This window comes from Klebsiella sp. A-Nf5 (assembly GCF_002810545.1).
GTDB lineage: Bacteria > Pseudomonadota > Gammaproteobacteria > Enterobacterales > Enterobacteriaceae > Klebsiella > Klebsiella variicola.
Window position 1 is genome coordinate 56,080 of the sequence record NZ_PIOG01000268.1, and the last position, 113,724, is coordinate 169,803.

A 113,724-nucleotide genomic window follows, 5' to 3' on the forward strand; every position below is an offset into this window, starting at 1 on the left:
TAGCTCATGTTAGTCTCCCGGTTAATCAAATCTCGGTGGTGGCGCTCAGCGAGCCGAACCCGGCGATCCACTCGGGGATCGGCCGATAATAGCGGCCTTCACTGCGCCAGCGGCCAAAAGCGGATAGCGCGGCAAAGGCGGCCACCCAGGTCTTAATTTCGTGCGTCGATTTGCCGGCCATCGCCGACAGCTCGTCGTTGCCGATCGCATCCAGTTCTGCCAGCCGCCCCTGCTCCAGCAGGCTCATAAAGCGGTTGTCCCAGACCGGGTTGAGGGGATGGAGCGAGTGCGGATCTTCAGTAAACCGCCTGGCGGCGTTGATCACCCGCTGCTGGCGCAGTTCGCGTTCGTCCGGCGGCAGCTGTTTGCCGCCGCCGAGCAGGCGATCGCGGAGATGGGCGTCGGCCTTCGCCAGCTCCGGCACCGGCGGCTGGTGCGAGAGTCCGCCAGAGCCGAGGATCAGCACCCGTTTATTGAGGGTGTTGAGGAAGCGGCCCATCGCCTCGCCCAGCAGCCGGGTACGTTGAAAACCCGGCAGCGGCGCGGCGACGCCGTTAATAAACACCGGCAGCACCGGCAGGCGATCCAGGCCACCCAGCAGAAACTCCAGCGGCTGAGCGAAGCCATGGTCCACCTGCATGTTGTACGACACCGCCAGATCGATACCGCTGTTGATCACGGCGTGGGCGCAGGCTTCGGCCAGCTCGGTCGGTACCGGCAGGTCGCCGGCGGCGCTGGCGAAGTCGCCGATGGCGGTGGCGCCGACGCCGAGGCAGAACGGCGGCATCACGTCATAGAAAAAACCGTTGTAGTGATCGGGGGCGAAGAGCACCACCAGCTCGGGATCGAAGGCGGCGATCCGCCGCCGGGCGTCAGCAATCACCCCGTTCACTTCATCAAGGACCGCCTGCTCCGGGTCGACGAATCCCACCAGCGGAGTGTGGGAGAGACAGTGCAAATAGGCATGCATATCAGGCCACCTTCTCTTCAGCGTGGGCGGTATCTCCGACCGCGAGAGTCATTTTTTCCGCCAGCGCGGTCAGCTGCGCGCCGAGGGTCTGCGGGATGGCGAGAGCGGCGACAAAGCGGTCCGGTCTGACCACGGCAATGGCGGTGTTATGCTGAGCAAACCAGCTCTTCAGGCGGTTTTGCGTATCGCCCACCCGCAACGTGCCGGGGGCGTTATCCTGCTCGCGATGGATCTGCACCGCCGGCACCACCTGGATAAAGCGCACCCCGGCCGCGCGCCAGCGGGCGATCTGCCCGGCGTCGAGCCCCCACTGCGGGTTGCAGCCCCAGCCGATAATGGCGAAATTCGCGCCGATGACGTCGTCGAGTAGCACGCTCTCGCCGCTCTCCAGCGTCACCTGCGGTTGAATAAACATTTTGCCCACCGGCGAGGTTTTGCTGGCGCCGTCGGTCAGCAGCGCCCCCTCGCGGTACTGCGGCATCGGCTTAAAGCGCATTTCGAGGAAGTAGCGCTTCACCGGCGGCAGGTAGTTCAGCAGCCAGGAGAGACCGTCGCGCACGGCCCCCTGCCAGCGCTTCGGCGGCGCCAGCACGTGGCCGGCGGTGACCGACAGATCAATCATCGCTTTCGCGTGGTCGCGGCGCTCCTGCTGGTAGCTGTCGAGCAGCGCCTCTCCCGCTTTACCGTTGACCACCAGCGCCAGCTTCCACGCCAGGTTGAAGGCGTCGCGCATGCCGCTGTTGTACCCCTGGCCCTGCCAGACCGGCATGATGTGCGCCGCATCGCCGGCCAACAGCACGCGGTCGATGCGAAAGCGTTCGGCAAGGCGGGCGTTATGGGTATACACCCGCTGGCGGATCAGCTCGACGCGATCCGGGTCCGGCAGCACTTTGCTCAGCAGACGACGCATATTGTGCGGCTCGCTGAGCTGGGCTTCGGTTTCTCCGGGCATCACCATGAATTCAAAGCGGCGCACGCCATGGGGCAGCGCGGCGGAAACGTAGGGTCGCACCGGGTCGCAGCACAGGTATACGTGCGGGGTGGCCAGCGGGTCGTTGGCGATATCGATGACGATCCACTGATTCGGCGCGGTCTTGCCTTCGAAGGGGACGTTCAGCGTACGACGAATAAAGCTGGCGCCGCCGTCGCAGGCCACCAGCCAGTCAGCGCGCACCGTCTCCCGCTCGCCGTCCGGTCCTTTAAGATTTAACGTGACACCGTCACCGTTCTGGCTAAAGGCTTCTACTTCGCGGGAGAAGAGGCAGCGGACCTGCGGGAAACGCTGCAGACCGTGATACATCACCGCATCGACCTGGGGCTGAATGAAGGCGTTGCGCCGCGACCAGCCAAACTCATCGGTCATCGGCTGGATATCGGCAAAGCAGCGCCCCTTCGGGGTCAGAAAGCGCATGGCGTGCCACGGCGTGGTGTGCGGCAGCACGTCATTCACCAGTCCCACCGCCTGCATCGCCCGCAGGGATTCATCGTCAATGCCGATGGCCCGCGGGTAATCGATCAGTGTGTCGAGCTTTTCCACCAGCAGCACGCTGATGCCCATCTGGCCAAGGTAGTTGGCCATCATCAGGCCAACCGGACCGGCGCCGGCGATGGCGACCTGAGCGGTATGCTGCACGGCGGGTTGAATATCGGGTGTAGATGTTGTCATTCTCAGCGACCTCACGACTCGGAAACTGCCCGACTGACAGGCAATTTGTTAATCATGTGTAAACGTATTTTTATAATGGGCTGAGTATAGGGCGGGGGTTTTCGGCTACAATCAAAACATCACCGAATGTGCACCAGGTGCACAGCGCTGTTTATAAAGCATTTTAAGGAAGGATTTATGCATGACGATGGGTCCACAGCGTACAAAACGGTGCGCGGGTTAAGCCGGGGTTTGTTGTTATTAAAATTGTTAAATAAATTTGACGGCGGCGCGACGCCGGGCCTGCTGGCGGAGTTTAGCGGCCTGCATCGCACCACCGTGCGCCGGCTGCTGGAGACGCTGCAGGAGGAGGGTTTTGTCCGCCGCAGCCGCTCCGATGACAGCTTCCGTTTGACCATTAACGTCCGCCAGCTGAGCGATGGATTTCGTGACGAACATTGGATTTCTGCCCTTGCCACGCCGCTGCTCGGTGAGCTGCTACGCGAGGTGCAATGGCCGACAGACATCACCACCCTCGACGTCGACGCCATGGTGGTGCGCGAGACCACCCACCGCTTCAGCCGGTTGTCGTTTCACCGCGCGATGGTCGGACGGCGGCTGCCGCTGCTGCTCACCGCCTCCGGGCTGACGTGGCTGGCCTTTGCCCCCGACGCGGAACGCGACGCCATCGTCAGCATGCTGGCCGCCCGTCCGGAGGCTGAGTATCAGCTGGCCCGCGAACCGGAACGGCTGGCGGCGATCCTCGCCCGCACCCGGCAGAACGGCTACGGTGAAAACTTCCGCGGCTGGCAGCAGGAGGAGAAAATCGCCTCCATCGCCGTGCCGGTCTGCAGCCAGCAGCGGGTTATCGGCTGCCTGAACCTGGTCTATATCGCCAGCGCGATGACCATTGAGCAGGCGGCGCAGAAGCATCTTTCCGCCCTGCAGAGGGTGGCGAGCCAGATAGAAGCCCGCATGGAAGAGGAAGAAGTGTGGTACGAAATGCCTTGATCGTGATGAGGGTAAACGCGATCAACCATTGCGCCCGGCGACGTTATATAATTTAATACATAGCGAATTTTTCACGCCATTCGGGCCACACCATGTCAAAACACCCCTTACTGCTGGGCCTGACGCTGCTCAGCGCCAGCCTGTTCACCGGCCAGGCCTTTGCCGACCGCACCGTCACCGACCAGCTGGGTCGCCAGGTCACCCTCCCCGACCACGTCACCCGCGTCGTGGTTCTGCAGCATCAGACGCTCAACCTGCTGGTGCAACTGCATGCCGCCGAGGATATCGTCGGCGTCTTAAGCAGCTGGCAGAAACAGCTCGGGCCGCAGTTCGCCCGCTTTATGCCCGAGATCGGGCAACTGGCGACGCCGGGCGATCTCACCCAGGTCAATATTGAAAGCCTGCTGGCGCTGCGTCCGCAGGTGGTTTTTGTCGCCAACTATGCGCCGCCGGCGATGATCGCGCAGATCCAACAGGCCGGGATCCCGGTGGTGGCCATCTCGCTGCGCCAGGACGCCGCGGGTGAAAAAAATAAAATGAACCCCGCCATGGCAGACGAAGAGCAGGCCTATAACGCCGGGCTGGTGGAGGGGATCCGCCTTATCGGCGAGGTCGTCGAACGCCAGCCCGAGGCCGAGGCGCTGATTCACTACACCTTCGAGGCGCGTAAACAAGCCAATGCGCCGGTGGTCGATATTCCACCGAACCAGCGGGTGCGGGTGTATATGGCCAACCCCGATCTGAATACCTACGGCGCCGGTAAATACACCGGGCTGATGATGGCGCACGCCGGGGCGCTGAACGTGGCGGCCGCCAGCGTAAAAGGCGCCCGTCAGGTGTCGCTTGAGCAGGTGCTGGAGTGGAACCCGCAGGTGATCTTCGTCCAGGACCGTTATCCGCAGGTGGTCAAACAGATAGAGAACGATCCGCAGTGGCAGGCGATCGATGCGGTGAAACACCACCGCGTGTGGCTGATGCCGGAGTACGCCAAAGCCTGGGGTTACCCGATGCCGGAGGCCCTGGCGCTGGGCGAGCTGTGGATGGCGAAAAAACTCTATCCTTCGCGCTATCAGAACATCGATGTGGACAGTAAAGCCCGGGATTACTATCAGCGTTTTTACCGCGTGGCGTGGACGCCAGATGCGCGCTAACCGCCATCCCTGGCGGTTGCAGGGTAGCCTGGCGCTGGCGACGCTGGCGATCGCGGTCGCCTCTCTTTGTTTCGGCCAGTACCCGTTAAGCCTGCGCGCCGTTGGGCACACCCTGGTCCATCTGCCGCCAGGTGAAGGGGTGATCGGGCAGATCGTCTGGTCGGTTCGCCTGCCGCGCGTGGTCATGGCCCTGCTGGCCGGGGGCGCGCTGGGGCTGTGCGGCGCCACCTTGCAGGGCGTGTTCCAGAACCCGCTGGTGGACCCGCACATCATCGGGGTGACCGCCGGCTCCGCCTTCGGCGGTACGCTGGCGATCCTGTTGGGCGTCGGCAGTCTGCTGATGATGGCCTCGACCTTTTTCTTCGGCCTCGTCGCGCTGGGGCTGATTTACGCCCTCGCCGCCCTGCAGGGGCGGGACAGCACGCTGGGGCTGATTCTGTCCGGGATCATTCTCAGCGGCTTCTTCGCCGCGCTGGTCAGCCTGATGCAGTACCTCGCCGATAGCGAAGAGACGTTACCGAACATTGTTTTCTGGCTGCTCGGCAGCTTCGCGACCGCCAGCTGGCATAAGGTACTGCTTATGTTCCTGCCCATGGCGGTGGCCGCCGGAGTGCTGTGGAAGCTGCGCTGGCGAATCAACCTGCTGGCCCTGGAGGAACGCGATGCCCGCAGTCTTGGCGTACCGGTGGCCGCGCTGCGTCGCGGCGTGCTGGTGTGCTGTGCGGTGCTGGTGGCAGCCCAGGTGGCGGTCAGCGGCAGCATCGCCTGGATGGGTCTGGTGGTCCCGCACCTCGCCCGCCTGCTGGTGGGCGCTGACCATCGTCGCCTGCTGCCTACCGCCTTCTGGCTTGGCGCCGCCCTGATGCTGGTGGTGGACGATCTGGCGCGCACGCTGACCCAGGCGGAAATCCCGATCGGGATCATCACTGCCCTGCTCGGCGCGCCGCTGTTTACCTTTTTACTGGTGCAATCCCGGCGCCGGAGTACCGCCCGATGAACAGCTCATTATCGCTGGAAGCACTACGCTACGGCCACCGTCAGCCGCTCTTCGCCCCGCTCACGCTGGCCTGCCGGCCCGGTGAGATCTGGGCGGTGCTGGGCGCCAATGGCCGGGGAAAAAGTACCCTGCTGGATACCCTGACCGGCGTGTTGCCGCCGCTGGGCGGCCAGGTGCAGTGTGAGGGCGGCGTCGCCCTGGTCCCGCAGTCGTTTCGTCCCGCTTTTCGCTGGCGCGTGAGCGATGTCGTGCTGATGGGCCGCGCCCGTCATGTGGATCTCTTTGCCCAGCCGGGCGAGGAGGATGCCCGGCGGGTTGAGAACGCGCTGGCGCAACTGGGGATTGCCGCCCTGGCCGGAGATGACTTCGGCGCCCTCTCCGGCGGCCAGCAGCAGCTGGTGCTGATTGCCCGCGCGCTGGTCAGCGCCAGCCAGAATATCCTGCTGGATGAGCCCTGCTCGGCGCTGGACCTTGGTAACCAGCAGGTGGTACTGCAGCTGATCGGCGACCTCGCCCACCGCCAGGCGCGCACCGTCCTGTTCACCACCCATGATCCAAACCATGCGCTGCAGGTGGCCAGCCATACGCTGCTTCTTCTGCCGGAGGGCCAGTGGCTGGCAGGCGAGACCGCTGACGTGCTGAGCGAAACGCACCTCCGGCAAGCGTACGGCCTGCCGGTACGTCTGATCCACCATGCCGCCTCCGCGTCCCCTCTGCTGGCGCCGGGTTTTACTCTGCGTCGCTGAACGGCATAAAACCCGCCTGCCGGAGATACTTCTGGCCAACGTCGCCGAGGATAAAGCGATACAGGGCCAGCGCGGCGGGATCCGCCCTGAGGCGCGCCAGCTGGTAATCGCAGCGAATATTCCACGGCGCCGGAATAGTCAGGGTACGCAGATCGTCGCAGGCGGCCAGCGCGGGGCCATAGTGCGCGTAGCCGATAAACAGATCCGCCAGGTTCTGGCGAATAAGCCACGCGCCAGCTATCTCGCCCGGCGGCACGCTCAGTGAGTCTCTGCCGCCGACCCGCGGCTGCGCTCGCCCGGCTATCGCATTGCCCAACCCAGGATAATGCGCCTCAATTCGGGCAAACAGTTGCCAGGTATAATCTCCCGACGGATCGCATCCCGGCGTGGAGGTCGCCAGCCGCAGGTGGGGCGTGCTGAGCAGCGCCAGCCAGTCCAGGCCATCGTTTTCCGGCGACCGCCGGGCGGTCAGCATCAGCTGGTTGCCGGCAAATCCCTGGCATTCCTGCGCCAGACCGGCCTGCAGCAGCGCCTGCGGGTGCGCCGCGTTGGCGGACGCAAAAACCGCGCACGGCGCCCCGGCCTCGATCCGCTCGCGCAGCAGGCCGGCAGGGCCAAACTGCGCATCGACCGCCAGGCCAGTGTGCTGCTGAAAGTGCGCCACCAGCGGCAGGAAAGCGCTTCTCAGGCTTCCCGCCGCCAGCAGCGTGAGAGGAGTGGACATCATAGATAGTCGCTATAAACCGGATAATATAACGCTATATTACCCGGTTTGCCGTCGCGTCAGTAGCGAATTTCCGCCAGCGCGCGCAGCTGCTCGGGGGTGGCTACCGGCAGGTCGAAAAAGCGCAGATAGGCGGGGATCATTTCAAACAACATGTCGGTCCCGCGCTGGATATGGCACTGTCGCGCCTGAGCGGCCCTCAGCAGCGGGGTGTACTCCTGGGTCATGACGACCTCCCCCACCCAGGTGCCTGGCGCCAGACGGTCAACGTTCAGCGGCAGCGGATCGCTGGCCTTCATCCCCAGCGGGGTGGCATTGACCACCAGCTCGTGTCCGACAGGATCGTGCTGCATCAGGGTGATATCGAGCTGCGGATAGTGCTGATGCAGCCGTCCGGCGAGGGCGTGCGCCACCTCGGGCCGGGTATCGTACAGGGTCAGGGCGCTGACTCCCGCCGCCGCGAGAGAGGCGGCGATAGCCGATCCCACCCCGCCGCTGCCGACCACCAGCGCGCGCGTCCCCTGCGGATTAAACCCTTTACGACGCAGGCCCAGCACAAAGCCGTCGCCATCGAACATATCCCCGCTCAGGCTGCCGTCGGCCTCGCGACGGATGGCGTTGCAGGCGCCGGCGATAGCCGCCGTCGGGCTCAGGCGCTGCACCAGATCGCAGGTGGCGATTTTATGCGGCATCGTCACCAGCGCGCCGATGATGTTGGTCATCGTAAACAGCGGCGGAATAAACGCGGCATAGTCCTCCGGCCTGACCCCCATCGGCACCACCTTTACGTCCACCTGCTGGTCGACGAACCACGGGTTATAGATCATCGGCGCCTTAAAACTGGCGGTCGGATAGCCAAGGTGCGCTATCAGCCGCGTATTCCCACTAATCACCATGCCTTGCTCCTTTGCTTACTGCGATAACTCGATACGTTTGACGTCGCCGAGGATAAACAGATAGGCCACCACGCCCAGCAGCGCGGCGCCGCCGATGTAGATCAACGCGTAGAAGAAATTGCCGAACCCGGCAACGATAAAACCGATCACCAGCGGGGTGAGGATCCCCGCGAGGTTGGCGCAGAAGTTAAACAGGCCGCCGGTCAGGCCGCCCAGCCCCTTCGGGGCAATATCGGAGATCAGCGTCCAGCCAAGCCCCACCATCCCCTGACCAAAAAAGGCAAACGACATCACCAGGATCACCGCCAGGTCGCTCTGCAGCCAGTTGGCGGTGATAATGCAGCTGGCCATCAGCAGACCGGCGACGATCGGCAGCTTACGACCAAGGTTGGCCGATCCGGTGGCCTTGAGCAGTTTGTCGGAGATCCAGCCGCCAAACATCACCCCGCCGGCGGCGGCGACAAACGGCAGGATGGAGAAGAAGCCCACCTTCAGCCAGGGCATATGCCGCTCGGTGGCCAGCCAGGTCGGGAACCAGGTGAGAAAGAATACCAGCACGGTATTGCCGGCAAACTGGCCGATACTGGCGCCGATGATCTGCCGTTTGCTCAGCAGCTGGCGGACCAGCGGCCAGCTGAACGCCACCTGCTGGTCCGTCGGGGCGCTCAGGCCGCCGCCGTTTTCGATATGCTCGCGCTCCTGCTGGCTGAGGCGCGGATCTTCATGCGGTTCGCGGTAGCAGCGCCACCACACCAGGGCAAACAGAATGCCGACCGCGCCGACGCTGACGAACAGCACCCGCCAGCCAAAGCCGTCCATGATCCAGAACAGCAGCGGCGCAAAGCAGGCCAGCCCGAGGTATTCCCCTACGGTGTATACCGCTGTGGCTTTCGCTCGCTCATGCTGCGGGAACCAGGCGCTGACCACCCGGCTGTTGACCGGAAAGCACGGCGCTTCGCTAATGCCGAGCCCGAAGCGGCACAGCAACAGTGTTTTCAGCCCCACCGCCATGCCGTGGAACAGGGTAAACAGCGACCACAGGGTCAGCGACAGAAAATAGGTCACTTTGTTGCCAAAGCGGTCAAGAAACAGCCCGCCGGGGATCTGCGCCAGGGCATAGGTCCAGGCGAAGGCGGAAAAAAGGATACCCATGATCGCCGGGTCAATCCCCAGCTCACCGGTGAGCTTTGGGGCGGCGATCCCCAGCACGGTGCGATCGAGGTAGTTGATCATGGTACCAACGGCCAACAGCGCAAGGATGCCGATGCGCCGCCGGGAGCGGCGCACGGTGACGGCAGGCTGGGCGGCAGCCGTCGGGTTAGGGCTATATGAGCTCATAGTCAGTTCCTGTCTCGGGTACAGAGGATGTTGTTATTGTGTTTAAGGCATAATGAACCATTTGATTCGGGCTAACAATACTGCATCGCCGCCAGACGGACGGCGGCATTCGCCGCGCCATAGAGCGCGTAGCCGACCCGTCGTTCGGTTAACTCAAAGAAAAAGCGCCCGGCGGTAAAGGGGCGGGTATAAAGATGCAGGAAGGCCCCGCCCTGCGGATCGCGGTCGTAGAGGAGCTGCCGCCGCTGCAGTTGCCCAACGTCCAGCTCGCCGCCGAAGCGCGCCAGCAGATCGTCATAATAGTTGGCCGGGATCGGCAGCGCATGGCGGGCAACCTCGGCAAGCTGGTCGCAGGTGGCCGGCAGATCGCGGCAGGCAAAGGCCGCATGCTGCAGCCCCGCCCCCTGGTAGCAGGCGACCGAACGGGCGATCTGCGTCGCCCGGCTCTGCGAAATATTCAGCGCCAGACGAATATCGCCCTGCGGGCTGCGCACCGCCAGACTGCGCACCAGTCCATACGGGTCCGGCAGCGTCTGCTCATGCTCAAGAGTAAAACCAAACACCGTGCGGAAGAACATCACCCAGTTGTCGCGGCTGTCGGCCTCCATCCCCAGCGCCAGATGGTCGATACCGAGATAATCCTCGCGCACCGTCAGCCCGTCGCGCAGATGAAAATCGCGCTCATAGATCGCCTCCCCGGCGTCGATGAGATAGATAAGGCTACCGTCCGGGGCGCAGATCGCCGGGATCGGCGTTTCGTTCGGCCCGGCATCGCCCTGCCAGGTGGCATACCCCAGCGCGCGGGCGCGGGCAACAATCGGCGCACTGCGATCGACCCGCAGCGCCATGGCGCAGAGCGAAACGCCGTGGCGTTGATAGAAATGATCGGCCCAGCTGTGGGGCTGATGGTTGATGACGATCCGCGCCCCGCCGTTGCGCCACAGCGTCACCTGTTTGGAGCGGTGGCTTCCCTCGTGCTGAAAACCCAGCGCCTGCAGATGCTGCCCCAGACGCTGCGCCTCGGCGGCGCTGGCGGCAAACTCGATAAACTCCAGCCCGTGATAGACCGGCAACGGCGGCGGTGAAAACAGATCGGCATCGCACGTCGGGAGCCGACGGCGGGTTTGTTCCTCCAGCCACAGCAGCGAACGGTAACCATCTTTGGCCGTCGCGCCGTTCGGCGAGGCGCGAAAACCGTCATTGAAGATCTCCAGCGACCAGGGGCCGCGATAGCCGCAGCGGGTGATCTGCTCGGCAAACGCCTCCAGCGGCAGCTCGCCCTGCCCGGGGAAGCAGCGGAAGTGGCGACTCCACTCCAGGAGATCCATTTTCATGTACGGCGCATCGGCGAGCTGAACAAAGGTGATTTTCTCCACCGGCACTGACGGCAGCGCATCCAGGGTGTCGCCGCGGGCCAGAATATGGAAGCTGTCGAGCACCAGGCCCAGCGCCGGGCTGTTCACCTGCCGCACCCGCTCCCAGGCCTGCTGCCAGCGGTTCACATGGGTTCCCCAGGCCAGGGCCTCATAGCCGATGGTGATTCCCTCTTCTTCTGCCAGCGTGGCCAGCGCCCGCAGGTCCGCGACCTGCAATTCGCTATCCGCCGAGCAGTCCGGCTGCACATTGCTGCACAGCAGCAGCGTGTCGCAGCCCAGCTCGTGCATCAGGGCAAACTTGCGCCGAGCGCGGGCCATATTCGCCGCAAACTGCGCCCGGCTGGCGCCTTCAAAATCGCGAAAGGGTTGAAAAAGCGTGATTTTCAACCCTAAATCGGCGGCAAGCTGGCGGATTTCCGCCGGCGTCCCCGTATAATAGAGCAGATCGTTCTCGAAAATTTCCACACCCTGATAGCCCGCCGCCGCAATAGCGTGCAGCTTCTCAGGCAGGGTGCCGGAAATCGAAACGGTGGCGATAGAGCGCAGCATAAGGTCCTCGGGTCAACAACTGACGTGAGCCTTGAATATGTATCATTTGGTTCATTTGCGCCATACTAGGTTGCTAAATTGTGATCATTATGTGTATTTTTTGTCACCCAAGAAAAAGGAGTTGCCATGACCGTCGTTGCTCATGATGAAGCACAATCCCTGAAGGCGCGGATTTTCAGCGCCGCTATCGCTGTCTTTGCTGAACACGGGCTGTCAGGCGCCCGCATGGAGCAGATCGCCACCGAGGCGCAGACCACCAAGCGCATGGTGGTTTACTACTTCAAAAGCAAAGAGCAGCTCTATCAGGAGGTGCTGCAGTATGTGTATGCGCGGATCCGCGAAACCGAGCAGCAGCTGGGGCTGGAGAATGTGCCGCCAGTGGAGGCGCTGGTGCGGCTGGTGCGCTGGAGCGTGCGTTATCACGCCACCCACGCGGACTATATGCGGGTGATTTGCATGGAGAATATGCAGCGCGGCAAGTGGTTACAAACCTCGGGTGAACTGAAACCGCTGAATCGTACCGCCCTGTCGATTCTGGAAGACATTTTACAGCGCGGCCAGCAGCAAGGCGTCTTTCAGGCGGGGCTCGAAGCACGCGATGTGCACCGGTTAATCAGCAGCTTCAGCTTTTATCAGGTGTCGAACTTCTACACCTTCAGCAGCCTGTACCTGGACGACCCGCTGCCCGCCATCGACGACGAAGCGATGGTGGCCCACCACTGTGACATTGCCGTCCGGGCGGTGATCCGCTTCGTGATTTCCTGACCCGCCGGCGAAAGACGTTAATGCCCGGAAAGGGCGTGAATGACTTTCGTCATGGCCTCTTCGGTGAGCGCCGAACGCTGAATTTTGGCGTTCGCCAGCGAGGTGCGCAGTACGCCAGCAATGACAATGTGTTTCGGCTCCTGGCCCAGGTCTCGCATTTCCAGCACCACTTTACCCACCACGCGGCACATTTCCTGGTACAGCTCGTCGTCTTTGGCTTTATTTCCCATATGGTTTTGCTCGCACTTTATTATTATCAATCAATTCATTATTGATAGATTTTTTCCGCAACGCAAATTATCCCCGGCGGAATGGGCCAATGGCGCGTTTTACTGGTTCATAATGCGAGAAAAAGCGCGTTCTGCTGCCCCTTTGCCTGCCTGGTGATGAAAAAATGTGTTGCGTACTTTTATGCATAACGTGCCGGTTTTGTTACGCGTTTTGTCCATAATTTGAAACGAGGTTTTTATTTTCCTTTTTGATTTCGGCAGCGTATAATGCGCTTCGATTCTTTCTTGAATGGTTTCAGCGCATTGGACTGCATGATAAAACGCATAACACCTTGCCACATTTCATGGGCTGAACCGCCAGCACACATTCTTCTGCACGCTCCGGGGTTGTCACCTATCCTTAGGGCGTGGCTTAGCAACTTTCGTAATACAGGTTTGGCTCCCCGGCAGTGCGCCCGCGGAGCGAGAATTCCATATCCTTCACAACTTAAAGACTAAAACTGTCATGAAAAAGACCAAAATTGTTTGCACCATCGGTCCGAAAACCGAATCTGAAGAGATGCTGACCAAAATGCTGGAAGCCGGCATGAACGTGATGCGTCTGAACTTCTCCCACGGTGACTATGCGGAACACGGTCAGCGCATCCAGAACCTGCGCAATGTGATGAGCAAAACCGGTAAGAAAGCCGCTATTCTGCTGGACACCAAAGGCCCGGAAATTCGTACCATCAAGCTGGAAGGCGGCAACGACGTCTCACTGAAAGCAGGCCAGACCTTCACCTTCACCACCGATAAATCCGTCGTCGGCAACAACGAAATCGTTGCAGTGACCTACGAAGGCTTCACGTCTGACCTCACCGTCGGCAACACCGTTCTGGTGGACGATGGCCTGATCGGCATGGAAGTAACGGCTATCGAAGGCAACAAAGTTATCTGTAAAGTGCTGAACAACGGCGACCTTGGCGAGAACAAAGGCGTAAACCTGCCGGGCGTCTCCATCGCCCTGCCGGCGCTGGCTGAGAAAGACAAACAGGACCTGATCTTCGGTTGCGAACAGGGCGTGGACTTTGTCGCGGCCTCCTTCATCCGTAAACGTTCCGACGTCGTCGAGATCCGTGAGCACCTGAAAGCCCACGGCGGCGAAAACATCCAGATCATCTCCAAAATCGAAAACCAGGAAGGCCTGAACAACTTCGACGAAATCCTCGAAGCCTCTGACGGCATCATGGTTGCTCGTGGCGACATGGGCGTTGAGATCCCGGTTGAAGAAGTTATCTTCGCCCAGAAAATGATCATCGAAAAATGTATCCGCGCGCGCAAAGTGGTTATCACCGCGACTCAGATGCTGGACTCCATGATCAAGAACCCGCGTCCGACCCGCGCTGAAGCCGGCGACGTGGCCAACGCCATCCTCGACGGTACCGATGCAGTGATGCTGTCCGGCGAATCCGCGAAAGGTAAATACCCGCTGGAAGCCGTCACCATCATGGCAACCATCTGCGAACGTACTGACCGCGTAATGACCAGCCGTCTGGACTTCAACAACGACAACCGTAAACTGCGCATCACCGAAGCGGTGTGCCGCGGCGCGGTAGAAACCGCTGAGAAACTGGAAGCGCCGCTGATCGTTGTCGCCACCCAGGGCGGTAAATCCGCGCGCGCTGTACGCAAATACTTCCCGGACGCCACCATCCTGGCCCTGACCACCAACGAAACCACCGCTCGCCAGCTGGTGCTGAGCAAAGGCGTTGTGCCGCAGCTGGTGGAAGAGATTGCCTCTACCGATGACTTCTATCATCTGGGCAAAGATCTGGCGCTGAAAAGCGGCCTCGCGCGCAAAGGCGACGTGGTGGTGATGGTTTCCGGCGCATTAGTGCCGAGTGGTACCACTAATACGGCTTCCGTACACGTGCTGTAATAATTTACAGGTTAATTGGTTTTTTTTAATAAAGCGCCTCTCGGGGCGCTTTTTTTTATTCATTGATTAGCTCTTCCTATTAAAAATGCAAATCGGAATTTACTATTTAATAAGAGATTATCTAAGATGAATCCGATGGAAGCGCGCTGTTTTCACTCGCCTTTTTCAGCGATTTTGTCCAATTCGATGCTTCTTTGAGCGAACGATCAAAAATAAGTGCGTTCAGGTAAAAAAAATATTCTCATCCCAAAAAACTTTGTGTAATACTTGTAACGCTACATGGAGATTAACTCAATCTAGAGGGTATTAATAATGAATCGTACTAAACTGGTACTGGGCGCGGTAATCCTGGGTTCTACTCTGCTGGCTGGTTGCTCCAGCAATGCTAAAATCGATCAGCTGTCTTCTGACGTTCAGACTCTGAACGCTAAAGTTGACCAGCTGAGCAACGACGTGAACGCAATGCGTTCCGACGTTCAGGCTGCTAAAGACGACGCAGCTCGCGCTAACCAGCGTCTGGACAACCAGGCTCACTCTTACCGTAAGTAAGAGTTCTGGTAATAAAAATGGCGCACTCTGTGCGCCATTTTTTTTGCCCTCAGCATGAGGGCTACTGGGTAAGCAGGCTGTTGTCAGACGGCGTGTTCTGCGCCGACAGCGTAGCTGGCGCACTCTCCGTCCCCGTGGACACCACCACCGGATATCCCGCCCTTCTCGACATCGCTTTTTTCAGCTGTACATCATCGACCGCCTTATCCTCTGCGAAGGCGTGAAACGCTGCAGGCAGCGTGTAGGCGATGGTCCGGGTGTTTTCCTCTTCCGTCTGCGAAAGCGGCCTGTGGACCTCGACATAGCGTTTACCATCCGGTTCGACGGCAAACTTCACCGGCTGATTGATAATCCGTACCGGCGTCCCGGTTTTCACCTGGTTGAACAGCGCTTTGATGTCATCAGCGTTCATTCGCATACAGCCTGAGCTGACGCGCAAACCGACGCTGTCCGGCGCGTTGGTGCCATGAATCAGATACTCGCCGTTACCGTAGGCCAGGCGCAGCGCATAGCGCCCCAGCGGATTGTAAGGCCCGGCCGGGACCACCGCCGGTAACGTCACCCCTTTCTCCAGCGAACGCGCCCGAATGCCCGCGGTGGGCGTCCAGGTCGGGTTGGGGATCTTCTGCCCGACGCGGGTGGTCATCTCAGGCGTTTCCAGCCCTAACTGGCCGATACCCAGCGGATAGACCTGCACCTGATTCTCTCCCGGTGGGAAGTAATACAGCCGCAGTTCTGCAAGGTTGACGACGATGCCCTCTCGCGGCACGTCGGGGAGCAGCATCTGGGAGGGGATCAGGACCTGAGTACCGGGCTTCGGCTGCACCGGCGCAATGGTATCGTTGGCTTCGAGGATCAGCATCGCCGCGGTATCAAAATGGCGGGCGATCGCCTGCAGGTTGCGGTCTCCCTCCTGTACGGTCCAGTACTGGTTCTGGCCAATCAGTCGGCTGTCGGCGGGAGGAAGCGGGTAGTCGACGGCCCAGGCGGCCGAGGAGGCGCCAAGCGCGCTGAGAAGGGCTAAAGTGATCATCGTTTTGCGTTTCATACTGAGATTCCTTCTTTCGCTGATAAAACGCCAGGAGACTGAACGGCGGCAGGAGCAGAACCCCTACCGGACGTAACAGAATGAAATCTACCTGTTTATTCTAGCTAATATTTGCGGCTTTCGCGCGGATCGCACGGATCATGGCTTCAAGCCCTTGCGAGCGGGAGGGAGTCAGGTGTTGGGTGAGCGCCATTTTTTCAAACCACGGGCGCACGTCGAACTCGATGATATCCTGGGCGGTCATCCGGTCATAAAGGATAAACACCACCGCAATCAGCCCCTTGACGATCGCCGCATCGCTGTCACCGCGCAGGGTGATAACGCCGGAGGGGTCCTGCGCCATCACGATCCACACCTGGCTTTGACAGCCCTGAATAATGTTCTGCACGCTGTGTTCTTCCGGGCTTAGCGGCGCCAGCCGCTGGCCCAGCTCAATGATATAGAGATACTTCTCTTCCCAGTTGGCGCAACGGCTAAAATTGCGCAACAGTTTGTCTTTGTCCGGTAGTGCCGCCATCGTCACGTCCTTTACCCTAATAATTTGTGGATCCGCTGCAGGCCAGCCACCAGGCGGTCCACCTCTTCCGTGGTATTGTACATCGCCAGCGACGCCCGACACATGGCCGGTACCTGGTAGTAAGCCATCAACGGCATCGCGCAGTGGTGCCCGGTCCGCACGGCGATACCGTAGTTGTCGAGGAAGCTGCCAACGTCATAGGCGTGATGCTGGCCGAGGTTAAAGGCGATCACCCCTTTGCGCTGCGCCGGCCCGTAGAGGATCAGATCCGGCACGGCGCGCAGGGCCTCCAGCGCATAGCGCATCAGGGTCTGCTCGTACTCGGCGATCTGCGTCAGCCCCAGCTGGCTGACGTAGGTCAGCGCCGCGCCGAGGCCAATGATCCCCCCGGTATTCGGCGTACCGGCCTCAAAGCGCCACGGCGCCCGGTTCCAGGTGGTGCCTTCCGTCAGGCTGACGGTGGCGATCATCGACCCGCCGCCTTCCCACGGCGCCATCGCCTGCAGCAGCTCGGACCGACCATAGAGCACGCCGATCCCGGTCGGGCCATACAGCTTGTGTCCGGAGAAGACGTAGAAATCGCAGCCCAACGCCTGCACATCTACCGGGTGGTGCATCACCGCCTGGGCGCCATCCACCAGCACTTTCGCGCCATGCTGATGCGCAAGGGCAATCAGCGCCGCCAGCGGGTTTTCCGTCCCCAGCACGTTGGAGACCTCGGTAATCGCCAGCAGGCGGGTGCGCGGGTCAAACAGTCGCGGAATAACGTCCAGTTGCAGGGTGCCGTCCGGGTTCAGGGGGATCACCCGCAGCTCAGCCCCGACGCGGGCGCAGAGCATCTGCCACGGCACAATGTTGGCGTGGTGCTCCATCTCGCTGATGATGATGTTATCCCCGGCGCCGACGTTGGCGTTTCCCCAGCTGTTGGCCACCAGGTTGATGCCCTCGGTGGTGCCGCGGACGAACACCACTTCCTCCGCCGACCCGGCGTTAAGGAAGGTCGCCGCCTGCTGGCGCACCGCTTCCATCCGCGCGGTAGCTTCCGCGCTGAGGGTGTGGATCCCGCGATGCACCGCCGCGTAGCCATAGCGATAGAATTCCGCTTCGGCGCCGATCACTGCCTCCGGTTTCTGAGCACTGGCGGCGCTGTCAAGATAGGCCAGCGGCTGACCGTTGACCTCCCGGTTTAGTACCGGAAAATCGGCGCGAACGCGTTCAACTGAAAATGTCATACTGTGCCTCCCGGCAAACGCTGTCCAATCCGCGCCAGCACCTGCTCTCTGAGCGCGTCGCTGCGGATAGCCTCGGTGAGCTCGGCGGCGAAGGCGTAGAGGATCATCTGCTGCGCCGCCTGCTGTTCGATACCGCGCGAGCGCAGATAGAACAGCTGTTCTTCATCAATGCGCCCGACGGTCGCCCCGTGGCTGCATTTCACGTCATCGGCGTAAATCTCCAGCTGTGGTTTGGTGTCGACCTCCGCCAGCCGCCCAAGCAGCAGATTGTTGTTGGTCATCTGGCCGTCGGTTTTCAGCGCGTGCGGCGCGACGTTGATCAGCCCGTTAAATACCGCCCGGCCCTTATCGCTGACGATGGTTTTGTGCAACTGGCGGCTGTTGCAGTAGCCGACCTGATGGTCGAGCCAGGTGCGGCTGTCGCAGACCTCATTTTTCACCGGCATCGCCAGCGAATTGAGGCGCAGGTTGCTGTTTTCACCGCCCAGGCGCGTGCTGGTGTGATGACGCAGCACCTGGCCGCCGAGCAGGAAACTGCTGCTGAAGGCCGAGGCGTCGCGGCCCAGCAGCAGATCGTTATGGGCGAAGTGGTAGCTGAGCGCGTTCTCAAACGCCAGCTTGATATGCTGGAGGTGCGCGTTATCGGCCACCGTCATGGTCAGTCGCCCGCCGGTGAAGTGCGGCTGCTCATTAAAGCTGAGGTAATGCTCGACCAGGGTCGCCTCCGCCCCGCTTTCCAGCGCCAGGTGATGGCGATAGTGGGCGGTATTCAGCGCATCGCCGGCCAGGCCGCGGGTGATATGCATCAGCAGCAGCGGCTTATCCAGGCGGCGGTTGCGCGGTACGCGAATGCGGGTCACCGTCTGCGCCAGGCTTTCGGTCAGATGGAGAAATACCTCCGGCTGCAAAGCATCCGGCAGATGCTGGCGTTGGTTATCGACGCTGACCTCCACGCCGCTGGCGGCGAGATCGTCGCTCAGCTCAGGATGATAGCGTCCATCGATAAACACCAGCCGCCAGGCGTCCAGCGGTAGCGCCAGCGCATCACGCTGTTCAGCACTAAGAGATGCCCCCTCATCGGCGACAAAGTGGCCGTTCAGTAGCGCGTCCAGCGGGGTGTATTTCCAGTCCTCCTGCTTGCGCGTCGGCAGCCCCAGGCGCAGCAGCTGCTGCAGATGCTGGCTGGCCTCCGCCGTACGCTGGCCGCCCTGCGCTTCAAACAGGTGGTGCCATTGCTGCAGCGCGTTACTGCTGTTCGGTAAGCCAGCCATAGCCCTGCTCCTCCAGCTGTTTGACGAGGGTGAAATCCCCCGACTTCACAATCCGCCCCTGATACAACACATGGACGTAATCCGGCTTGATATAGTCAAGAATGCGCTGGTAGTGGGTGACAATGATGAAAGCGCGTTTACCGTCGCGCAGAGCATTTACCCCCTGGGAGACGATTTTTAGGGCATCGATATCCAGCCCCGAATCCGATTCATCAAGAATGCACAGCTCAGGCTCCAGCACCGCCATCTGCAGAATATCGTTACGCTTTTTCTCACCGCCGGAGAAGCCGACATTCACCGAGCGGGTCAGCAGATCTTCCGGCATCTGCAGCAGCCTGATTTTCTCTTCCATCAAATCCTGGAAGTCGAAGCGATCCAGCGGCTCCTGGCCGCGATAGTTGCGCACGGCATTCAGCGCGGTCTGGAGGAAGAACTGGTTGCTGACGCCGGGAATTTCCACCGGATACTGGAAGGCCATAAAGATGCCTTCCCCGGCGCGATCTTCCGGAGCGAGTTCCAGCAGGTCTTTACCCTTAAATTCGACGCGGCCGCCGGTCACCTCGTAATCCTCACGCCCGGCCAGGGTGGCCGAAAGCGTACTTTTCCCCGAGCCGTTTGGCCCCATAATGGCGTGGACCTCGCCCGGGCGCACCTCAAGGTTCAGCCCGCGCAGGATCGCTTTATCTTCGACGGCGACATGTAAATCTTGAATACTTAACATCTTTTTTCCTTAATTATCAGCCGACGCTATGTTCAAGGCTAATGGCCAGCAATTTTTGCGCTTCGACGGCGAACTCCAGCGGCAGTTCGGAGAAGACGTCTTTACAGAAGCCGTTGACGATCATCGAGATGGCATCGTCTTCACTGATCCCGCGCTGCAGGCAGTAGAACAGCTGATCTTCGCCAATCCGCGAAGTGGTCGCTTCGTGCTCCAGCTGGGCGCTGTTGTTGCGGCATTCCACATACGGGAAGGTATGCGCCCCGCAGTCCGGGCCGATCAGCATCGAATCGCACTGGGTGAAGTTCCGGGCGTTAGTGGCGGTCGGCATGATTTTGACCAGCCCGCGATAGCTGTTCTGGCTGTGTCCAGCGGAGATCCCTTTCGAGATGATGGTCGAGCGGGTATTTTTGCCGATATGGATCATTTTGGTCCCGGTGTCCGCCTGCTGGTGACCGCTGGTCAGCGCTACCGAGAAGAATTCGCCGATCGAGTTATCGCCGCGCAGAATGCAGCTGGGGTATTTCCAGGTGATGGCCGAGCCGGTTTCCGACTGGGTCCATGACATCTTGCTGTTCTCTCCTTCGCACAGCGCACGCTTGGTGACGAAGTTGAGAATGCCGCCGGTGTTGTTATCGCCGGGGAACCAGTTCTGCACTGTGGAGTATTTCACTTCCGCATCTTTATGGATGATGACTTCAACGACCGCCGCATGCAGCTGATAGCTGTCGCGCACGGGCGCCGAGCAGCCCTCAATATAGCTGACGTAGCTGCCTTCATCGGCCACCAGGATAGTGCGTTCAAACTGCCCGGTCTTTTCGGCGTTGATGCGGAAATAGGTCGACAGCTCCATCGGGCAGCGGACGCCCTTCGGCACATAGATAAAGGTGCCATCCGAAGCCACTGCGGCGTTCAGCGCGGCGAAGAAGTTGTCATTGCCTGGCACCACGGTACCCAGATACTTTTTCACCAGTTCCGGGTGGTCGTGGATCGCCTCGCCGAAAGAACAGAAGATGATCCCCTGCTCCGCCAGCTTTTCGCGGTAGGTGGTCGCCACCGACACCGAGTCGAATATGGCGTCCACCGCCACCTCGCGCCCTTCACGTACCGGCACGCCCAGCTGGTTAAAGGCTTCTTCCACCTCGCTGGTCAGGAAGGTGTTGGCCCCGGTCTGCTGCACCGCGCCCGGCTCTGAAGCGCAGGTCTCATCGCAGTTGCCACAGGAGGGGGCGGAATAGTAGCTGTAGTCCTGATAATTCAGCTTATCGTAATGCGCTTTCAGCCAGTGCGGCTCTTCCATCTCCAGCCATGCCCGGAAGGCATTGAGCCGAAACTCCAGCATCCACCGCGGCTCATTGCGACGGGCGGAAATGGCCCGGACCACCTCTTCATTAATCCCTTTGGCCAGCTCATCGGTCTGCAGCCGGGTGAAAAAGCCCTCTTTATAGTTGAGCGGGCCGCCGGTCCAGGTTTTGACATCGTCAGTTGCTTCAGTATTACGCGACATAGTTACTCCGCCTGCACCCCAAAACTTTCGCCACAGCCGCACTCGTGCTGCGCTTTCGGGTTATGAAATTTAAAGATTTCATTTAAACCTTCACGGACGTAATCGAGCTCCGTGCCGTCAATGAACGGCATCGCCTGCAGCGGCGCCCACAGTTTCGCCCCGTCATGTTCAAAGAGCAGATCGTCGGCGGCCGGCTCGGCAATCATTTCGAGCACATAGCCAAAACCGGCGCAGCCGCTGGTTTTGATCCCCAGCCGCAGCCCTTTTGTATCCGGCTGCTTACGCATCAGATCGCGAATATGCGCGGCAGCGGCCGGCGTCATGGTCAGTCCCTGCCAGCTAAAATCGGCGGGATTAAAGGTTCCTGCTTGTACTTCCATCGATAGACCTCCAGGTTGGCGCCATCAAGGCATACCGCCATGTTAGTGATAATGATTATCACTTCAACCCATCTGCAGCAGGGGTATTGCCCCATTTAGCGCTTTTTATAAGCATAGACCCTCGCCCGGGGAATATCAGGGTGCACAAGGTGAAGTTAATCTTTTGATTTATAATATGTTATTCTGAAATCGTTCTATATTCGCACGCAATGGTAAAGATGTATCGAAAATACCGATTTATGCAATAGCAGATGACCCGGTTCCTGTTTATCGCGTGAGCCGGGAGGAATAAGTGACATCGTCACTCATCTGGACAGCAAGGCCGGAGAAGGCGCAGGTCCGGTGGTTCAGGATGAGAAAGCGCCAGCCCGTGACGCTTTCGGAAAGGGACAATCGCCGCTCGCCAGGCCCCGATCATGGGAATGAAAACTGTGATGAAGCGGGTAAAGGGATTGCCAGGCAGGGTAGCAGCTGGCTAGGTGCCTTTTCTGACCAGGCGGGCGGCCTGAACAAATACCTCATCTTCCACCCCGTCCCCCTTCTGTCTGCCCAGCCTCACCAGTTCATCCACGATACTCCCCTGATTAATCTGCTTCTGTGTAGCCACTAAGCTAATGACCGCCGCGCCGATGGCCATGCCAATCAATGCCGTTTGTTCATCTTTATCTTTCATGCTATCGCTCCGTCTGTCCTCCAGAGAAAGGCTAGCAAAAAATACCACCAGCTCAATTTCAAATTCACCTTCTTTACGCCTCCCGGAAAACGCAGGCGCCGCACTGACCTCTCCTTCCCCCTGGTGGCGCGCCCCATAGGGGCTTTATTTCGCCAACTTCACGTTGCGCGGAAATAAATAAAAATAACGCGAGCGCCGAAGAGTAAAAAAAGGAAATAACAACCTCAGCGATAAATCCAGATTATTCCATCAGGGAATAGCTGGGATGCTAATATTTCATTTCCCCGCCCGTTTTTAGAAGCCTATAGTTTTTTTGCCTGCAGAACATTCACTTAGGTTAAAGACATAAGGACATAATAATGATTGTTTCAGCCCCCAGCGATTATCGCGAAGCCGCTCGTCGCCGTCTGCCCCGCTTCCTTTTCGATTATATTGACGGTGGCGCGGTGGCGGAAAATACCATGAACGCCAACGCCTGCGAGCTTGCCTCGGTAGCCCTTCGCCAGCGCGTGCTGTGCGGGGCGGGCGAACCGACGCTGGCCACGACGATCCTTGATGCCTCATGGGCGATGCCCGTGGCGCTGGGGCCCGTCGGCGCCACCGGGATGTACGCCCGCCGCGGCGAAGTTCAGGCGGCCCGCGCCGCCTCCCACGCTGGGATCCCGTACACCCTGTCCACAGTGTCGGTCTGCTCGATTGAAGAGGTGGCGAGCCAGGCCAGCGGCGCGCTCTGGTCCCAGCTGTACGTGCTGAAAGATCGCGGCTACATGCGCAACGCGCTGGAGCGCGCGTGGGCCGCCGGCATGAAAACGCTGGTATTCACCGTCGATATGCCGATCCCCGGCTCGCGGTATCGGGATAATCGCTCAGGCATGTCCGGGCCGCACGCCACCCTGCGACAGTATCTCCAGGCCTGTACTCATCCACGTTGGGCAATGAACGTCGGGCTGGCGGGCAGGCCCCTGTCGTTCGGTAATATCGAAGCCTACACCGGACACAAAATGACCATGGACGACTATATGGGGTTCATCAGCAACAATTTCGACCCGTCCATCGCCTGGCACGATCTGGAGTGGATCCGCGACAGCTGGCAAGGGAAATTAATCATCAAAGGGATCCTCGATGCCGACGATGCGCGCAATGCCGTGCGCCTCGGCGCCGATGGCATTGTGGTGTCGAATCATGGCGGCAGACAGCTCGATGGCGCCATCCCCACTGCCCTGGCGCTACCAAGGGTGGTGGATGCGGTTGGCGACGATCTGACGGTGCTTGCTGATTCCGGGGTGCGCTCCGGCGTGGACGTCATTCGCCTGCTAGCCCTCGGCGCGAAGGGCGTACTGCTCGGACGGGCCTATATTTATGCCCTGGCCGCGGCGGGCGAAGCGGGCGTGGCGCATCTGCTGCGCTTATTTGCCGAGGATATGAAGGTCACCATGACCCTCACCGGCGCGACCTCGCCATCGGCCATCAGCCTCGATTGCCTTGACCGCCTCGAACAGGATCAACATCGCACCCATGCGGTGCCGGTATCCTTACCCGCCTGACGCTGCCCGAGGCCGGGCCTGACCGCATTTATCGGCCAGGTCCGGCAAGGGGGAATTACCCCTGCGGGTGCAGCGCCGGCTGTTGCACTGCGTCAGCCGGGTGCTGAGGTCGGATGCGGAACCAGATCGCGTACATGGCCGGCAGGAAGATAAGGGTCATGATGGTTCCCCCCAGCGTCCCGCCAATCAGCGTATAGGCAAGCGTTCCCCAGAAGACCGAATGGGTGAGCGGAATAAACGCCAGGATCGCCGCCAGCGCCGTCAGCAGAACCGGGCGGGCTCGCTGCACCGTCGCCTCCACCACCGCATGGAACGGATCGAGCCCTGCCTGCTCGTTATGATGAATTTGACCAATCAGGATCAGCGTATTCCGCATCAGGATCCCCGACAGGGCGATCAGGCCCACAAGGGCATTGATGCCAAACGGCTGATTGAACAGCAGCAGCGTCGGCACCACGCCAATCAACCCCAGCGGCGCGGTCAGGAAAACCATGACCATTGCCGACAACGAACGCACCTGCAGGATAATGATCAGCAGCGTGAGGGCGATCATGATCGGAAATAACGGCATCATCGCCCGGGTGGCTTTGCCTGACTCCTCGATCGACCCCGCCGTCTCGATGCGATACCCCGGCGGCAGCGAGTCGATAATGGGTTGCAGCGGTTTCATCAGCGCGCTGGAGACATCCGGCGGCTGCAGGTTATCCGCGACATCTCCGCGAACGGTGATGGTCGGCGTGCGATCGCGACGGCGAAGCAGCGGGTCCTCCATTCTGATCGACACGTCGCCAATCTGTGATAAGGGAACCCGCTGCCCGCCGCTGCCCACCAGGGTGAAGTCGGCGATTTTCGCCGGATCCAGACGGATATCGCCCGCCGCGCGGCCGATGACCTGCACGGCGCGGATATCTTCCCGAACGGTGGTGATGGGGATCCCTGACAGCAGAAACTGCAGCTGCTGGGCGACGGACTGGGAGCTGAGTCCGCTCGCCTGCAGCCGGTCCTGATTGAGGCTGAAATGCATCACCGGCACCCGCGAACCCCAGTCGGTATTGACGGTGCGCATCAGCGGACTGGCCTGCAGCACCGATTTAACCCGTTCGGCGATGTCGAGCAAGGTGTACGGATCGGGCCCCATCACCCGCCAGGCAACCGGATAGGGCGAATAAGGGCCAAAGACCAGCTGAGTGACGCGCACCCGCGCTTCCGGCGCCAGGCCATTGGCCACCGCCTCCCGCAGCCGCAGCTTGAGCGCCTCGCGGGCGTCCTGACCGTCGGTCAATACCACCAGCTTGGCAAAGGAGGGGTCGGGCAACTCCGGGGCCATCGCCAGGTAAAAGCGCGGCGCGCCCTGGCCGATATAGCTGGTGACCATCTTCGCCTCCGGCTGCTGCTGCAGCCAGTGCTCAATTTTCGCCGTCGCGGCGCTGGTCTGGATAATCGACGACCCGTAAGGCATCTGCACTTCAACCAGCACTTCCGGGCGATCGGAGGTGGGGAAAAACTGCTTTTTCACCGCGCTCATTCCCAGTATCGCCACGATAAACAGCACCACCACGCTGGCGGCCACGCGCCATTTGCGGGCGATAACCCGGGTCAGCAGCCGACGGAAGCGCTGATAGCGCGGGGTGTCATACAGCGCGGCGTGGCCGGCCGCCGCGGGCTTTCTGTCCGGCAACAGGTGCACCCCCAGCCAGGGGGTAAAAATCACCGCCACAATCCAGGAGGCAATCAGCGCGATACCGACGATCCAGAACACGTTGCTGGCGTACTCCCCGGCGGTGGACTGCGCAAATCCATTGGGCATAAAGCCCACAGCCGTCACCAGGGTACCGGCCAGCATGGGCGCCGCGGTATGGCTCCAGGCATAGGCGGAGGCTTTGAGGCGGTCGTACCCCTCCTCCATTTTGACCACCATCATTTCGATGGCAATGATGGCATCATCCACCAGCAGACCCAGGGCGAGGATCAGCGAACCGAGAGTGATGCGGTCGAAGTTTTTGCCGGTCGCCTCCATCACCACAAACACCACGGCCAGGGTTAAAGGCACCGCTGCCGCGACCACCACGCCCACGCGCCACCCCATGCTGACAAAGCACACCGCCATCACCACCAGCAGGGCGACAAAGAATTTGATCATGAACTCATCGACCGCGGCGCTGATATTCACCGACTGATCGGTCACTTTGGTCAACGACATGCCGAGCGGCAGGCTCTGATTGATTCTGGCCGTTTCGGTGTCCAGCGCTTTCCCCAGCGCCAGACCATTCCAGCCCTCGCGCATCACCACCCCCAACAGCAGCGACGGTTCGCCCTGATTGCGGATCAGGAAGGTCGCGGGATCTTCATATCCCCGCTCAACCGTGGCGACATCGGCCAGTTTCAGCGTTTTGCCCCCGGCAATAATCGGCGTGTCGCGGATCTGCTGCAGGCGGTCGAACGCCCCGTCGAGGCGGATAAAGATCTGCCCGCCCCGGGTCTCGATAGCCCCGGCGGCGGTCAACACATTCTGGCTGTTCAGCGCGGCAAAAATCGCCTCTGGCGAAAGGCCCAGGGTGGCGAGACGATCATGAGAAAACGAGAGATAAATGCGCTCCGCCTGTTCGCCGAGGATATTCACTTTTTTCACCCCGGGAACATGCAGCAGCTGCTGGCGCAGGGCTTCGGCGTCACGCACCAGCTGCCGCGGCGGCTCTCCCCGCGCTTTCAGAGCAAAGAGGGCAAAGGTGACATCGGCGAATTCGTCATTCATCATCGGGCCGGAGACGCCGGCAGGCAGGTTTTTCGCCTCATCCCCGAGCTTTTTGCGCGCCTGATAAAACTGCTCCGGCACCTCGGACGGCGGGGTCTGATCCTGCAGCGATAACGTGATCAACGCCATGCCAGGGCGGGTATAGGTCTCAGTGCGATCGTACCACTTCAGCTCCTGGAGCCGTTTTTCCAGCGGCTCGGCGATCTGATCCTGCATCTCCTGCGCGGTGGCGCCGGGCCAGACGGTAATGACCGTCATTTGCTTGACCGTGAAGGGCGGATCTTCCGCCCGCCCGAGTCCGAAGAACGCCACCAGCCCGGCGACGGAGATAAGGATAATTAAAAACAGGGTCACCGACCGCTCGCGGACGGCCAGCGCGGAGAGATTAAAACGCCCGGCGCTCATGGCTGGCTCCCGGCGGCATTATGCTCGCGTCGTTCCGCCAAACGTACCGCCTCGCCCTGGCGCAGGAGATGGGCGCCCAGGGCGACGATGGGCTCGCCGGGCTTCAGCGGGCCGGTCACCCGCGCCGTTTCATCATTCAGGCCAAGCACGGTCACCGGTTGCCACGAGACGGTGGCCGGACGGGAGGCAATGCGCCAGACGCCAGGGCCGTTGCCCGGATCGTAGAGCGACGCCAGGGGCACCTCCAGCACCTGGCCTGGCGCCTGGTCGCTACCGATACGCAGGGTCACGGTAGACCCCAGCGGGGCGTTCGCCAGCGCGCCGTTCAGCACATAGCGCGCTTCAAAGGTGCGGGTGGTGGCGTCAGCCGCGTCCGAAAGCAGTCGCAGGGTCGCCGTGACCGGCTGAGATTCGCTGCCATAGCGTGTCGCCAGCGCCTCGCTGCCGACCGCCGGGCGCAGCGTCTCCGGAAGCTGCACCAGCGCTTCGCGCTGCCCCGCCCGCGCCAGGCGGATCACTACCTGCCCGGCGCTGACCACCTGCCCCGGTTCGGCAAGCGTTTCCACCACCACGCCGTCAGCGTCCGCCAATAGCCCGGCATAGCCGGTGGCGTTTTGCGCCACATTGGCCTGCGCCTGGGCCGCGCTGAGGTCGGCTCTCGCCGCCTCTGCCGCTGCGTTAACCTGGTCGAATTCCGCGGCCGAGACGGCGCCGCTCGCCACCAGGCCGCGATAGCGGGCCAGATCGTTGGTCGCCTTTTTGGCTCGCGCCCGCGCGGCATCCACAGCCCGCTGTTGAGACTGCGCCTGCAAGATTAAATCAGCCGGATCCAGGCGCAGCAGCAGTTGACCGCGCTTGACGCTCTGCCCGGTCTCCACCAGCCGGGCAAGGATTTTTCCTGACACCCTGAAGCCGAGATCGCTTTGGGTACGAGCGACCACCACGCCGGTAAAGGCCCGCGAGCTGGCCTCCGCGCGCTCGACGGTCGCCACCCTGACCATCGGCGGCCGGGTGCGGGGATCGTCATGATCGGCAGGTTCGCCGCAGCCCGCGAGGGCCAGCGGCAGGAGGCAAACGGCAAAATGGACGGCGTTGAGCCTGAGCATGGGTAACCTTAATGAAAAGACCGGACAGTGACCGCATTCTCAGACGAGTGACCAATAAAGTCAATAGTCACCAATCAGGGGGAGAGGCTTCTCAGGATCAGGGAGGCAAGCAGCACCGCCGCGGTGGGCGCAGTGTCGAGATTGTATTGCAGTTGCACCGGGTTGATGAAAGGACACATCACCATATAGACCGCCAGGGTCGCCTCATCCAGCGGGGTTTTGCGCTCGAACTCACCCGCCTGGCGGCCTTCGACAAGGATTTGACCAATCAGTTGCTGCAGATGACCGGCATACTGTTCCGTTGAAGGCCATTTATCGCGCGCCGCGACGGCGGCGATGTCGTACAGTTTGCGATCCTCGAAAAACAGTTCACTGCCGGCCTCGGTCAGTGCCCGGAACAGGCGGCGCAGTTTCTCGCTGGCGGACGGCGCATCGGCGATAGCCGCGCTGACGGCTACCATGATCTTCTCCAGCCGGCTGGCGCAAATCGCCTCGCCAATCGCCTGCTTGGAGTCGAAAAACTTGTAAATATAGGCTTTAGAAAAGCCTATCGCTTTGGCGAGATCGGTGACCGTCGTTTTCTCATAGCCATAGCGACTAAAGTGCGCCATGGCCGCGTCAAGAATCTGGTCCCGAACGCTGTGGTCATGGGGACCACGGCTTGCAGGGGTGGGGGTATTTTTCGTCATCCGTTTAGCTTAATGCGATCGTTCTCGTTTGACAACGAGTGACGTTATTATGATTTGGTCACAATAACGCCCGTTCTGTGATCCTCTCGCCGCGTCACGCCTCGCGCATCTTGGTGTTTATCGCGCTGCTGGGCAGACAACCCAGGCCTTGCAGCGTCTGAAGCACCGCGCTGTCAAGTGGGGTATGCGGCTCCGCGCCTAAAAAATCAACCAGTTTATCGTTGCGCAGGCGTACCGGCAGACGCCAGAGATAGTGCATCTCGACCATTTCCCGCAGGGTGGCGTTGAAGGGCGCCGCCAGCTTCACCAGCCACCAGGGAAAAGACTTCACTGCCGCTCGGCCGCCATAGCGGGCGACCACCCGCTGGATCGCCTGACTCATTTCGCTGCCGTCCGGGTCCCAGTGGCCCTGCATATGAAAGCGAGCAAACGGCTCAAGCTCATGCCTGCGGGCCAGCAGCGCGGCGATGGTGTCGGCGACGTCGGGCAGATAAGCCCACTGATGCCCCACGCCGATTGCCCCCGGGCGGCTAATGACGCGGGGAAGCTGACCAGGCTTGACCAGCCCCTGAGAAAACCAGTTATTTCCAGCGCGCGGACCAAAAAAATCGCCCGCCCGAACAATCAACACCCGGCCACCACGCTGAACGTAATCCTCCAGCGCCTGCTCCATCTCCACCCGAATAGCGCCTTTACGGGTCACCGGTTGCTGAGGGGCCGCTTCATCAATCAGCGGAAACGCATCCGGTCCATAGTTGTAGACCGTGCCGGGCAGAACAACTAACGCTTGCTGCTGTTCGGCAGCCTGCAGGGTGTTGTGCAGCATGGGCAGTACCTGTTGCCGCCAGTGCCGGTAGCCCGGAGGATTGACCGCATGGACGATAACGTCGCAACCGACAGCTGCCGCCGCGACCTGTCCGGCATCCAGCGCGTCGCCGGCTATCCACTGCATGCCATCTGCGGGACCGCGAATCTGAGCGCCGCGCTTCAGCGCCCGAACCTGCCAGTTGTCCGCCACCAGCCGGCGCGCCACTTCCCCGCCAATGCCCCCGCTTGCTCCCAGAATAAGTATTTTGCCGCTGCTGTTCATTGTCTTTCCCCGTTCGCTAATGGATGCTTGACAGCCTACCTGCCGCTCATATCAAATGAAATTGCATACCATCATCGAGCAGCTATACATTTTTGTATGAATACATCTATTCCCTGGGAGTGGTACCGAACCTTTCTCGCCGTGCTGAAGGAAGGCTCCTTATCGGGCGCATCGCGCAGCCTGAACATCACCCAGCCGACGGCGGGGCGCCATATTGCCGGGCTGGAGGCCGCGCTCGGCCAGGCCTTATTTACCCGCTCGCAGAACGGTCTGCTGGCGACCGACGCGGCGCTGGCGCTGCGGGTGCACGCCGAGGCAATGGACAATACCGCCCGGGCGCTGGAACGCACGGCGGCCAACTTCAGTCGCGACAAAACCGATCTGCGTGGCGTGGTGCGGGTGGCCGCCAGCGAGGTGGTCGGCGCCGAGGTGCTGCCGCCGCTGGTTGCCCGGCTCAGACAAGCGTGCCCGAATATCGTCATCGAACTGATGCTCTCCAATCGGTTTCAGGATCTGCTTCACCGGGAGGCGGATATCGCGGTGCGGATGGTCGCCCCGCAGCAGGAGCAGCTAATCGCCCGCCGTCTCGGCAGGATCGAGCTTGGGTTACATGCCACCGCCGCCTACCTGACACGCCAGGGGCTGCCCGCTACCCTCGACGATCTGGCCGGCCACGCGCTGATTGGTTTCGATAGCGCCACCCCACTCGTTCGCCGGGCCCTGCAGGCTTACCCCCGATTTCAGCGCGAAGCGTTCGCGATGCGGACCGATAGCGACCTCGCCCAGTTGAGCCTGATCCGCGCCGGAGCGGGGATCGGCATCTGCCAGGTGCCTCTTGCTGATGGCATCATTCCCCTGCAGCGAGTACTGGCGGCCGATTTTTCCCTGAATCTCGATACCTGGCTGGTGATGCATGAGGACCTGCGCCACAGTCCCGCCTGTAAGCGGGTATTTGATTTTCTCGCCCAGGGGTTGCAGGCATACATTCGCGGCCCACTGGCGAGCTAATCCATCGCGCCGTTTATTCCACGCGCTGCACGCCTGGATAGCGTGCGGTCGCCGCCTCATGAAAAAGATCGTCCAGCCAGCCCGGGATCGCCTCCTCGGGCATTTCATCAGGGATGATGATGTCATACAGCCGGGAAAATTTGCGCTCCGTCAGATCGACACGGAATACCAGCCAGCGCGCCCCCTCACGCTTCACCCCGAGATATCGGCCAAACACGTTATAGATAAGCATCGGCACCTCCCCGACAGGATCCCGCGGTCCGCACAGGCAATGTTCTGGTTTCATTCCGTGCCGAAATAGTCCCACATTGACACTGAATATATTGCATTGTATAAAACCCCGCCCCAATAATGAGTTTCATTTGCATTACTCCCATTTGCTGGTCATCCACTCGCCTGTTTACAAGGATAGCGTTTAATGAAGAAGGTCCTCTGCGCGTTAGGCTTGATGTTCACCGCCGTCAGTTCCGCGCTGGCAACAACCTACCCCCTGACGATTGAAAACTGCGGCTATCAGGAGACCTTCACCCAGCCGCCGGAGCGCGTGGTCGCGCTGGGGCAAAATACGGTCGAAATTCTGCTGCTGCTCGGGCTGCAAAAGCAGGTGGTCGCCAGCGCCTTCTGGCCGACCAGCGTTTTACCGCAGCTGGCTGAGCAAAACGCGAAGATAAAAACCCTGACGGTGGAAATTCCGAGCCTGGAATCCGTGCTGGCGCAAAATCCCGATTTCGTTCCCGCCCAGTTGCCGCTGCTGCTGGGGCCGGAAAGCAAAGTCGCTAAGCGTGAAGATCTCGCTACCGTCGGCGTAAACAGCTACGTCTCACCGGGGATGTGCGCCACCAAAAAGGCCACCGGCGATATGTACGGCAGCCGGCAAAAGCTGTGGGATATGACCTGGCTGTATCAGGAAATTAGCGATTTTGCTCGCATTTTCAACGTCGAAGATCGTGGTCAGGCACTGATTGCCGATTTCAAAAAACGTGAAGCCGACCTGCGCCAGGAGTTTGGTAAAAGCAAAAAGGATCTCTCCTTCGTCTTCTGGTTCTCCAGCGCCTCACCTTCGGCCGATGCCTATGTTGGCGGAAAAAACAGCGCCTCCGGATTTATCGCCAGCGTGCTGGGCGGACATAATGCGATTACCTCCGAAACCGAGTGGCCCACGGTGAGCTGGGAGAGCATTATTGCCGCCAACCCGGATGTGATCGTGGTCTCCAGCCTGGATCGTAACCGCTGGGCGCTGGATAAGGCCGAGGAGAAGATCAAATTCCTCAAAAGCGATCCCGCCGTCAGTCAGCTGGAGGCAGTGAAAAAAGGCCATATCGTGGTCATGGACGGTCAGGCGATGAACCCGACCATTCGCACACTTTATGGCGCGGAACAGGTGGGCGAACAGCTGAGAAAAATGGGGCTGAATTGATGAGCGTCGCCGTGCTTCAGACGCGCCGCAGCATGCTGCTCACCGGCTGGTGTTTACTGGCCGTGATCGTGCTGGCGCTGGTGATAGCGGTGGGCGTCAGCGTCGGCGAGCTGGCTATCCCGCTGCAGAATGTCTTTTACGCTATCAGCAACAGAACCGGCTTAACCGCTGAGCCTCTCAACCGTATCTATGAGAGCGTGATCTGGGATTTCCGCCTCAGCCGCGCGCTGGTCGCCGCCTGCTGCGGCGCAGGCCTCGCTATCTGCGGCGTCGTGCTGCAAAGCCTGCTGAAAAATGCCCTCGCGGAACCCTACGTCCTCGGCGTCTCCGCCGGGGCCTCCACCGGCGCGGTGTCGATCGTGGTGCTGGGCCTTGGCGCTGGCGCGATTTCCCTCTCGGCAGGCGCCTTTGCCGGGGCCTTCGCCGCCTTCGCCTTTGTCGCCTTACTGACTAACGGCGCGCGCGGCGGCAATGAGCGTACGATTCTGGCGGGCGTTGCCGCGTCGCAGTTATTTAACGCCATCACGGCTTACACCATCAGCACCTCCGCCAGCGCACAGCAGGCGCGCGATGTGATGTTCTGGCTGCTGGGCAGCTTCAGCGGCGTCCGCTGGCCCGAATTCCAGCTGGTCATCGTGGTGGTGCTCGCGGGCCTTGCGGTCTGCCTGTGGTATGCCCGGGCGCTGGATGCGTTCACCTTCGGCGATGATGCCGCCGCCTCGCTGGGGATTGCCGTGCCAAAGGTACGCCTGATCCTCTTCACCACCGCGGCGCTGATCACCGCCACCATCGTCAGTATGGCCGGCTCGATCGGCTTTGTCGGCCTGGTGGTGCCGCACGTGATGCGCTTCTTCTTTGGCCCGCTACACCGGACGTTGCTGATTGCCAGCGCGCTGGCAGGGGCGATCCTGATGGTGCTGGCGGACATTGCGTCGCGCCTGCTGATTGCCCCGCAGAGTCTGCCCGTTGGGGTGGTAACCGCCCTGGTTGGGGTGCCTTTCTTTGCCGTGATTATCTACCGCTCAAGGAATAAGTGATGAGTATTTGCGCTGAAAATATCACCTGGAAGGCAGGCAAAAAGGTCATCGTCAATAATGTCTCGCTGCGGGTGTCCCGCGGCGAAACGGTCGGACTGCTGGGGCCCAACGGCTGCGGCAAATCCTCGCTGCTGCGCGTTCTGGCGGGCCTGCGCCGCCCGGATGCGGGTCGCGTCACCCTCGACGGCCAGGACATCACCCGGATGGCGAAAAAGCAGCTCGCCCGCCGCGTGGCTTTCGTCGAGCAACACGGCATGACCGAGGCCAATATGCGGGTGCGCGACGTCGTACGCCTGGGGCGCATTCCCCACCACTCTCCGTTCTCAAACTGGAGCGCTCAGGATGACGAGGCGATCACCGCCGCGCTGCAGCGGGTGGCGATGCTGGAGAAAAGCGAACAGGGATGGTTAAGCCTCTCCGGCGGCGAGCGGCAGCGGGTGCATATCGCCCGCGCGCTGGCGCAGAGCCCGAGCGAAATTCTGCTGGATGAGCCCACCAACCATCTGGATATACACCATCAGATGCAGTTAATGCAGCTGATCAGCGAGCTGCCGGTGACCAGCATTGTCGCCATTCACGATCTTAACCATGCCGCGATGTTCTGCGATTCTCTGATCGTGATGCAGGAGGGGCAGATCCTCGCCAGCGGGACGCCGGAGGAGATTTTGTCCGAAGCGCTGCTGTGGGACGTTTTCCGGGTGAAAACCAAAATCGAGATCTCCCCTTACCACGGTAAAAAACATATTCATTTCATCGTTTAGGTTGGGCGGATATGCCTCTCTTCTCCCTGCGCCCTGCGGCAACCCTCTGGCCTCCCGTGTTACTGGGAAGCCAGTTCGTTTTTAATATTGGCTTTTACGCGGTCGTTCCTTTCCTCGCCCTCTTCCTGCGCGACGACATGCTGCTCTCTGGGGGACTTATCGGCCTGATCCTCGGGCTGCGCACCTTCTCTCAGCAGGGCATGTTTATCATCGGCGGGACGCTGGCCGACCGCTATGGCGCCAAGGCCATCATCCTCGCCGGCTGCGTCGTTCGCGTCGCCGGTTATCTGCTGCTGGCGTGCGCTACGTCGCTGTGGCCCATTATCCTCGGTGCCTGCCTGACCGGCGTCGGCGGCGCTCTGTTTTCCCCGTCGATCGAGGCCCTGCTGGCGCGGACCGGTACCCACAGCCAGGCCAACGGGAAACGCAGCCGCGCCGAGTGGTTTGCGCTGTTTGCGGTGTGCGGTGAGCTGGGGGCGGTGATCGGACCCGTAGCGGGTGGGCTGATGAGCGGGATCGGTTTTCGGCATATCGCCCTCGCCGGCGCGGGAATATTTCTCCTGGCGCTGCTGGTGCTCTTTTTCTGTCTGCCCGCCGACGGGCACACGACAACAACGCGCAGACGAATCCCATGGTGGACGCCTTTGCGCCAGCCGCGCTTTGTCGCGTTTATTCTCGCCTACAGCTCATGGCTGTTGAGCTACAACCAGCTGTACCTCGCCCTGCCGGTGGAGATCCAACGTTCCGGCGGTCGTGAGCAGGATCTGGCGCCGCTCTTTATGCTGGCCTCGCTGTTGATTATCACCCTGCAGCTCCCTCTCGCCCGCTTCGCCCGACGAATTGGCGCCGTGCGCATCCTGCCGGTGGGCTTTCTGCTGCTGTCGGCATCTTTTGCCAGCGTGGCGTTATTCGCCGCCACACCGCCCGCCGAAGGCTGGCTGCGATTATTGCCGTCGGCCTGCTTTGTCACGCTGCTCACCCTCGGCCAGATGCTGTTGGTGCCCTCAGCCAAGGATCTCATCCCGCTGTTCGCCGAGGAGTCGACGCTGGGCGCCCACTACGGGGCGCTCGCCACCGCGGGGGGTTGCGCGGTGTTAGCCGGGAATTTGCTGCTCGGTCATTTGCTTGACCAGGCGCTCACCCCCTCGTCGCAGGCGGTTTATCCCTGGCTCTTGCTGGCGCTGTTTCCACTGTGCAGTGCCGTCGCCCTGCGGGCGATCTGCCGCCCGCTGGCGGCAACATGACGCTGAGCGGACAACAGCCCGCTCAGGAGGTGAACCGGCGATGAAGGACACCGCCAGGGGAAGATAACGGGAGTGCGCCCCGCCTTACTTTGCCGCCAGCTCGCGGCGAACGATCTCAGCGCCGGCGCTCAGGGCATGCAGTTTGCCGGTCGCAACATGGCGCGGCAGCGGCGCCATACCGCAGTTGGTGGACGGGTAGAGTTTGTCGGCATCGACGAACGCCAGCGCCTTGCGCAGGGTTCCAGCCACCTCTTCTGGCGTTTCGATAGCATGACTGGCGACATCGATCGCCCCGACCATCACCTTTTTACCGCGGATCAGTTCCAGCAGATCCATCGGCACCCGCGAGTTGTGGCACTCGAGAGAGATAATATCGAGGGATGATTTTTGCAGCTGCGGGAAGGCCTCTTCATACTGGCGCCACTCGGAGCCCAGCGTTTTTTTCCAGTCGGTATTGGCCTTGATGCCATAGCCGTAGCAGATATGGACCGCCGTTTCACACTTCAGCCCTTCGGTCGCTCGTTCTAAGGCGGCGATCCCCCAGTCGTTGACTTCATCAAAGAAGACGTTGAAGGCCGGCTCATCGAACTGAATAATATCGACCCCGGCGGCCTCTAACTCTCTCGCTTCCTGATTGAGGATTTTGGCAAACTCCCAGGCCAGCTTTTCCCGGCTTTTATAGTGGTTGTCATACAGCGTGTCGATCATCGTCATTGGGCCCGGCAGCGCCCATTTGATCGGCTGACTGGTGAGCTGACGCAGATAGCGCGCGTCCTCCACGAAGACCGGTTTCTGGCGCTCCACGGCGCCCACCACGGTTGGAACACTGGCCTCATAGCGGTTACGAATTTTCACGATCTCACGTTTGGCAAAATCAACGCCGCTGAGGTGCTCAATAAAGGTGGTGACAAAGTGCTGCCGCGTTTGCTCGCCGTCGCTGACAATATCGATCCCGGCACGCAGCTGGTCGTCGAGGGATAAACGCAGCGCGTCGCGCTTGCCGGCCAGTAATTCTTCGCTGGACAGTTTCCAGGGCGACCACAGGGTCTCTGGCTGCGCCAGCCAGGACGGTTTCGGTAAACTGCCGGCGGTCGATGTCGGAAGCCATGTTTTCATAATAAGTAGCCTTTTATTTTGGTTTAGCAAAGCGCGAAGTTAGCAGACCATTGCTCAAGCAACGTCTTGTGCGGGTTGATAAAATGTTGTTGTGTAAATTTACCCTGCTCTATCGCCAACAGGCTGCGCTCTTCCCGGTCATAAACAATTTTTGTTAATGAATGATCCAGGTGACTGAGATTGGGCTGATAGTATTGCCCCGCCGCGGAATTGGCATTGTAGATCTCCGGGCGGTATATTTTCTGAAACGTCTCCATCGTGCTGATGGTCGCGATCAGCTCCAGGCTGGTGTAATCGCTGAGCAGATCGCCGGTAAAATAAAAGGCTAACGGCGCGACACTGTGCTTCGGCATAAAATAGCGCACCTGCAGGCCCATTTTGCTGAAATAGCGCTCCGTCAGCGACACGCCATCCTGAGCATATTCAATGCCGAGGACCGGATGTTCATTACCGGTACGCCGGTAAACATCTTTGCTTGAGACGCTCAGGCAAATCACCGGCGCCTTGCTGAAGCTGGCCTTATAGGCGCTGGATTGCACGAAATCCTTAAAGATATTGCCATGCAGCTCGCCAAAGTTATCGGGCACGCTAAAGCTACCCCGGTTTTTATTATGTTCCAGCAGCAGCACGCTAAAATCATAATCCCGCACATAGGAGGAGAAGTTATTACCGGCGATACCGGCATGGCGCTCTCCGCTCTTTTTATCGACAATATGCGTTTGCAGGATCTCTATCACCGGGAAGCTGGCGTCATCCTGAGCAATATTCATCTCGACAGAAATAATATCCAGTTCCACCGCATAGCGATCGTTGTGGGGATTATCCCAGTGCGCCAGGGTATTAAACCGGTTATTCATCATGATTAACGTATTACGCAGATTTTCCTGACGGTTCTCCCCTCTGGCTAAATTGGCAAAGTTGGTGGTAATACGCGTATTTTCCGCGGGGTTATAGTTCTCATCAAAACGACTGCGCTTAATCGTATAGGTAAATTCGTTAGTCATGGCGATTGTCCATTCTGGTGTTGGGTATGAAGCTGAATGAGCAAATTGCCATTCCACAAGCAACGCGGGGTCAGGCCTGGCGCGCTTCAACCGGTAAATGTTGTTGATTCGTTAATGAGTCTATTTTTGCCAGAGTCGGCGCTGGAGGGAAAGCGACTTAAATTCATTGCAACATGAGCCATCCTCATGTTGCTCCGCTGAGCGCTGGTTGCAAGGTGTGGAACCAGTCGTGGTCATGGCACTATGGTCAGGCGCGGGCAACTCAGGCAACGTCTGGCGAATAATCATTTGTCCAGTGAATGTATGCCAGGGTACAATCTTTAACCACTATAATACGTGCTTTGACGTCGCCGCCGTGCCGTACCCGTTTGCTGGAGCTTTTGTCGTAAAGAATGATTGTTGATATCAGTATTATGTCGATGTGCATGGCTGTGCTGCTGATTATGAGCGTACTGCTGAACTAAAATGCTTCCCCAATGACACAAGCTCTCATCTGACCTTCACATTCGCGAAGAAAAAAGGAGATTCAGAGGATTCGCGTCGCACGGGATTGTCCCGCCTGCCGCCGCCCTCTACTCTTTTGGTACTTGCTAATCGAGGAATACCAGATGAAAAAAGCTTTGACTGCCCTGTTCGCTATCGCCGCGGTTGCCGCCGCCAGCGCCTTTGCGGCCGATAAAACCGACGGCCCGGCGCCCGCCGTTGATAACGGAGCCCGCCCCCCGCTGGAGATGGGCCGTGGCCCCCTTCCGCCGTTCCCGCCGCAGCTTCCGCCGCACAGACCGGTGCTCTTTTCGGCCGCGGTAGCGACCGATACGCCGGCAGAAACCATTAACAAACTGACCGCGCTGATCCCGGCCAGCCCGGCGAAGCACTACGAAGTTCATGTTGAGGTGGTGCCCGTTACCGGGGATGCCGACGGGCAATAGCCCTTGCGCGGGTCGCCCGACCTGGGGCTGCAATAAAAAAAGCTGCCGCTTATCGCGGCAGCTTTGTTAACTTGAATGAAACAGAATGGCAGAGAATTAGCTACGCACTTTCCGGTAGATAAACAGCACGACCAGCGCACCGATAACCGCGACCACGAAGCTGCCGAAATTAAACCCATCGACTTTGCCAAAACCAAAGAGGGTACTGATCCAGCCGCCGACCACGGCGCCGATGATCCCCAGAATAACGGTGACAATAAACCCGCCGCCGTCTTTCCCCGGCATAATCCACTTGGCTAAAATACCGGCAATAAGTCCAAAAATGATCCAGGAAAGAATACCCATGGTTAACCGTCCTCTTGTTACCTTTAAGCATTTAGTATTGAAAAGAGTAGCATATATAACGAGAGTGGATCGGCAATAATATATTTATTAGATAATTCCTTGCCGCTGCAGGGTGGTCCTTGTGACAAAATCTCTGGTCCTGACAAACCCGTTTCCGCTTATTACCCTGAAAAAAGGGAGGCTATTCGCCTCCCGGTCACGGCTTATATTACTGCGGTGGTTAGCCGCGATGAACAGCACAATCGCGACTGTTCGTCGAAGATTTCGATTTGCCAGACCTGATGGCGAGTACCGACGTGCAGCGCTTTACAGACACCCCGCACCCGGCCCCCGCGCGCCGAACGAATGTGGTTGGCGTTAACCTCCAGCCCCACCACCTTCTGTTCGCCTTCGCTGCACAGATAACCCGCTACCGACCCCAGGGTCTCCGCCAGCACCACCGACGCCCCACCGTGCAGCAGGCCAAACGGCTGCTGCGTACGGCCATCCACCGGCATCGTGGCCTCCAGCGTATCGTCGGTAAAGGTCTCAAAGCGAATATCGAGCAGCCCCACCATATTTCCCTCACCGAGCCGGTTGAGCTGCTCCAGCGTGGCCTGACGTTTCCAAATCATCCTATTATCTCCAGTAACGCCTGCAGCGGATGGCGAACGCCGCTGCCTTCAATGCGCTTCACCTGACTGCGGCAGGAGTAGCCCGTCACCAGACAGCGGTTACGCGGCAGCCGCTGCATCGCCTGCTGCCAGGAGAGCGCGTAAATGGCCAGTGAGTTGGCATGGTTTTTCACTTCATGACCATAGGTCCCTGCCATCCCGCAACACCCGACGCTGACGTTTTCCAGCTTCGCGCCAAAGTGGGCAAAAATATCTGCCCATTGCTTTGTCGCCGCCGGCAGCGCGGTCACTTCCGTACAGTGGCCGAACAGGTACCAGGGCTCGCCTCCCTGATCGGGACGGGCGGCGGTCGTCAGCGCCTTCGGCAACCACTCATGCACTAACAGCACCTGGAAATCGCCGCGCTTATCGCCGAGTGTTTGCTTATATTCATCGCGGTAGCAGAGCACCAGCGCCGGATCGACGCCGACCAGCGGCATGCCAAGCTGCGCCACGCGATTGAGGAAGTCCGCCGTCTTCTGCGCGGTGCGCGCGAAGCGGGTGAGGAATCCTTTAATATGCTGCGCCTTGCCGTTTGGAGAGAACGGCAGCAGCACCGGCTGATAGCCTAACGCTTCGACGAGGCGAATAAAGTCGGCCACCACCTGGGCGTCGTAGTAGCTGGTGAAGGGATCCTGTACCACCAGCACCATCTTCGCTTTCTGCTCGTCGCTCAGCGTTTCGAGCTGCTCAAGCGTCATGTTGGCGGAGCGGTGGCCGGCCATCTGCTGCTTCAGCGACGGCGCCGAGAGCAGCGGCAGATCGACCATCCCAATGTGCTTCTCCGAGAGCTTTTTCAGCCACGGCTGGTTAATAAAAAAGTTAAAGGTCTTCGGCGCCTGCGCCATCAGCGGCGCATAGGATTCGACCGACGCCACCAGATGATCGCGTACCGGGCGCAGATAGCGGCTGTGGTACAGCTGCAGGAAGCGCGAACGGAACTCGGGCACATCGATTTTGATCGGGCACTGGGTCGAACAGGCTTTACAGGCCAGACAGCCGGACATCGCCTCTTTGACCTCGTGCGAGAAGTCATATTCCCCTTTACGCGCATGCCAGCTGTTCCGCGTGCGCGCCACCAGCGAACGCAGGCTGACGCCCTGCTCCGGCAGCGCCTTCTCCAGCTGGTTGGGATCGACGCCGCGGTCGGCCAGCAGGCGCAGCCATTCACGCACCAGCGTCGCGCGCCCTTTCGGCGAGTGGATGCGCTGGTTGCTGACTTTCATCGACGGACACATCGGGCTCTTGACGTCAAAGTTGAAGCACAACCCGTTGCCATTACACTCCATCGCCCCGCGCCAGCTGCTGCGCACCGCGATGGGGATCTGCCGATCCCAGGTGCCGCGCTTCACCGCATCGACTTTCATCATCGGCGCGTCGACCCCTTCCGGAGGACAGATTTTCCCTGGGTTCAGGCGGTTATCGGGATCGAAGACTGCTTTGATCTTCCGCAGCTCGGCATACAGCGTCTCGCCAAAGAAGGCCGGACTGTACTCCGCGCGGAAGCCTTTGCCATGTTCGCCCCACAGCAGGCCGCCATACTTCGCCGTCAGCGCCACCACGTCGTCAGAGATCTGCTTCATCAGCACCTCCTGCTGCGGATCGCACATGTCCAGCGCCGGACGCACGTGCAGCACCCCGGCATCAACGTGGCCAAACATGCCGTAGCTCAGGCCGTGGCTGTCGAGCAGCGCGCGGAACTCGACGATGTAATCCGCCAGATGCTCAGGCGGTACGCAGGTGTCCTCGGCGAAAGGAATAGGCTTGGCGGCGCCTTTGGCATTGCCCAACAGACCCACGGCCTTCTTGCGCATGGCGTAGATCCGCTCTACGCCATCGAGATCGTGACAGACCTGCCAGCCGATGACGCCCGCCTCACTGCCGGCCATCAGCTCATCCAGCCGCTGGCACAGGGCGGTGACCTGCTGGTCAATCAGCGTAGCGTCATCCCCGGCAAACTCGACGATATTGAGCCCGAGCATCTCTTTATCTGGCACGTCGGTGATCAGTTCGCTTACCGAGTGCCAGACGATATCCTCGCGCGCCAGATTCAGTACCTTGGAGTCGACAGTCTCCACCGACAGCGCTTTCGCCTGCACCATAAAGGGCGCGTTACGCAGCGCAGAGTCAAAGGAGTCATATTTGACGTTGACCAGGCGGCGCACCTTTGGCAGGCGGGTGATATCCAGCCGCGCTTCGGTAATAAACGCCAGCGTGCCTTCCGAACCGGTTAAAATACGGGTCAGATCGAACTCGCTCATCTCATCGTTAAAGACATGACGCAGATCGTACCCGGTGAGGAAGCGGTTAAGTTTAGGAAACTTATCAATGATCAGTTCACGCTGCGTCTTACAGCGCTGGTAGACCGTGTTATAGATCCGGCCAATCGTCGATGGGGTGTTGCCCAGCGTCTCCGCCAGCGCCACCGGCACCGCCTGGGTATCGAGGATATCGCCGCCCATCAGCACCGCTCGCAGACCGAGCACGTGATCCGACGTTTTACCGTACACCAGCGATCCCTGTCCGGACGCGTCGGTGTTTATCATCCCGCCCAGCGTGGCGCGGTTGCTGGTGGAAAGCTCAGGTGCAAAGAAGTAACCATAGGGTTTAAGAAACTGGTTCAGTTGATCTTTGATGACCCCGGCTTCAACGCGCACCCAGCCCTCTTCGGGGTTAATCTCAATGATGCGATTCATATAGCGGGACATATCGACAATAATCCCGCCGTTCAGCGCCTGACCGTTGGTGCCAGTGCCGCCGCCGCGCGGCGTGAAGACCAGCGATGTAAAGCGCGGTTCGGCGGCGACGCGCGCCAGCAAGGCCACGTCCGCCGTAGAACGCGGAAAAAGCACCGCATCCGGCAGCAGCTGATAGACGCTGTTGTCGGTGGCCATCGTCAGCCTGTCGGCATAGCTGGTGGCGGTATCGCCGGTAAAACCCTGTTGCTCCAGTACCTGCAAAAAATTCAGCACCAGCTGAACTACCCCTGGTGCCTGAGAAATTTGTGGGATCATCACACTTGACCCTGCCTGACTATGTTGTGTTTGAAAATATTGTGTTGGTGCTAACTAAACGTTTGCGTAGCGCATTCAACTTTTTATCACATTTTTTTCATATGCGCCCACGTGTTTTCTGTGCAAAATCAGCCCGGCAATATTATTGATATTATTATCAGTACATGGATTTACGCGGCGCCAGCTTTTTGGCGCGACTGGAAAGGTAAAATTTCTCTATGATAAACCCCCATCAGCCTCGGGACATTCCGCAAATACTGCTGTCGGTGCTGTTCCTGGCCCTGATTATCATATCCTGCCTGTGGGTTGTGCAGCCGTTTATTCTGTCCTTCGCCTGGGCCGGTACGGTGGTGATCGCCACCTGGCCGGTGCTGCTGCGTCTGCAGCGCGTGCTGTTTGGCAAACGGATGCTGGCGGTGCTGGCGATGACCCTGCTGCTGTTTTTGTTATTCGTTATTCCTATCGCTCTGCTGGTCAACAGCCTGGTGGATAACAGCGTCCCGCTGATCAAACTTATCAGCAGTGGAAATGTGACGCTGCCGGATTTCGCCTGGCTGAACAGCGTGCCGCTGGTCGGCGATAAGCTGTACTCCGCCTGGCACGGCCTGCTGGATATGGGCGGCTCAGCGATTATGGCCAAGGTTCGCCCGTATATTGGCACCACCACCAGCTGGTTCGTCGGTCAGGCGGCGCACATCGGCAAGCTGCTGGTCTACTGCGGTCTGATGCTGTTGTTCAGCGCGCTGCTCTACTGGCGCGGCGAGCAGGTGGCCTATGGTTTCCGCTACTTCGCTACACGCCTCGCGGCCAAACGCGGCGATGCCGCGGTGCTGCTGGCCGGCCAGGCCGTACGCGCCGTGGCGCTGGGCGTGGTGGTGACGGCCCTCACTCAGGCGGTGCTCGGCGGGATTGGTCTTGCCATCTCCGGCGTGCCCTACGCCGCCCTGCTGACCGTGGTGATGATCTTTACCTGTCTGGTCCAGCTCGGGCCTTTGCTGGTTCTGGTGCCGTCGATTATCTGGCTTTACTGGAGCGGGGACACCACCTGGGGCACCGTGCTGCTGGTGTGGAGCTGCGTGGTCGGCACCATGGACAACGTGATCCGTCCGGTGCTTATCCGTATGGGTGCCGACCTGCCGATGATCCTCATCCTCACCGGCGTCATTGGCGGACTGATCGCCTTCGGCATGATCGGGTTGTTTATCGGCCCGGTGCTGCTGGCCGTCTCCTGGCGTCTGTATGACGCCTGGGTACACGAAGTGCCGCCACCGCCGAAAGACCCTGACGTCGTCCTCGAAGAGCTCAGCGAGCTGGAGGCCGGTCGCAAGTAATGCCCTGGCAGGCGGGGAGACCCGCCTGTTTTTTTGCCCACATATTGTTAAGCAAAATTTATTGATCGCCGCCAACGCGCTGGCCCTGAGCGCCATTTCCCTCGCTTTCCTCCCCCGGTCCTTCACAACAATTTAACTATTGAGAGGAATCTGATCGACGGCAAAGGCCCCGCTGCCTACTATTAGCTCACGGTTATAAATCAACACCTTGATTTATAAGCATGGAAATCCCCTGAGTGAAACAACGAATTGCTGTGTGTAGTCTTTGCCCATCTCCCACGATGGGCTTTTTTTTGTCCTGTCAATCATTACAGTAGGAAAATGAGATGTCAGATTAACGCACTGGGTCGAGTTCGACTGCCACCGCATGACGATTGTGAATAGCAATAAACGGACCACTGATAGGCATTAGTAACCACCATGCGGCATAGTCATGAACATTCTCATCATGAGTTTGTACTTCATTGTGTTTACTGACGGCCATTTCATCCAATGTAAGCATCTTCTCAAAATGTGAAAGACATTTATTATCCACTGTACCGACTAAGTCTGCTGATACAACTTTATCGCTGGTATTATCAATTGCAGCGGAATAGGCACATACATGGGTTGTTATATTCCCACGAGTATTTCCTACAGTAAAACCACTCCCTATAGAACCTGCGTCAGTCTCACCACCCAAATACCTCTGAGACTTTCCATAAGCACTCCCAAATGAACTGCTCTGCGAATTTCCTTCAGATGATTCACCCTGGTCACTATCCCATTGATAAGTCATTGTATTACTATCAACTTTCATTGTTCTACTTGGAATACCAAGCTTAGCTATCAACTCAGCCTTTGTCATATTGATACCATTCACGGTAGAATGGTCATATTTACTCGGGATGTTATCAACGCATCCCGAGAGTAATACGGCGAGAATTGGCACATAGCAAAACTTTTTCATTTCAAAACCTTTCATATAAGATTAGTTCAGCGTACAGCGATTATTCGCAACGAAAGAAAGAATAGATTTGAGTTTAAGAAGTCGTTATTTATTTAATTCCATCTATGATTGCATGAGCTACTTAATAAATAACAAATTCTGTTCAATATAAATCCAATTCATAATTCAGCAAGCACTATACCGTCCAATCCAACGGATTCAATAGTCATACAAATAAGTCATGAAAAATACGCACGGATACCTTAGAAAAAACATCCACATGAATAATTTACGAACAAATATTCATATCTCGCATATCTACCAACGGAATCCCATACTGAATGGCATCTTCAAGAAACTAATTTGTTGTAGCGAAAAAAAATCCCCGGCATCGCTGCCGGGGATCGGTGCTGTCAGGGCGAACTTATTTTTTCAGTTCCGCCAGACCTAACCAGGTTTGCACCACGGTATCCGGGTTCAGGGACAGGCTATCAATCCCCTCCTCCATCAGCCAGGCGGCAAAATCTTCATGGTCAGATGGCCCCTGGCCGCAGATGCCGACGTATTTGCCCTGTTTTTTCGCTGCGCGGATTGCCATCGACAGCAATGCTTTCACCGCGTCGTTGCGTTCATCGAACAGTTCAGAGACCACGCCGGAGTCGCGGTCAAGACCGAGCGCCAGCTGGGTCATGTCGTTCGAGCCGATGGAAAAGCCGTCGAAGTACTCGAGGAATTGCTCCGCCAGCAAGGCGTTCGACGGGATCTCGCACATCATGATGATCTTCAGCCCGTTCTCGCCGCGCTTCAGCCCCTGACGCTCCAGCTCTTCGACCACCGCTTTCGCCTGGGCGACGGTACGCACAAACGGCACCATCACTTCGACGTTGGTCAGCCCCATGTCGTTACGCACGCGCTTCATCGCTTCACACTCCAGCGCGAAGCAATCGCGGAAGCTTTCGGAAACGTAGCGTCCGGCGCCGCGGAAGCCGAGCATCGGGTTCTCTTCTTCCGGCTCATAACGCTCGCCGCCCACCAGGTTGGCGTATTCGTTAGATTTAAAGTCCGAAAGACGCACGATCACCCGTTTCGGGTAGAAGGCGGCGCCAAGGGTAGCGATCCCTTCGGTCAGACGGCCGACGTAGAACTCTCTCGGCGAATCGTAGCCTTTCATCAGCTCGCGGATTTCGTTCTGCAGGCCCGGCTCCTGGTCGTCAAACTCCAGCAGCGCGCGTGGGTGAACGCCAATCATGCGGTTGATGATAAATTCCAGCCGCGCCAGACCCACGCCTTCGTTCGGCAGGCAGGCGAAGTCAAACGCACGATCCGGGTTGCCGACGTTCATCATCACCTTCAGCGGCAGATCCGGCATCTCGCCGACGCTGGAGCTCTTGACGCTGAAGTCCAGCAGCTCGGCGTAAACATAGCCGGTGTCGCCTTCGGCGCAGGAGACGGTCACGTTCTGGTTTTCCTGAATGCGATCGGTGGCATCGCCGCAGCCGACCACCGCCGGGATCCCCAGCTCACGGGCGATAATCGCCGCGTGGCAGGTACGTCCGCCGCGGTTGGTGACGATCGCCGAGGCTTTCTTCATGATCGGTTCCCAGTCCGGGTCGGTCATGTCGGTAACCAGCACGTCGCCTGGCTCAATGCGGTTCATCTCACTGATATCGTGGATCACCTTCACCGGGCCGGCGCCGATACGGTGGCCGATGGCGCGCCCTTCGGCGATGATCTGCCCCTGAGCGTGCAGGGTATAACGCTCCATCACCTGGCCGCGGGAACGCACAGTTTCCGGACGCGCCTGGACGATAAACAGCTTACCGGTGTGGCCATCTTTCGCCCACTCGATATCCATCGGACGGCCGTAGTGCTTCTCGATCTGCACCGCCTGCTTCGCCAGCTCTTCGACTTCCTCGTTGGTTAACGAGAAAACATCGCGCTGCGCCTGCGGCACATCTTCGATACGCACCTGCTTGCCGTGCTCCTGGGTCGGCGCGTAAACCATGCGAATCTTTTTCGACCCCATGGTGCGGCGCACGATAGCCGGGCGGCCAGCGGCCAGCGTCGGCTTGTGGACGTAGAATTCGTCCGGGTTCACCGCGCCCTGCACTACCATCTCGCCGAGGCCCCACGCCGAGGTGATAAACACCACCTGGTCGAAGCCGGACTCGGTATCGATAGAGAACATGACGCCGGAGGAGGCCAGATCGGAGCGGACCATCCTCTGCACCCCGGCGGAAAGCGCCACGCCGCGGTGATCGTAACCCTGATGCACGCGATAGGAGATCGCGCGATCGTTAAACAGTGAGGCAAACACGTGCTTCACGGCAACGAGCACGGCGTCAAAGCCCTGCACGTTGAGGAATGTCTCTTGCTGCCCGGCGAAGGAGGCGTCCGGCATATCTTCCGCAGTGGCGGAAGAGCGCACGGCAAATGAGGCCTCGGCGTCATCGGCGGACAGCAGGTCATAAGCATCGCGAATCGCGTTTTCCAGTTCGCTCTGGAAAGGGGTGTCGATGATCCACTGACGGATCTGCGCGCCCGCTTTCGCTAATGCGGAAACGTCGTCAATGTCGGTTTCATCCAGCAGTGCATAAATGCGCTGGTTAACACCGCTTTGGTCCAGGAACTGATCAAAAGCATCAGCGGTGGTGGCAAACCCGTTAGGCACGGAGACACCCATACCGGACAGGTTTGTAATCATTTCACCAAGGGAGGCATTTTTGCCCCCAACTCTGTCTACATCATTCATGCCGAGTTGGTTATACCAAAGCACCAGCGGTGACGAGCCATTGTTGGACATCGAGACAATCCTTTTGTGATTTAATACCAGTGAAAAAAATTTCACGATCGACTGCAGGATTATCCTGACATATTTATGGTGCTGAAAAAAACGGTGAATCGTTCAAGCAAATTATTTTTTCAATTTTCGGACTGTTCCCCCGATATAGTTAACTTAATGATTTTTAGGAATTATGACGAAAAACGCTGGAAATAACGGCAAAAAAAAGAAAATGAACCACCCTTTTCATAAAAAACAAAAATAGCGTTTCAATTTTAACAAGAGACAAATCAAACAGGGATATGCTTAAATTTAATATCCGTATTCAGGCAATTAAACTCATTATACCGGATGGTCAAAATGGAAAGTGCTGTAGATCGCCACGTATTTTATATTTCTGACGGTACCGCCATTACGGCAGAAGTGCTGGGGCATGCCGTGATGTCGCAATTCCCGGTCGCCATCAGCAGCGTGACTCTGCCGTTTGTCGAAAACATCAGCCGCGCGCGGGCGGTGAAGGAGCAGATCGACGCCATCTATCAGCAAACGGGCATTCGTCCGCTGGTGTTCTATTCCATCGTCATCCCGGAAATCCGCGACATTATCCTGCAAAGCGAAGGTTTTTGTCAGGACATCGTGCAGGCGCTGGTGGCCCCGCTGCAGCAGGAGCTCAACCTCGACCCGACGCCAGTGGCGCACCGTACTCATGGCCTCAACCCCGGCAACCTGATTAAATATGATGCGCGTATCGCCGCCATCGATTACACCCTCGCCCACGACGATGGCATCTCCCTGCGTAACCTCGATCAGGCCCAGGTGATCCTTCTCGGCGTGTCGCGCTGCGGCAAGACGCCCACCAGTCTGTACCTCGCCATGCAGTACGGCATTCGCGCCGCCAACTATCCGTTTATCGCCGACGATATGGACAATCTGGTGCTGCCGGCGTCGCTGAAACCCCTGCAGCATAAGATGTTCGGCCTGACCATCAACCCCGAACGGCTGGCGGCGATCCGCGAAGAGCGTCGGGAGAACAGCCGCTACGCCTCTCTGCGTCAGTGTCGGATGGAGGTGACCGAAGTGGAGGCCCTGTATCGCAAAAATAAAATCCCGTGCCTGAACAGTACCAATTATTCTGTTGAGGAAATTGCGACAAAAATCATGGACATCATGGGGTTGAATCGCAGAATGTACTAACACACTAGTACATTATTAAAAATTTGTTTATGCTATCACCCGTGGCCTATACAGGATCATGCCCTGCTCTTGCAATAAGCAGGGATTGGTTTATCGTGATGCGCATCACTTCCCGGCATTTTCGCCGCGGAAGAAACAGATTTTGAGACCCCAATGAATAAAACAGACGAATTGCGTACCGCGCGCATTGAAAGCCTGGTAACGCCCGCGGAACTGGCCCAGCGCCATCCCGTCACGGCCGACGTGGCCGCCCACGTCTCGGCCTCCCGCCGCCGAATTGAAAAAATCCTCAACGGCGAAGACCGCCGCCTGCTGGTGATTATCGGCCCCTGCTCCATTCACGATACCGACGCGGCGATGGAATATGCCCGCCGCCTGCAGGGCATGCGCGAGCGCTACCAGCCGCAGCTGGAGATCGTGATGCGCACCTATTTTGAAAAACCGCGTACCGTGGTGGGCTGGAAAGGCTTAATCTCCGATCCGGATCTCAACGGCAGCTACCGGGTCAACCACGGAATTGAGCTGGCGCGGCGCCTGCTGCTGCAGGTTAATGAGCTGGGGGTACCGACGGCCACCGAGTTTCTCGATATGGTGACCGGTCAGTTTATCGCCGATCTCATCAGCTGGGGTGCCATCGGGGCGCGCACCACCGAAAGCCAGATCCACCGTGAGATGGCCTCAGCGCTCTCCTGCCCGGTCGGGTTTAAAAACGGCACCGATGGCAATACGCGCATCGCGGTGGACGCCATCCGCGCTTCCAGCGCCAGCCATATGTTCCTCTCCCCGGACAAGCAGGGGCAGATGACGATTTACCAGACCAGCGGCAACCCGTACGGGCATATCATTATGCGCGGCGGCAAACAGCCAAACTATCACGCCGAGGATATTGCTGCCGCCGGCGAGGCGCTGCGTGAATTCGATCTGCCGGAACAGTTGGTCGTCGACTTCAGCCATGGTAACTGCCAGAAGCAGCACCGCCGTCAGCTGGAGGTGTGCGCCGATATCTGTCAGCAAATTCGCGCCGGCTCCACCGCCATCGCCGGGATTATGGCAGAGAGCTTCCTGCAGGAAGGCACCCAGAAAGTGGTTCCCGGCCAGCCGCTGACCTGGGGCCAGTCGATCACCGACCCCTGCCTGAGCTGGGATGACAGCGAAAGGTTATTGAGCGAGCTGGCCGCCGCCACCGCCACCCGTCTGTAACCGCTCCGCCCGCTGCGCCTGCGGCGGGCAATTTCCTTCGGCGACTCCCCTACCAAATCCGGTAACACGACAAATAACGCTTGCCGTCAAAAACAACATTATTGATAATGATTATCATTGTTGCTTTGATTTTTATTTTGAGAGCTATGACGCGTATGGATAACACTGCCACAGCTGAAAAACCAAAAGACAATGCCCCCTATCCCGTGGCGACGGACAGGCAGATCAGCAGTCGGGTGCTGTTAGGTAGCGAAGGACGGGTAGTCATTGAACATGGCGGCCAGCGCTATCTGCTGCGCCAGACCCATGCCGGGAAGTTAATTCTGACCAAATAAGCGCCCCGCTGAGCGCGGGGCGAGGCGAGTTAGCTCGAGCAGCTGACTTCCAGACGTTTCCCCCAGTCCGGTGGCCGGCGGACGTAGTCGTCCTCGCGATCGGTAAAGGGGTCAGCCAGCGCGGCATGCAGGCGCTCCAGCTCGCCCATATCGCCTGCCTCGGCCTGCTCTATCGCCCGCTGCGCCAGCCAGTTGCGTAACACCAGCGCCGGATTAACGCCCTGCATCCGCTGCTGGCGCTGCGCATCGTCCACCTGTTCATCACGCAGGCGCGCACGATACCCGGCAAACCAGCTGTCGAAAGCCGCCCGATCGATAAACTCGTCGCGCAGTGGCGAGGCGGCGCTGAGCTGTTCGCTGTGGCTCAGCTGGCGGAACGTTCGGGTATAGTCACTCTTCTCACGGATCATCAGGGCAAACAGCCCGTCCAGCAGGTCGTTATCCCCTTTCTGCTGGCTGAACAGGCCGAGTTTATCGCGCATCCGCTGGCCATAAGTGGTCAGCAAGGCGTGCTGATAATCATCCAGCGCCGCGTTCAGCGCTTCGGCGCTGATAAACGGCGACAGCGACTGGGCCAGACGCTGCAGATTCCACAGCCCTACCGCCGGCTGGTTTTCAAAACTGTAGCGCCCCTGGTAATCCGAGTGGTTGCAGATGAAGTCCGGCTGAAAATCGTCAAGGAAGCCATACGGGCCGTAGTCGATGGTCAGACCGAGAATTGACATATTGTCGGTATTCATCACCCCATGGGCAAAGCCCACGGTTTGCCAGCTGGCGATGGTCTGCGCGGTGCGCGTGACAACGTCACGGAACCATAACAGATACTTGTCTGCCTCATCCTGCAGCTGCGGCCAGTGGTGGCGAATGACATAGTCGGCCAATTGCTGGACCTTCTGCGGCTCACGGCGATAGTAAAAATGTTCGAAATGGCCGAAGCGGACATGGCTCTCGGCCACCCGCATCAGCATCGCGCCAGGCTCCACGCGCTCGCGGTAGATCGGGGTATCGCTGGTCACCATCGCCAGGGCGCGCGTCGTCGGGATCCCCAGCGCGTGCATCGCCTCTGACGCCAGACTTTCCCGGATCGTCGAGCGCAGTACAGCGCGCCCGTCCCCCATACGCGAATAGGGGGTCAGGCCGGCGCCTTTCAGATGCCAGTCGTAACGGCGACCATCCGCCAGTTGCTGCTCACCGAGCAGGATCCCGCGTCCGTCGCCCAACTGGCCGGCCCAGGCGCCAAACTGATGGCCGCTGTATACTTGCGCCAGCGGCGACATGCCCGGAAGCAGCGCTTCGCCGCCCCAGACACCGGCTCCATTTTCAGGCGCGAACAGGGCGTCGGGCACCCCCAACTGTTGCGCCAGCGGGGCGTTACGCCAGATGAGTCGGGCGTTATCCAGCGGCGTCGGTAACAGGGAAGTGTAAAAATCCGGCAGTTCATCCCGCCAGTGGGTGGTAAAAGAAAGGGTCATGGTTCCTCCTTCCTTCAGTGTAGTGCCTCGAACAGCGGATTAACACGGGCGGAGTGCAGGGTTATCGGCATAAAAAAGGGAAGCGCTCGCTTCCCTCTTGCTTCTGAATGACGTCAGATACGCCGCGCCTGCCAGAACTTTTTGTTCCAGTAGACGTTATCCAGCGAGGAACGGGTGACGCCCTGGCTGGTGGAGGCATGGATAAACTGGTTGTCGGTATCGTAGATGCCAACGTGCAAACCGCTCTCCCCTGAGCCGGTTTTGAAGAACACCAGATCGCCGGGCAGCAGATCGCGCTTATCGATACGGGTGCCGATTTCCGCCTGCTCGCGGGTTTCACGCGGCAGCTGGAGGGCAAATTTATCGCGAAACGTGCGCACCACGAAGCCGGAGCAGTCAACGCCGCGCGGCGTCATGCCGCCGTAGCGATACGGTGCGCCACGCCAGCTACGCAACTGCTCGTTCAGATTCGCCACCACCGTGATGGAGTCAGCCAGCCGTGGATTCGGCGGCGGTGCCCGATGGCTGCTGCAGCCGGCTAAAATTAACGCCGCCGCCAACATGAACCAGAAGCGCATTTCAGATGATCCCTCTGTCCCTAGTCTCTTTATCGCAATAATTTAGCTTGTTTATCAATACACTGACAAGGTGACTGCGTGCTACTGTGACGCGATGAGCATTATATGACCGGCCACCTCCACGCGCTGGAACGGGATCGCATAGGCAGCGGTTAAATTTTCCTCATTCAGCACCTCGGCGGTCTCTCCGCAGGCGATGGCTTCGCCCTGGCAGAGCAGCCAGCTTTGTCCGGCATGGCGCAGGGTATGGTTGAGATCGTGGCTGCTCATCACCACCGCAATCCCCGCCGCGCTCAGCTCACGTAACAGCCGATCCAGCGCCGCCTGCTGGGCCACATCCAGACTGTTCATCGGCTCATCCAGCAGCAGCAGTTGGCCCGCGGGATGACTCAAGGGATCGATCTGCAGGATCACTGCCGCCAGCCGCACGCGCTGCCACTCACCGCCCGAAAGCTGATTAACCTGACGGTCCAGCTTATTGTCCAGACCAAGCCTGGCCGCGATATCGCTCAGACGGGCGCTATCGCCCTGCTGCTGCATATGCAGCGTCAGGTAGTGCCACACCGGCATGGCGAACGGCGGGGTCTGGTGTTGACACAGATATCCGCGACGGCGCGCCAGCTCCGTCGCCGGCCACTCGTCAAGCCGCCGTCCGTTAAAATGAACCGTGCCGGGGCCGTCGGACAGCCCCGCCATGCGGGTCAGCAGCGTGCTCTTCCCTGCGCCGTTCGGCCCCACCAGGTGGACAATCTCCCCGGCGCGAAAAGCCGCAGAGAACGGGGCCAGGCGCCCCGCCGTCTCTACATCCTGTAGCTGCATCAGAAACGCCATTATTTCGCCAGCGCTCCTTTAATCGCCGCCACCAGCTGCGGATCGTCCGGCGTCATATCCGGAGAGAAGCGCTGAATGACGTTGCCCTGGCGATCGACGAGGAATTTTTCGAAATTCCACAGAATGTCGTCCACATACAGCGGCGCCCGGCCTTTGCTGGCCATCCGCTCATAAAAACCGCTGCCTTCCGGGGCCACCGCTTTCGGCGCGGCGGCAATCAGTTTTTGATACAACGGCGCGCGATGTTCACCGTTGACGTCAATTTTGCTGAACAGCGGGAAGGTGACGCCGTAGGTGGTGCTGCAGAAGGTCTTAATCTCTTCTTCACTGCCCGGCTCCTGGCCGAGGAACTGGTTGCAGGGGAACCCCAGCACGCTAAAGCCCTCGCCGGCAAACTGCTTTTGCAGATCCTCCAGTTGCTCATACTGCGGCGTCAGGCCGCATTTCGAGGCCACATTGACGATCAACAGCACCTTGCCGGCAAAGGATGCCAGGGTGGTTTTCTCGCCATCAATGGTCGTCACTTCGGTATTCAGAATGTCATGTTGCATAGCCTGTCCTCAATGGATAAACCGGTTTCCGGTGAAGGTGATCCCTATCTACTGTAGCGGATTCAGCGGCCGCCATTCTACTGCCAATCCCCCCGAGTTGTCGCATGATGTAACAGCGCTTCGCTGGCCGCCGGCAACATGAAATCCTCTCAATTGGGCAGTCGACCATTTCCGTGTACAGTATCCCGGTAATGTAATATGGTTTCGTTACTTGTTAATTTAAGAGAGTTTTATTGATGAAGAAGTTGTTTAGTCTGGCGTTAATCGCCACCTCTGTCGCTCTGCTGAGCGCTTGCTCTCCGGATGAAGATAATAAAGTGAAAGTCGCTATTAATACCGGGCCGGACGAAGCCATCTGGAAAGTGGTGGAGCAGGTGGCGAAGGATAAATATCATCTTGACGTCGAAGTAGTCTCCTTCAATGATTATGTGCTGCCCAACGAAGCGCTGAACAACAAAGATGTGGATGCCAACGCCTTCCAGACCCTGCCGTACCTTGAGGCGCAGTCGAAAGAGCGCGGCTATAAATTTGCGGTGGTCGGTAAAACCTTTGTCTTCCCTATCGCCGCCTATTCTCACCGGATCAAAAACATCAGCGAACTGCCCGATGGGGCGACGGTGACCATTTCTAATGAAACCACTACCCTGGGCCGCAGCCTGCTGCTGCTCCAGGCGCAGGGGTTACTCAAGCTGAAACCGGGCGTCGGCTATTTACCCACCACGCTGGATATCATCGACAACCCGAAACAGCTGAAAATTGTTGAAGTGGATACCCCGCAGCTGACCCGTACCCTTGATGATCCGAACGTCAGCCTGTCAATTATTAACACCAACTTCTCCGCTCAGGCGGGCCTGTCGGCCGCCCGCGACGGTCTGTTTATGGAGGGGCCGGATTCCCCTTACGTGAATGCGATTGTCGCCCGCGAGGACAATAAGGACAGCAAGAAAATTCAGGAGCTGAAGGCCGCCTTCCAGACCAGCGAAGTCGCGGAAAAAGCGAAGGAAGTCTACAAAGGCGACGCGATTAAAGGCTGGTAAGCCTGAACCGGCGCCGTCCCTGCCGACGGCGCCGCGCTATCCTCGCACCCGCGAACGCAGCAGCAACCAGATAAATACAGGCGCGCCCAGCGTCGCCGTCACCACGCCAATCGGCAGCTCTGCGGCGGAAAGCGCCAGTCGGGCAATGATATCCGCCCCCAGCAAGGCGCTCGCCCCCGCCAGCATACAGGCCGGGAGCAACACCCGGTGATCGCTTAAGCCGCATAATCGCAGAATGTGCGGGATCACCAGGCCGATAAAGCCAATTGCCCCCGCCAGCGCCACGCTAACGCCAACCAACCATCCGGTCGCCACCACCAGCAGCTTGCGCCATAGCCACAGCGGCAGCCCGAGCTGACGAGCGGAGACCTCGCCCAGCGCCAGTAAATTCAGGGGTTGCGACTGCAGACAGACCCAGCAGAGCACCGGCAGGAGGGCTATCATCAGCCACAACTGCTGCCAGTCGACGCCGCCAAACCCGCCCATCATCCAGTACATCAGCTGACGCAGGTCAAAAGAGGTGGAGAAGTAGACCGCCCAGGTCATCAGGGCGCTGCAGATGATCCCCAGCGCCACCCCCGCCAGCAGCAGACGACTGGTAGACAGATGGCGGCGGGCAAAACGTAGCAGAATAAAGGTGATCAGCAGCGCGCCGAGGATCGCGCACAGGCCGAGCGCCCAGCCGGGCAAGACCCCTTTCCCCAGCAGGACGGCGGCAATCAGCCCAACGCCCGCCCCGTTGGAGACGCCCAGCAGACCCGGCTCCGCCAGCGGATTTTCAAACAGTGCCTGCATAATCGCCCCGGAGAGCGCCAGCGCCGCCCCCACCAGCAGCACCGCCAGGGTTCGCGGCAGGCGGATCTGCCAGATGAACAACTGGCCTTTCGCGCTCAGCCATTCTCCAGGCGGGATCCATTGATCGCCCGCGCACAGGCTGATCAGTAGCGTGACCAGGAGCAACAGCGTTAATCCAAAGAGCCAACGCCGGCTGCGGCGCTGTTGAAGATGGGCGAGAGTCAGCATAGATTCCATTACGCAGTGGGAACAAGAGACTGATTTTACGGTGGGTGTCCCGGTGAGAAAAGGAAAACCTCGCGCCCGTTTGTCGACGCGGAGGAAGACCTCCACCGCGTCGGCGGTCGTTCGTCACACCAGGATCTGAAACAGCAGCGCAAAGAGAATGATATTCGCCACCACGATTGCCCAGCCGTTATAGAGCATATATTTCAGATGCGTGGACTGCGCCAGCCCCATCTGGCCGAACATGTCCGATGAGGGAAACGGACCGAACCAGTCCACCTGAGACGAGGCCAGCAGCACCGCGGTGGTCCCCTGCGGCGGCACGCCGGCGGCCATCAGCATCGGGCCAAAGATTTTATGGGTAAACGTCATCTGTGCCACCGCCGCACCGGGCACATGGCCGATAATATTGAACGCGAAGATGCTAAAGCACAGCCAGGCCGGGGAGATCCCCTCAAGCAGCGGTTGGGTATACTCCAGCAGCCCCTGATAGGCATGCAGACCATCCATCAGTTCAAGGATTGGGTTATACAGCCAGTAGAGGATAAACATCCACACCAGACGGCCGCAACCGTGATATAGCGCCTGCAGGATCTGCGTCGGCCGCAGGCCGCCTACCAGCCCGGTCATCAGCGCCACCAGCAGCATCACGATAATCGCAAAGCTGAATCCGGCTTTGATCACCACGCCAACCACCGCCATTACAATGATCGTCGCGGCGAAGGCCAGCGCGCTTAATTTACGCCGACGCTGCTGCGCGGCGCTGAGATCCTCTTTCGGCTTTTCCGAGAGATCGACGTCATAGCGCAGTTTGCCTTCGGTCATCTTCTGGATCCGCCCCGCCATGACCCAGCCGGCCAGCAGCGTCACCGCACTCATCGGCAGACCGACGTACAGCAGATAATCCGGATAGCTCAACCCGCCGAGGCTGAGGATCGTCACGGTGCTGGGGGTGAAGGGCCCGGTAAAGAGCCCAACGGAGCCGGCGGTCATCATCAGCGCGGCGACCGTCGGCGGCGTTAAGCGTACCGCTGCCGCCACCGGAATGATCACGGCCACGATAATGGCGTTTCCACCGGCCATGGTGCCCAGCGAACCACAAATTAAAATTGATGACACCACAATGCCGAACTTAACCCGCGTCTGGCTCGACAGCCCAATACGATGGACCACGAATTTCACCAGCTCAACCGCTGCGCCGGTGCGGGTGGCCACTTCCCCCACGCCGGCGCCGAGCATAATGATAAGCCCTACGGTGGCGATAAATGACCCTGTGGATTTCGCCAGCATCGTGCCCATTTCCGGCAGGCCGGTCGAGGTCATTATCATGGCGATAATAATCGAGGAGATCACCGCCAGCACAATATCAACGCCGATCAGCGATAATATCGCTAGCGCCACCAGCGGCGTAAATCCCAGCAGGCCAAGCTCGCTGCCCGGACGACCGTGGCACCACAGCGCGATCAACACGAACAGCAGCAATAACAGACCAATAATAACGTTTTTCCGCGTGATATTTCGTCTGACAGGCGCATTGCCTGTGAGCGTTGAGTCACTCATAACACTCCTTAATGCCAATCAATCCGACCGTAAAGGTCAGGTGGTGTATTGGGGCCTGCTCAGAAAACATCCGCCCTCTTTTTCATTATTGGCCGCGAGCCTGAGGGTGCGTTTGGGTACAAAGGAATAGATTCTGAGAGCGTAATATTCCGCCATCAGGCGGGGTCTACAGCACAATATGTAACCGGAGCGCTGATTGGAGATTAAATTTATGTTAACTTAGTGTTAGTGGAAAATGACTTTTTATCGGTAGGCTATAACCCTGAGTTAACTGTTCATGAAACTGCGTCATCTGGAAATCTTTCATGCCGTAATGACCTGCGGCTCGCTGTCACGGGCGGCGGAAGCGCTCAATATCTCCCAGCCAGCGGCCAGCAAAGCGTTAAAAAGCGCCGAGATGAAACTGGGCTTTACCCTCTTTCAGCGGGTGCGCGGCAAGCTGCTGCCGACCAGCGAGGCGATCACACTTTTCGAAAAAGCGCAGAGCATCTATCAGGACCTCGATAATCTGCGTCTGCTGGCCGACAACCTGGCCCGCGATCCGCGCGCCAAAATCACCTTAGGCTGCCTGCCGAGTCTGGGATTAAGCCTGGTGCCAGAGCTGGTGACCGACTTTTATCAGCAAAACAGCAACCTGGTGATGACGCTCACCACCGAGCACACCGAGACGCTGGTCAGGAAACTGGATTTACGTGAGATAGATTTAGCGCTGACGCTGCAGCCGGTGCAGCAGGGAGAGATCCTGACCACCCTGATTGCCGAAGTGCCGCTGGTGTACATCGACCGTCATTATCGTCAGGGAGCGGTGGACATCAGCCAGATCGACCAGCAGCGCTGGATCTCGCCAGGGCCGCACTCGCTCTCAGCCGCCATCGCCACCCGTCGCGACTTTTCCACCACCCGGCTTAACGTCCAGACCTACTATATGGCCACCGAGTTCGTGAAGCGCGGTATGGGCTGCAGCATCACTGATATCTTTTCCGCCCAGCACAACCTGGATCCCGAGATGATCCACCCCATTACGCCGCCGATTGCCATCAACCTCTGCCTGCTGCGCCGGGCCGATGTTTCGCTGAGTCCAATGGCGCAAAAGTTCGTCGATTTTCTCTGCCAGCGTCTGCGCCAGCAACTCAAGGAGATTAACCTGCGGTTATACCCTGACCATAAAAAGTCAATTGCGCCGCTGGGGTAAATGCTTTGACATAACCCGATAAATTGATCAGCGGTGGATATATCGGGTTATGAACAAACGCATTGTCATTATCGGCGGCGGCGTGGTCGGTCTGGCCACGGCCTGGGAACTGATTAAGCGCGGCCATCGGGTGCAATTACTGGAGCGCAATGCCGAACCGGGCAGTGCCACCAGTTTTGCTAACGGCGGACAATTAAGTTATCGCTACGTTGCCCCCCTTGCCGATAGCGGCGTTCCCCTGCAGGGGATTAAATGGATGGGCAAAGCCGATTCGCCGCTGAATATGCGTCTTAAGATGTCTTTCCAGCAGTGGCGCTGGCTGCTGCAGTTCCTGCGTGCCTGTAATAGCCAGACTAATAAAATGAACGGCAATCATATTTTGCGCCTGTCGTTGCTCAGCCGTCAGGTCATGCAGTCGTGGCAGGATGAGGATAATCTTGCCGATTTTCACTGGCGGCGCAGCGGTAAATTAATTATCCATCGCCGCGAATATGATTTTAATAAAGCGGCAAAAGGAATAGATCCTCAGTATCAGCAAGCGCTGAATGCTGAAGCCTGTCTGCAGCTGGAGCCGGCACTCAGACATATCAGCCCTTCGCTGCAGGGCGGAATTTATTCGCCGGGCGATGAAACGGCAGATTGCCATCAGTTCTGCCTTGCCCTGCTCGACAAGCTCAATGCCAGCAACGACTTTAGCCTGCTGACCCACTGTGAGGTGCAGCGGCTCAATAAGCGCGGCGGACGCATCAGTTCGCTGGAGACCAGCCGAGGGACCATCACCGGCGATGATTATGTCGTCGCCGCCGGTAACGGTAGCGGTCCTCTGCTTGGGCATCTGGGGGTTCGCGTGCCGCTGTGCGCCCTGAAGGGGTACAGCCTGACCCTGCCCTATCCTGAGAAAGCAGGAATTGCCCCGAACATCAGCGTCACCGATTACGGGCACAAAATCGTGTATGCCCGCCTTGGCCAACAACTGCGCATCGCGGCGATGGTGGACATCGGCTACGACGGCGACCAACTGCGCGAGAGCCGCATTCAGGCGCTGAAAAACATCGTTGCCCGCAGCTTTCCCGAACTCGAGGGGCTGGACAAGGCCGAAGCCTGGACCGGCATGCGTCCGTCAACACCAGCAGGCCCGCCGATGCTGGGGCGCGCCGGATACCCCAATCTGTGGATGAACCTCGGCCAGGGTAGTCTCGGCTTTACCCTCGCCGCCGGCAGCGCGGTGGTGCTGGGCGCGTTAATCGACAATCAGGCACCCACTATTTCTTTAGAAGGTCTCACATGGAAACAAACCGCATGACCATTATTCGCAATAATCCACAACCTCGCCTTTCCGCCAGCGTTGAGTATGGCAATCTGCTGTTCCTCTCCGGGCAGACGCCAAAAAGTAACGAAGACGATATTGTTTTACAAACCCGCGAAGTGCTGGAGAAGATCGACGCCCTGCTGGCCGGGGCCGGGAGCGATAAGCGACATATTCTCTCCGCGCAGATCTGGCTGAAAGATATCGAACGTGATTTTGTCGCCTTCAATGACGTGTGGGTACAGTGGATGCCGGAAGGCCAGAGCCCGGCGCGAGCAACCGTTCAGGCAGAGATGGCGCGACCGGATATCCTGGTGGAGATCATGCTCACCGCCGTCAAAGCGTAAGGACGTATAGAAAAGAAAAAGGCCGCAATGCGGCCTTTTTAATTAGTTCAGATTATTTGTCTTTCGGTGACGCGTTTTCGACACGGCTTTTCAGCTTCTGACCGGGTCTGAAGGTCACCACGCGCCGGGCTGTAATGGGAATATCCTCCCCCGTCTTCGGGTTACGTCCCGGGCGTTGGTTTTTATCCCGCAAATCGAAGTTGCCGAACCCGGAGAGTTTGACCTGTTCTCCGTTTTCCAGAGCACGACGGATCTCTTCGAAAAACAACTCGACCAGTTCTTTGGCATCCCGCTTGCTAAGCCCAAGCTTATCAAACAGATATTCTGACATTTCAGCTTTTGTAAGCGCCATAGGTTCAATCCCTCAATGATGCCTGGAATCGCTCTTTTAATGCCTCTACACATCTGGCAACGGTAGCGGCAATCTCCTCTTCTTCGAGTGTACGGCTGGTATCCTGCAGGATCAGGCTAATCGCAAGGCTCTTATACCCTTCCGCCACACCTTTACCACGGTACACGTCAAATAAGTTTACGCCAACTACCTGATTTACGCCAACTTTCTTACATTCGGCTAAAACATCGGCAGCAGCCACGTTTTCAGCGACCAGTACCGCGATGTCGCGACGGTTCGCCGGGAAGCGGGAAATATCGCGCGCCTGAGGCACCACGCGGTCTGCGAGCTTGTTCCACTCCAGTTCGAACACCAGAGTGCGACCGTTCAGATCCAGTTTACGTTCCAGCTCCGGATGAACAACCCCAATGAAACCAATGCGTTCACCTTTAAGATAAATCGCTGCGGATTGGCCTGGATGCAGCGCAGTTATCGCTTCGCCACGGAACTCGATGTCGGCCAATTTACCGGTTAAATCCAGAACGGATTCCAGATCGCCCTTCAGATCATAGAAATCGACCGTCTCTTTCGCCAGCGTCCAGTGCTCTTCGTAACGGTTGCCGCAGATCGCCCCGGCCAGCATCACATCCTGACGAATGCCCAGCGGCGCCTGAGTATCCGGCACGAAGCGCAGACCGCTCTCAAAGATGCGCACGCGGCTCTGCTGACGGTTCTGGTTGTAGACCACGGTCCCCAGCAGGCCAGTCCACAGCGACAGACGCATCGCCGACATTTCGCTGGAGATCGGGCTTGGCAGGATCAGCGCCTCTTCCCCGGCGTGGATCAGCTGCTGGACTTTAGGGTCAACAAAGCTGTAGGTGATCACTTCCTGATAGCCTTTGTCGTTCAGCAGCGTTTTTACGCGCTTCAGCGACAGGTCAGCTTCACGGTGGGTACCCATGATCAGACCCGCCTGTACTGGCTCATCAGGAATGTTGTTGTAGCCATAAACGCGAGCCACTTCTTCGACCAGATCTTCTTCGATCTCCATGTCGAAACGCCAGCTCGGGGCGACTGCCTGCCACTCGCCCTGACCCACCGTCACTTCACAGCCGAGCCGCTGCAGAATGTCGGTGACCTGCGCGTCATCGATATGGTGGCCAATCAGGCGATCCAGTTTGCTACGACGCAGGGTAATGGTGGCGCGTTTTGGCAGGGTCTCTTCGTGGGTCACGTCGATCACCGGGCCGGCTTCACCGCCGCAGAGGTCGATCAGCAGACGCGTGGCACGCTCCAGCGCTTTATACTGCAGCGCCGGATCGACGCCGCGCTCATAGCGATGAGAGGCATCGGTGTGCAGGCCGTGACGGCGCGCGCGGCCGGTAATGGACAGCGGGCTGAAGAAGGCACACTCCAGCAGCACGTTCTGGGTTTCGTCGTTAACACCGGAGTGTTCCCCGCCGAAGATCCCGCCCATCGCCAGCGCTTTGTTATGGTCAGCAATAACCAGGGTGTCACTGTCGAGCTTCGCTTCAGAGCCATCGAGCAGCACCAGGGTTTCACCCTCTTTCGCCATGCGCACCACGATCCCGCCTTCGATACGGTCGCGGTCAAAGGCGTGCATCGGCTGGCCCAGCTCAAGCAGCACATAGTTGGTCACGTCAACCACTGCATCGATAGAGCGGATCCCGCAGCGACGCAGCTTCTCTTTCATCCACAGCGGGGTCGGCGCTTTGACGTTGATGCCTTTCACCACGCGGCCCAGATAGCGCGGGCACGCCTGCGGCGCGTCAACCTGAATCGGCAGCACGTCGTCAATGGTCGCGACAACCGGCGTGATTTCCGGCGCGTTCAGCGGCGCTTTGTTCAGCACAGCGACATCGCGCGCCACACCGATGATACCCAGGCAGTCGGCACGGTTTGGCGTGACGCTGATTTCGATAGTGTTATCGTCAAGCTTGAGGTATTCACGAATATCAGTGCCGATCGGCGCATCCGCCGGCAGTTCGATGATACCGCTATGGTCGTCGGAAATACCCAGCTCGGAGAAGGAGCACAGCATCCCTTCTGACGGTTCGCCGCGCAGCTTCGCCGCTTTAATTTTAAAATCGCCCGGCAGTACGGCGCCGATGGTGGCTACCGCGACCTTCAGTCCCTGACGGCAGTTTGGCGCGCCGCAGACGATATCCAGCAGGCGTTCACCGCCCACGTTGACTTTGGTGACGCGCAGTTTGTCAGCATTTGGATGCTGGCCGCACTCCACCACTTCACCGACCACTACGCCGTTGAAGCTGCCGGCAACCGGCTCAACGCCATCGACTTCGAGGCCCGCCATGGTGATCTGATCGGAAAGCGCTTCGCTGTCGATCGCCGGGTTAACCCACTCGCGTAACCACAGTTCACTGAATTTCATTGTTCTGTCCTGCCCTTATTTAAACTGTTTGAGGAAACGCAGATCGTTTTCGAAGAATGCGCGCAAATCGGTCACGCCATAACGCAGCATGGTCAGACGCTCCATCCCCATACCGAAGGCGAAGCCGGAGTAGACTTCCGGATCGATACCCACGTTACGCAGCACGTTCGGGTGTACCATCCCGCAGCCCAGCACTTCCAGCCATTTGCCGTTTTTCCCCATCACATCAACTTCTGCGGACGGCTCGGTGAACGGGAAGTAGGACGGACGGAAGCGCACCTGCAGATCTTCTTCAAAGAAGTTGTTCAGGAAGTCGTGCAAAGTCCCTTTCAGGTTGGTGAAGCTGATGTTCTTATCAACAATCAGACCTTCCATCTGATGGAACATCGGGGTGTGGGTCTGATCGTAGTCGTTACGATAGACGCGGCCCGGCGCGATAATGCGGATGGGCGGTTGCTGGTTTTCCATGGTGCGGATCTGCACGCCGGAGGTCTGAGTACGCAGCAGGCGAGTGGCATCGAACCAGAAAGTGTCGTGGTCAGCGCGCGCCGGATGATGACCCGGAATATTCAGCGCATCGAAGTTGTGGTAATCATCTTCGATTTCCGGGCCAGTCGCCACGGTAAAGCCGAGCTCACCGAAGAAACTTTCAATACGGTCGATGGTGCGAGTGACCGGATGCAGGCCGCCATTTTCAATGCGGCGACCTGGCAGCGAGACGTCAATGGTCTCTGCGGCCAGACGCGCATTCAGCGCTGCGCCTTCCAGATCAGCTTTACGCGCGTTCAGCGCCTGCTGTACCTGCTCTTTCGCTTCGTTGATGACCGCGCCGGCTGCCGGACGCTCTTCCGGCGGTAACTCACGCAGGGTGGTCATTTGCAGGGTCAGATGCCCTTTTTTACCCAGGTATTCCACGCGGACGTTGTCCAGCGCAGCAACATCTGATGCCTCGTTAATGGCTGCCTTGGCACTGGCAACCAGCTCTGCGAGATGTGACATGGTTTTCCTCATTATGTCGGTGCAGACACCGGTTATAGTGAAATTAATATCCCGAATCCATATACGAAAAAAGCCTCCACAGGGGAGGCTTTCTGGCGCTGTTTTCCGTTTCTTCTTTCACGCGCTAGCCTCCTGAGTTCAGGTGCTAAAGTAAAAAAAGAAGCGGAAAATAGCAGCATTCATGCTTGCATTACCTTGTCTGGTAAGAAACGTCAGACCTGTATTGAAAAGCCTGCGCCAATAAAAGTCAATGTATTGATGGTGTTGAAACGAAAAGAGGGAGACAAGCTCCCTCTTTCAACTGGCTTATGCCAGAGCTGCTTTCGCTTTTTCGACCAGAGCGGTGAACGCTACTTTGTCGAATACGGCGATGTCAGCCAGGATCTTACGGTCGATTTCAACAGAGGCTTTTTTCAGGCCGTTGATGAATTTGCTGTAAGAAATACCGTTCTGACGTGCTGCTGCGTTGATACGTGCAATCCACAGTTGACGGAACTGACGTTTACGTTGACGACGGTCACGGTAAGCGTACTGACCAGCTTTGATAACAGCCTGGAAGGCAACGCGGTATACGCGAGAACGCGCACCGTAGTAGCCTTTAGCTTGTTTCAAAATTTTCTTGTGACGTGCACGTGCAATTACACCACGTTTTACGCGAGCCATGTGTGCTCTCCTGTATCTATTCTAAGTTAAAAAAGTTAAACGTTAACGACTTATGCGTACGGCAGGCACGCGATAACCAGGCCCAGATCGCCTTTGGAAACCATGGCTTTCGGACGCAGGTGACGTTTACGCTTGGTAGCTTTTTTAGTCAGAATGTGACGCAGGTTAGCGTGCTTGTGCTTAAAACCACCTTTACCGGTTTTTTTGAAGCGCTTAGCAGCACCGCGTACGGTCTTAATTTTTGGCATCTTAATAACTTCCACTTCGCATTGTTAATAAACGAAACATAGGCGAACAACATCAGTGAAGCCCTAAGGCTCCACTGACATCGCTACTTGAAGGCCTTACTGTTTCTTCTTAGGAGCGAGCACCATGATCATCTGGCGGCCTTCGATCTTCGTAGGGAAGGATTCGACTACTGCCAGTTCACTCAGATCGTCACGGACGCGCGTAAGCACTTCCATACCGATCTGCTGGTGGGCCATCTCACGACCGCGGAAACGCAGTGTGATCTTAGCCTTATCGCCATCTTCGAGAAAGCGAACCAGGCTGCGGAGTTTTACCTGGTAATCACCATCATCGGTCCCAGGACGGAATTTAATTTCCTTAACCTGGATAACTTTTTGCTTTTTCTTCTGTTCCTTAGAAGACTTACTCTTTTCATAAAGGAACTTGCCGTAGTCCATGATACGACAAACTGGCGGTTCGGCGTTAGGGCTGATTTCAACTAAATCTACTCCGGCCTCTTCAGCCTTTTCGAGAGCTTCTCTCAGACTCACAATACCCAAAGCTTCGCCTTCCAGACCTGTCAAGCGAACTTCCAGGGCGCGAATCTCGCCATTGATACGATTCGGACGTGCCGTTTGAACTCGTTTTCCGCCTTTAATACCTTATTCCTCCAGTTGTTGAAGACTGCGGCTGCGAATCTCTTGTTGCAGCTTCTCAATCACTTCACTTACGTCCATGCTGCCGAGGTCTTTCCCGCGACGGGTGCGCACGGCCACTTTACCGGCTTCGACTTCTTTGTCGCCACAGACCAACATATACGGGACACGACGTAAAGTGTGCTCGCGGATTTTAAAGCCAATCTTCTCATTTCTCAAGTCTGCTTTTACACGAATGCCCGCATTTTGTAGTTTACGCGTCAATTCGTTAACGTATTCAGCCTGAGAATCGGTAATATTCATGACCACTACCTGCACTGGTGCAATCCAGGTTGGGAAGAAGCCAGCGAACTCTTCGGTCAGGATGCCAATGAAGCGCTCCAGAGAACCGAGAATCGCACGGTGAATCATGACCGGCACCTGACGCTCGTTGTTTTCGCCCACATAGGAGGCGCTTAAACGTTGCGGCAGAGAGAAGTCCAGCTGTACCGTACCGCACTGCCATGCACGATCGAGGCAGTCATACAGGGTAAATTCAATTTTCGGGCCGTAGAAGGCCCCTTCGCCCAGTTGATACTCAAATGGGATGTTATTTTCTTCCAGCGCCACTGCCAGATCCGCTTCCGCGCGATCCCAGGTCTCATCGCTACCGATACGTTTTTCCGGGCGAGTCGACAGTTTGACGACGATCTTCTCGAAGCCAAAGGTGCTGTACATATCGTAGACCATACGAATACAGGCGTTCACTTCATCGCGAACCTGATCTTCAGTACAGAAGATATGCGCATCATCCTGGGTAAAGCCGCGAACACGCATCAGGCCGTGCAGCGCGCCAGACGGTTCGTTACGGTGACAGCTACCGAATTCCGCCATACGCAGCGGCAGATCGCGGTAGGATTTCAGCCCCTGGTTGAAGATCTGCACGTGGCCCGGGCAGTTCATCGGCTTAATGCAGTATTCACGGTTCTCGGAAGAGGTGGTGAACATCGCATCTTTGTAGTTGTCCCAGTGGCCGGTTTTCTCCCACAGCACACGGTCCATCATGAACGGACCTTTTACTTCCTGATACTGGTACTCTTTCAGTTTAGAACGAACGAATGTTTCCAGTTCACGGAAGATGGTCCAGCCATCGTTATGCCAGAACACCATACCCGGCGCCTCTTCCTGCATATGATACAGGTCGAGCTGCTTGCCAATTTTACGGTGGTCACGCTTGGCGGCTTCTTCAAGACGCTGCAGATAGGCATTCAGCGCTTTTTTATCCGCCCACGCGGTGCCGTAGATACGCTGCAACATTTTATTGTTGCTGTCGCCGCGCCAGTAGGCACCGGCGGTTTTCATCAGCTTGAAGTGATGACAGAAGCGCATATTCGGTACGTGCGGGCCGCGGCACATATCGATATATTCTTCATGATGATACAGACCCGGCTTATCATCATGAGCAATGTTTTCGTCAAGAATTGAAACTTTATAGGTTTCCCCGCGCTTCACGAAGGTTTCACGCGCTTCGTGCCAGCTGACTTTCTTCTTGATGACATCGTAGTTTTTCTCGGCGAGCTCATGCATACGTTTTTCGAGCGCGTCGATATCTTCCTGAGTCAGGGTGTGGTCGAGGTCTACGTCATAGTAGAAGCCATTATCGACAACCGGACCGATAGCCATTTTGGTGTTGGGCCACAGCTGTTTAATGGCATGGCCTAACAGGTGCGCACAGGAGTGACGAATGATCTCCAGCCCTTCTTCATCTTTCGCAGTGATAATAGAGAGAGTGGAATCCGTTTCGATCGGGTCGCAGGCGTCTACCAGTTCACCGTTTACCCGCCCGGCAATGGTGGCTTTCGCCAGGCCTGGACCGATATCCAGCGCAACATCCATGGGGCTAACAGCGTGGTCAAAATGGCGTTGACTGCCATCAGGAAGCGTAATTACAGGCATTTTATGTCCTTATTTGCAGTGGTGCCCCACACGAAAGAGCACATACAAAACTATATAATCATAATTATCATCAGGTTAAGGCGCAGTTCCCGCTTCACTCTGCGAAAAAAGGAGGACGACCGGATGGACCGTTCCCGCCTGCCACCGCCTGCTGATAACACCGGAGAGTAGTTTACACATCATTGGTACGTGATTAAAGCCGCAAGCGTATAAATGATGGCGGAATGTGGAGAAAACAAGAGAGATTGAGATAAAAAGACGAATATCCTGCTACTGCAGGCGAGAATAATCCCCGGCAAAGCCGGATAATATTATTCGGACGTGATAGAAGAGACGCAATGATATTGCATACTTAATCTTTAACGCAGCGCGTTAAACCGGTACCGCTTCACCCGGCTTAATTGACGTACGGCGAAATAAAGGTCTGGTATATTATGACCACTCGCCGGCCACCAGCGTATGCACATTAAAGGCATCGCTCATGGATTGTCCGGTGGTCCGGGAACCGGGGGCGATATTCGAGCCAGCCTCAACGTCAGTCGCTTTGGCGATGCCTATCTGAGTATGGTCCTGGTTGCCCGACGGCGGGACTGGCGTGGCAGCTGATGCGCCAAAAGAAAGCACGCACAGCGCCAGGGCTGCGATGGTAAATTGAGTGTTTTTCATGATGTTCATTCTCTTATTACGGAAGACAGACCGCGCGATTTCTCCGCCAGGTCAGTGCATCTCAGTATAGATCCAGATCACATATTTGTCCGTCAAATATTTAGCTTTTCGTGTCAAATAGAATGAATATTTGTCAACAAATCGGGAATAATGGAGAAAAGATGGAGGGCTATTTCTTTTTATAAAAACTAAAACGAAAGGTCAGAAAAAATAATGCCACTAATTGCTAAATTTAAAACGAACAGGCCGGGAAAACCCGGCCTGAAAATATTACATTTTATACCCAAGGGACAGCGACGTCCGGCGATCGGTATGCTCCGGCGCAGAGGAAGGCGGCGCCGAGTTCCAGGTCACGTTGTAAGCGACTTTCAGCGCGAAATGGGCGTTAATCGCCACGTTTAACGCGCTCTCAGAGTTGACGGTGGTGTCCTCAGCGCCAAACACCGATACCCCTTGCGTAAATTTGGCGTTATCGGTCATCTGCCAGGCCCAGGTGCCGGAGGCGTAACCCAGCGGCTGAGTATCGGTTTCTCCATCGGTAAACTCGTCATAGCGGACGCCAGGACCGAATTCAAACCGCAGGCTGTGCACGGGACCGTTGAGGATCTGACGACCATAACCCGCCGTCAGGACATCACGCTGCTGATAGCCATTATAGCGGTCGGTCAGCCAGCTGCCCTGACCAAAGAGATAGTTCATATCGGTCAGGTTATAGCGGCTACGCCCACCGACTGCATATTTTTCTGAGGATCGCTCATCGTTGGAAGAGGTGTTGCTGGCGTTCCCCCACAGCGACCATGCGGTGGTATTACCATACCAGGTCAAGGTGGAATCTGCCGTCATCGAGGAGTTCTTGGTGTTGCCGGACTGCGCCAGGTAGCCTGCGTTAACCACACCTTCGAAAGGTTTTTTAGCAGCGGAAGGGTCATCCATGACGGTAAATACAGAATCATCGGCCATTGCGCCAACAGACGCAAAAAGCCCCCCCGCCAGCATAACCGCTGCGGGTACTGTCTTTAAAAGCTTCATTATAACTCTCTAAAATACATTTTTTAGGACAGTACAAATGATGAACAGACACAACCTGCCCGCTCATTGAATTTAGCGTCCGTACAACATAAAAGAGACCTGAGGGTCCCGGAAACTTTCGCGAGGATCGCGGTGTGCAGGTCCTAAGAAAGGTAGCAAATTATAAAAAAGCACGAATAACATAGCAATCACTTACTCTTTCGTTTTTTGAATAAGACAGCTCCGGAAACAATCTTTATTTCATAATGAAAATACAAGCTTCTTTGCAAATCTCTCAGGAACATCACTTTCCCTCCCGGAGTCATCGTGCCATGCTTAAATAAAATACAGTCGCCGTATTAAGGAGGAGAAGGAATGACCAAAATTTATACGCTAACGCTGGCCCCCTCGCTGGATAGCGCCACGCAGACCCCACAGATTTACCCCGAAGGTAAACTCCGCTGCAGCGCGCCGGTATTTGAGCCCGGCGGCGGCGGGATCAACGTCGCCCGTGCCGTGACCTTTCTTGGCGGTAAAGCCACCGCCATTTTCCCGGTTGGCGGCGCCACCGGCGAGCACTTAGCAGCCCTGCTGGCCGATGAGCAGGTACCGGTCGAGACCGTCGAAACCCGAGACTGGACGCGGCAAAACCTGCACGTTCACGTGGCCGCCAGCGGCGAACAGTATCGCTTTGTCATGCCCGGCGCAGCGCTGACGGATGATGAGTTCCGCCGCCTGGAAGAGAAAGTCCTGACGATCGAACCCGGCTCGCTGCTGGTGGTGAGTGGTAGCCTGCCGCCAGGTATCAGCGTCGAAAACCTGACGCAACTGGTGAAAAACGCGCAACAGCAGGGGCTGCGCTGCATTATCGACAGCTCCGGCGACGCGCTGGCTGCGGCGCTGGACGTCGGCAATATTGAGCTGGTGAAGCCGAACCAGAAAGAGCTCAGCGCCCTCGTACAGCGCGATCTGAGCCAACCCGATGACGTACGCCTTGCCGCCCAGTCGTTGATCCAGTCCGGTAAAGTACGCCGGGTGGTGGTTTCGCTCGGGCCGCAGGGGGCGTTAGGCGTTGACGCCAGCGGCAGCGTTCAGGTGGTGCCGCCGCCGATGAAAAGCCAGAGCACCGTCGGCGCCGGCGACAGCATGGTGGGCGCCATGACCCTGCGTCTGGCGGAAAACGCCGGGCTGGAGGATATGGTTCGCTTTGGCGTCGCCGCCGGTAGCGCCGCGACGATCAATCAGGGCACCCGTCTCTGCTCGCAGGCCAATACGCAAAAAATCTACGATTATCTCTGCGGTCGCTGATCTTCCCTGCCCCTCCGCGTCGGCGGAGGGAGTCACGATATTGGCTGGATGGTCTATGCTGGAAAGGCTATGGATAACAATGGGGTGTAGAGATGAGCAATGAGATAACCGCCTGGGTCACCAGCGTCGCCTTTCACGAACAGGCGCTGACGGAGATCAACGAGGTCAGCAACCACTTTACCCGCGCCGGGTTCGTACTGACGCTCAATGATGAAGACGGCAATCCCCATGAGCTGGGGACCAACACCTTTGGCCTGCTCAGCGCCCAGGATGCTGATGAAGTTAAGGCCCTCAGCGCAGGACTGGCGGAATCGGCCCTGGGCCGCCCGGCAGAGATTACGGTCAGCACATTCGCCGAGTGGTTAAAAGCTCAATAAGTGCGTTTAACGCAACGGAAAGCGTCAGTTGTGCGTCAGTTCCAGGTTTACCCGGTAGCAGTGCGCTAACCTTATGATATGGTGGAAAACATGGGGAGAGACAGCATGTGGCAAGCAATCAGTACACTTTTACGCGATTGGCATTCCGAAAACGCTGAAATCGAACTGAAAACCGAGCTGCCCGGTGGGGAAATCCATTCGGCCTGGCATTTACGCTTCGGCGGGAAAGATTACTTCGTGAAATGCGACGAACGTGAGCTTATGCCCATCTTCACCGCCGAGGCCGATCAGCTGGAACTGCTGTCGCGAAGCAAAACCGTTCGCGTGCCGCAGGTCTTTGCGGTCGGCAGCGACCGTGACTACAGCTTTGTGGTCATGGAATACCTCCCTCCCCGTCCGCTGGATGCGCATAATGCCTTCCTGCTCGGCCAGCAGTTAGCTCATCTGCACCAGTGGAGCGATCAGCCGCAGTTTGGTCTGGATTTCGACAACGATCTTTCCACCACGCCGCAGCCCAACGCCTGGCAGCGTCGCTGGTCGGTGTTCTTTGCCGAGCAGCGTATCGGCTGGCAGCTGGAGCTGGCGGCGGAGAAAGGGCTGCACTTTGGCGATATCGATACCTTAGTCGATGTGGTTCAGCAGCGGCTGGCCAACCATCAGCCGCAACCTTCTCTGCTCCATGGTGACCTGTGGTCCGGTAACTGCGCCTTAGGACCAGATGGCCCCTACATCTTCGATCCAGCCTGCTACTGGGGCGATCGCGAGTGTGATTTAGCCATGCTGCCGATGCACCCGGAACAGCCGCCGCAGATCTATGACGGCTACCAGTCCGTTTCACCGCTGCCAGCAGGTTTTCTCGATCGTCAGCCAGTCTATCAGCTGTACACCCTGCTGAACCGGGCAATTTTGTTCGGTGGCCAGCACCTGGTGACCGCCCAGCAGGCGCTGGACGATGTGCTGATGGAAAAAGCACGTTAGAAAAGGCTCCCGGCGGACCTCTCCGATCCGCCGGGCTCCGTTATCAGTTAATTTCGACCCCATTCAGACGGAATTTGATAGTCATCGTCACGCCGGTTCCCGGTCTTGCCTGCTCGTAACGCCATCTGCGCATCGCGCTTTTCACTTCGCGCTCGAACATATTTGCCGGCTGGGCAGAGAGGATCTGCAGGTTGTCGATTCGGCCATCAGGCGTCACGTCAAACTTCACCCGTACCGTCCCCTCGATGCGCAGCGCCTGGGCGCGGGTCGGATAGGTCGGCTGGACACGGCTGATCGCACGCGGGCCGCTCGGGGTAGTAACGGTGGGTTTGGCGGCCGCGGTCGAGGTGCTCGGCGCGGTGCGCGCTGGCGCCGTATTGTTGTTTTCAAACGGCGAGGCCGGACGCGGCTCTGCTGCCGGCTTCACGTCCCGCTTGGGCTGCTCAACCTTTTTCTCCGGCTTGGGTTTCGGTTTGGGTTTAGGCTTCGGCTTCGGTTCCGGTTTATGGATAACCACCGGCGCTTCTTTCGGCGGTTCAGGCACCACCTCGGGTTCCGGCTCAGGATCAGGTTCGACAACGGGCTCCACGACTGGCTGTGCCGCCGGGGGCGGCTCAAGATCGGCCGGCGCGACCATCGTAATCTCTATCGGCTGCGTCGGAGAAGGCTGTTCAATAACCTGATGTACCGAGGTATAAAGCAGCCCCGCCACAACGGCACCGTGGATAGCCACGGACAGCAGCGTTGGCCACGGGAAGCGGCGAGGTAAATCAAGGGTCATTGCGCTCATAGTCGTTTCTGTTGAAAAATGATGCTCCGATTTTAAATGCAAATAGCAATCATATTCAATAAGGCGTCTTAACCTGAGTCAATTTTTGCCACCATTTGCAGAAAAAAGCCGCGTCGGCAGCGCATTCGACACCGGTATGCATCTTTGCATTGCAGTCCATCGCCGTTTAACTTAACGTAATTCGCCTGATTATTGATAAGGAGCTTTGCCGTGCTTTACGTTATCTACGCTGAAGATATCGCCGATTCTCTGGAAAAGCGGCTGTCGGTTCGCCCTGCGCATCTCGCGCGTCTACAACTCTTACACGATGAAGGCCGGCTGCTTACCGCCGGGCCAATGCCGGCCGTTGACAGCAACGAACCCGGCGCAGCAGGGTTCAGCGGCTCAACGGTGATTGCCGAGTTTGAGTCGCTGGAAGCGGCTCAGTCCTGGGCGAATGATGATCCGTACATTGCGGCTGGCGTCTACCGCCAGGTCTCTGTTAAGCCGTACAAAAAAGTATTTTGAAAAAAATCCCCTGTTATTTTTCTGGTTAGCCACAAAAACACACCAGGCCATCAGATTAAAGGGCGCATTTTGGTACACAACATTAAAATGCCGCCCTTTTCCATCACGCGAAAAGTTTGGCTGTTCTCTCACTGACCTGTCCTGTGCAGGGTCAGATCCCCTCTCCTGCCACCACATCGTCGCCTACCGTCTCGCCATCCATGCATTAATATAAAAGGCCCCCGCTGTCCGGCGGGGGCCTTTGATCGTTATCGCTGATCCAACTACCTGTTACTTATCGAGCGCATAGGCAATCACGTAGTCACCGCGATCCGGCGACTGGCGGGCACCACCCGCGGAAATCAGGATGTATTGTTTGCCGGTCTTCGGCGAGACATAGCTGATGGGTCCCCCCTGGCTTCCTACCGGAAGACGGGCTTTCCAGACTTCTTCACCCGTCGATGAATCGAAGGCGCGCAGGTAGTAGTCCTGGGTTCCGGCAATGAACACCAGACCGCCCTGAGTGGCCAGGGTTCCGCCCAGCGTTGGCATACCGATCGGCATCTGAGCACGCATTTTTACGCCAAACGGACCGGTATCCTGGACGGTACCGACCGGCACCTGCCAGACGATTTTCTGTGTTTTCAGGTCAATCGCGGACAGCGTACCAAACGGTGGTTTCTGACACGGGATCCCCAGCGGCGACATGAAACGGTTTTTATTGACCGAGTACGGCGTTCCTTTCATCGGGACTGCCCCCATCCCGGCGTTCACCGCCTCGCCACCGGTGTTGGCCACCGCGCTTTGCGGGTCCTGCTTAATCAGCTGAACCCACAGACCCAGGCGCATATCATTGACGAAAATATAATGGTTGTTCGGATCGGTGGACAGGCTGCCCCAGTTCATTCCTCCCAGAGAGCCCGGGAAGCTGAGGGAAACATCGGTCCCCGGCATGGTGTACAGCCCGTCATAACGCATCGATTTGAAACTGATACGACAGACCAGTTGATCAAACGGCGTTGCCCCCCACATATCAGATTCTTTCAGGGTTTCCGCCCCAATCTGCGGCATCCCAACAGAGCGCGGCTGCGTCGCCGGATACTGTTCATTTGGGATATCAGCCGGTTTCACCGGGACCTCTTTCACTTCGGTAAGCGGGTGACCCGTCAGGCGATCAAGTACATAGATTTGGCCCGCTTTGGTCCCCACCACCACGGCGGGTTTGTTGCCCTCTTTGGTCGGGAAATCGACCAGGCTTGGCTGCATCGGGACATCGAAGTCCCACAGATCGTTACGCACGGTCTTGTATACCCACTTCTCTTTCCCGGTGGTCGCATCCAGCGCCAGGATTGAAGTGGCGTATTTGTGATCGCCCTGAATACGGTCTGCGCCCCACAGGTCAACAGAGGAGCTCCCCATTGGAATAAACAGGGTATTCATAGACGCATCCCAGGACATGGGCGCCCAGGAGTTAGCGGAACTGCGTTTGTAATGTTCCCCCGGTTGCAGAACATGATTGGGATCCGGATTACGCGGATCAAATGCCCAGCGCTGCTGGCCGGTGATCACGTCATAACCGCGTACCACGCCGCCCGGCATGTCAGTACTGACGTTATCCGCCACGCGGCCTCCAACCACCACCGTGGTGCCAGCCAGCGTCGGGGCTGAAGTCAACACATAGCTTGGATCTGCCGCAGCGCCCATCCCTTCCCGCAGATTCACGCTGCCGTTCGTCCCGAAGTCCGGGCAGAATTGGCCGTTATCTGCGTCTAAGGCGATCAATCTGTCATCAATCGTATTCATCAGGATGCGACGCTGGCATGCTGCACCTGGCGCGACCTGTGCCGGCAGAACCGGGGAGGAGCCTGCCACAGTGGGCTGCGTCAGTGGCTTCGTCGCATCAAAATACGCCAGGCCTCGGCAGCGCATCCAGATGGCGGATTTCGCATTAATTTCCGCTCTCCAGATCTCTTTTCCACTATCGGCATCGACGGCGATCACATTGTTATGCGGGGTACAGAGGAAAACACGATCGCCTACCTGCAGCGGTGTTTGCTGATCTTCTGCGCCATTGCCATCCGGGCTTAACGGGGTGTCGCCAGTATGGAAGGTCCAGACGGGTTTCAGGTTTTTTACATTGTCACGCGTGATCTGGTCCAACGCCACAAAGCGGCTACCGCCGGCAGTATTGCCGTAGTGGTCCCAGTTTTGCTGTTTAGCGTCTTCTTTTACCGGCACCAGCGGTAATTTCTCGCCGCTGAACGCCACTGTGGGATGGGGCTGAAACATCTGAACAAAGGTGACGCCCATGGCGATAACCAGAACAACGCAGACCCCCCATGCCCCTTTGGTGCTGTAAGGCTTTCCTTCATGCTTACGTAGCGCAGGCCAGGTGGCCGCCGCCAGCAGCATCAACCCGGCGGGTACCATCAAACGGGAAACGAGCGGCCAGAAGTCGAAGCCGGCATCAAACAGTGCCCAAATCAGGGTACCCACGAATACCAGAGCAAACAGCCACACCGCGGACGACTTGCGGCGGAAAAACTGAATCGCGGCGAGCAGGGTAATAACCCCGGCAATAAGGAAATACCAGCTTCCCCCCAGGGAAACCAGTTTATAACCGCCGATGACAAAGAACAGGCCTGTCGCAAGCAGTATCACGCCGACCAGCAGGCACCACAGGCCTAACCAGCCGGATGAGCGGGGATTCGTATCTGACATAATAACTCTCCTGATAACACCATGAAATAAAACTATTTCTTATTTAACTATCGATGTTTAACCCCGCAGTAAGCCAGACGGCATAAATGAAGCATAATGCCGGGATAGAAAATGGCGACAAAACATCGATGCCAGGAATTATATTGAATTGTTAATAGATTGTGTAAGTCCGTTATGTAAGATCTTGTATTTTATTTATTTGTTGATTGTTTTTTATGCAAGCCTGGCGCGATATAGCAAAAAAAACGCCAAATACAATGAAACGGAAACAACTATAACGGACAGGAAATACAGAATAATATATTGCACTTTAATGTTTCATATGAACATTAAATCAGCTAACAGCTTAAACCATGGTTATTACTCTTTTTTTTGAAATTGACTGGATACGCATATCGATGCGGGTCACTTTTTCCTGATCGATATTAAGCCATAGGGTAAATACGGATTATCCTCTGGTTTTCGGAAGGTATTGCACCGGGCTTAGACAAGCTTCCTACATTCAGGAACGCAGTGATTTCACGGCCCCCAAAATTGCATTACCCGAATGATAAAGGCACACATAACACGCTGACATTGGCCAATAAAAATCACGCCTCAAGGTTAAAGTTGCAGATGATCATTTTTTAAATTCTATTAATTGCTTTGCGTAAAGTTCACGCAGGGTTATTGTAGGGGTATTCGTAATTGATTAAAAATTTTGAAAGGGAATAACAAATGTTTTCAATAAACGCTTCTTAATTTTTGGCTACTATTTTCGTACCTGACCATGTAAGGAGCTTTTTGTGAACGTTTTGAAAAAAACAGCATTTCTTTCTCTGCTTGCCTTATATATCCCTGTTTCACAAGCCGCGGCGACGGAATATAACCTGGATCCGCAGCACACGTCGGTTGTTATTGCCTGGAACCATTTCGGCTTCTCTAACCCTACAGCCTATATCTCTGATGTTTCAGGAAAATTGTCTTTTGACAAAAAAAACCCTGAAAAATCTTCTGTTAACGTTACTCTGCCGGTAAAAACCATTGACACGCATGTCAAAGCGTTAACCGATGAATTTTTAGGCAAAGAATACTTCGATGTCAAAACGTTCCCAGAGGCCACTTTCCAGAGTACCAAAGTGGAAAGCAAAGGCGGAAATAAATATGATGTTGAAGGTAACCTGACCATTAAAGGCATCACCAAACCGGTAGTGCTGCATGCAACCCTGAATAAGCAGGACATGCATCCGATGGTGAAAAAAGAGGCTATTGGCTTTGATGCGACGGGTGTAATCAAACGTTCAGACTTCAAGCTTGATAAGTATGTGCCAGCGGTGAGTGATAACGTGACCATCACGTTATCTACTGAAGCATATGCAAAATAAATTAACGCACGCGTAATAGCGTGCTTTTTATTCAGGCGCGTTATCCAGACCGCCATCCTGAAAGGGAAACACTGGCGCAGATTATTTCAGCTCCGGTGGGGTTCATTTAGCCTCAAGCGCGATTTCCTGACAGCGCCTGTTTCATTATTCCCCTCAACTTACATCAGGTTGCATCTGCTGGTCTGGGGTGACATGCGTTCGACAACGCCGCCCCCATCTGGGTAACAATAAATGCTGCATGCCGATTAATTCCTGTGGCGCCAGAGATAGGTTCAGTCTGAAAGAAACTGCCAGGAATAACGTGGTGTGCATAGCATACCTATTTCAATGCGACGTGAAATCAAGCCAGGTTCAGTCTGTCGTTGCATCGCTGCATGACAAAACAATGATTTCAATATGGCGAAGATAAAAAATGGCGAAGATAAAAGGGAATTCAGCGCAGAATTGAGAAAACGACAACGGCACCGCTCACGGTGCCGTTAATCTGCTCACTTAACAGTCGGGGAAGACAAACAGCAGAGCATGACGCTGCCGTTTCACCAGTCCCTTCCTGATAGCAAGGATCCGCATATTGCGGCGCGATTGGGCTTCCAGCCAGCGCGCTTTACGGCGATTCACCTGTCTCAGCATGCGCCAGCGCCCTACTTCCGTTCTACTACGCTTCATTGCAACGACTCTACGAGTGAAAACAGCCTCCATTATAAACCTCTGCCGGCAACTGACTACCGCTTTTGCTGCGTTTTTATTTGCCAGAAAAATACTGATGCGTAAACTCATCACATAACGTCATTCAAAAGGATTTTACATCTATGACAACCTTTTACACGGTGGTGAACTGGCTGGTCATTCTGGGGTACTGGCTGTTGATCGCCGGTGTAACATTACGAATTCTAATGAAACGCCGCGCTGTCCCGTCCGCCATGGCATGGTTGCTGATCATTTATATCCTGCCGCTGGTGGGAATTATCGCCTATCTCTCCTTTGGTGAATTGCATCTCGGCAAACGCCGGGCGGAACGCGCCAGAGCGATGTGGCCCTCGACGGCCAAGTGGTTAAACGATCTCAAAGCCTGCAAACATATCTTCGCGGAAGATAACAGCCCGGTGGCCGAATCCCTGTTCAAGCTATGCGAACGGCGTCAGGGGATTGGCGGGGTGAAAGGCAACCAGCTGCAGCTGCTGACGGAATCTGACGACGTGATGCAGGCCCTGATCCGCGATATTCAGCTGGCCCGCCACAATATCGAGATGGTCTTTTATATCTGGCAGCCAGGCGGTATGGCCGATAGCGTCGCCGAATCGCTGATGGCCGCCGCCCGTCGCGGGGTTCACTGTCGGTTAATGCTCGACTCTGCGGGCAGCGTGGCCTTTTTCCGCAGCCCGTGGGCGGCGATGATGCGTAACGCCGGTATTGAGGTCGTCGAGGCCCTCAAAGTTAACCTGATGCGTGTGTTCCTGCGCCGGATGGATTTGCGTCAACATCGCAAAATGGTGATGATCGATAACTATATTGCCTATACCGGCAGCATGAATATGGTCGATCCGCGCTACTTTAAGCAAGACTCGGGGGTCGGCCAGTGGATTGACCTGATGGCGCGGATGGAAGGCCCGGTGGCAACCTCGATGGGCATCGTCTACTCCTGCGACTGGGAAATCGAAACCGGAAAGCGCATTCTGCCGCCGCCACCGGACGTCAATATCATGCCGTTCGAAGAGGCCAGCGGGCATACCATCCACACGATCGCCTCCGGCCCGGGCTTTCCGGAAGATCTGATCCATCAGGCGCTCCTCACCGCCGCCTACGCGGCGAAAGAGCATCTGATCATGACGACGCCCTACTTCGTGCCCAGCGACGACCTGCTGCACGCGATTTGTACCGCCGCCCAGCGCGGCGTCGACGTGAGTATTATTTTACCGCGCAAGAACGATTCACTGCTGGTGGGCTGGGCCAGCCGGGCCTTTTTCACCGAGCTGCTGGCAGCCGGGGTCAAAATTTATCAGTTTGAAGGCGGACTGTTGCATACCAAGAGCGTGCTGGTGGATGGCGAACTCAGCCTGGTGGGAACGGTGAATCTGGATATGCGCAGCCTGTGGCTCAATTTTGAGATTACGCTGGTCATTGATGACGCCGGTTTCGGCAGCGATCTGGCGGCGGTCCAGGATGACTATATCTCACGTTCGCGCCTGCTTGACGCCCGCCGCTGGCTAAAACGACCGCTCTGGCAGCGGATCGTCGAGCGACTGTTTTACTTCTTCAGCCCGTTGCTGTAAAACGTGCCCATCAGATACCGAATGAGTAGCAATCATGGATATGGATTTAAACAACCGCCTGACCGAAGACGAAACGCTTGAGCAGGCTTACGATATCTTCCTCGAACTGGCGGCCGACAACCTCGACCCGGCGGACATCATTCTGTTTAACCTGCAGTTTGAAGAGCGCGGGGGCGCCGAGCTGTTCGACCCGGCAGCAGACTGGGAAGAGCATGTGGATTACGATCTGAATCCGGATTTCTTCGCCGAAGTGGTGATTGGCCTGGCGGATACCGATGGCGGGGAAATCAATGACATTTTCGCCCGTGTTCTGCTGTGCCGCGAAAAAGATCATAAGCTGTGTCATATTCTATGGCGTGAGTAACGCTCACCAGCCAGTGAAAAGCCTGCCGCGATCCTCCCGGCAGGCTTTTTTTATGCTGGCAGCTTATTCCGGCAACGCATGCCCGCAGGCGTGACAAAAACGGGCGTTATCGTCATGGTCGCCCTGCTGACACTGCGGACACAGGCGACGCTGACGCCGACGATTCAGGGCGCTGGTCATATGGGTAGTGATAAGCCCGGTCGGTATCGCGATAATGGAGTAGCCGATCAGGATGAGGATAGACGCCAGAATGCGGCCCAGTGGGGTATGCGGGGTGATATCGCCATAGCCGACGGTGGTGATGGTCACGATGGCCCAATAGACCGAGGCATTGAGCGTCGTAAAGCCGTATTCCGGCCCCTCGATCAAATACATTAGCGAACCGAAAATCACCATCACAATGGCGATAAACGAATAGAACAGAATCAGCTGGTGACGCGCACTGACGATTGCTCGCCAGAACACGTTGAGCGAAGGCATAAAGCGCAACAGTTTGAGAATACGCAGCGCGCGGATCGCCCGCATTGCTCGCCAGGCAAAGACATAATTCAGGCTAATCTCCGGCCACAGCCACATTACATACAGCGGTAAAATCGTCGCCAGGTCAATCAGCCCCCAAAAACTGAAAATATAGTGGAGCGGATTGGGCCAGGTGGCGATACGCAGCAGGTACTCCACGGTAAAAACCGCGGTCACCAGCAGCTCCAGCCAGACGAAGATATGCCATTCATCTAATGTCAGATGATATTGCGTGCCCAGCCCCGACTCGATAAAAATCACCAGCACGCTGAGCAAGGCGAAAAGTCCGCACAGCCCTTCGAAGCGGCGGCCGGAACGTCGATTCTGATCAAAAAGTAAATGATAAAGCCGCAGACGAGCGGCAGAAAGCATACCCACTTCGTTAACCTCGCAAAAAAAAAAGGGCTGACCTGCGTCAGCCCCTGAGATTATAACGGGTCTACCTTAAGGCAGGAAACCGCATGGCGGAAACTGCCCTCCAGTACCGGGCGGGTTTTCGCACACTCTGGCCCGGCGAGCGGGCAGCGGGTGCGGAACACGCAGCCCGACGGCGGGTTAATTGGCGAGGGTAATTCGCCCTCCAGCAACTGAATAGTTTTCGCTTTCTCGAGATCAGGATCGGGGATCGGTACCGCCGACATCAGCGCTTTGGTATAAGGATGCAGCGGATTATGGTACACCTCGTCGTAGGTGCCCAGTTCCACCGCATGGCCCAGATACATCACCAGAACGCGATCGGAGATATGTTTAACCACCGCCAGATCGTGGGCGATAAATATCAGTGACAGCCCCATTTCACGCTGCAGCTGCTGCAGCAGGTTGACCACCTGAGCCTGAATCGACACGTCAAGCGCGGACACCGGCTCATCGCAGATAATCAGCTTCGGCTCTAAGATCAGCGCCCGCGCGATGCCGATACGCTGGCACTGGCCGCCGGAGAACTCGTGCGGATAGCGGTTGATCAGGTTAGGCAGCAACCCGACCTTCATCATCATCGCTTTGACGCGATCGCGAACTTCCTGACGCGACATCTTCGGATGATAGGTGCGCAGCGGTTCAGCGATAATCTCCCCGATGGTCATGCGTGGATTCAGCGAGGCCAGCGGATCCTGGAAGATCATCTGGATATCGCTGCGCACGTCGCGCCACTCTTCCTGCTTCATGCCCAGCAGATCTTTCCCAAGCCAGGCCACTTTGCCATCGGTCGCTTTCACCAGGCCAATAATGGCGCGGGCGAAGGTCGATTTACCGCAACCTGACTCCCCCACCACACCGAGGGTTTCTCCCTCATAGAGACGCAGCGTCACGCCATCCACCGCTTTCAGCGTTTTCGACGGCTGCCAGAACCACTGCTTGCCATCTTTGATATCGAAATGCACCTTCAGGTCGGCAATCTCGAGCAGAACTTTTCGTTGTTCAGTTACGGCGTTCATAGCAGATCCCCCACCGGTTTAAAGCAGGCGCGCAGGCGGCCTGGCGCGAACGACTCCAGCGGCGGTGCGCTGCTGCACTGCTCCATGGCGTGCGGACAGCGCGGCTGGAATGGACAGCCTTTCGGCAATCGCAGCAGGTTTGGCGGGTTGCCAGGGATGGTTAACAACGCATCGCCTTCGGCATCCAGGCGTGGAACCGCATTTAACAGGCCAATAGAGTATGGATGCGACGGCTGATAGAAGACATCGCGCGCCTGACCGTACTCCATGGTGCGCCCGGCATACATCACCAGCACTTTATCGCAGATCCCGGCCACCACTCCGAGGTCGTGGGTGATCATGATGATAGCCGTATTAAATTCGCGTTTAAGCTCATTCAACAGCGTCATGATCTGCGCCTGCACGGTGACGTCCAGCGCGGTAGTGGGTTCATCCGCTATCAGCAGCCGGGGCCGGCACAACAGCGCCATGGCAATCATCACGCGCTGGCGCATCCCGCCGGAGAACTCATGCGGAAACATCTTCATACGCTTGCGCGCTTCCGGCATTTTTACCGCATCGAGCATCTTCACCGACTCTTCAAACGCTTCGGCTTTGCTCAGTCCTTTGTGCAGCATCAGAACTTCCATTAACTGCTCGCCCACCCGCATATACGGGTTAAGAGAGGTCATCGGATCCTGGAAAATCATCGAGATTTGCTCGGCGCGCAGTTTGTTCAGTTCACGCTCGGGCAAATTGAGGATCTGCCGGCCGTTAAAGGTGGCGGAGCCCCCGATACGACCGTTGGCCGCCAGCAGTCCCATCAGGGCGAAGGCGGTTTGCGATTTACCGGAGCCAGATTCCCCCACAATGCCGAGCGTCTCGCCCGCCTGCAGGGTGAAGTTCAGGTCATTAACGGCGGTGACATCGCCATCCGGCGTTTTAAAGGTGACGCGAAGATCTTTCACGTCCAGCAGCAGGCCGCTGTGACTCTGCGCTTGCGGCGCTTTTGCCGTTTCAATCATGGTCATGGCAGCGCTCCTTAGCGGTCTTTCGGGTCGAGGGCATCACGCAGACCATCGCCGATAAAGTTGAAACAGAACAGGGTCACCACCAGGAAACCCGCCGGGAACAGCAGCAGCCAGGGCGAGACCTCCATTGAGTTGGCGCCATCACTGAGCAATGCTCCCCAACTGCTGAGCGGCTCCTGGGTTCCCAGCCCGAGGAAGCTGAGGAAGGATTCGAAGAGGATCATGCTGGGGACCAGCAGCGAGGCGTACACTACCACCACCCCCAGTACGTTGGGGACGATATGGCGCAGCACGATGCTAGCCGTGGAGACCCCACCGACCTGCGCGGCTTCGATAAACTCTTTACGCTTCAGGCTCAAGGTCTGTCCGCGCACGATACGCGCCATATCCAGCCAGGAAACCATGCCGATGGCAACAAAGATCAGCAGGATATTCTGACCAAAAAAGGTCACCAACAGGATGACGAAGAACATAAACGGGAAGGAGTTGAGGATCTCCAGCAGACGCATCATCACCGAATCCACTTTGCCGCCGAGATAACCGGAAAGCGAACCGTACAGCGTGCCGAGGATCACCGCCACCAGCGCCGCTGCCACCCCGACCATCAGCGAAATGCGCCCGCCGATCGCCACGCGCACCAGCAGGTCGCGCCCGGAGGAGTCGGTTCCGAAGTAGTGGCCTGAAGCCATATCCGGTGCGTTGGACATCATGCCCCAGTCGGTATCGAAGTAGGAGAACGACGACACCATCGGCGCAAAGGTGACAAACAGCGCAATAAGCACCAGCATTATCAGGCTGGTCACCGCGGCGCGGTTGTGCATAAAGCGGCGACGCGCATCCTGCCAGAGGCTACGCCCCTCCACTTCCAGCTTCTCACTGAAGTTTTCCAGCGCCTCGCTATTTTTCTTACTTAACATCATGGCGAACTCCGGCTTCAGTAGCGAATCTTCGGATCGATAACGGCGTACAGCACGTCAACGATGGCGTTGAACAGGATAGTCAGGGCGCCAACGAGGATCGTCAGGCTCAGCACCAGCGAGTAGTCGCGGTTAAGCGCCCCGTTAACGAACAGCTGGCCGATCCCCGGCAGGCCGTAAATGGTTTCAATGACCATTGAGCCGGTGATGATGCCCACGAAAGCTGGCCCCATATAGGAGAGCACCGGCAGCAGCGCCGGCTTCAGCGCATGGCGCAAAATAATGCGGCGCATCGGCAGCCCTTTTGCCCGCGCGGTGCGGATAAAGTTAGAGTGCAACACTTCTATCATCGAGCCGCGGGTGATACGGGCGATACTGGCGATATAGGCCAGGGAAAGCGCCACCATCGGCAGGATCATAAATTTCAGCGCTCCGCCGTTCCAGCCGCCGCCCGGCAGCCAGTGCAGGGTAATGGCAAAGATCATCACCAGCAGCGGCGCGACCACAAAGCTCGGAATAACCACGCCGGTCATGGCTACCCCCATCACTGCGTAGTCCCATCGGGTGTTTTGCTTCAGAGCGGCTATCACCCCGGCGGCGACGCCGATCACCACCGCGAGTAAAAAGGCGGCGAAGCCCAGTTTCGCAGAAACCGGGAAGCTGGCAGCCACCAGATCGTTGACCGAATAATCTTTGTATTTAAACGAGGGACCAAAATCGCCATGCGCCAGTTGCTTCAGATAATTGAAGTACTGCGTCATGATAGGGTCGTTTAAATGGTATTTTGCTTCAATATTCGCCATGACTTCCGGCGGCAGGGTGCGCTCCCCGGTAAAAGGACTTCCCGGAGCCAGACGCATCATGAAGAATGAGATGGTAATAAGAATAAATAGCGTCGGAATCGCTTCCAGACAGCGACGTAAGATAAATTTTAACATTGCCCGTACCTTCTGGCGTGTGCCTTTGCACTGCTCTCAAATAAGACACGATGGAGCGAGCACAGGCCCGCCCCACGTATTGCCATTAATGTTTGATAACGTAGAGATCTTTGGTATAGACGTTATCCATCGGGTCTTTACCGGTATAGCCCCCAACCCACGGTTTCACCAGGCGGGCGTTGACGTAGTAATAGACCGGTACGATCGCGCTGTCTTTGTCCAGCTGCTGTTCCGCTTTCGCATAGGCTGCCGTACGCTGCGCTTCATCAGACGCTTTTACGGATTCAGCCATAATCTTGTCGAACGCCGGGCTCTTATAGTGCGCAGTGTTCATTGAGCTGTCAGAGAGCATGGTGTTCAGGAAGGAAGTTGGCTCGTTATAGTCGGCGCACCAGCCCGCGCGTGCAACATCATAGGTGCCCTGGTGACGGGTATCGAGGAACGTTTTCCACTCCTGGTTAACCAGCTTCACGTCAATGCCCAGGTTTTTACGCCACAGCGAGGCGGCGGCAATCGCCAGCTTCTTGTGCAAATCGGAGGTGTTATACAGCAGGTTAAAGGTTAACGGTTTATCCGCGGTGTAACCGGCTTCGGCCAGCAGTTTCTTCGCTTCTTCGTTACGTTTTTCCTGCGACCAGGTGAACCATTCCGGCTCGCTCAGCTTCGCGCCATCGGTGTAAGGCGGTGTGTAGCCGTAGGCCGGCAGATCGCCCTGTCCTTTCACCTTGTTAGCAATAATGTCGCGATCCAGACCCAGCTTCAGCGCGGTACGGACACGTACGTCGGTAAACGGCGCTTTCTGGTTGTTAATTTCGTAATAATAGGTACACAGATACGGGTCAACATGCAGCTCGTTCGGGATCTCTTTTTTCAGCTTCTGGAAGAGTTCGATCGGCAGTTGGTTATAAGTCATGTCCAGTTCACCGCTGCGATAGCGGTTAACATAGGTCACTTCAGAAGAGGTCGGCAGCCAGGTGACGGTGTTAATGACGGTTTTAGCATTATCCCAGTAGTGCGGGTTGCGCTCCATCACGATACGTTCGTTGACCACCCAGTCTTTCAGCGTGTAGGCACCGTTGGTGACGATATTGCCAGGCTGCGTCCACTTCTCGCCAAATTTTTCAATGGCCGGTTTGTAGACAGGAGACATCGCCGGGTTAACCAGCAGCTTATAAAAATAAGGGACTGGCTCGCTGAGGGTGACTTCCAGCGTGTGGTCGTCAATGGCTTTTACGCCCAGTTCGCTCGGGGCTTTCTTGCCGTCAATGATTTCGTCGACGTTAAGGATATGACCATATTGCGGATAGCTGGCATAAGGAGACGCTGTTTTCGGGTCCACCAGACGCTGCCAGCTGTATACGAAGTCCTGGGCGGTAACCGGCTCGCCGTTAGACCATTTCGCATCTTTACGCAGATGGAAGGTCCAGACTTTAAAATCTTTATTATCCCAGCTCTCTGCTACGCCTGGGATCGGGTGTCCATCTTTCGGCGAAGTATTCAGCAACCCTTCGAAGAGGTCGCGGCTAATATTGGCCTCGGGTACCCCTTCAATTTTATTCGGGTCCAGCGATTGCGGCTCAGCGCCGCTATTTCGTACCAGCGTTTGCTTATCCGACAGCTGCACACCGGCCGGGACATCCGCTGCCATAGCCATATTGCCGGCAATGAGTGCGGATAGCACTCCCGCGGCGATCAAACGTTTTTTAGTGATGATGGTCATTGTGTTGTAACTCCAGTCATTATAATTACTGGTTTTTTAACCAGCCTGTTTTTTTTCCCGTTTGCGGGGATCTGTCCAACGCAGGAGCGTTTGCGATTGGCAGATTGCTATCACCGACTTATTTATTACGACCGCTCGAACGGCAGCCTTAACGTCGATTCTTTGCCCCCTCGCTGGAGGGCAGTTCCGGCGCAGTGAGATTATTAATAATGATTCTCATTTACGCATATAATTCAGCAGACGATAACGGCGGAAATTACCAAAAGGTAAACACCTCCGCCAATGCAATTTGCAAATATGTTACCGGATTCTCTTTTATCGCCGATATTGCCCGCGATGCTCAAGATCTTCGCGGACTACCGACAAAAAAATATCATTGTTAATCATAGTGATATGATTTTTTAATCGCGTTGAGAATCGAGCATCGGCTAAAAGGTGCTTTTTTGTACAAAAATTTAACAACAGGTTACTTTTTAGCACATTCATCTACTGCCTTGTTAAAATTACTAATATCATTTCGATGATCCGACAGCAAGTGCCAGAGAATGATGTGAAGAAAATAACATCGCAGGCAGGAAGAGCGTGAGGGGAAAACAATGAACAAAAACAGATATCTTAATGAAAAATATGGATTTAAAGATATTATCGCAAAACGTTATCTCAACGGCCGATCTCGCGCTGGTTAATAGGTTTTGCTAATAATCGCGCAAGCGCGAAGTGAAGCCTCCACGCTTGCATGGTGTTCCACTAATTAAGCAGTCCGGGGAACAGCGCTTTAATACCGGTTACGATAAATTCGATCCCCAGGGCCATCAGCAACAAGCCCATGATACGGGTGATGACGTTGATTCCCGTCTGCCCCAGCAGACGAACCAGCCACGGCGCCATTCGGAAAATGCCCCAGCAGCAGAGAGCGAATACCGCTATCGCCAGTGAGAACCCGACCAGGTGCACCCAGGAATGATATCGGGTACCCCAGACGATGGTTGAACTGATTGCCCCCGGTCCGGCCATTAAAGGGAGCGCGAGAGGCACGACGCCGATGCTCTCCCGGACCGCCGTCTCCGACTTCTCCTGCTTGTTCTGTTTATCTTCGCCGAGTTTGCCGCTGATCATCGACATCGCAATGGTCACCACCAGGATGCCGCCGGCAATGCGGAAGGAATCAATCGAGATGCCAAAAATCTGCAGAATGCCATCGCCGAGAAACAACGACGTCAGGAGGATGATCGCTACCGACAGGTTTGCGGTCAGGTTGGTCTTGTTGCGTACCGCTGCCGGTTGGTAGCTGGTCATACTGATGAACACCGGAATGATGCCAACCGGGTTGACCAGGGCAAATAAGCCAATGAAAAACTTGAAATAGGTAGCAAAATCGAACAGTGGTTGAGTCACAATGGGCTCCGCAGCATCATCAAAATTGGCGGTTGACTATTAACAGCATAAAATAACTGCGCGAAACATACGCTTTTTGCATGCAATATTCATTATAAATATGCATAACCCGGTGATATGTATCGAATGTTAGTTATTTGTAGTTTTAATGCTAATCGTTTTTTTAATTTCAAAACCCGTCTATTACACTTGATCGAACCGGTTAAAAAGCAGCCAGCTGAAAGGTATCAGCCACGCCAATACTTGATCTAAATCACGTATTTTGTACTCAGAAGTGAGTAATCTTGATGACACCAACAGAGTGGAAGGCAGCAGTACCTGAAAGTTAAAGAGATAAAGCTTTTTTAGTAAATCGGTAAAACAGTGTCCTGATTTTTCTACATAAACATTTACATGCAAGCTGTTAACAGCCTGTCTATAATGTCGAATCGAGCGACTGATTTACTAAAAAAGTTTAACATTATCAGGAGAGCACTATGGCTGTTACTAATATCGCTGAACTGAACGCGCTTGTTGAGCGTGTCAAGAAAGCCCAGCGTGAATATGCCAGTTTCACTCAAGAACAAGTCGATAAAATCTTCCGCGCCGCCGCTCTGGCCGCTGCAGATGCTCGAATCCCTCTCGCCAAAATGGCCGTTGCCGAATCCGGCATGGGTATCGTTGAAGACAAAGTAATCAAAAACCACTTCGCTTCCGAATACATTTACAACGCATATAAAGACGAAAAAACCTGTGGCGTCCTGTCAGAAGACGACACCTTTGGTACCATCACTATCGCTGAACCTATCGGCATCATCTGCGGTATCGTACCGACCACGAACCCGACTTCAACAGCCATCTTCAAATCGCTCATCAGCCTGAAGACACGTAACGCCATCATTTTCTCCCCGCATCCGCGTGCTAAAGAAGCCACCAACAAAGCAGCTGACATCGTACTGCAGGCTGCCATCGCGGCTGGCGCGCCGAAAGACCTGATCGGCTGGATCGATCAGCCGTCCGTAGAACTGTCTAACGCGCTGATGCATCACCCGGACATCAACCTGATCCTTGCGACCGGTGGTCCAGGCATGGTGAAAGCGGCGTACAGCTCCGGTAAACCAGCTATCGGCGTTGGTGCCGGTAACACCCCGGTGGTCATTGATGAAACGGCTGATATCAAACGCGCTGTTGCTTCCGTGCTGATGTCTAAAACCTTCGATAACGGCGTTATCTGTGCTTCTGAGCAGTCCGTTGTTGTCGTTGATTCAGTGTATGACGCAGTTCGCGAACGTTTCGCCAGCCACGGCGGCTACCTGCTGCAGGGTAAAGAGCTGAAAGCGGTTCAGGACATCATCCTGAAAAATGGCGCGCTGAACGCCGCTATCGTTGGTCAGCCAGCGGCAAAAATCGCTGAACTGGCAGGCTTCACCGTTCCGGCTACGACTAAGATCCTGATTGGCGAAGTCACCAACGTTGACGAAAGCGAACCGTTTGCTCACGAAAAACTGTCTCCGACACTGGCGATGTATCGTGCAAAAGATTTCGAAGACGCAGTGATCAAAGCGGAAAAACTGGTCGCCATGGGCGGTATCGGTCATACCTCTTGCCTGTACACCGACCAGGACAACCAGCCGGCTCGCGTGGCTTACTTCGGCCAGATGATGAAAACCGCACGTATCCTGATCAACACCCCAGCTTCTCAGGGTGGTATCGGTGACCTGTACAACTTCAAACTCGCGCCTTCCCTGACTCTGGGTTGTGGTTCCTGGGGTGGTAACTCCATCTCTGAAAACGTTGGTCCGAAACACCTGATCAACAAGAAAACCGTTGCTAAGCGAGCTGAAAACATGTTGTGGCACAAACTTCCGAAATCTATCTACTTCCGTCGTGGCTCCCTGCCAATCGCACTGGATGAAGTGATTACTGATGGTCACAAACGCGCGCTGATCGTGACTGACCGCTTCCTGTTCAACAACGGCTATGCCGATCAGATCACTTCCGTACTGAAAGCAGCGGGTGTTGAAACCGAAGTCTTCTTCGAAGTTGAAGCTGACCCGACCCTGACCATCGTACGTAAAGGTGCCGATCTGGCGAACTCCTTCAAACCAGACGTCATCATCGCGCTGGGCGGCGGTTCCCCGATGGATGCGGCGAAAATCATGTGGGTCATGTACGAGCACCCGGAAACCCACTTCGAAGAACTGGCGCTGCGCTTTATGGATATCCGTAAACGTATCTACAAGTTCCCGAAAATGGGCGTCAAAGCCAAGATGGTGGCGATCACCACCACTTCCGGTACCGGTTCTGAAGTCACTCCGTTCGCCGTGGTGACCGATGACGCGACTGGTCAGAAATATCCGCTGGCAGACTACGCGCTGACCCCAGATATGGCAATCGTCGATGCCAACCTGGTGATGGATATGCCGAAATCGCTGTGTGCGTTCGGTGGTCTGGATGCGGTGACTCACGCCCTGGAAGCTTACGTTTCCGTGCTGGCTTCTGAGTTCTCTGACGGCCAGGCTCTGCAGGCGCTGAAACTGCTGAAAGAGTACCTGCCGGCTTCCTACCACGAAGGTTCCAAGAACCCGGTTGCCCGTGAGCGCGTACACAGTGCTGCGACTATCGCCGGTATCGCGTTTGCGAACGCCTTCCTCGGGGTGTGTCACTCCATGGCGCACAAACTGGGCTCCCAGTTCCATATTCCGCACGGTCTGGCCAACGCCCTGCTGATCTGCAACGTTATCCGCTACAACGCGAATGACAACCCGACCAAGCAGACCGCGTTCAGCCAGTACGACCGTCCGCAGGCTCGTCGTCGCTACGCTGAAATCGCCGATCACCTGGGTCTCTCCGCACCGGGTGACCGCACCGCAGCGAAAATCGAGAAACTGCTGGCATGGCTGGAAAGCATCAAAGCTGAGCTGGGTATTCCGAAATCTATCCGCGAAGCTGGCGTTCAGGAAGCTGACTTCCTGGCCAACGTTGATAAGCTGTCTGAAGATGCATTCGATGACCAGTGCACCGGCGCTAACCCACGCTACCCGCTGATCTCCGAGCTGAAACAGATTCTGCTGGATACCTACTACGGCCGCGAATTCGTCGAAGGCGAAACTGCTGCGAAAACGGAAGCTGCTCCAGTGAAAGCTGAGAAAAAAGCGAAGAAATCCGCTTAATCAACAGCCGTAAACGCTCTGCAAGCCCCGTCAGATGACGGGGCTTTTTTTATGCCTGCCTGTAGCCATTCCTGAGCACAAGGCTTCCTGGATATAAAAAAGGCGCCCACAGGCGCCTGTACGAGCTTCTGAGCGGCTCAGCAGGAGTGACGCTGGTTTTGTACCTGGGTTAAAGAACCCACGCTCAACGCCTCTTTATAATGCTTACGACAGACGGAGACATACCGCTCATTGCCACCGATGACGACCTGCTCGCCTTCATTATAAGGTCGCCCCTCTTGATCGAGACGTAGCACCATGCTGGCCTTACGCCCGCAGAAGCAGATAGTTTTCAGCTCCACCAGCTTATCGGACCACGCCAGTAAATACTGGCTTCCGGTAAAGAGCTCGCCGCGAAAATCCGTCCGCAGTCCATAGCAAAGCACCGGAATATCCAGCGTATCGACAACTTCGGACAGCTCATGAACCTGTTCGCGCGTCAGAAACTGGCTTTCGTCCACCAGCACGCAGTGAATCGGCTTGAGCTTGTGCTCTGCCGCAATATCGTTAAAGAGTGACGTCTGCGGATTATACAACCGGGCCGGCGAGGAGAGACCGATACGCGAGCTGACTTTTCCAGCGCCAAAGCGGTCATCTATCTCAGCGGTATAAACGACGGTACGCATCCCCCGCTCCTGGTAATTGTACGAAGATTGCAACAGAGCGGTCGACTTACCTGCATTCATTGCAGAGTAGTAGAAATAAAGTTGTGCCATCGGCTGCGTGACCCCAATCAAAGTGTTTTATCGCGGCGGCGATTGTACCATATTTTATGCGTACAGCCGCCCTTTCAGCAGGGGTATTGTCGCGGCGCTGAAGGGCCTGGAAACAGAAAGGGTTAAGAGGATGAATTGAATTTACAGGGCCATTATTTGTACGCCCCGTTACGCTATCAGCGCGGTAACCATTGTCTTTTCGTGCTTATAGGGCCAGTACCCATGGGCTATAAGCGGTCTTGCGCATTGTTTTATATTAAGGTGCGTAACCAAAAATGCGCTAATACTGACGAGGGCTATTTACCCATGTAAAGGATAATTTTTCTCACCGAACCTCAGAAAAAGCATACGGTCTCAGTGTTTTAGCCAGCCTACCTCTCATGGCTATAAGGAGGAAAGATGTGAAGCAGCACGAGAATTTTAACTTAAATTAATTAATTCCCGCGACAAATAACCAGTAATTTTGAATTCCTTACATTCTCCCCTATTGCACAACGCATTTTATCGCTCTATTATTAGTTCAACAAACCACCCCACAATATAAGTTTGAGATTACTACAATGAGCGAAGCACTTAAAATTTTGAACAACATCCGTACTCTTCGTGCGCAGGCAAGAGAATGCACCCTTGAAACGCTCGAAGAAATGCTGGAAAAATTAGAAGTCGTTGTTAACGAGCGCCGTGAAGAAGAAAACGCCGCCGCGGCAGAAATTGAAGAACGTACGCGTAAGCTGCAGCAATACCGTGAAATGCTGATTGCTGACGGTATTGACCCGAATGAACTGCTGAGCACCATGGCTGCCGTTAAAGCCGGTACCAAAACTAAGCGTGCTGCACGTCCGGCTAAATATAGCTATGTAGACGAAAACGGCGAAACCAAAACCTGGACTGGCCAGGGCCGTACTCCTGCGGTGATCAAAAAAGCAATGGACGAACAAGGTAAATCACTGGACGATTTCCTGATCTAATCTCCGTTGTCGCAATATTAAAAATCCCGCTCCGGCGGGATTTTTTTTGCCCTCAGGCTCGACAAACAAAAACCGGGAGTCGCTGACGCGCTCCCGGTTTCAGGCTTTCAATAGCACTGCGGATTACTTCAGCACTGCGGATTACTTCGTCACCGCGGTTTCCAGCCAGGCTTTAAAATCTTCACCAAGCGTCTTGTGGCGAATGCCATATTCGACAAATGCCTGCATGTAGCCGAGCTTATTGCCGCAGTCATGGCTCTTGCCTTTCATATGATAAGCTTCAACCGTCTCTTTCTCGATCAGCATATCAATTGCGTCAGTCAGCTGAATTTCATCACCGGCGCCCGGAGGGGTCTTCGCCAGCAGCGGCCAAATATCTGCACTGAGGACATAGCGCCCTACTACCGCCAGGTTAGACGGCGCAACGTCAGCTTTTGGCTTCTCGACCACGCCCACCATCGGCACGCTTTCGCCCGGCTTCAGGGATTCACCTTTACAATCGACCACGCCATACGCGGTCACATCCGCGACAGGCTCAACCATGATCTGGCTGGCGCCGGTCTCATCAAAGCGAGAGATCATCTCCGCGAGGTTATCGCGGCTCAGATCGGACTCAAACTCATCCAGAATAACGTCTGGCAGAATAACCGCCACCGGCTCATCACCCACTACCGGATGAGCACAAAGTACCGCGTGGCCAAGGCCTTTCGCCAGGCCCTGGCGAACCTGCATAATTGTCACGTGCGGCGGGCAAATAGACTGCACTTCTTCCAGAAGCTGGCGTTTTACACGTTTTTCCAGCATCGCTTCCAGCTCAAAACTGGTATCGAAATGGTTTTCGATAGAGTTTTTCGACGAGTGCGTTACCAGAACAATTTCAGTAATTCCTGCAGCGATACATTCATTAACAACGTACTGAATTAACGGCTTATCTACCAGCGGCAGCATTTCTTTTGGAATCGCTTTGGTGGCAGGCAGCATCCTGGTGCCTAATCCCGCTACCGGGATAACCGCTTTTCTGACTTTAGAATTAAGGGCAGCCATTGAAATCTCCTGGACTGTTTGTTTTTTAAACTTCTCGTTACAAATAACGTGTCGAGTATATCAGCCAACCGCGTATTCACTGGTCTGAAAAGGTTCCGATAGCCTCGAATTAGGACTTTTACGCATAAAACTGCTCGATGGTACCACCAGTAAAGGGCTACAGGTAATGCCGTCTGCTTAGATATAAACGCAATTGCTCATTCCGCAGACAACATTAAGCGTAAACGCCCTCCGGCCCCCCAAATTTGGCACTGCCATGAGGCGCAGCGCTGGCTAATTTGATTAAGATAGGCATCACCCAGCGTCCCTAAAGGAACGCCATTACTTATCTGAATTTGATGCTCACCGGTATTCAACGTGCCATTGAGGCCTGCTGACACCAGAATTAAATTTTTCAAACCGCTGTGGTAATAACCCACCAGCAAAGGGAACTGACCGGGAAGATTCGCCTGACGCAGCAACTGATTGACCTGTTTTAACAAACTCCCCATTTCAGGTAGCCGTTGCCCCTGATGCGCCAGTTGCTCCTGCAGCAGACTATTGAACAACGCGCGCAGTAATAATGCCGCCAGCACGCCATTATCCCCTGCTCGTGTGACATCCAGACAATAGAAAGCCAAATCATTTTCCGAGAGCGGCGCAATATCGAGCACCAGACCCGGTTTATCTGCCGACACCAGCTGTCGATAATGAATGCGGCAATGCGACATTTCCTGTTGCACTGGAGGTTGCAGCTCCTGCAGCAGCCTCGACGCGGCGGTCGGATTACTGACCAGCGCGTCCCAGTCCTCAAATAAACGCTCTTCCTCTTCCACACGTGAACTAAACATCGCGGGATACAGGCAAGCATAAACGGTTTCACGCAGGCGATCGAAATCTTTCACCGGTTTTAACAGCACATCCTGGACGCCCAGCCGTAACGCTTTGGCAATATCCGCCATGTTTTCGGTGGCGGAAATCATCAGAATCGGCAGCTGCTCGCCGCGGTTACGCAGCGTCTCGACCAGTTCCAGACCGTTCATTCTCGGCATTGAGATGTCGCAAATCATCAGGTCTGGACGCACCTCGGTCATTTTATGCAGGGCATCCATGCCATCTTCCGCCAGCCAGGTTGTTGCTCCCAGCGAGGTCAGCCATCCATGCAAGAGTGAGCGGAAAACGGGTTCGTCTTCAACTATCAGAATCTGTTTCCCCGCCAATGGCTGCGTCATGATATCTCCCCTGGCTGACGATAATTCAATAGTGGCACGCTATTCTCACTATCGCCTGTCAGATTTTACTTAAGTCAGGTACTTGTACGTCAAACCGCTGTACGCACTAAGGGTAATAGTTCATCCATTTTCTTTTCCACGGCCAAATGGCCCGCGGCAATCGCCTCTCCTGCGCGATGGAAGTCGAGCGTCGACACTTGCGGACAGTATGGCTGCAGCAGGATATCCGGCGGGTCACCCGCCATGCGGTTACGTTTAAGACGGTTCTCCAGAACCTGGATAGACGTGGTCATGATCTCCATCGCCGTCGGCGTCACGGCCGTACGACGGGAGCTCATTTGCGTCAACCGCGCGCGCAGACGAGTATGCCATGGGCCCTCCTTCTCTTCGGCTTCCGGCCGCGGCGTTTCGAGGGAGAATAAATCTTGCTGCATGAGATGGGCATCATGTTGCAGGTCAACGGCAATCACGATATCGGCCCCCATTGCCCGCGTCAGCGATACGGGAACCGGGTTGACCACCGCGCCATCGACCAGCCAGTAACCATTATGCCTTACCGGCGCCATCAATCCTGGCATACTGCAGGAGGCTCGAACGGCTAAGTGCAGATCGCCTTCAGTAAACCACAGTTCCCGGCCGGTGCTTAAATTGGTCGCGACGGCAGCAAACCGACGTTCGCAGCGTTCGATATCGGTCACCGGCATGATGCGACGGTAATGATTAAATACCTTTTCACCGCGCAGCAGACCCCCACGTCGCCAGGAGAGGTCCATCAGCTTCAGGACATCCCAGTTGCTGAATGAGCAGATCCATGACTCGAGCGCCGGGAGCCGGTTGCAGGCATACGCCGCCCCTACCAGCGAACCGATAGAGCACCCCGCGACGATATCAATCTCGATACCAGCCTGACGGAGGGCATTGATGACGCCAATGTGCGACCATCCTCGGGCAGCTCCCGCCCCTAACGCCAGACCAATTTTAAGCTTTCTCATTATTACTGATAACTATCCTTCCACTCTGAGCGTGGCAACATTGTCACGGCTCAGTTAACATAAACACCTTTGGCGTTGAAGCGCCGTAACTCTTTCTTCCATGGAGGCAGTCTTGTCGCAATTATGCCCCTGTGGCAGCGCACTGGAGTATAGCTCATGTTGCCAGCGATATCTGTGCGGCGCAGAGCTTGCGCCAGGCCCGTCACAGCTTATGCGCTCCCGCTATAGCGCGTTCGTCATGAAAGACGCCGACTATCTGATTAAAACCTGGCATCCGTCCTGTCAGGCACAGGCGTTTCGCGCCGAACTGGAGAAGGGGTTTAGCCAGACCGAGTGGCTTGGCTTAACCCTGTTCGCCAGTGATGAAGGGCGAGCACCACATGAAGGCTTTGTCAGCTTTGTCGCCCGCTTTAATGACAATAACCGTCCGGGCGCCATTATTGAACGTTCCAGATTCTTAAAAGAAAATGGACAGTGGTACTATATCGACGGGACACGACCGCTGATTGGTCGTAATGACCCCTGCCCTTGCGGCTCAGGTAAAAAATTTAAAAAATGCTGCGGCCAGTAACGCTGCCGTAGCGCTTGCAAACACTACAGGATTTTCCTCGCGATGCATTCATTACAACGTAAAGTACTACGCACTATTTGCCCTGATCAGAAAGGCCTCATCGCGCGTATCACCAATATCTGCTACAAGCATGAACTCAACATTGTGCAGAACAATGAATTTGTTGACCACCGTACCGGTCGTTTCTTTATGCGCACCGAACTGGAAGGCATTTTTAACGACGCTATTCTGCTGGCCGATCTCGACAGCGCCCTGCCTGAAGGCTCTATCCGCGAACTGAATCCGGCAGGCCGTCGCCGCGTGGTCATTCTGGTGACGAAAGAGGCGCACTGCCTCGGCGACCTGCTGATGAAAGCCAACTACGGCGGACTGGATGTCGACATCGCCGCGATTATCGGCAACCATGACACGTTGCGCCCGCTGGTAGAGCGCTTTGGTATTCCGTTTGAGCTGGTCAGCCACGAAGGGTTAAGCCGCGAAGAACACGACAAGCAGATGGGAGATGCCATTGCAGCACATGAGCCGGATTACGTAGTACTGGCCAAATATATGCGCGTCCTCACCCCGGAGTTTGTCGCCCGCTTCCCGAACAAGATCATCAATATTCACCATTCGTTTTTACCGGCGTTTATCGGTGCCCGTCCCTATCATCAGGCCTATGAGCGTGGCGTGAAGATCATTGGCGCCACCGCCCACTACGTGAATGACAATCTGGATGAAGGCCCAATCATCATGCAGGACGTGATTCACGTCGATCATACCTATACCGCAGAAGATATGATGCGCGCCGGGCGCGATGTCGAGAAAAACGTCTTGAGCCGGGCGCTGTATCAGGTACTGGCGCAGCGCGTCTTCGTTTACGGTAACCGGACGATTATTCTTTAATCGACTGAGAAATGAATTGGTTAGCTTTACGGCGTTACGCGTAAAAATCAGGCAACCAGTTTATTTTTGTCAAACGAATGCTTTACAGGGGCGCATCATTTGGTATGATGCGCCCCGCTTCCCGAGAAGGAAGCAGGCCAGTACCAAGCATTACCCCGTGGTGGGGTTCCCGAGCGTTCATTAGGGAGCTGACTGTCAATCTGCAGTCATCGACTTAAAGGTTCGACTCGAGCGCCAGCGAGAGAACGTTGCCAAGGGCAACGGCCCGAAGGGTGAGGAGCTTTAGCTCCGAATAATCCTTCCCTCCTGTTGAATGCATCAGAAGTGAATATTCCCCGTGGTGGGGTTCCCGAGCGGCCAAAGGGAGCAGACTGTAAATCTGCCGTCATCGACTTCGAAGGTTCGAATCCTTCCCCCACCACCATTATTCACTACAGTGATATGGTTTCCCCGACAAGCGTAAACGATGTTTGCACTTAGCGGGAAGGGTAAGAACCTTCGACTAAGGTTCGACTCGAGCGCCAGCGAGAGAACGTTGCCACAGGCAACGGCCCGAAGGGCGAGGAGCGATAGCGACGAGTTATCCTTCCCCCACCACCATTCATTTTGCTGAATAGCCTACAATGTGATTTTACCCCTGGTGGGGTTCCCGAGCGGCCAAAGGGAGCAGACTGTAAATCTGCCGTCATCGACTTCGAAGGTTCGAATCCTTCCCCCACCACCATCTCTTCATGTATTACCCAGCTTACTCCGCCTGCGATACTCTATATTCTGCCCTACGGGGAAGGATGAGAAGCTTTGACCAAGGTTCGACTCGAGCGTAGCGAGAGAACGTTGCCACAGGCAACGGCCCGAAGGGCGAGGCGCTTTAGCGCCAAGTTATCCTTCCCCCACTACTGTTGCACTCTCTTCAGCCACCTGTGCTGCTATCTCCTCGCTCGCGCTTCGCTTAGCGAGGCTACACGCTATATTCTACCCTACGGGGAAGGATGAGAAGCTTCGACTAAGGTTCGACTCGAGCGTAGCGAGAGAACGTTGCCGCAGGCAACGGCCCGAAGGGCGAGGAGCGATAGCGACGAGTTATCCTTCCCCCACTACTGTTGCACTCTCTTCAGCCACCTGTGCTGCTATCTCCTCGCTCGCGCTTCGCTTAGCGAGGCTACACGCTATATTCTGCCCTACGGGTTGTACTGCTACCTCCTCGCTCGCGCTTCGCTTAGCGAGGCTACAGGTGGTGCCGTTTGGTAGCCCGGACAGGTGCGCAGCACCGTCTCCGGGAAAACTCACAGCGGTGGCAACCGCCGTTTTACCGGCGAGCTTTTCACCACCGAGGTGTTACACTGCGCATACTCGGCCAGACCGTCCAGCAGGGTATCCAGCTGGGCAATATCGCGCACCACGAGGCGCATCACGAAACAATCTTCCCCGGTCACTTTGTCACTTTCAATGCATTCCGGCATCGCCTGGATATATTTATCCACTTTCTGCAGCAGCCCAGGCAGCGGCCGGACCCGCACCAGCGCCTGGAGGCTGTAGCCCAGCGCGGCGAGATTCACCTGCGCCCCATAGCCCTGAATGACGCCTCGCTCCTCCAGGCGCTTCACCCGCTCGGCCGTGCTCGGCGAGGTCAGCCCCACTCGCGCGCTTAATACCTTTAGCGAGACTCTGGCATCCTGAGTCAGGCAAGTGAGGATCGCCCGGTCAATTTCATCAAGTACGTCATTCATGTTTTTCACCTAATTATAAAAGGCATTCGCCTCTTTCTACCTTAATTCAGCCATATCACCCTGTCAGGGTTTTTCGCACAATAACTGAAAAATGGTGGAGGTGAAAAATGCAACTTACCCGCGGCGTCTGGCAAATGAGCCTGGCAATGATAATCTCCGGCTCGATCGGCGCGTTCGTGCTGCTCTCTGGTTTGCCGGTGATGGATGTGGTGTTCTGGCGCTGCCTGATTGGCGCGCTAACCTTGCTGGTGTTTATCGTGTTAAGCGGCCAGCCCTTCAGCCGGCTAACGCGTTTCACTCTCGCTCTGGCGGTGATTGGCGGCGCGGCGCTGGTCGTCAACTGGCTGCTGCTGTTTGCCGCCTATTCGCGGATCTCAATCGGTATGGCCACCGTGGTCTATAACACCCAGCCGTTTATGCTGGTACTGATGGGGATGGTGCTGGGGGAACGGGTCAGCGCCGTGAAATGGGGATGGCTACTGCTGGCCTTTGGCGGCGTAGTGATCCTGTTGTCAAGCGAGCTGACGTCCGCGCATGGAGAGGGGCTCACTACCGGCGTTTTGCTGGCGCTGGGCGCGGCATTCTTCTATGCCCTGACCGCCATCATCGCGCGCAAACTGCATCCGCTCCCCGCACAGCATATCGCCTTCATTCAGGTTCTCGTTGGCGTCGTGATGCTGCTGCCGCTGGTGCATGCCCCCGAATGGACGGCCAGCTTCCCCTGGCGCTACCTGCTGATCCTCGGCATCGTCCATACCGGGATCATGTATCAGCTTTTATATAGCGCGATACAGAAACTGCCGACGCCCATTACCGGTTCGCTCTCCTTTATTTATCCGCTGGTGGCAATGGTGGTCGACTATCTGGTCTTCCACCATGCGTTGACCCCTGTGCAGTTGATTGGCGGGATGCTTATTCTGTTTGCCGCCGCAGGTAATAACCTCGGCTGGGGCGAAAAAAAACCCCGCCGTGGCGGGGTCAGTGAGCAGTCGCGGGCCAGTTAGCGACGGGCGCGGACAATCTGGTATTTGCGCGTCAGATATTCGACCGGCGCGCTCCAGATATGAACCAGACGGGAGAACGGGAACAGCAGGAACAGCGTCATCCCCAGCACCAGGTGAACGCGGAAAATAAACGCCACGCCATCCAGATGCTGTGATGCACCGCCGTGGAACGTCACCACCGACTGCGCCCAGCCAACCAGCTTCATCATTTCACTGCCGTCCATATGCTGTGCTGAGAATGGGATCGTCAGCAGGCCGAGCGCACACTGCACCATCAGCAACGAAAGGATCAGAATATCCGCTCCGGTGGTGGTGGCGCGAACGCGCGGGCTGAGCAGGCGACGCTTGAGCAGCAGTAACCCGCCCACCAGGGTCATCACGCCGCAGGCGCCGCCGGCGATCATCGCCATCTTCTGCTTGACGTCGATCGGCAGAAAGGACTCATACATCCAGTGCGGGGTCAGCATACCGAGGAAGTGGCCGGCGAAAATACCCAGGATGCCGATATGGAACAGGTTCGATGCCAGGTTCATCCCCTTACGGTCCAGCATCTGGCTGGAGGCGGCGCGCCAGGTGTACTGGCCATAGTCATAGCGCAACCAGCTGCCCATCAGAAACACCGAGCCCGCAATGTACGGATAAATGTCAAAGAAGAACATATTCAGGAAGTGCATTATTGCTGTCCTCCGTTAGAGATATTCAGATATTGCGGGGCCACGGCTCCGGCAAAACGACGCTGGTGAGCGGAGATCTCCGACTCGCCGCAGCCCTGGTCGGCAAAGAATTTGACCTGTTCTTCTTCCCAGACTGCGTCCAGCGCCTGCGGCGTATCGTCGCGCGCCTCGTCGGCAATCTTCTCCGCCACCTTCTGACTGTCGACATGGGTATTGGCCAGCTTCAGCAACAGCTCGAACAGCACCGCATAGCGACTTTCGCGCTGCTGCAAGCGTGCGCTGAGCAAGCCGAGGATCGGCGCAACGTCCCGCAGGCCGCCGAGCGCTTCCTCTTCCGGCAGTTGCGCCAGATACTCCAGATACAGCGGCAGGTGATCCGGCAGCTCATGGCTATCCAGCAGCAGACCGTGGCGCTCATACTGCGCCATCAGGTCCACCATCGCCTGCCCGCGGTCGCGGGATTCGCCGTGCACGTGTTCAAACAGCAGCAGCGAGGTAGCGCGGCCGCGGTCAAACAGTTCGCTATACGCCGACTGGGCGTCCAGCGGATCCTGAGCCACTAGATCGCGCAGGAAAACGCCCAGCGCGTGGGCATCCTCTTTGCTGAGTTTCTCTGATGACGCGAGCGCCTCGAACATCTCTTGCTGATGCTGCCATAAGGCAGCGTCAGGGTATTCGAGCAGACGCGACATAATCACGAGTTCAATCATGCGTGCGGCTCCGTTTTGCTGGTGACGTCGATAGCGTCGATGCGACGGCTGTTGAACAGGTTGAACTGGCTATCAGAGCCGTGGCAACCATCGCCGAAGGTAAAGCCGCAGCCGCTCTTATCCGGGAAGGCATCGCGAGCCTGTTCACGATGGCTGCTCGGCACCACGAAACGATCTTCATAGTTAGCGATGGCCAGATAGCGGTACATCTCCTGGGCCTGTGCTTCGCTCAGCCCCACCTCTTCCAGCGCGCGGGTATCGACGACGCCGTCAACGGTTTCCGCACGCTTATAATGACGCATCGCCAGCATGCGTTTCAGGGCCAGCAGGACCGGCTGGGTATCGCCCGCGGTCAGCAGGTTCGCCAGATATTGCACCGGAATACGCAGGCTTTCCACGTCCGGCAGAATACCGTTGCTACCCAATTCGCCAGCGTCCGCAGCCGACTGAATTGGCGACAGCGGCGGCACGTACCAGACCATTGGCAGGGTGCGATATTCCGGGTGCAGCGGCAGGGCCAGCTTCCAGTCCATCGCCATTTTGTAGACCGGCGACTGCTGCGCGGCCTCAATAACGCCCTGCGGAACGCCATCTTTTGACGCCTGTTCAATCACTTTCGGATCGTTTGGATCGAGGAATACGTCCAGCTGGCGCTGATACAGATCTTTCTCGTTCTCGGTGCTGGCGGCGTTTTCAATCGCGTCCGCGTCGTACAGCAGGACCCCGAGATAGCGGATACGGCCCACGCAGGTTTCGGAGCACACCGTCGGCATTCCGGATTCAATACGCGGGTAACAGAAGATGCATTTCTCGGACTTCCCGCTCTTCCAGTTGAAATAGATCTTCTTGTACGGGCAGCCGGTGATACACATCCGCCAGCCGCGGCACTTGTCCTGGTCGATCAGCACGATGCCGTCTTCTTCACGCTTATAGATGGCGCCACTCGGGCAGGTCGCGACGCAGGCCGGGTTCAGGCAGTGCTCGCACAAGCGCGGCAGATACATCATGAAGGTGTTTTCGAACTGACCGTACATCGCCTTCTGCATGTTGTCGAAGTTCTGATCTTTGGCGCGTTTTTCGAACTCGCCGCCGAGGATCTCTTCCCAGTTCGGACCGCTGGTGATCTTGTCCATCCGCTGGCCGGTGATCAGCGAGCGCGGACGAGCAATCGGCTGATGCTTGCTTTCCGGCGCGTTATGCAGATTCTGGTAGTCATAATCAAACGGCTCGTAGTAATCATCGATCCCCGGCAGATGTGGGTTGGCGAAGATTTTACCCAGCAGCATCGCGCGGTTGCCCATGCGCGGCTGCAGTTTACCGTTGATTTTGCGGATCCAGCCGCCCTTCCATTTTTCCTGGTTTTCCCAGTCGTTCGGGAAGCCAACGCCAGGTTTGCTCTCCACGTTGTTGAACCAGGCGTATTCCATCCCTTCCCGGCTGGTCCAGACGTTTTTACAGGTCACCGAACAGGTATGGCAGCCGATGCACTTATCGAGATTCAGCACCATGCCGACTTGTGAACGAATTTTCATTTTACGCTCTCCTGTACCTGGTCGTTGCCTTCGCCGTCTAACCAGTTAATGTTCTTCATCTTACGTACCACTACAAACTCATCGCGGTTGGAGCCGACGGTACCGTAGTAGTTAAAGCCATAGGCCAGGTGGCCGTAGCCGCCGATCATGTGGGTCGGTTTTGGCGTAATACGGGTGACGGAGTTGTGGATCCCCCCGCGCTGACCGGTGATTTCAGAGCCCGGCAGGTTCACGATGCGTTCCTGGGCGTGATACATCATGGTCATCCCGGCCGGTACACGCTGGCTCACCACCGCGCGCGCCGTCAGGGCGCCGTTGGCGTTAAACACTTCGATCCAGTCGTTATCTTCGATACCCAGATCTTTCGCATCCGCTTCGCTCATCCAGACGATCGGCCCGCCGCGCGACAGGGTCAGCATCAGCAGGTTATCGCTGTAGGTCGAGTGGATACCCCATTTCTGGTGCGGGGTCAGGAAGTTCAGCGCCTTCTCCGGGTTGCCGTTGGACTTCTCGCCCATCACCGCTTTCACCGAACGGGTGTCGATCGGCGGACGATAGACCAGCAGGCTTTCGCCAAAGTCGCGCATCCACTGATGATCCTGATACAGCGACTGACGGCCGGACAGCGTACGCCACGGGATCAGCTCGTGAACGTTGGTGTAGCCGGCGTTATAGGAGACATGCTCGTCTTCCAGGCCAGACCAGGTCGGGCTGGAGATAATCTTCCGCGGCTGCGCCTGAATATCGCGGAAGCGGATCTTCTCATCTTCTTTGTTCAGCGCCAGGTGCGCGTGCTCGCGACCGGTGATCTCGCTCAGCGCTTTCCACGCCTTCACCGCCACCTGACCGTTGGTCTCCGGCGCCAGGGTGAGGATCATTTCCGCGGCGTCGATGGCCGTTTCCAGCTTCGGCTGGCCTTTCGCCGGGCCTTCCGCCTTGGTGTAGTTGAGCTTACGCAGCAGATCCATCTCGCTCTGGGTGTTCCAGGCGATGCCTTTCCCGCCGTTACCGATGGTTTCCAGCAGCGGGCCGATCGAGGTGAAACGTTCGTAAGTCGCCGGGTAATCACGCTCCACCGGAATAATATGCGGCGCGGTTTTCCCTGGGATCAGGTCGCATTCGCCTTTTTTCCAGTCTTTCACGTCAAACGGCTGCGCCATTTCCGCGGCGGAATCGTGTTGAATCGGCAGTGTAACGACGTCGGTTTCTTTGCCGAGGTGGCCGACGCAGACTTCAGAGAATTTCTTCGCGATACCTTTATAGATATCCCAGTCGCTTTTTGATTCCCAGGCCGGGTCAACGGCGGCCGACAGCGGGTGAATAAACGGATGCATGTCCGAAGTATTCATGTCGTCTTTTTCGTACCAGGTGGCGGTCGGCAGCACGATGTCGGAATAGAGACAGGTGCTCGACAGACGGAAGTCGAGGGTCACCACCAGATCCAGTTTGCCGTCGAGGCCGTTATCCCGCCATTCGACTTCTTCCGGCTTCACGCCGCCCTGCTTGCCAAGGTCTTTGCCCTGAATGCCGTTCTCGGTACCCAGCAGGTACTTGAGCATATATTCATGGCCTTTACCGGAGGAGCCGAGCAGGTTGGAGCGCCAGATAAACAGGTTACGCGGGTGGTTTTTGCCGTTTTCCGGCTGCTCGGCCGCAAAGCGAATCGAGCCCTCTTGCAACGACTTCACGGTGTAATCGACCGGGGTCATGCCGGCTTTTTTCGCTTCATCAGCGATACGCAGCGGGTTCACCCCTAACTGCGGCGCCGACGGCAGCCAGCCCATGCGCTCTGCGCGCACGTTAAAGTCGATCAGGTGGCCGCTGTAACGGGATTTATCCGCCATCGGCGACAGCAGTTCCTGCGCAGTCACAGTTTCATAGCGCCACTGACTGGAGTGGTTATAGAAGTACGAAGTACTGTTCATGTGGCGTGCCGGACGCTGCCAGTCGAGGGCGAACGCCAGCGGCTGCCAGCCGGTCTGCGGACGCAGTTTTTCCTGGCCCACATAGTGCGCCCAACCGCCGCCGCTCTGACCGACGCAGCCGCAGAAGATCAGCATATTGATCAGACCGCGGTAGTTCATGTCGAGGTGGAACCAGTGGTTGAGGCCCGCCCCGACGATAATCATCGAGCGACCGTGGGTCTTATCGGCGTTATCGGCAAATTCGCGTGCAGTGCGGATGATATGCGCGCGGGAGACGCCGGTGATCTTCTCCGCCCAGGCCGGGGTGTAGGCTTTCACTTCATCGTAGCCGGTGGCGCAGTTATCATCGTTCAGACCGCGTTCCAGGCCGTAGTTCGCCATGGTCAGATCGTAAACGGTGGTCACCAGCGCGGTGGAACCATCGGCCAGTTGCAGGCGTTTTACCGGCAGTTTGTGCAGCAGAATGTTTTCGAGGTCGACTTTGTTGAAATGCTCAGAACCTTCGCCGCCGAAGTACGGGAAGCCGACGTTCGCGACCTCGTCATGGCTACCCAGCAGGCTCAGACGCAGCTCAATCTCTTCGCCAGTTTTACCGTCGCGCTGTTCGAGGTTCCATTTGCCTTTGTCGCCCCAGCGGAATCCGAGGGAACCGTTCGGTACGGTCATGTCGCCCTTCTCGTCAAAGGCAACGGTTTTCCATTCCGGATTGTTTTCCTGACCAAGGGAATCCACGAGGTCGGCCGCGCGCAGCGTGCGGCCGGCGGCGTAATAACCGTCGCGCTCCTCAAGCATCACCAGCATCGGCATGTCGGTATAGCGGCGCACATAATCGGTGAAGTACTGGCTCGGCTTATCGAGATGGAACTCGCGCAGCATCACATGGCCCATCGCCAGCGCCATCGCGGCATCGGTACCCTGCTTCGGCGCCAGCCACAGATCGCAGAGTTTGGCGATTTCGGCGTAGTCCGGAGTGATCGCCACGGTTTTGGTGCCTTTGTAGCGGACTTCGGTAAAGAAGTGGGCATCCGGGGTACGGGTCTGCGGCACGTTGGAGCCCCAGGCGATAATGTAGCTGGAGTTATACCAGTCCGCCGATTCGGGGACGTCGGTCTGTTCGCCCCAGGTCATCGGCGAAGCTGGCGGCAGGTCGCAGTACCAGTCGTAGAAGCTCAGGCAGGTGCCGCCGATCAGCGACAGATAACGGGCGCCGGAAGCGTAGGAGACCATCGACATCGCCGGGATCGGCGAGAAGCCGGCCACGCGGTCCGGACCGTAAGTTTTCACGGTATAGACGTTGGAGGCGGCAATCAGCTCATTCACTTCCTGCCAGGAGGAGCGGACAAACCCGCCGCGACCGCGAGCCTGTTTGAAGCTTTTGGCTTTGTCGGCGTCTTCAATAATCGAGGCCCATGCCTCAACCGGATCGCTATGCTGCACTTTCGCTTCCCGCCACATCTTCATCAGACGTTTACGCATCAGCGGATATTTCAGGCGGTTAGCGCTGTACAGATACCAGGAGTAGCTGGCGCCGCGCGGGCAGCCGCGTGGTTCGTGGTTTGGCAGGTCCGGACGGGTGCGCGGGTAGTCAGTCTGCTGCGTTTCCCAGGTCACCAGACCGTTTTTCACATAAATCTTCCAGCTGCATGAGCCGGTGCAGTTGACACCGTGAGTGGAACGCACAATTTTGTCATGCTGCCAACGTTGACGGTATCCATCCTCCCAGTCCCGGTTGGTGTTTAGAAGCTGGCCGTGCCCATCGGCAAAGGTTTCACCCTTCTGTTTGAAGTAGCGAAACCGGTCCAGGAATTTACTCATCGGGTTTCTCCTGATATGGAGCCTGACGGCTCTCTGATAAATCGACATTGCTGGATTTGCAGCGAAGGTAACGCTATGAAAGAGGGCGAGAATTGATGGCGATCAATCCGGACTGGCTTGCTAAAGCGGAGGGAAACTGCAATTACCACCAAGGTGGTAGGAAACTCAATTTTTTAACTTAATGTTTTTTAATGTTTTTTAACGAAAAATGGGTCGCCTGGCTCGAGATTGTTCACCGGGGAGGTATTAAGGGGTAGAGCGGTGACGCTGGCAAGCCGTCCCTTCCCGGCTCAGTGGCCAAAACGAATAAAACCGCCCATTAGTATGTTGTAACTAATTAAGCCAGTAAAAAAAGGCGCCTCCTTTGGGAGTACGCCTTTACGAAGCGACATCGACTATGGCGGATTACTGACGCTTACGGCCGTATACCGCCCAGGTGATCACCACGCAGGCAATATAGAAGACGAGGAAGATTTTCATCGCGCCGGCCGGCGAGCCGGTCAGATCCAGCGAAATGCCGAACGCTTTCGGGATAAAGAAGCCGCCGATGGCGCCTATCGCCGAGATAAAGCCCAGCGCTGCCGCGGTATCGGTCGCCGCCTCGCGCATCGCCTGCGCTTCGCTACCCCCCTGGGCCTTCACGCGGTCCATGGTCAGCTTACGGAAGATCACGGAGATCATCTGGAAGGTGGAGGCGCTCCCCAGCCCGGCGGTCAGGAACAGCACCATGAACACCGCGAAGAAGGCGATGAAGTTGCCGCCCTGGCCGTTAGTCGGCAGGGTCAGGAACAGCAGCGCGCAGAAGACAGCCATCACCACGAAGTTGACCAGCGTCACGCGAGTCCCGCCGAGACGATCGGAGATCGCCCCGCCCATCGAACGCGCCAGCGCGCCAATAAAGGGGCCGAAGAAGGCGTAGTGCAGGATCTGCACGTCCGGGAACTGGGTTTTCGACAGCATGGCGAAGCCGGCGGAGAATCCGATGAAGGAGCCGAAGGTGGCCAGATAGAGCAGCGCCATGATCCACAGATGCAGGCGTTTGAGCACAGGCAGCTGTTCGCTCAGCGAGGCTTTAGAAGCCGACAGGTCATTCATAAAGAACCACGCCGCCAGAGTGAAAATAATCAGGAAAGGTACCCAGATCCACGCGGCGTTTTCCAGATACAGCATTGAGCCGTCAGGCTGCTCGCTGCCGGTCCCGCCAAAAATGGCAAACACAGAGACCGACACCACCAGCGGTGCGACCAGCTGCATCACGCTGACGCCCATATTACCGAGGCCGCCGTTGACGCCGAGCGCCCCGCCCTGCTTCGCTTTCGGGAAGAAGAAGCTGATGTTGGCCATACTGGAGGCAAAGTTGGCCCCGGCGAAGCCGCACAACAACGAGATAATCACGAAGACGCTAAACGGCGTGGAAGTATCCTGGACCGCAAAGCCCAGCCAGACGCACGGAATAATCATGATCCCGGTGCTGAACGCCGTCCAGCGACGGCCGCCGAACAGCGGCACCATAAAGGCGTAAGGCACGCGCAATAAGGCGCCAGACAGCGCCGGCAGCGCGGTCAGCATAAACAGCTGATCGGTCGTAAACTGAAAGCCCACTTTGTTGAGATTAACGGCGACGGCGCTGAACAACATCCATACGCAGAACGCCAGTAACAGACAGGGAACGGAGATCCATAGATTACGGCTCGCCACACGGTGACCGCGCTGTTGCCAGAATTCAGGATCTTCAGGGCGCCAGTCGGTAATGACCGAGCGGTTAGCCTTCTCCGGTAGGGAAGATTGACTCATAGATACCTCTGATTATTCATATTTCCTGCCGCTACCTTAGGGGTTGCCCGGGGCGGTAAGTTGATATAAATCAAAGGAAAAGCGCGCACTAATTTGTGCAAAAATAAACCATGCTCCGAAGTGAGTAGAGAATGGTGAGGAAAAAAGTGTGGTTTATCACGCGGCTGCCGGGTTGCGTATAACCCCACCCCCAATAGCGCCTACCACCGACAATTAAGGAGTAACTCTTTAGGGGTATGGGTATACTCCAGGGGATAGCCGAGAATAAGCGCCACTCCCGGAGAGATCACCGGTCAGGAGCCACGCATTCCATGTTAAAACGTCTTTTTACTCCGCTGACGCTGGTCAATCAACTGGCGTTAATCGTGCTGCTCGCCACCATTATTGGCGTCGCCGGTATGGCGATCTCCGCGCGCCTGGTGAACGGCGTCCAGGGCAGCGCCCACGCGATTAACAAGGCCGGTTCATTGCGTATGCAAAGCTACCGGCTGCTGGCGGCGATCCCGCTGAATGAAAACGATCAAAAGCTGGTGGCGGACATGACCGCCACCGTCTTCAGCCCCGAGCTGCAAAATTCCGCCCGCCGCGACGGCCAGGAACAACAGTTAAAAGCGCTGCAGCAATACTGGCAGCAGGCGCTGGCCCCCGGCATGCAGCGTGCGGTTAACCAGGCGGAAGTGGCCCAGGATGTCGCCGACTTTGTCGATCGTATCGACCAGCTGGTCACGGCATTCGACCACACCACCGAGCAGCGTATCGAGCGGGTAGTCTGGATCCATCGCATCCTCGCCATTGGTATGGCGCTGCTGCTGATTTTTACCATCATCTGGTTACGCGCCCGCCTGCTGCGGCCGTGGAAACAGCTGCTGGGCATGGCGCGGGCGGTCAGCCAACGCGATTTCACCCAGCGGGCGCACATCAGCGGGCGTAACGAAATGGCGACCCTCGGCATGGCGCTGAATAACATGTCGGAAGAGCTGGCGGAAAGCTACGCCGTGCTCGAGCGGCGGGTGCAGGAGAAGACTGCCGGGCTGGAACAGAAGAACGAGATCCTCGCTTTCTTATGGCAGGCCAATCGCCGGCTGCATGCCAGCGCCCCGCTCTGCGAGCGGATTTCACCGGTACTGAATGGCCTGCAGGGGCTGACGCTGCTGCGCGATATCGAGGTACGGGTTTACGACCTGGAAGACGAAGATAATCACCAGGAGTTTACCTGCCATTCGGATTATGAATGTGATGATAAAGGCTGCTACCTCTGTCCACGCAATCTGCCGCCTCTGCCGGATGGCGGAACAACGCTGAAGTGGCGGCTATCGGATGCGCATAATCAGTACGGCATTCTGCTGGCGACGCTGCCGGTTGGCCGCCATCTCAGCCACGATCAGCAGCAACTGGTGGATACCCTGGTGGAACAACTGACCAGTACCCTGGCGCTGGACCGTCATCAGGAGAAACAGCAGCAGCTGATCGTCATGGAAGAGCGGGCCACTATCGCCCGCGAGCTGCACGACTCCATCGCCCAGTCGCTGTCCTGTATGAAGATGCAGGTCAGCTGTCTGCAGATGCAGGGCGACGCCTTACCGGCGGAGAGCCGCCAGCTGCTGGGGCAGATTCGCAACGAGCTGAATACCTCCTGGGCCCAGCTGCGGGAGCTGTTAACCACCTTCCGCCTGCAGCTGACCGAGGCGGGCCTGCGCCCGGCGCTGGAGGCCAGCTGTCAGGAGTACAGCGCCCACTTCGGATTTACGGTACAGCTTGATTATCAGCTTCCACCGCGCTTTGTACCGTCGCATCAGGCCATTCACCTGCTGCAGATCGCCCGCGAAGCGTTAAGCAACGCCCTGAAGCATGCCAGCGCGACCGAAGTAACCGTGACGGTGTCACAACGCGATAATCAGGTCCGTCTGGTGGTGGCGGATAACGGCCGCGGCGTGCCGGATCACGCCGAGCGGAGTAACCATTACGGTTTAATTATTATGCGGGATCGCGCCCAGAGCTTGCGCGGTGACTGTCAGGTACGACGCCGGGAAACCGGTGGAACCGAAGTGATCGTCACGTTTATCCCGGAAAAAACGTTTTCCATCCAATAAGGAGACCCCCATGAGTCAACAGGAACGGGCAACCATCCTTCTCATTGACGACCATCCGATGCTGCGCACCGGCGTAAAACAATTGATCAGCATGGCACCAGACATCCAGGTGATTGGCGAGGCCAGCAATGGTGCCCAGGGTATCGAGCTGGCGGAATCGCTGGATCCGGACCTGATCCTGCTCGACCTCAATATGCCGGGCATGAATGGCCTGGAAACGCTGGACAAACTGCGTGAGAAATCGCTTTCTGGCCGGGTGGTGGTCTTCAGCGTCTCCAACCATGAAGAGGACGTTGTCACCGCCCTGAAGCGCGGCGCCGATGGCTATCTGCTGAAAGATATGGAGCCGGAAGATCTGCTGAAAGCCCTGCAGCAGGCCGCCGCCGGAGAGATGGTATTAAGCGAAGCGTTAACCCCGGTGCTGGCCGCCAGCCTGCGCGCCAACCGCGCCACCTCCGATCGCGACATCAGCCAGTTGACCCCGCGCGAGCGCGACATCCTCAAGCTGATCGCCCAGGGACTGCCGAACAAAATGATCGCCCGTCGCCTGGATATCACCGAAAGCACCGTCAAAGTACACGTGAAGCACATGCTGAAGAAAATGAAGCTCAAATCCCGCGTGGAAGCCGCGGTATGGGTCCACCAGGAGCGAATTTTCTAAGGCGATTCCGTCCAGGAGACGCCAGGCGCGGTGAACTTGACCAGCGGCTCGGTCAGCGCCAGAGCGATCTCATTGGAGGAGACGCGCTGCCCCTGTTTATCCTCCACCACCACCGACAGGCGCCAGCGGTTCGCGGCGCCCGGTTCACTGTTCCACACCGGCATGATCACGCTCCAGCCATCCGGGCTGGCGCCATCCACCGGCGGCGTCAGGCTAAGCGCCTGGGTGTCACCCTGCCAGTGCAGCGCCTTGATACCGTGCAGGCTATGGATCTGCAGCTTCAGCTGCACCGTCTCTCCGGACTGCAGATCCCAGGGCGGCGTGGCCAGATAGACTGTCAGATTTTTGCGTTGACGATACTCCACCACCGGCAGATTATCCCGCTCCGGACTATCGAAGCGGCTCCCGCGCAGTGAGTTGCTGATCGCTACCTCGTCTGCGGCCAGCTGCTGCTTAAGGGGTACGCCGAAGCGGTAGTTTAGCTTCAGGCCCACATTGTTCTGGCTGACGCCATTTTCCCCCTGCTTATGCTTAGCGGTAACGGTGACCAGCGGGACCGGGGTGTAATTGAGCCCAACGGAGACGGCCACCGGATTATGGTAGCCGGTACCGGTGTGAAAAAGATCGACGCTATCGCCGAAGTACTGTTCGACGCTGACGCTGGTATTAATGTGCTGGTAGAACGGTAGCCGCGCCTGGGCGGTGACGTCATACCCCGCGGCCATCCGCTGCTCCTGAGTCTGATTATCGCGCAGTTGCCAGTCGCCCAGCGGATGGTAGTAGTTTGCCGACAGCCGGAGGTATTCTCCCCACGCCTCCGCGCCGACGCTGCCGCGCGCCAGGCTTTCGCTCAGCACTTTGTCGTAAAACGAGTTATAGCCCAGCAGCCAGCCACCGACCCGCCAGCGCTGGCCAAGTCCAATGTTGCCCACCAGATCGTTCTCGCGCCGGGTCACCGAATACTGGTTCCAGGTCAGGTAACGGTCGTTATCCTGCAACGGTACAAACCAGCTCCCTTTACTGCCGGTGAACTTACCCTCTTTATCGACCAGCAGGTCGACATTGGCGTTGCCCCATGGTGACAGCCAACTCTCCAGCTCATGGCTCACTTCATTGCCGATTTTGCTGATGGCGAACAGCTGCGCCTGCTCGCCCGCCGTCAGTCCGTTATCGCTCATGCTGGCCTCGCCAAACTTCTTCGCCACTTCGGCAAAGTGCCGGGCGTCGTCATCAACCTGGGGAGCAATCCCCATATCGGGCAACGGATCTTGTGCTGGTGTGGGGCGAGTGGTGTCGCTGGCGGTCAGCGCCCAGACGGGAACGCCCGGCAGCAGCAGGAGACAGGTCAACGTTGGCAACAAACGGAAGGACACAGGCATCAACAGATTTTGAGCAGGCTCACAAAAATGGAAAGAAGTGTTAGTTTATCGTTTTTTCCCTGCTCCCGCAGCCCTGTGGGCAATTCCAGGAATATGCTGAAACCGGTTGGGCAACATATCACCCAACCGGCGCCGTCACTGCGCGCCACCGTTACGCCTGGGTTCGGGATCGTTGCGCCGCCAGCAGCGCGTTGAGCTCCGGCACGCAGGAGCCGCAGTTGGTCCCGCATTTCAGCTTCGCTCCCAACGCCCCGACGCTGGCGCAGCCGCTGGCGATAGCCTCGCTAATTAACCGTTCCCCCACGCCAAAGCAGCTGCAGACGATCCGCCCCCGCGGGGCGACGGCGGCGCCCGGTCGGCCGCTAAGCAACGCATGTCGCTGGACGGCATCGGACGGCGGCGCGGCAAAGGCGGCGCTTATCCATGCGCTATCCACCACCGGCTCGCGCGCATCGCTCCACCAGCCGAGCATCAGCCTCCCCTGATGCCAGGCCAGCAGGTTCCATACCACGCCGCCTTCAGCCACCTGTAGCTGCCAGCCGCGCTGCGCGCACCACGCGCTGATCCACTGTCGGGCAGACGCCTCCCCAGCCAGCGAATAGTGCAGCACGCCAGGCGCTGCCCGCCGCCGCCAGTGCCAGGCCGCTGGAAACGGCAGCGGTTCGCGACAAAGCAGCTCGCTGTGCCAGGAAGGTTGCCAGGCGGCGATGGCCACCGCCGCCTGTTTACTTTCCGGCTGGCCGGAATACGGGTCCGTGACGGCGGCCAGCAGGTTATTCACCCGCCCCTGACGGGCAAACTGATTGTTCCAGTGCATCGGAACAAACAGCGAGCCGGGGCGCTGCCCTTCGCTGATCGTCACTTTCGCCACCATCACCCCATGCCGCGACCAGATCCGCGCCAGCCCGTCGGCGGGAAGCTGGTAGCGAACGGCATCCTGCGGCGCCACCTCCACCACCGGCTCCGCGATGTGCTGCATCAGCCGCGGCACCGTGCCGGTGCGGGTCATGGTGTGCCACTGATCGCGGATCCGCCCGCTGTTGAGGATCAGCGGATAAAAGACATCGGTTGTCGCCCGGGTCGGTTGAGGCGTCACCGGCACCATCCGCAGCCTGCCATCGCCATGCCAGCCGCGCACGATATCCCAGGCGGCTTCGCTGCGGCTGACCGGCCAGCGCACCGGCGCCATGGCGTCCCACGCCTCACGGCTGAGATCCGCCAGCGCGCCGATATCAAACGCCCGCTGACCGTCGTTTTCGAAACCGGACAGCGCCGCATGCTCGCGGAAGACGTCATGCGGATGCTGCCAGGCAAACGCCTCGCGATACCCCAGCGCCTGCCCCACTCTGGCGATGAT

105 protein-coding genes, 2 tRNA genes, 5 other RNA genes, 1 pseudogene and 1 other annotated feature (2 of these 114 cut by a window edge) are annotated in these 113,724 nt (G+C 57.3%); of the genes and pseudogenes, 45 read left to right on the forward strand and 68 right to left on the reverse strand.

The features are described 5' to 3' along the window. The 3 genes in view from mhpC to CWM53_RS25425 are tightly spaced (at most 17 nt apart) and all read right to left on the reverse strand, a layout consistent with a single transcriptional unit that may run on beyond the window. Positions 1-8, reverse strand: partial view of a 2-hydroxy-6-oxonona-2,4-dienedioate hydrolase gene (gene mhpC, locus CWM53_RS25415; RefSeq protein ID WP_004151837.1) — the 5' end (the start) only. It extends 859 nt beyond the left edge of the window; 8 of the gene's 867 nt are visible here — the first part of the coding sequence; it begins with the start codon at positions 6-8; the stop codon falls past the left edge of the window. 17 nt (positions 9-25) lie between these two features. Further along, complete coding sequence (mhpB, locus tag CWM53_RS25420; protein WP_074385576.1) at positions 26-970, reverse strand: 2,3-dihydroxyphenylpropionate/2,3-dihydroxicinnamic acid 1,2-dioxygenase; 945 nt, start codon at positions 968-970, stop codon at positions 26-28. Position 971: 1 nt separating this feature from the next. Beyond that, complete coding sequence (locus CWM53_RS25425; RefSeq protein ID WP_100729492.1) at positions 972-2,636, reverse strand: bifunctional 3-(3-hydroxy-phenyl)propionate/3-hydroxycinnamic acid hydroxylase; 1,665 nt, start codon at positions 2,634-2,636, stop codon at positions 972-974. Between the two features lie 177 nt (positions 2,637-2,813). Here CWM53_RS25425 and CWM53_RS25430 point away from each other — a divergent pair, with 177 nt between their 5' ends. The 4 genes from CWM53_RS25430 (at position 2,814) to CWM53_RS25445 (ending at position 6,520) form a co-directional block, all read left to right on the forward strand. Further along, a complete protein-coding gene (locus tag CWM53_RS25430) occupies positions 2,814-3,626 on the forward strand; it encodes a DNA-binding transcriptional regulator (protein ID WP_074385574.1) in 813 nt (270 codons plus the stop codon). A gap of 92 nt (positions 3,627-3,718) precedes the next feature. Then, positions 3,719-4,777 carry an ABC transporter substrate-binding protein gene (locus CWM53_RS25435; RefSeq protein WP_100729493.1) on the forward strand — a complete coding sequence of 353 codons (1,059 nt, stop codon included), beginning with the start codon at positions 3,719-3,721 and terminating at the stop codon, positions 4,775-4,777. Next, positions 4,767-5,774: a FecCD family ABC transporter permease gene (locus CWM53_RS25440; RefSeq protein WP_100729494.1), complete on the forward strand. Its 1,008-nt coding sequence runs from the start codon at positions 4,767-4,769 to the stop codon at positions 5,772-5,774. Before CWM53_RS25435 ends, CWM53_RS25440 begins: the two co-directional genes overlap by 11 nt. Next, positions 5,771-6,520, forward strand: a complete 750-nt coding sequence (locus CWM53_RS25445; RefSeq protein WP_100729495.1) for an ABC transporter ATP-binding protein — start codon at positions 5,771-5,773, stop codon at positions 6,518-6,520. The genes CWM53_RS25440 and CWM53_RS25445 overlap by 4 nt, the downstream gene beginning before the upstream one ends. Here the strand turns inward: CWM53_RS25445 and CWM53_RS25450 are convergent. The 4 genes from CWM53_RS25450 to CWM53_RS25465 all read right to left on the reverse strand — a co-directional run bounded on the left by CWM53_RS25450 (position 6,504) and on the right by CWM53_RS25465 (position 11,403). After that, positions 6,504-7,247 carry a substrate-binding domain-containing protein gene (locus CWM53_RS25450; protein ID WP_100729496.1) on the reverse strand — a complete coding sequence of 248 codons (744 nt, stop codon included), beginning with the start codon at positions 7,245-7,247 and terminating at the stop codon, positions 6,504-6,506. The two genes, CWM53_RS25445 and CWM53_RS25450, sit on opposite strands and share 17 nt — an antisense overlap. Before the next feature lie 56 nt (positions 7,248-7,303). After that, entirely contained in the window at positions 7,304-8,140 is an 837-nt protein-coding gene (locus CWM53_RS25455) for a shikimate dehydrogenase family protein (RefSeq protein WP_100729497.1), read from the reverse strand. Between the two features lie 15 nt (positions 8,141-8,155). Next, positions 8,156-9,478 (reverse strand): MFS transporter, encoded by a 1,323-nt coding sequence (locus tag CWM53_RS25460; RefSeq protein ID WP_023322833.1) that lies wholly within the window; start codon positions 9,476-9,478, stop codon positions 8,156-8,158. A gap of 71 nt (positions 9,479-9,549) precedes the next feature. Then, positions 9,550-11,403, reverse strand: coding sequence for a bifunctional sugar phosphate isomerase/epimerase/4-hydroxyphenylpyruvate dioxygenase family protein (locus CWM53_RS25465; protein WP_100729498.1), 1,854 nt, complete (start codon positions 11,401-11,403; stop codon positions 9,550-9,552). A gap of 126 nt (positions 11,404-11,529) precedes the next feature. Here CWM53_RS25465 and CWM53_RS25470 point away from each other — a divergent pair, with 126 nt between their 5' ends. After that, on the forward strand, positions 11,530-12,168 hold the full coding sequence (locus CWM53_RS25470) for a TetR/AcrR family transcriptional regulator (protein ID WP_008804472.1): 639 nt from the start codon (positions 11,530-11,532) through the stop codon (positions 12,166-12,168). 17 nt (positions 12,169-12,185) lie between these two features. Here the strand turns inward: CWM53_RS25470 and fumD are convergent, their stop codons facing one another. Both fumD and CWM53_RS31405 read right to left on the reverse strand, forming a co-directional pair. Next, the gene (gene fumD, locus CWM53_RS25475) at positions 12,186-12,398 is read right to left on the reverse strand and encodes a fumarate hydratase FumD (protein ID WP_074385568.1); all 213 of its coding nucleotides are present in this window, start codon (positions 12,396-12,398) and stop codon (positions 12,186-12,188) included. Positions 12,399-12,634: 236 nt separating this feature from the next. After that, positions 12,635-12,766 (reverse strand): hypothetical protein, encoded by a 132-nt coding sequence (locus tag CWM53_RS31405; protein ID WP_004217210.1) that lies wholly within the window; start codon positions 12,764-12,766, stop codon positions 12,635-12,637. Between the two features lie 137 nt (positions 12,767-12,903). Here CWM53_RS31405 and pykF point away from each other — a divergent pair, with 137 nt between their 5' ends. Continuing rightward, a complete protein-coding gene (gene pykF / locus CWM53_RS25485; RefSeq protein WP_012541397.1) occupies positions 12,904-14,316 on the forward strand; it encodes a pyruvate kinase PykF in 1,413 nt (470 codons plus the stop codon). A gap of 312 nt (positions 14,317-14,628) precedes the next feature. Continuing rightward, complete coding sequence (locus CWM53_RS25490) at positions 14,629-14,865, forward strand: major outer membrane lipoprotein (RefSeq protein WP_002908860.1); 237 nt, start codon at positions 14,629-14,631, stop codon at positions 14,863-14,865. A gap of 61 nt (positions 14,866-14,926) precedes the next feature. Here CWM53_RS25490 and ldtE read toward each other — a convergent pair whose 3' ends face one another. The 8 genes from ldtE to CWM53_RS25530 form a co-directional block, all read right to left on the reverse strand. Continuing rightward, positions 14,927-15,913, reverse strand: coding sequence for a L,D-transpeptidase LdtE (gene ldtE, locus CWM53_RS25495; RefSeq protein WP_100729499.1), 987 nt, complete (start codon positions 15,911-15,913; stop codon positions 14,927-14,929). A 100-nt stretch (positions 15,914-16,013) separates the two neighbouring features. Further along, the gene (gene sufE, locus CWM53_RS25500) at positions 16,014-16,430 is read right to left on the reverse strand and encodes a cysteine desulfuration protein SufE (protein ID WP_008804468.1); all 417 of its coding nucleotides are present in this window, start codon (positions 16,428-16,430) and stop codon (positions 16,014-16,016) included. 11 nt (positions 16,431-16,441) lie between these two features. Then, positions 16,442-17,662, reverse strand: coding sequence for a cysteine desulfurase SufS (gene sufS / locus CWM53_RS25505; protein WP_074385566.1), 1,221 nt, complete (start codon positions 17,660-17,662; stop codon positions 16,442-16,444). Then, entirely contained in the window at positions 17,659-18,933 is a 1,275-nt protein-coding gene (gene sufD, locus CWM53_RS25510; RefSeq protein ID WP_074385565.1) for a Fe-S cluster assembly protein SufD, read from the reverse strand. The genes sufS and sufD overlap by 4 nt, the downstream gene beginning before the upstream one ends. Continuing rightward, the gene (gene sufC, locus CWM53_RS25515; protein ID WP_061154248.1) at positions 18,908-19,654 is read right to left on the reverse strand and encodes a Fe-S cluster assembly ATPase SufC; all 747 of its coding nucleotides are present in this window, start codon (positions 19,652-19,654) and stop codon (positions 18,908-18,910) included. The genes sufD and sufC overlap by 26 nt, the downstream gene beginning before the upstream one ends. Before the next feature lie 16 nt (positions 19,655-19,670). Continuing rightward, a complete protein-coding gene (sufB, locus tag CWM53_RS25520) occupies positions 19,671-21,158 on the reverse strand; it encodes a Fe-S cluster assembly protein SufB (RefSeq protein ID WP_100729500.1) in 1,488 nt (495 codons plus the stop codon). 2 nt (positions 21,159-21,160) lie between these two features. Next, positions 21,161-21,538 (reverse strand): Fe-S cluster assembly scaffold SufA, encoded by a 378-nt coding sequence (gene sufA / locus CWM53_RS25525; protein ID WP_074385564.1) that lies wholly within the window; start codon positions 21,536-21,538, stop codon positions 21,161-21,163. 475 nt (positions 21,539-22,013) lie between these two features. Further along, positions 22,014-22,211 carry a hypothetical protein gene (locus tag CWM53_RS25530; protein ID WP_004203090.1) on the reverse strand — a complete coding sequence of 66 codons (198 nt, stop codon included), beginning with the start codon at positions 22,209-22,211 and terminating at the stop codon, positions 22,014-22,016. A 359-nt stretch (positions 22,212-22,570) separates the two neighbouring features. Here CWM53_RS25530 and lldD point away from each other — a divergent pair, with 359 nt between their 5' ends. Then, on the forward strand, positions 22,571-23,755 hold the full coding sequence (lldD, locus tag CWM53_RS25535; RefSeq protein WP_100729501.1) for an FMN-dependent L-lactate dehydrogenase LldD: 1,185 nt from the start codon (positions 22,571-22,573) through the stop codon (positions 23,753-23,755). A gap of 55 nt (positions 23,756-23,810) precedes the next feature. On the opposite strand, the gene CWM53_RS25540 is transcribed toward lldD, so the two are convergent. The 4 genes from CWM53_RS25540 to CWM53_RS25555 form a co-directional block, all read right to left on the reverse strand. Next, a complete protein-coding gene (locus CWM53_RS25540; RefSeq protein WP_100729502.1) occupies positions 23,811-26,912 on the reverse strand; it encodes an efflux RND transporter permease subunit in 3,102 nt (1,033 codons plus the stop codon). Then, complete coding sequence (locus CWM53_RS25545; RefSeq protein WP_100729503.1) at positions 26,909-28,018, reverse strand: efflux RND transporter periplasmic adaptor subunit; 1,110 nt, start codon at positions 28,016-28,018, stop codon at positions 26,909-26,911. The genes CWM53_RS25540 and CWM53_RS25545 overlap by 4 nt, the downstream gene beginning before the upstream one ends. Positions 28,019-28,092: 74 nt before the next feature. Continuing rightward, positions 28,093-28,707, reverse strand: a complete 615-nt coding sequence (locus CWM53_RS25550; RefSeq protein ID WP_004143215.1) for a TetR/AcrR family transcriptional regulator — start codon at positions 28,705-28,707, stop codon at positions 28,093-28,095. A gap of 94 nt (positions 28,708-28,801) precedes the next feature. Then, positions 28,802-29,797, reverse strand: a complete 996-nt coding sequence (locus tag CWM53_RS25555) for an NAD-dependent epimerase/dehydratase family protein (protein WP_100729504.1) — start codon at positions 29,795-29,797, stop codon at positions 28,802-28,804. 96 nt (positions 29,798-29,893) lie between these two features. On the opposite strand from CWM53_RS25555, the gene CWM53_RS25560 reads away from it, so the two are divergent. Continuing rightward, positions 29,894-30,805 carry a LysR family transcriptional regulator gene (locus CWM53_RS25560; protein ID WP_074385559.1) on the forward strand — a complete coding sequence of 304 codons (912 nt, stop codon included), beginning with the start codon at positions 29,894-29,896 and terminating at the stop codon, positions 30,803-30,805. A 13-nt stretch (positions 30,806-30,818) separates the two neighbouring features. On the opposite strand, the gene CWM53_RS25565 is transcribed toward CWM53_RS25560, so the two are convergent. After that, positions 30,819-31,037: a hypothetical protein gene (locus CWM53_RS25565; RefSeq protein ID WP_074385558.1), complete on the reverse strand. Its 219-nt coding sequence runs from the start codon at positions 31,035-31,037 to the stop codon at positions 30,819-30,821. A 186-nt stretch (positions 31,038-31,223) separates the two neighbouring features. On the opposite strand from CWM53_RS25565, the gene CWM53_RS25570 reads away from it, so the two are divergent. From CWM53_RS25570 to CWM53_RS25585, 4 genes are read left to right on the forward strand one after another with little or no spacing between them, the layout of a single operon-like run. Beyond that, on the forward strand, positions 31,224-32,222 hold the full coding sequence (locus CWM53_RS25570) for an ABC transporter substrate-binding protein (protein ID WP_100675437.1): 999 nt from the start codon (positions 31,224-31,226) through the stop codon (positions 32,220-32,222). Further along, the gene (locus CWM53_RS25575) at positions 32,222-33,259 is read left to right on the forward strand and encodes a FecCD family ABC transporter permease (RefSeq protein WP_074385557.1); all 1,038 of its coding nucleotides are present in this window, start codon (positions 32,222-32,224) and stop codon (positions 33,257-33,259) included. The genes CWM53_RS25570 and CWM53_RS25575 overlap by 1 nt, the downstream gene beginning before the upstream one ends. Continuing rightward, positions 33,259-34,020, forward strand: a complete 762-nt coding sequence (locus tag CWM53_RS25580) for an ABC transporter ATP-binding protein (RefSeq protein WP_100729505.1) — start codon at positions 33,259-33,261, stop codon at positions 34,018-34,020. Before CWM53_RS25575 ends, CWM53_RS25580 begins: the two co-directional genes overlap by 1 nt. Before the next feature lie 56 nt (positions 34,021-34,076). Continuing rightward, positions 34,077-35,264 (forward strand): MDR family MFS transporter, encoded by a 1,188-nt coding sequence (locus CWM53_RS25585; RefSeq protein WP_165785137.1) that lies wholly within the window; start codon positions 34,077-34,079, stop codon positions 35,262-35,264. A gap of 84 nt (positions 35,265-35,348) precedes the next feature. Here the strand turns inward: CWM53_RS25585 and CWM53_RS25590 are convergent, their stop codons facing one another. Beyond that, a complete protein-coding gene (locus tag CWM53_RS25590; RefSeq protein WP_061154236.1) occupies positions 35,349-36,380 on the reverse strand; it encodes a methionine synthase in 1,032 nt (343 codons plus the stop codon). 23 nt (positions 36,381-36,403) lie between these two features. Continuing rightward, entirely contained in the window at positions 36,404-37,384 is a 981-nt protein-coding gene (locus tag CWM53_RS25595) for a DUF1852 domain-containing protein (protein WP_074385555.1), read from the reverse strand. A 608-nt stretch (positions 37,385-37,992) separates the two neighbouring features. Here CWM53_RS25595 and CWM53_RS25605 point away from each other — a divergent pair. Further along, complete coding sequence (locus CWM53_RS25605; RefSeq protein WP_100729507.1) at positions 37,993-38,313, forward strand: hypothetical protein; 321 nt, start codon at positions 37,993-37,995, stop codon at positions 38,311-38,313. Between the two features lie 96 nt (positions 38,314-38,409). On the opposite strand, the gene CWM53_RS25610 is transcribed toward CWM53_RS25605, so the two are convergent. The 3 genes from CWM53_RS25610 to CWM53_RS25620 form a co-directional block, all read right to left on the reverse strand. After that, a complete protein-coding gene (locus tag CWM53_RS25610; protein WP_002909014.1) occupies positions 38,410-38,658 on the reverse strand; it encodes a GlsB/YeaQ/YmgE family stress response membrane protein in 249 nt (82 codons plus the stop codon). Positions 38,659-38,861: 203 nt separating this feature from the next. Continuing rightward, positions 38,862-39,272, reverse strand: a complete 411-nt coding sequence (menI, locus tag CWM53_RS25615; RefSeq protein ID WP_023290099.1) for a 1,4-dihydroxy-2-naphthoyl-CoA hydrolase — start codon at positions 39,270-39,272, stop codon at positions 38,862-38,864. Beyond that, complete coding sequence (locus CWM53_RS25620) at positions 39,269-42,325, reverse strand: FAD-binding and (Fe-S)-binding domain-containing protein (protein ID WP_100680524.1); 3,057 nt, start codon at positions 42,323-42,325, stop codon at positions 39,269-39,271. The genes menI and CWM53_RS25620 overlap by 4 nt, the downstream gene beginning before the upstream one ends. Positions 42,326-42,543: 218 nt before the next feature. Here CWM53_RS25620 and ydiK point away from each other — a divergent pair, with 218 nt between their 5' ends. Then, the gene (ydiK, locus tag CWM53_RS25625; protein ID WP_004203114.1) at positions 42,544-43,656 is read left to right on the forward strand and encodes an AI-2E family transporter YdiK; all 1,113 of its coding nucleotides are present in this window, start codon (positions 42,544-42,546) and stop codon (positions 43,654-43,656) included. Between the two features lie 189 nt (positions 43,657-43,845). Beyond that, an RNA gene (rprA, locus tag CWM53_RS25630) (antisense sRNA RprA) lies at positions 43,846-43,953 on the forward strand. 37 nt (positions 43,954-43,990) lie between these two features. Here the strand turns inward: rprA and CWM53_RS30630 are convergent. Then, positions 43,991-44,605, reverse strand: a complete 615-nt coding sequence (locus tag CWM53_RS30630; RefSeq protein WP_133124388.1) for a hypothetical protein — start codon at positions 44,603-44,605, stop codon at positions 43,991-43,993. 403 nt (positions 44,606-45,008) lie between these two features. Beyond that, positions 45,009-47,387, reverse strand: a complete 2,379-nt coding sequence (gene ppsA, locus CWM53_RS25635) for a phosphoenolpyruvate synthase (protein WP_008804447.1) — start codon at positions 47,385-47,387, stop codon at positions 45,009-45,011. A 75-nt stretch (positions 47,388-47,462) separates the two neighbouring features. Here ppsA and CWM53_RS31410 point away from each other — a divergent pair, with 75 nt between their 5' ends. From CWM53_RS31410 to hemP, 4 genes are all read left to right on the forward strand, one after another. Then, complete coding sequence (locus CWM53_RS31410) at positions 47,463-47,582, forward strand: hypothetical protein (protein ID WP_165784109.1); 120 nt, start codon at positions 47,463-47,465, stop codon at positions 47,580-47,582. Positions 47,583-47,726: 144 nt separating this feature from the next. Next, positions 47,727-48,560: a pyruvate, water dikinase regulatory protein gene (locus CWM53_RS25640; RefSeq protein ID WP_002909061.1), complete on the forward strand. Its 834-nt coding sequence runs from the start codon at positions 47,727-47,729 to the stop codon at positions 48,558-48,560. A gap of 153 nt (positions 48,561-48,713) precedes the next feature. Next, positions 48,714-49,760, forward strand: a complete 1,047-nt coding sequence (gene aroH / locus CWM53_RS25645) for a 3-deoxy-7-phosphoheptulonate synthase AroH (protein WP_100729508.1) — start codon at positions 48,714-48,716, stop codon at positions 49,758-49,760. Between the two features lie 155 nt (positions 49,761-49,915). Then, positions 49,916-50,095: a hemin uptake protein HemP gene (gene hemP / locus CWM53_RS25650; protein WP_023290103.1), complete on the forward strand. Its 180-nt coding sequence runs from the start codon at positions 49,916-49,918 to the stop codon at positions 50,093-50,095. A 29-nt stretch (positions 50,096-50,124) separates the two neighbouring features. On the opposite strand, the gene selO is transcribed toward hemP, so the two are convergent. The 4 genes from selO to CWM53_RS25670 form a co-directional block, all read right to left on the reverse strand. Continuing rightward, on the reverse strand, positions 50,125-51,567 hold the full coding sequence (gene selO, locus CWM53_RS25655) for a protein adenylyltransferase SelO (RefSeq protein ID WP_100729509.1): 1,443 nt from the start codon (positions 51,565-51,567) through the stop codon (positions 50,125-50,127). A 113-nt stretch (positions 51,568-51,680) separates the two neighbouring features. Further along, on the reverse strand, positions 51,681-52,145 hold the full coding sequence (locus CWM53_RS25660) for an NlpC/P60 family protein (RefSeq protein WP_002909082.1): 465 nt from the start codon (positions 52,143-52,145) through the stop codon (positions 51,681-51,683). A gap of 81 nt (positions 52,146-52,226) precedes the next feature. Continuing rightward, complete coding sequence (gene btuD / locus CWM53_RS25665) at positions 52,227-52,976, reverse strand: vitamin B12 ABC transporter ATP-binding protein BtuD (protein WP_100729510.1); 750 nt, start codon at positions 52,974-52,976, stop codon at positions 52,227-52,229. Further along, a complete protein-coding gene (locus CWM53_RS25670; RefSeq protein WP_074385548.1) occupies positions 52,976-53,527 on the reverse strand; it encodes a glutathione peroxidase in 552 nt (183 codons plus the stop codon). Before CWM53_RS25670 ends, btuD begins: the two co-directional genes overlap by 1 nt. 236 nt (positions 53,528-53,763) lie before the next feature. Between CWM53_RS25670 and CWM53_RS25675 the strand changes: the two genes are divergently transcribed. Further along, the gene (locus CWM53_RS25675) at positions 53,764-54,564 is read left to right on the forward strand and encodes a MetQ/NlpA family ABC transporter substrate-binding protein (RefSeq protein WP_061154230.1); all 801 of its coding nucleotides are present in this window, start codon (positions 53,764-53,766) and stop codon (positions 54,562-54,564) included. A gap of 36 nt (positions 54,565-54,600) precedes the next feature. Here CWM53_RS25675 and btuC read toward each other — a convergent pair whose 3' ends face one another. After that, a complete protein-coding gene (gene btuC / locus CWM53_RS25680) occupies positions 54,601-55,587 on the reverse strand; it encodes a vitamin B12 ABC transporter permease BtuC (RefSeq protein WP_061154229.1) in 987 nt (328 codons plus the stop codon). A 123-nt stretch (positions 55,588-55,710) separates the two neighbouring features. Continuing rightward, positions 55,711-57,144 carry a gluconate:proton symporter gene (locus CWM53_RS25685; RefSeq protein ID WP_061154228.1) on the reverse strand — a complete coding sequence of 478 codons (1,434 nt, stop codon included), beginning with the start codon at positions 57,142-57,144 and terminating at the stop codon, positions 55,711-55,713. Positions 57,145-57,421: 277 nt separating this feature from the next. On the opposite strand from CWM53_RS25685, the gene CWM53_RS25690 reads away from it, so the two are divergent. From CWM53_RS25690 to CWM53_RS25700, 3 genes are read left to right on the forward strand one after another with little or no spacing between them, the layout of a single operon-like run. Continuing rightward, the gene (locus tag CWM53_RS25690; protein WP_048268542.1) at positions 57,422-58,336 is read left to right on the forward strand and encodes a LysR family transcriptional regulator; all 915 of its coding nucleotides are present in this window, start codon (positions 57,422-57,424) and stop codon (positions 58,334-58,336) included. A 37-nt stretch (positions 58,337-58,373) separates the two neighbouring features. After that, positions 58,374-59,639: a D-amino acid dehydrogenase gene (locus CWM53_RS25695; RefSeq protein ID WP_342211105.1), complete on the forward strand. Its 1,266-nt coding sequence runs from the start codon at positions 58,374-58,376 to the stop codon at positions 59,637-59,639. Beyond that, the gene (locus CWM53_RS25700; protein ID WP_074385546.1) at positions 59,636-59,989 is read left to right on the forward strand and encodes a RidA family protein; all 354 of its coding nucleotides are present in this window, start codon (positions 59,636-59,638) and stop codon (positions 59,987-59,989) included. The genes CWM53_RS25695 and CWM53_RS25700 overlap by 4 nt, the downstream gene beginning before the upstream one ends. A gap of 52 nt (positions 59,990-60,041) precedes the next feature. Here CWM53_RS25700 and ihfA read toward each other — a convergent pair whose 3' ends face one another. The 10 genes from ihfA to CWM53_RS25745 form a co-directional block, all read right to left on the reverse strand. Continuing rightward, positions 60,042-60,341 (reverse strand): integration host factor subunit alpha, encoded by a 300-nt coding sequence (gene ihfA, locus CWM53_RS25705; protein WP_002909098.1) that lies wholly within the window; start codon positions 60,339-60,341, stop codon positions 60,042-60,044. Positions 60,342-60,345: 4 nt separating this feature from the next. Continuing rightward, positions 60,346-62,733, reverse strand: a complete 2,388-nt coding sequence (gene pheT, locus CWM53_RS25710; protein WP_100729512.1) for a phenylalanine--tRNA ligase subunit beta — start codon at positions 62,731-62,733, stop codon at positions 60,346-60,348. Between the two features lie 15 nt (positions 62,734-62,748). After that, positions 62,749-63,732, reverse strand: coding sequence for a phenylalanine--tRNA ligase subunit alpha (gene pheS, locus CWM53_RS25715; protein ID WP_008804435.1), 984 nt, complete (start codon positions 63,730-63,732; stop codon positions 62,749-62,751). A gap of 63 nt (positions 63,733-63,795) precedes the next feature. Further along, positions 63,796-63,920 (reverse strand) — a sequence feature (Phe leader region). Then, complete coding sequence (pheM, locus tag CWM53_RS31415) at positions 63,871-63,915, reverse strand: pheST operon leader peptide PheM (protein ID WP_001386830.1); 45 nt, start codon at positions 63,913-63,915, stop codon at positions 63,871-63,873. It overlaps the preceding feature by 45 nt. Before the next feature lie 118 nt (positions 63,921-64,038). Beyond that, positions 64,039-64,395, reverse strand: coding sequence for a 50S ribosomal protein L20 (gene rplT / locus CWM53_RS25720; protein ID WP_000124850.1), 357 nt, complete (start codon positions 64,393-64,395; stop codon positions 64,039-64,041). A 50-nt stretch (positions 64,396-64,445) separates the two neighbouring features. Continuing rightward, complete coding sequence (rpmI, locus tag CWM53_RS25725) at positions 64,446-64,643, reverse strand: 50S ribosomal protein L35 (protein ID WP_001124225.1); 198 nt, start codon at positions 64,641-64,643, stop codon at positions 64,446-64,448. 96 nt (positions 64,644-64,739) lie between these two features. Further along, on the reverse strand, positions 64,740-65,282 hold the full coding sequence (gene infC / locus CWM53_RS25730) for a translation initiation factor IF-3 (protein ID WP_012967832.1): 543 nt from the start codon (positions 65,280-65,282) through the stop codon (positions 64,740-64,742). Positions 65,283-65,285: 3 nt separating this feature from the next. Then, complete coding sequence (gene thrS, locus CWM53_RS25735) at positions 65,286-67,214, reverse strand: threonine--tRNA ligase (protein ID WP_008804433.1); 1,929 nt, start codon at positions 67,212-67,214, stop codon at positions 65,286-65,288. A gap of 432 nt (positions 67,215-67,646) precedes the next feature. After that, the gene (locus CWM53_RS25740) at positions 67,647-67,880 is read right to left on the reverse strand and encodes a hypothetical protein (protein WP_061154220.1); all 234 of its coding nucleotides are present in this window, start codon (positions 67,878-67,880) and stop codon (positions 67,647-67,649) included. A gap of 270 nt (positions 67,881-68,150) precedes the next feature. Continuing rightward, entirely contained in the window at positions 68,151-68,909 is a 759-nt protein-coding gene (locus CWM53_RS25745) for a YdiY family protein (RefSeq protein WP_061154219.1), read from the reverse strand. Positions 68,910-69,263: 354 nt separating this feature from the next. On the opposite strand from CWM53_RS25745, the gene pfkB reads away from it, so the two are divergent. From pfkB to CWM53_RS25760, 3 genes are all read left to right on the forward strand, one after another. Further along, a complete protein-coding gene (pfkB, locus tag CWM53_RS25750; RefSeq protein WP_074385542.1) occupies positions 69,264-70,196 on the forward strand; it encodes a 6-phosphofructokinase II in 933 nt (310 codons plus the stop codon). A gap of 92 nt (positions 70,197-70,288) precedes the next feature. Continuing rightward, the gene (gene ghoS, locus CWM53_RS25755) at positions 70,289-70,573 is read left to right on the forward strand and encodes a type V toxin-antitoxin system endoribonuclease antitoxin GhoS (protein ID WP_100630680.1); all 285 of its coding nucleotides are present in this window, start codon (positions 70,289-70,291) and stop codon (positions 70,571-70,573) included. A gap of 105 nt (positions 70,574-70,678) precedes the next feature. After that, a complete protein-coding gene (locus CWM53_RS25760) occupies positions 70,679-71,551 on the forward strand; it encodes a fructosamine kinase family protein (RefSeq protein WP_100729513.1) in 873 nt (290 codons plus the stop codon). A 43-nt stretch (positions 71,552-71,594) separates the two neighbouring features. Here CWM53_RS25760 and tonB read toward each other — a convergent pair whose 3' ends face one another. Next, positions 71,595-72,341: a TonB system transport protein TonB gene (gene tonB / locus CWM53_RS25765; protein ID WP_100630681.1), complete on the reverse strand. Its 747-nt coding sequence runs from the start codon at positions 72,339-72,341 to the stop codon at positions 71,595-71,597. A 210-nt stretch (positions 72,342-72,551) separates the two neighbouring features. Here tonB and CWM53_RS25770 point away from each other — a divergent pair, with 210 nt between their 5' ends. After that, positions 72,552-72,848 carry a YciI family protein gene (locus tag CWM53_RS25770; protein WP_008804420.1) on the forward strand — a complete coding sequence of 99 codons (297 nt, stop codon included), beginning with the start codon at positions 72,552-72,554 and terminating at the stop codon, positions 72,846-72,848. Positions 72,849-73,118: 270 nt separating this feature from the next. Here CWM53_RS25770 and CWM53_RS25775 read toward each other — a convergent pair whose 3' ends face one another. Beyond that, positions 73,119-75,548 (reverse strand): glucose/quinate/shikimate family membrane-bound PQQ-dependent dehydrogenase, encoded by a 2,430-nt coding sequence (locus tag CWM53_RS25775; protein WP_100729514.1) that lies wholly within the window; start codon positions 75,546-75,548, stop codon positions 73,119-73,121. A 753-nt stretch (positions 75,549-76,301) separates the two neighbouring features. Between CWM53_RS25775 and CWM53_RS25780 the strand changes: the two are divergent. Beyond that, positions 76,302-76,912, forward strand: a pseudogene (locus tag CWM53_RS25780) (YceI family protein). A 492-nt stretch (positions 76,913-77,404) separates the two neighbouring features. Here the strand turns inward: CWM53_RS25780 and CWM53_RS30645 are convergent. Further along, entirely contained in the window at positions 77,405-77,578 is a 174-nt protein-coding gene (locus tag CWM53_RS30645) for a YciY family protein (RefSeq protein WP_123235798.1), read from the reverse strand. Positions 77,579-77,721: 143 nt separating this feature from the next. On the opposite strand from CWM53_RS30645, the gene cls reads away from it, so the two are divergent. After that, entirely contained in the window at positions 77,722-79,182 is a 1,461-nt protein-coding gene (gene cls / locus CWM53_RS25790) for a cardiolipin synthase (protein ID WP_008804416.1), read from the forward strand. Positions 79,183-79,216: 34 nt separating this feature from the next. Further along, entirely contained in the window at positions 79,217-79,546 is a 330-nt protein-coding gene (locus CWM53_RS25795) for an HI1450 family dsDNA-mimic protein (RefSeq protein ID WP_061154212.1), read from the forward strand. A gap of 63 nt (positions 79,547-79,609) precedes the next feature. Here CWM53_RS25795 and CWM53_RS25800 read toward each other — a convergent pair whose 3' ends face one another. The 8 genes from CWM53_RS25800 to CWM53_RS25835 all read right to left on the reverse strand — a co-directional run bounded on the left by CWM53_RS25800 (position 79,610) and on the right by CWM53_RS25835 (position 87,877). Next, positions 79,610-80,437, reverse strand: coding sequence for an ion transporter (locus CWM53_RS25800; protein ID WP_100675429.1), 828 nt, complete (start codon positions 80,435-80,437; stop codon positions 79,610-79,612). Positions 80,438-80,493: 56 nt separating this feature from the next. Then, a complete protein-coding gene (gene oppF, locus CWM53_RS25805) occupies positions 80,494-81,498 on the reverse strand; it encodes a murein tripeptide/oligopeptide ABC transporter ATP-binding protein OppF (protein ID WP_008804414.1) in 1,005 nt (334 codons plus the stop codon). After that, a complete protein-coding gene (locus tag CWM53_RS25810; RefSeq protein WP_004151853.1) occupies positions 81,495-82,508 on the reverse strand; it encodes an ABC transporter ATP-binding protein in 1,014 nt (337 codons plus the stop codon). Before CWM53_RS25810 ends, oppF begins: the two co-directional genes overlap by 4 nt. A gap of 11 nt (positions 82,509-82,519) precedes the next feature. Beyond that, entirely contained in the window at positions 82,520-83,428 is a 909-nt protein-coding gene (oppC, locus tag CWM53_RS25815) for an oligopeptide ABC transporter permease OppC (RefSeq protein ID WP_004145396.1), read from the reverse strand. A 14-nt stretch (positions 83,429-83,442) separates the two neighbouring features. After that, entirely contained in the window at positions 83,443-84,363 is a 921-nt protein-coding gene (gene oppB, locus CWM53_RS25820) for an oligopeptide ABC transporter permease OppB (protein WP_002910089.1), read from the reverse strand. An 85-nt stretch (positions 84,364-84,448) separates the two neighbouring features. After that, on the reverse strand, positions 84,449-86,083 hold the full coding sequence (oppA, locus tag CWM53_RS25825; protein ID WP_074385536.1) for an oligopeptide ABC transporter substrate-binding protein OppA: 1,635 nt from the start codon (positions 86,081-86,083) through the stop codon (positions 84,449-84,451). Positions 86,084-86,830: 747 nt separating this feature from the next. Then, positions 86,831-87,478 (reverse strand): YchE family NAAT transporter, encoded by a 648-nt coding sequence (locus CWM53_RS25830; RefSeq protein ID WP_008804412.1) that lies wholly within the window; start codon positions 87,476-87,478, stop codon positions 86,831-86,833. Positions 87,479-87,661: 183 nt separating this feature from the next. Continuing rightward, a complete protein-coding gene (locus CWM53_RS25835; RefSeq protein WP_071839070.1) occupies positions 87,662-87,877 on the reverse strand; it encodes a hypothetical protein in 216 nt (71 codons plus the stop codon). 77 nt (positions 87,878-87,954) lie between these two features. Between CWM53_RS25835 and adhE the strand changes: the two genes are divergently transcribed. Next, entirely contained in the window at positions 87,955-90,630 is a 2,676-nt protein-coding gene (gene adhE / locus CWM53_RS25840; RefSeq protein ID WP_074385535.1) for a bifunctional acetaldehyde-CoA/alcohol dehydrogenase, read from the forward strand. Between the two features lie 137 nt (positions 90,631-90,767). Here adhE and tdk read toward each other — a convergent pair whose 3' ends face one another. Next, positions 90,768-91,385: a thymidine kinase gene (gene tdk, locus CWM53_RS25845; protein WP_061156354.1), complete on the reverse strand. Its 618-nt coding sequence runs from the start codon at positions 91,383-91,385 to the stop codon at positions 90,768-90,770. 7 nt (positions 91,386-91,392) lie between these two features. Between tdk and CWM53_RS31420 the strand changes: the two genes are divergently transcribed. Together CWM53_RS31420 and hns are read left to right on the forward strand one after the other, a co-directional pair. Continuing rightward, positions 91,393-91,524, forward strand: a complete 132-nt coding sequence (locus CWM53_RS31420; protein WP_165785134.1) for a hypothetical protein — start codon at positions 91,393-91,395, stop codon at positions 91,522-91,524. Positions 91,525-91,945: 421 nt separating this feature from the next. Further along, positions 91,946-92,353 carry a histone-like nucleoid-structuring protein H-NS gene (hns, locus tag CWM53_RS25850; protein WP_002910103.1) on the forward strand — a complete coding sequence of 136 codons (408 nt, stop codon included), beginning with the start codon at positions 91,946-91,948 and terminating at the stop codon, positions 92,351-92,353. Between the two features lie 141 nt (positions 92,354-92,494). Here the strand turns inward: hns and galU are convergent, their stop codons facing one another. From galU to rssA, 3 genes are all read right to left on the reverse strand, one after another. Further along, entirely contained in the window at positions 92,495-93,397 is a 903-nt protein-coding gene (galU, locus tag CWM53_RS25855; RefSeq protein WP_061154205.1) for a UTP--glucose-1-phosphate uridylyltransferase GalU, read from the reverse strand. Positions 93,398-93,594: 197 nt separating this feature from the next. Continuing rightward, entirely contained in the window at positions 93,595-94,608 is a 1,014-nt protein-coding gene (gene rssB / locus CWM53_RS25860) for a two-component system response regulator RssB (RefSeq protein ID WP_061154204.1), read from the reverse strand. 89 nt (positions 94,609-94,697) lie between these two features. Continuing rightward, the gene (gene rssA / locus CWM53_RS25865) at positions 94,698-95,600 is read right to left on the reverse strand and encodes a patatin-like phospholipase RssA (protein ID WP_061154203.1); all 903 of its coding nucleotides are present in this window, start codon (positions 95,598-95,600) and stop codon (positions 94,698-94,700) included. 112 nt (positions 95,601-95,712) lie between these two features. Between rssA and CWM53_RS25870 the strand changes: the two genes are divergently transcribed. The 8 genes from CWM53_RS25870 to CWM53_RS25905 all read left to right on the forward strand — a co-directional run bounded on the left by CWM53_RS25870 (position 95,713) and on the right by CWM53_RS25905 (position 98,156). Next, positions 95,713-96,171 carry a YchJ family protein gene (locus CWM53_RS25870; protein WP_061154202.1) on the forward strand — a complete coding sequence of 153 codons (459 nt, stop codon included), beginning with the start codon at positions 95,713-95,715 and terminating at the stop codon, positions 96,169-96,171. Positions 96,172-96,213: 42 nt separating this feature from the next. Beyond that, a complete protein-coding gene (gene purU, locus CWM53_RS25875) occupies positions 96,214-97,056 on the forward strand; it encodes a formyltetrahydrofolate deformylase (RefSeq protein WP_074385533.1) in 843 nt (280 codons plus the stop codon). 171 nt (positions 97,057-97,227) lie between these two features. Further along, positions 97,228-97,369: non-coding RNA, RtT sRNA (locus tag CWM53_RS25880), on the forward strand. A gap of 26 nt (positions 97,370-97,395) precedes the next feature. Beyond that, positions 97,396-97,480 (forward strand) — tRNA-Tyr (locus CWM53_RS25885). Between the two features lie 43 nt (positions 97,481-97,523). Beyond that, a non-coding RNA gene (locus tag CWM53_RS25890) (RtT sRNA) lies at positions 97,524-97,656 on the forward strand. 39 nt (positions 97,657-97,695) lie between these two features. After that, positions 97,696-97,780, forward strand: a tRNA-Tyr gene (locus CWM53_RS25895). A gap of 43 nt (positions 97,781-97,823) precedes the next feature. Next, positions 97,824-97,955: non-coding RNA, RtT sRNA (locus CWM53_RS25900), on the forward strand. Between the two features lie 69 nt (positions 97,956-98,024). Next, positions 98,025-98,156: non-coding RNA, RtT sRNA (locus tag CWM53_RS25905), on the forward strand. Positions 98,157-98,339: 183 nt separating this feature from the next. Here the strand turns inward: CWM53_RS25905 and CWM53_RS25910 are convergent. Further along, positions 98,340-98,783: an Lrp/AsnC family transcriptional regulator gene (locus CWM53_RS25910; protein WP_074385532.1), complete on the reverse strand. Its 444-nt coding sequence runs from the start codon at positions 98,781-98,783 to the stop codon at positions 98,340-98,342. 107 nt (positions 98,784-98,890) lie between these two features. Here CWM53_RS25910 and CWM53_RS25915 point away from each other — a divergent pair, with 107 nt between their 5' ends. Next, positions 98,891-99,787, forward strand: a complete 897-nt coding sequence (locus CWM53_RS25915) for a DMT family transporter (RefSeq protein ID WP_012541354.1) — start codon at positions 98,891-98,893, stop codon at positions 99,785-99,787. On the opposite strand, the gene narI is transcribed toward CWM53_RS25915, so the two are convergent. The 5 genes from narI to CWM53_RS25940 all read right to left on the reverse strand — a co-directional run bounded on the left by narI (position 99,784) and on the right by CWM53_RS25940 (position 108,237). Then, a complete protein-coding gene (gene narI, locus CWM53_RS25920; protein ID WP_100729516.1) occupies positions 99,784-100,461 on the reverse strand; it encodes a respiratory nitrate reductase subunit gamma in 678 nt (225 codons plus the stop codon). The genes CWM53_RS25915 and narI overlap by 4 nt on opposite strands. Further along, positions 100,461-101,171: a nitrate reductase molybdenum cofactor assembly chaperone gene (gene narJ, locus CWM53_RS25925; RefSeq protein WP_074385531.1), complete on the reverse strand. Its 711-nt coding sequence runs from the start codon at positions 101,169-101,171 to the stop codon at positions 100,461-100,463. The genes narI and narJ overlap by 1 nt, the downstream gene beginning before the upstream one ends. Then, complete coding sequence (narH, locus tag CWM53_RS25930) at positions 101,168-102,703, reverse strand: nitrate reductase subunit beta (protein WP_100729517.1); 1,536 nt, start codon at positions 102,701-102,703, stop codon at positions 101,168-101,170. The genes narJ and narH overlap by 4 nt, the downstream gene beginning before the upstream one ends. After that, positions 102,700-106,443 (reverse strand): nitrate reductase subunit alpha, encoded by a 3,744-nt coding sequence (locus CWM53_RS25935; RefSeq protein WP_074385529.1) that lies wholly within the window; start codon positions 106,441-106,443, stop codon positions 102,700-102,702. The genes narH and CWM53_RS25935 overlap by 4 nt, the downstream gene beginning before the upstream one ends. 405 nt (positions 106,444-106,848) lie before the next feature. Continuing rightward, positions 106,849-108,237 (reverse strand): NarK family nitrate/nitrite MFS transporter, encoded by a 1,389-nt coding sequence (locus CWM53_RS25940; RefSeq protein WP_061154196.1) that lies wholly within the window; start codon positions 108,235-108,237, stop codon positions 106,849-106,851. 311 nt (positions 108,238-108,548) lie between these two features. Here CWM53_RS25940 and narX point away from each other — a divergent pair, with 311 nt between their 5' ends. Beyond that, complete coding sequence (gene narX / locus CWM53_RS25945) at positions 108,549-110,327, forward strand: nitrate/nitrite two-component system sensor histidine kinase NarX (protein ID WP_100630687.1); 1,779 nt, start codon at positions 108,549-108,551, stop codon at positions 110,325-110,327. Between the two features lie 10 nt (positions 110,328-110,337). Further along, positions 110,338-110,988 (forward strand): two-component system response regulator NarL, encoded by a 651-nt coding sequence (gene narL, locus CWM53_RS25950; RefSeq protein WP_002910198.1) that lies wholly within the window; start codon positions 110,338-110,340, stop codon positions 110,986-110,988. Here the strand turns inward: narL and CWM53_RS25955 are convergent. Together CWM53_RS25955 and CWM53_RS25960 are read right to left on the reverse strand one after the other, a co-directional pair. Further along, positions 110,985-112,367: a YchO/YchP family invasin gene (locus tag CWM53_RS25955; protein ID WP_100729518.1), complete on the reverse strand. Its 1,383-nt coding sequence runs from the start codon at positions 112,365-112,367 to the stop codon at positions 110,985-110,987. The two genes, narL and CWM53_RS25955, sit on opposite strands and share 4 nt — an antisense overlap. Before the next feature lie 151 nt (positions 112,368-112,518). Then, positions 112,519-113,724, reverse strand: partial view of a nitrate reductase gene (locus tag CWM53_RS25960; protein WP_100750901.1) — the final stretch only. The gene runs 1,401 nt beyond the window's last position; 1,206 of the gene's 2,607 nt are visible here — the last part of the coding sequence; its start codon lies beyond the right edge, outside the window; the stop codon is at positions 112,519-112,521.

What these genes read in the sequence shown, in the direction of transcription:
- mhpB (WP_074385576.1), bottom strand. Translation starts at nt 970, where the DNA reads ATGCATGCCTATTTGCACTGTCTCTCCCACACTCCGCTGGTGGGATTC.
- CWM53_RS25425 (WP_100729492.1), bottom strand. Translation starts at nt 2,636, where the DNA reads ATGACAACATCTACACCCGATATTCAACCCGCCGTGCAGCATACCGCT.
- CWM53_RS25430 (WP_074385574.1), top strand. Translation starts at nt 2,814, where the DNA reads ATGCATGACGATGGGTCCACAGCGTACAAAACGGTGCGCGGGTTAAGC.
- CWM53_RS25435 (WP_100729493.1), top strand. Translation starts at nt 3,719, where the DNA reads ATGTCAAAACACCCCTTACTGCTGGGCCTGACGCTGCTCAGCGCCAGC.
- CWM53_RS25440 (WP_100729494.1), top strand. Translation starts at nt 4,767, where the DNA reads ATGCGCGCTAACCGCCATCCCTGGCGGTTGCAGGGTAGCCTGGCGCTG.
- CWM53_RS25445 (WP_100729495.1), top strand. Translation starts at nt 5,771, where the DNA reads ATGAACAGCTCATTATCGCTGGAAGCACTACGCTACGGCCACCGTCAG.
- CWM53_RS25450 (WP_100729496.1), bottom strand. Translation starts at nt 7,247, where the DNA reads ATGATGTCCACTCCTCTCACGCTGCTGGCGGCGGGAAGCCTGAGAAGC.
- CWM53_RS25455 (WP_100729497.1), bottom strand. Translation starts at nt 8,140, where the DNA reads ATGGTGATTAGTGGGAATACGCGGCTGATAGCGCACCTTGGCTATCCG.
- CWM53_RS25460 (WP_023322833.1), bottom strand. Translation starts at nt 9,478, where the DNA reads ATGAGCTCATATAGCCCTAACCCGACGGCTGCCGCCCAGCCTGCCGTC.
- CWM53_RS25465 (WP_100729498.1), bottom strand. Translation starts at nt 11,403, where the DNA reads ATGCTGCGCTCTATCGCCACCGTTTCGATTTCCGGCACCCTGCCTGAG.
- CWM53_RS25470 (WP_008804472.1), top strand. Translation starts at nt 11,530, where the DNA reads ATGACCGTCGTTGCTCATGATGAAGCACAATCCCTGAAGGCGCGGATT.
- fumD (WP_074385568.1), bottom strand. Translation starts at nt 12,398, where the DNA reads ATGGGAAATAAAGCCAAAGACGACGAGCTGTACCAGGAAATGTGCCGC.
- CWM53_RS31405 (WP_004217210.1), bottom strand. Translation starts at nt 12,766, where the DNA reads ATGTGTGCTGGCGGTTCAGCCCATGAAATGTGGCAAGGTGTTATGCGT.
- pykF (WP_012541397.1), top strand. Translation starts at nt 12,904, where the DNA reads ATGAAAAAGACCAAAATTGTTTGCACCATCGGTCCGAAAACCGAATCT.
- CWM53_RS25490 (WP_002908860.1), top strand. Translation starts at nt 14,629, where the DNA reads ATGAATCGTACTAAACTGGTACTGGGCGCGGTAATCCTGGGTTCTACT.
- ldtE (WP_100729499.1), bottom strand. Translation starts at nt 15,913, where the DNA reads ATGAAACGCAAAACGATGATCACTTTAGCCCTTCTCAGCGCGCTTGGC.
- sufE (WP_008804468.1), bottom strand. Translation starts at nt 16,430, where the DNA reads ATGGCGGCACTACCGGACAAAGACAAACTGTTGCGCAATTTTAGCCGT.
- sufS (WP_074385566.1), bottom strand. Translation starts at nt 17,662, where the DNA reads ATGACATTTTCAGTTGAACGCGTTCGCGCCGATTTTCCGGTACTAAAC.
- sufD (WP_074385565.1), bottom strand. Translation starts at nt 18,933, where the DNA reads ATGGCTGGCTTACCGAACAGCAGTAACGCGCTGCAGCAATGGCACCAC.
- sufC (WP_061154248.1), bottom strand. Translation starts at nt 19,654, where the DNA reads ATGTTAAGTATTCAAGATTTACATGTCGCCGTCGAAGATAAAGCGATC.
- sufB (WP_100729500.1), bottom strand. Translation starts at nt 21,158, where the DNA reads ATGTCGCGTAATACTGAAGCAACTGACGATGTCAAAACCTGGACCGGC.
- sufA (WP_074385564.1), bottom strand. Translation starts at nt 21,538, where the DNA reads ATGGAAGTACAAGCAGGAACCTTTAATCCCGCCGATTTTAGCTGGCAG.
- CWM53_RS25530 (WP_004203090.1), bottom strand. Translation starts at nt 22,211, where the DNA reads ATGAAAGATAAAGATGAACAAACGGCATTGATTGGCATGGCCATCGGC.
- lldD (WP_100729501.1), top strand. Translation starts at nt 22,571, where the DNA reads ATGATTGTTTCAGCCCCCAGCGATTATCGCGAAGCCGCTCGTCGCCGT.
- CWM53_RS25540 (WP_100729502.1), bottom strand. Translation starts at nt 26,912, where the DNA reads ATGAGCGCCGGGCGTTTTAATCTCTCCGCGCTGGCCGTCCGCGAGCGG.
- CWM53_RS25545 (WP_100729503.1), bottom strand. Translation starts at nt 28,018, where the DNA reads ATGCTCAGGCTCAACGCCGTCCATTTTGCCGTTTGCCTCCTGCCGCTG.
- CWM53_RS25550 (WP_004143215.1), bottom strand. Translation starts at nt 28,707, where the DNA reads ATGACGAAAAATACCCCCACCCCTGCAAGCCGTGGTCCCCATGACCAC.
- CWM53_RS25555 (WP_100729504.1), bottom strand. Translation starts at nt 29,797, where the DNA reads ATGAACAGCAGCGGCAAAATACTTATTCTGGGAGCAAGCGGGGGCATT.
- CWM53_RS25560 (WP_074385559.1), top strand. Translation starts at nt 29,894, where the DNA reads ATGAATACATCTATTCCCTGGGAGTGGTACCGAACCTTTCTCGCCGTG.
- CWM53_RS25565 (WP_074385558.1), bottom strand. Translation starts at nt 31,037, where the DNA reads ATGCTTATCTATAACGTGTTTGGCCGATATCTCGGGGTGAAGCGTGAG.
- CWM53_RS25570 (WP_100675437.1), top strand. Translation starts at nt 31,224, where the DNA reads ATGAAGAAGGTCCTCTGCGCGTTAGGCTTGATGTTCACCGCCGTCAGT.
- CWM53_RS25575 (WP_074385557.1), top strand. Translation starts at nt 32,222, where the DNA reads ATGAGCGTCGCCGTGCTTCAGACGCGCCGCAGCATGCTGCTCACCGGC.
- CWM53_RS25580 (WP_100729505.1), top strand. Translation starts at nt 33,259, where the DNA reads ATGAGTATTTGCGCTGAAAATATCACCTGGAAGGCAGGCAAAAAGGTC.
- CWM53_RS25590 (WP_061154236.1), bottom strand. Translation starts at nt 36,380, where the DNA reads ATGAAAACATGGCTTCCGACATCGACCGCCGGCAGTTTACCGAAACCG.
- CWM53_RS25595 (WP_074385555.1), bottom strand. Translation starts at nt 37,384, where the DNA reads ATGACTAACGAATTTACCTATACGATTAAGCGCAGTCGTTTTGATGAG.
- CWM53_RS25605 (WP_100729507.1), top strand. Translation starts at nt 37,993, where the DNA reads ATGAAAAAAGCTTTGACTGCCCTGTTCGCTATCGCCGCGGTTGCCGCC.
- CWM53_RS25610 (WP_002909014.1), bottom strand. Translation starts at nt 38,658, where the DNA reads ATGGGTATTCTTTCCTGGATCATTTTTGGACTTATTGCCGGTATTTTA.
- menI (WP_023290099.1), bottom strand. Translation starts at nt 39,272, where the DNA reads ATGATTTGGAAACGTCAGGCCACGCTGGAGCAGCTCAACCGGCTCGGT.
- CWM53_RS25620 (WP_100680524.1), bottom strand. Translation starts at nt 42,325, where the DNA reads ATGATCCCACAAATTTCTCAGGCACCAGGGGTAGTTCAGCTGGTGCTG.
- ydiK (WP_004203114.1), top strand. Translation starts at nt 42,544, where the DNA reads ATGATAAACCCCCATCAGCCTCGGGACATTCCGCAAATACTGCTGTCG.
- CWM53_RS30630 (WP_133124388.1), bottom strand. Translation starts at nt 44,605, where the DNA reads ATGAAAAAGTTTTGCTATGTGCCAATTCTCGCCGTATTACTCTCGGGA.
- ppsA (WP_008804447.1), bottom strand. Translation starts at nt 47,387, where the DNA reads ATGTCCAACAATGGCTCGTCACCGCTGGTGCTTTGGTATAACCAACTC.
- CWM53_RS31410 (WP_165784109.1), top strand. Translation starts at nt 47,463, where the DNA reads ATGGTGCTGAAAAAAACGGTGAATCGTTCAAGCAAATTATTTTTTCAA.
- CWM53_RS25640 (WP_002909061.1), top strand. Translation starts at nt 47,727, where the DNA reads ATGGAAAGTGCTGTAGATCGCCACGTATTTTATATTTCTGACGGTACC.
- aroH (WP_100729508.1), top strand. Translation starts at nt 48,714, where the DNA reads ATGAATAAAACAGACGAATTGCGTACCGCGCGCATTGAAAGCCTGGTA.
- hemP (WP_023290103.1), top strand. Translation starts at nt 49,916, where the DNA reads ATGGATAACACTGCCACAGCTGAAAAACCAAAAGACAATGCCCCCTAT.
- selO (WP_100729509.1), bottom strand. Translation starts at nt 51,567, where the DNA reads ATGACCCTTTCTTTTACCACCCACTGGCGGGATGAACTGCCGGATTTT.
- CWM53_RS25660 (WP_002909082.1), bottom strand. Translation starts at nt 52,145, where the DNA reads ATGCGCTTCTGGTTCATGTTGGCGGCGGCGTTAATTTTAGCCGGCTGC.
- btuD (WP_100729510.1), bottom strand. Translation starts at nt 52,976, where the DNA reads ATGGCGTTTCTGATGCAGCTACAGGATGTAGAGACGGCGGGGCGCCTG.
- CWM53_RS25670 (WP_074385548.1), bottom strand. Translation starts at nt 53,527, where the DNA reads ATGCAACATGACATTCTGAATACCGAAGTGACGACCATTGATGGCGAG.
- CWM53_RS25675 (WP_061154230.1), top strand. Translation starts at nt 53,764, where the DNA reads ATGAAGAAGTTGTTTAGTCTGGCGTTAATCGCCACCTCTGTCGCTCTG.
- btuC (WP_061154229.1), bottom strand. Translation starts at nt 55,587, where the DNA reads ATGCTGACTCTCGCCCATCTTCAACAGCGCCGCAGCCGGCGTTGGCTC.
- CWM53_RS25685 (WP_061154228.1), bottom strand. Translation starts at nt 57,144, where the DNA reads ATGAGTGACTCAACGCTCACAGGCAATGCGCCTGTCAGACGAAATATC.
- CWM53_RS25690 (WP_048268542.1), top strand. Translation starts at nt 57,422, where the DNA reads ATGAAACTGCGTCATCTGGAAATCTTTCATGCCGTAATGACCTGCGGC.
- CWM53_RS25700 (WP_074385546.1), top strand. Translation starts at nt 59,636, where the DNA reads ATGACCATTATTCGCAATAATCCACAACCTCGCCTTTCCGCCAGCGTT.
- ihfA (WP_002909098.1), bottom strand. Translation starts at nt 60,341, where the DNA reads ATGGCGCTTACAAAAGCTGAAATGTCAGAATATCTGTTTGATAAGCTT.
- pheT (WP_100729512.1), bottom strand. Translation starts at nt 62,733, where the DNA reads ATGAAATTCAGTGAACTGTGGTTACGCGAGTGGGTTAACCCGGCGATC.
- pheS (WP_008804435.1), bottom strand. Translation starts at nt 63,732, where the DNA reads ATGTCACATCTCGCAGAGCTGGTTGCCAGTGCCAAGGCAGCCATTAAC.
- rplT (WP_000124850.1), bottom strand. Translation starts at nt 64,395, where the DNA reads ATGGCTCGCGTAAAACGTGGTGTAATTGCACGTGCACGTCACAAGAAA.
- rpmI (WP_001124225.1), bottom strand. Translation starts at nt 64,643, where the DNA reads ATGCCAAAAATTAAGACCGTACGCGGTGCTGCTAAGCGCTTCAAAAAA.
- thrS (WP_008804433.1), bottom strand. Translation starts at nt 67,214, where the DNA reads ATGCCTGTAATTACGCTTCCTGATGGCAGTCAACGCCATTTTGACCAC.
- CWM53_RS25740 (WP_061154220.1), bottom strand. Translation starts at nt 67,880, where the DNA reads ATGAAAAACACTCAATTTACCATCGCAGCCCTGGCGCTGTGCGTGCTT.
- CWM53_RS25745 (WP_061154219.1), bottom strand. Translation starts at nt 68,909, where the DNA reads ATGAAGCTTTTAAAGACAGTACCCGCAGCGGTTATGCTGGCGGGGGGG.
- pfkB (WP_074385542.1), top strand. Translation starts at nt 69,264, where the DNA reads ATGACCAAAATTTATACGCTAACGCTGGCCCCCTCGCTGGATAGCGCC.
- ghoS (WP_100630680.1), top strand. Translation starts at nt 70,289, where the DNA reads ATGAGCAATGAGATAACCGCCTGGGTCACCAGCGTCGCCTTTCACGAA.
- CWM53_RS25760 (WP_100729513.1), top strand. Translation starts at nt 70,679, where the DNA reads ATGTGGCAAGCAATCAGTACACTTTTACGCGATTGGCATTCCGAAAAC.
- tonB (WP_100630681.1), bottom strand. Translation starts at nt 72,341, where the DNA reads ATGAGCGCAATGACCCTTGATTTACCTCGCCGCTTCCCGTGGCCAACG.
- CWM53_RS25775 (WP_100729514.1), bottom strand. Translation starts at nt 75,548, where the DNA reads ATGTCAGATACGAATCCCCGCTCATCCGGCTGGTTAGGCCTGTGGTGC.
- CWM53_RS30645 (WP_123235798.1), bottom strand. Translation starts at nt 77,578, where the DNA reads ATGAAGCGTAGTAGAACGGAAGTAGGGCGCTGGCGCATGCTGAGACAG.
- cls (WP_008804416.1), top strand. Translation starts at nt 77,722, where the DNA reads ATGACAACCTTTTACACGGTGGTGAACTGGCTGGTCATTCTGGGGTAC.
- CWM53_RS25795 (WP_061154212.1), top strand. Translation starts at nt 79,217, where the DNA reads ATGGATATGGATTTAAACAACCGCCTGACCGAAGACGAAACGCTTGAG.
- CWM53_RS25800 (WP_100675429.1), bottom strand. Translation starts at nt 80,437, where the DNA reads ATGCTTTCTGCCGCTCGTCTGCGGCTTTATCATTTACTTTTTGATCAG.
- oppF (WP_008804414.1), bottom strand. Translation starts at nt 81,498, where the DNA reads ATGAACGCCGTAACTGAACAACGAAAAGTTCTGCTCGAGATTGCCGAC.
- CWM53_RS25810 (WP_004151853.1), bottom strand. Translation starts at nt 82,508, where the DNA reads ATGACCATGATTGAAACGGCAAAAGCGCCGCAAGCGCAGAGTCACAGC.
- oppC (WP_004145396.1), bottom strand. Translation starts at nt 83,428, where the DNA reads ATGATGTTAAGTAAGAAAAATAGCGAGGCGCTGGAAAACTTCAGTGAG.
- oppB (WP_002910089.1), bottom strand. Translation starts at nt 84,363, where the DNA reads ATGTTAAAATTTATCTTACGTCGCTGTCTGGAAGCGATTCCGACGCTA.
- oppA (WP_074385536.1), bottom strand. Translation starts at nt 86,083, where the DNA reads ATGACCATCATCACTAAAAAACGTTTGATCGCCGCGGGAGTGCTATCC.
- adhE (WP_074385535.1), top strand. Translation starts at nt 87,955, where the DNA reads ATGGCTGTTACTAATATCGCTGAACTGAACGCGCTTGTTGAGCGTGTC.
- tdk (WP_061156354.1), bottom strand. Translation starts at nt 91,385, where the DNA reads ATGGCACAACTTTATTTCTACTACTCTGCAATGAATGCAGGTAAGTCG.
- hns (WP_002910103.1), top strand. Translation starts at nt 91,946, where the DNA reads ATGAGCGAAGCACTTAAAATTTTGAACAACATCCGTACTCTTCGTGCG.
- galU (WP_061154205.1), bottom strand. Translation starts at nt 93,397, where the DNA reads ATGGCTGCCCTTAATTCTAAAGTCAGAAAAGCGGTTATCCCGGTAGCG.
- rssB (WP_061154204.1), bottom strand. Translation starts at nt 94,608, where the DNA reads ATGACGCAGCCATTGGCGGGGAAACAGATTCTGATAGTTGAAGACGAA.
- rssA (WP_061154203.1), bottom strand. Translation starts at nt 95,600, where the DNA reads ATGAGAAAGCTTAAAATTGGTCTGGCGTTAGGGGCGGGAGCTGCCCGA.
- purU (WP_074385533.1), top strand. Translation starts at nt 96,214, where the DNA reads ATGCATTCATTACAACGTAAAGTACTACGCACTATTTGCCCTGATCAG.
- CWM53_RS25910 (WP_074385532.1), bottom strand. Translation starts at nt 98,783, where the DNA reads ATGAATGACGTACTTGATGAAATTGACCGGGCGATCCTCACTTGCCTG.
- CWM53_RS25915 (WP_012541354.1), top strand. Translation starts at nt 98,891, where the DNA reads ATGCAACTTACCCGCGGCGTCTGGCAAATGAGCCTGGCAATGATAATC.
- narI (WP_100729516.1), bottom strand. Translation starts at nt 100,461, where the DNA reads ATGCACTTCCTGAATATGTTCTTCTTTGACATTTATCCGTACATTGCG.
- narJ (WP_074385531.1), bottom strand. Translation starts at nt 101,171, where the DNA reads ATGATTGAACTCGTGATTATGTCGCGTCTGCTCGAATACCCTGACGCT.
- narH (WP_100729517.1), bottom strand. Translation starts at nt 102,703, where the DNA reads ATGAAAATTCGTTCACAAGTCGGCATGGTGCTGAATCTCGATAAGTGC.
- CWM53_RS25935 (WP_074385529.1), bottom strand. Translation starts at nt 106,443, where the DNA reads ATGAGTAAATTCCTGGACCGGTTTCGCTACTTCAAACAGAAGGGTGAA.
- CWM53_RS25940 (WP_061154196.1), bottom strand. Translation starts at nt 108,237, where the DNA reads ATGAGTCAATCTTCCCTACCGGAGAAGGCTAACCGCTCGGTCATTACC.
- narX (WP_100630687.1), top strand. Translation starts at nt 108,549, where the DNA reads ATGTTAAAACGTCTTTTTACTCCGCTGACGCTGGTCAATCAACTGGCG.
- narL (WP_002910198.1), top strand. Translation starts at nt 110,338, where the DNA reads ATGAGTCAACAGGAACGGGCAACCATCCTTCTCATTGACGACCATCCG.
- CWM53_RS25955 (WP_100729518.1), bottom strand. Translation starts at nt 112,367, where the DNA reads ATGCCTGTGTCCTTCCGTTTGTTGCCAACGTTGACCTGTCTCCTGCTG.